A 115,343-nucleotide genomic window follows, 5' to 3' on the forward strand; every position below is an offset into this window, starting at 1 on the left:
GAGAAACATAGATCGCTGGTACCGTCGACGTCTAAGGATGTGTATCTGGAAACAATGGAAACGCATCCGCACGAAAGGAAAGATGCTTATCAAGCTTGGCCTGAACAAGTGGAAAGCGTGGGAATATGCCAACACGAGGAAAAGCTACTGGCATACAGCTAACAGCTTTATCCTCAAAAGGACTATTACCATCCACAGACTGAGACAGGCTGGTTACACTTCTCTTCTGGACTATTACCTTAAAGTTAGAACGTAAATTAGGGAACCGCCCAGTACGGAACCGTATGCTGGGTGGTGTGGGAGGACAGGTAGGGAAATAATCCTTACCTTTCTACCCGATCTTTGATTTTAGCTGAAACTTAAAAATCTGTTTGAGTTAATTTATTATTTTCTGAAGAATTATCTGTTTCGGGGTTTGGGGATAAAAGCAGAAGGGAAACTCTCTTTTATTTTTAGAAGCGCCCTGTCGGCTTCCAAACGATTCCTGAAATTACCAACCCATACTTTATAATTAGGCGCTTCGTAAGCAATGAGTGATGGGTATTCAAATTTGCTTCGGTAATCTTTTATTACATCATTTGCTTCTCCATTATTTCCGTAGAAAAGCTGAATTTTATACCGATCTCCAATTTCGTTATCCTGGCTCATTTCAGATTTTAACGCTAACAATTTCGAGAGTTTATCGTCTTCATTTATATTTATCTGGCCTTCCTGGGCTGTTAAATTCAGGAAAGAAAATCCTGAAAGAAAACAACTTAACAGTATTTTGTTTATGCTTAATTTTCTCATAGTTATTTATTTAAGGCAAAAGTATAATTTAATAACTTAAACAAGCTCGGTTTTATTATTTAGAACTGATATAAATTAAGGATTAACACTTATCTAACATTCCTAAAATCGACTATAAGTATTACTTTTGTTGCCGAATTTAAGGGTACAAAGTGTTAATATTACTAAGGCTTTAAGCTGTAAAAACCGTACCAAAGTTAAGACGTTAATTCAACTTATAATATGAAAAAGGTGAAATACCGCCACTCAACTTCGCGACTATTGCTCTTAAGTGTAGCATTTTTTATCTCATTTAGCGTTTTGGGAATTGCACAAGAGGAGGTCTCTCAGGATGCCGCAGAGGAAGGCCAGGAGCAAACCGATGAATCATCGGGTGAATCTTCAGAAGCTGAGGCAGCTGCTGCATCAGATCTCGGGGATCCTGCGAATGGAAAATCGCTGTTTAATTCACTTTGTGCTGCCTGTCACAAACCGTATTCTGCTGGTATCGGTCCTGCCCTTCATGGCGTTACTGAGAAACGAGAAATGGATTGGTTGTACCGCTGGATTAAAAACAGCCAGGATCTAATTTCTTCTGGAGATGACCAAGCTGTTGCGATATACGAAGAGTATAACCAAACTGCAATGCCGGCTTTCCCTCAATTATCAGATGCTGATATTGATGATATTCTTGCTTATGTAGAACAACCAAAACCAGAACCTCAAGCGGCACAAGCCGGTGGGGAATCAGGTGGAGGGGATTCTTCTGGCGGAGGTGTATCGGTAAATGTTATTTTGGCGATTCTGGTGTTCGTGCTGGTAATGCTGCTTGCCGTATTATTCCTAGTAAACAAAACACTTAGAAATTTTGCCCAAGCTAGTGGGGTTGTAATTCCTGAAAAAACAAAAAGAAAACCAATTTGGAAATCTTTTGTAGAGAACCAGTTCCTTGTTTTGGTTAGTGCTGTTTTTGGACTTTTAGTGATTGGTTATTTTGCTTACGGCTTCTTTATGCAGGTTGGGGTAGACCAGGGGTATGAGCCAATTCAGCCAATTCATTATTCGCATAGAATTCACGCTGGTGATAACCAGATAGATTGTAAATACTGTCACTCTTCAGCCAGGACATCTAAGCAAGCGGGTATTCCTTCACTTAATGTTTGTATGAATTGTCATAAATCAATTTCTGAAGTAGCTCCTGAAACTGCTACCGATGAGTATTCAAAAGAATTTTATGACGGTGAAATTGCGAAACTATATGATGCTGTAGGCTGGGATCCGGCAGAACAGGATTATACGGGTGAAGAAAAACCGGTAAAATGGGTTCGTATTCATAATCTTCCAGATTTCGCTTACTTTAATCACTCTCAACACGTATCGGTTGCCGGGGTACAATGTCAAAAATGTCACGGTCCAATAGAAGAGATGGAGGTGGTTTATCAAGACGCTCCTTTAACTATGGGCTGGTGTATTAATTGCCACCGCGATACCAAAGTTAGGATGGAAGGAAATGAGTATTACGAGAAAATTCACGAAGAATTGTCTAAAAAGTATGGTGTGGAAGAGCTGACAGTGGCTCAAATGGGAGGCCTGGAATGTGCCAAATGCCATTACTAAAAATTTTTTCCCGGGTGTTCGGGGTTAATAAAGAAGTTAATATCTAGATATATATGTCATCAAACAAAAAATACTGGAAAAGTGTTGAAGAGCTAAATGAAAACAGCTCTGTTGTTGAGACGCTCCAACAAAAAGAATTTGCTGAAGAAATTCCGGTTAATGAATTTCTTGGGGATAAAGAATCTCTTGAAAGTTCAAAAACTTCAAGAAGGGATTTCTTGAAATATGTTGGGTTTAGTACAGCTGCAGCTTCATTGGCTGCCTGTGAAGGTCCTGTAATTAAATCTATTCCTTATGTGGTGCAACCAGAGCGTATTGTTCCCGGGGTAGCTAACTACTATGCCTCTACAATGGCCGACGGTTTTGATTTTGCCAGTGTACTGGTAAAAACCAGGGAAGGAAGACCTATTAAAATTGAAAATAATGAATTATCGAAGTCTAAAAGTGGGGTTAATTCCCGGGTTCACGCTTCGGTATTGTCAATGTATGATGCTAATAGGGTGAAACGCCCAATGATTGAAGGAAGAAATGTTTCCTGGGAGGAATTTGACCGCGAGGTTGGAAGTGCTCTTGATAGTGTTTCTGGCGATATTGTGTTAATGACACAAACTTTTGCCAGCCCTTCTACTACTAAATTGATCAATGAATTTTCAGAAAAGTATCCAAACGTACGTCACGTTGTTTACGATGCCGTTTCTGAAGATGCTGCATTAAATGCTTTCCAATCTAAATTTGGACAGCGTGCGCTTCCAAATTACGATTTTTCTAAAGCTGAAACCATAGTTTCTATTGGAGCTGATTTCCTTGGTGACTGGCAGGGTGGTGGTTATGATGCGGGTTATGCCAAAGGCCGTGTGCCTCAAAACGGCAAAATGTCCCGTCATATTCAGTTTGAATCTAATATGAGCTTAACAGGGGCTAATGCCGATAAGCGTTATCCTGTAACTCCATCTCAGCAAAAAGCTGTTTTAGCTGCGCTTTATGGGTATGTTGCCGGTGGTTCTTCTACCAGCGATTTGCCTGCAAAAATTGATGATGCTGTTGTAAAAGCGGCGCGCCAGTTAAGAAAAGGCGGCAGTGGGGCTGTTGTGGTTTCTGGAATTCCTGATGATAATGCACAAGCTTTAGTACTTGCAATCAACGAAGCTCTTGGAAGTGGTGTTATGGATACCAGTAATCCAAGAATGATTCGTCAGGGTAATTCTCAGGCGGTAATGCAGGCAGTAGAAGATATGAAATCTGGATCTGTTGGTGCAATGTTAATGGCCGGGGTAAATCCTGCTTATTCATTGCCAAACGGAGCAGAATTCGCTGAAGCTCTTGCAAATGTAGAAGTTTCGCTTGCTTTTAGTATGAGTCCAGATGAAACGGCTAAACTTTGTAAATATGTAGCCGCAACCCCTCATTACTTAGAGAGTTGGGGAGATATTCAATATACTACGTCAAACTTTAGTTTAATGCAACCTGCAATTAGACCATTGTTTGATACCAGGCAATTTCAGGATTGTTTGTTGAAATGGACAGATAATAATCAATCTTATCACGATTATATAAAAGAAACCTGGAGTGGTAGTATTTCTTCTTGGAATACCGCCCTTCATGATGGTATCTTTGAGGCAGCCTCTCCTGTAAATGTAGAAACTGCTGAAGGTTCCGGATCTGTAAATGTATCAACGGCTGCCAGTGAATTAGCTCGTTCTGCAGAAGGTGAAGGTTTGGAGTTAACGCTTTACACAAAACTTTCTATGGGTGATGGGCAACAAGCCAACAACCCATGGTTGCAGGAAATGCCAGATCCATTAACCAGAGCATCCTGGGATAACTATCTAACAGTTTCTAAATCTGATGCTGAATCTTTAGGTTTAGAAAATGATAATGATTCAAATGGTGGTTTAAACGGAAGCTATGTTAATGTAACCGTAGATGGAACTACCGTAGAGAATGTTCCTGTGATTATTCAACCGGGTCAGGCTAAAGGTTCCGTAGGACTTGCGCTTGGTTACGGTAAAAAAGAAGGATTACAAAAAGAAATGCAGGTAGGTGTAAATGCTTATCCGTTATATAAGAATTTAAATGCTGTGCAGTCGGTAACTATTGAAAAAGCTTCCGGAATGCACGAATTTGCTTGTGTTCAGCTTCACAATACCTTAATGGGACGTGGAGATATTATAAAAGAAACCACGCTGGAAATTTTCAATACAAGAAATGCCAGTGAATGGAATTCTGTTCCGAATGTTTCTTTAGATCACGTTGAAAAACCTGTAACATCTCCTGAAGTTGATATGTGGGATGGTTTTGATCGTAGTATTGGTCATCATTTTAATCTTTCAATAGATCTTAATGCCTGTACCGGTTGTGGTGCTTGTGTTATTGCCTGTCACGCCGAAAATAATGTTCCGGTGGTAGGAAAAAGTGAAGTTAGAAGATCTCGTGATATGCACTGGTTGCGTATTGATAGGTATTATTCATCTGAAGATACTTTTATAAACGACCTTGACAAAAAAGAAAATATATCTGGTTTAGGAAGTTCACTTTCTGAATTTGGAGAATTGGAAGAGCCTGCAGATAATCCGCAGGTAGTATTCCAGCCTGTAATGTGTCAGCACTGTAACCACGCTCCTTGTGAGACTGTTTGTCCTGTTGCTGCAACTTCTCACGGAAGACAGGGGCAAAACCAAATGATCTATAACCGTTGTGTGGGTACAAGATATTGTGCAAACAACTGTCCTTATAAAGTGCGTCGTTTCAACTGGTTCAACTATGCTCAAAATGAAGAGTTTGACTACCATATGAATAACGACCTTGGAAGAATGGTTATTAATCCTGATGTAACAGTACGTTCTAGAGGAGTTATGGAAAAATGTTCTATGTGTATTCAAAAAACACAGAAAACAATTCTTGATGCCAAGCGTGAAGGAAGAGAAATTGAAGATGGTGAATTCCAAACTGCTTGTTCTGCTGCTTGTGATAAAGGAGCGATGACCTTTGGTGATATTAACAAAGAGGGTGCAGTAATTCGCGATAGAAAAGAAGATGATAGAATGTATCACTTATTGGAATATGTGGGTACTAAACCTAATGTGATGTACCAAACAAAAGTTAGGAATACAACAGAAGCTTAATAAATTAATAAAGAAATCAATTAAAAAAGGATATGTCTCATTACGAAGCACCTATACGAAAGCCTTTAGTTACCGGGGATAAAAGCTACCACGATGTTACCGTGGATGTAGCTGCGCCGGTAGAAGGAAGGGCGAATAAATCCTGGTGGATTGTCTTTTCAATTGCCCTTGTTGCCTTTCTTTGGGGTGTAGGTTGTATAATTTACACTATTTCCACAGGTATTGGTACCTGGGGACTTAATAAAACTGTAGGCTGGGCCTGGGATATTACCAACTTCGTTTGGTGGGTAGGTATTGGTCACGCCGGTACCCTTATTTCGGCTGTACTTTTATTATTCAGGCAAAAATGGAGAATGGCAATTAACCGTTCTGCAGAGGCGATGACAATTTTCTCTGTAATGCAGGCCGGTTTATTTCCTTTAATTCATATGGGTCGTCCATGGTTGGCATATTGGGTACTTCCTATTCCAAACCAGTTTGGTTCGTTATGGGTTAACTTTAACTCACCACTGCTCTGGGACGTGTTCGCAATTTCAACTTACCTTTCTGTTTCGTTAGTATTCTGGTGGACAGGTTTACTTCCCGATTTCGCGATGATTCGTGATAGGGCGATTACTCCTTTCAACAAAAAAATCTACGGAATATTAAGTTTTGGATGGAGCGGGCGTGCAAAAGACTGGCAACGTTTTGAAGAAGTTTCTTTGGTGCTTGCCGGGTTGGCAACTCCTCTGGTACTTTCGGTGCACACTATAGTATCTTTTGACTTTGCTACATCGGTTATTCCGGGATGGCACACCACGATTTTCCCTCCTTACTTTGTGGCGGGAGCTGTATTTTCCGGTTTCGCAATGGTGAATACCCTTCTTATTATAATGAGAAAGGTTTCTAATCTTGAACATTATATTACCATACAACATATCGAATTAATGAACATAGTAATTATGATCACGGGTTCTATTGTTGGTGTTGCATATATTACCGAGCTTGTTATCGCATGGTATTCTGGAGTTGAGTACGAACAGTATGCATTCCTTAACAGGGCAACAGGACCTTATGCCTGGGCGTATTGGGCAATGATGACCTGTAACGTGTTTTCCCCGCAGTTTATGTGGTTTAAAAAATTACGTACCAGTATTATGTTCTCGTTCTTTATATCTATTGTGGTAAACATCGGGATGTGGTTTGAGCGTTTTGTAATTATTGTAACCTCACTTCACCGTGATTACCTTCCATCTTCATGGTCAATGTTTTCGCCAACTTTTGTAGATATTGGTATTTTTATTGGAACACTGGGATTCTTCTTTGTATTGTTCTTGTTATATGCGAGATCATTCCCTGTAATTGCACAGGCAGAAGTTAAAACAATACTTAAATCATCTGGATCTAAATACAAAAAACTTAGAGCCGAGCATGGCGATGATGTTAAACATTATACTCCTGTAAACATAGGTGAGCCTAAACAGAATATCGCTAACAAAGTAGATAAGAAAATGGGTGATGAAGATGCTTATAGAGAAGGCGATAGAGATGGGCATAATGAAACTGTAAATGCTGATGCATTAACGCTTTCTGAAGTTCAAAAGGATAGAATAGACGAAATGTTAGAGAGAACAGGTTCATTTAATCCTGAAAATCAAACGGCAGATGAACTACAAAAACTTAAAGCAGTAGGTCCTTTCCTTGAACAGCGCTTACATCAGGTAGGTCTTTATACCTATGTTCAGGTAAGTAAACTTGCCCAGGATGATTTTGAATTGCTTGATGAGGTGATAGAGAACTTCCCTAATACTGCACAACGTGAAGACTGGGTGGCCCAGGCAAATGAACTAAAAAATAAGTAATTAAGATGGCATCAAAAGTTATACACGCTATTTACAATGATGACGATCTGCTTTTACAAGCCGTAAAGCAGGTAAGAGAGGCCCGTTATCATATTGGTGAAATTTATACCCCAATGCCTGTTCACGGTTTAGATAAAGCAATGGGCTTAGCGCCTACGCGTTTGGCAATCACTTCTTTTCTTTATGGTGTGGTTGGGTTTGCAGTCGCAGTTGCAATGATGGATTTTATTATGATAGAAGACTGGCCCCAGGATATTGGTGGAAAGCCAAGTTTTAGTTTTATTGAGAATATGCCGGCCTTTGTACCAATTATGTTTGAGCTTACCGTGTTTTTTGCAGCTCACCTTATGGTAATTACCTTCTATATGAGAAGTAAATTGTGGCCATTTAAAGAAGCTGAAAACCCCGATCTTAGAACAACCGATGATATGTTCTTGATGGAAATAGATGCAGCAAATCATAACGTAGATGAGTTAACCAAATTCCTTTACGATACCGGTGCCGCTGAAATTAAATTAATAGATAATAAATAGCCAGAATGAGAAATTTGTTCTATAAAGCGATAATATTGTTCCTGGTTGGGGGCTTTGTAATGTCTTGTGCGGATAATGACAAGCCTAATTACCAGTTTATGCCAGATATGTATGAGCCTATAGGTTATGAGGCTTATGGTGAATATGATGTTTTTCAAAATGGACAGGAGGCTAAACTTCCTGCAGAAGGTTCTATTCCTAGGGGATGGATGCCTTACGACTATGAAAATACACCAGATGGGATGGCAAATGCTAAAGCCAATCTTAATAACCCTTTGCCTTACACTGAAGATAATCTGAATGAAGGGAAACAATTATACACCATTTACTGTGCTGTTTGTCACGGAGACAACGGTGACGGTCAGGGAATTCTTGCTGAAAGGGAAAAAATATTAGGGGTTCCTTCTTATGATGATGCCGGGCGTGCTATTACTGAAGGAAGTGTTTACCACGTAATCTATTACGGATTAAACACTATGGGTTCTTATGCTGCACAAACTAGTGAAGAAGAGCGTTGGAAGATTACTCATTACGTAATGAATCTTAAGAACGAGTTGGAAGGTGGTGAAGAAATTCCGTTTGAGGAAGGTAAAGAGGCCTCAATAGCTGAAGCTAACCCTGTAGAAGTTGAAAGAGCTCAGGAAAATGCTGAAGAAGTACAGGGCGAAGGAGCTGTAACCGGCGAGGAGGAAGAGCAAAACAATAATTAAGAATAAAGCATTTAGATCTATAAATATGTACACGCTATCCAGTAAATTAAAATTAACAGCAATTATTTTTATGATTGTTGGTGCCATTGGGCTCGTGATTGGGTTTTTACAGGCGCCATCAAATTTGGATGATGTTAGGGAAATGATGGCTGCAGAAGAGCACCACGGTGAAGCATCGCATTCCGAAGAAGGAGAGGCTAATTTTGCCGAAGCAGAACACGGGATGTTATTAGATGATGAACCTGGGAGAAATGCAGAAGCTGAGCACGCTGAAGAAGCAGGGGCTCACGATACCGAGCATCTGGAGCATAAATTACATCAATTGCAAAATAAGCCCTGGGCAGCAATTTATGTGGCAGCATTCTTTTTCTTTATGATCTCTTTAGGTGTTTTAGCCTTTTATGCTTTACAATATGCTTCACAAGCAGGTTGGTCTCCGGTTTTATTCAGAGTTATGGAAGCTATTTCAGCTTACATTGTTCCTGGTGGGATTATTATGTTTGTACTTTTAGCACTTTCAGGTTTTCATATGAACCACTTATTTGTATGGATGGATCCGGAAGTTGTAGCTCACGACGAGATTATTCAGAATAAAACAGCTTACCTAAATGTACCTTTCTTCTTAATTAGAGCAGCGATATTTTTGGCGGGTTGGTTCCTGTTTAGACATTTCTTGGTAAGAAACTCAAGAAGACTTGACGAAGCAACAGATAACTATTACTTTAAAAAGAACTTTAAACTCGCAGCAGGATTTTTAGTTTTCTTTCTTATTTCAGAATCTATAATGAGCTGGGACTGGATTATGAGTTTAGATCCGCACTGGTTTAGTACTTTATTTGGATGGTATGTATTTTCAAGTATGTTCGTTTCAGGAATTACTGTAATTGCTTTAGTAAGTATTTATTTAAAATCTAGAGGATACCTACCCTTTGTTAATAACAGCCATATACACGATTTGGCCAAATATATGTTCGGTATAAGTATTTTCTGGACCTACCTTTGGTTCTCACAATTTATGCTTATTTGGTATTCTAATATTCCAGAGGAAGTAGTTTACTTTATTAGTAGAATTGAAAATTATGGTTTACCATTCTTTGGAATGGTTGTATTAAACTTTTTATTCCCACTACTGGTATTAATGAATAGCGATTACAAGAGAGTAAACTGGTTTGTAGTAATGACGGGTATTGTTATACTTATAGGTCATTATCTTGATGTATTTAATATGGTAATGCCGGCAACTGTGGGAGAATCATGGTTTATTGGAATTCCTGAGATAAGTGCAGTACTTTTCTTTGGAGGATTGTTTACTTTTGTGGTCTTTAGTGCGCTAACTAAAGCACCGCTACTTGCGAAACGCAACCCATTTATAAAGGAAAGTGAACATTTCCACTATTAATAAAAGATTTGATTGTTTAAAGAAGAACTTATAAAATGACCGTATTTTTAGTAATAATAGTATTAGCCCTTTTGGCCGTTACCGGTTGGCAAATGTCTAAGATTTTTCAGTTGTCTAAAGGCCCGGGAGCCGAGAGTTCTGAAATAGCTAATGACAACGATAATAGACAGCAAGCCAAACTAATGCTTTGGTTTATGATCTTTATCTATGTAGGGATGGCCTATAGCTTTTGGCAATGGAGTAAATTGTACCTTCCCGAAGCTGCTTCAGAACATGGAAATCAGGTAGATACTTTAATGTTTATTTCCATAGGACTTATTATGGTAGTGCAGGTAATTACGCAGGCATTGCTACATTGGTTCGCCTATAAATATCAGGGAAAAAAAGGTCAAAGAGCTCTTTTCTTTGCCGATAATGATAAACTGGAGTTTATTTGGACTATTATTCCGGTAATTACGCTGGCAGGTTTAATTATTTATGGATTATTTACCTGGAGTGATATTATGAATATTAGTGAAGAAAACGATCCTATTGTTATTGAAATCTATGCTAAGCAGTTTAGCTGGCAAGCCAGATACGCTGGTGAAGATAACACCCTTGGGGAAGCTAACGTTCGCTTTATAGAAGGAATAAACACGGTGGGAGTTAATGAAAATGATCCTTATGCAGATGACGATAAAATTACAACAGAACTTCACCTTCCAGTAGGAAAAGAAGTTTTGTTTAAATTTAGATCTCAGGATGTATTACACTCTGCTTATTTCCCTCACTTTAGAGCACAAATGAACGTAGTGCCCGGGATGGTTACGCAATTTGCTTTTACACCAGATATTACTACTGAAGAAATGAGAAATTCAGAGTATATGGTAGATAAAGTAAAAACCATTAATGAAATTAGAAAAGATAACAGTGAGGCTTTAATGGCGGAAGGAGATGCGCCATTAGATTCCTACGAATTTGATTACTTCCTGCTTTGTAACAAGATTTGTGGTGACGCGCACTACAATATGCAGATGAAGATTATTGTTGAAAGCGAGGAAGATTATAACGAATGGTTGAGTGAACAGGATACGTTTGCTTCAACTTTGGAATCACAAGAATAACAGAACTAAAAAGAATATAATTTAGATATGTCAGCAATAGCAACAGCACCGGCTCACGATCACCACGACGATCACGGACATCATCATAAACAAACTTTTATTACTAAATATATATTTAGTACAGATCATAAGATGATTGCCAAGCAATATCTTATCACAGGTATATTAATGGGAATTGTAGGGATTATGATGTCCGTACTTTTCCGTATGCAATTAGCCTGGCCAGAAGAATCTTTTATGCTTTTTGAATGGCTCCTGGGAGATAAATGGGCTCCAGATGGAGTAATGACACCGTCTATTTACCTTGCTTTGGTTACCATACATGGTACTATAATGGTATTTTTTGTGCTTACTGCCGGTTTAAGTGGTACGTTTAGTAACTTACTTATTCCGCTACAAATTGGTGCACGGGATATGGCTTCCGGGTTTATGAACATGCTTTCATACTGGTTGTTTTTCATCTCTTGTGTGATTATGCTTAGCTCATTGTTTATAGAGTCTGGTCCTGCCTCAGCTGGTTGGACGATCTATCCACCGCTTAGTGCCCTGCCTCAGGCTATTGGAGGTTCAGGAATGGGAATGACCCTCTGGTTAATTTCTATGGCTATTTTTATTGCATCGTCCCTTTTAGGTTCTCTTAATTACATTGTTACTGTTCTTAATCTTAGAACAAAGGGAATGTCTATGATGAGACTTCCGCTTACAATCTGGGCATTTTTTGTTACCGCCATTATTGGTGTGGTTTCATTCCCGGTGTTATTATCTGCGGCACTCCTACTTATAATGGATAGAAGTTTTGGAACTTCTTTCTTCCTTAGTGATATTTATCTTGAAGGAGAAGTATTAAGCCACCAGGGAGGTTCTCCGGTTTTATTTGAACACTTGTTCTGGTTCCTTGGTCACCCCGAGGTTTATATTGTAATTCTACCTGCAATGGGTATTGTTTCAGAAGTTTTAGCAACAAATTCTCGTAAACCAATTTTTGGTTACCGTGCGATGGTTGCTTCAATTCTAGCAATTGCATTCCTTTCAACAATCGTATGGGGTCACCACATGTTCGTTTCGGGGATGAATCCATTCCTTGGATCAGTATTTACATTTACAACATTATTAATTGCGATTCCTTCTGCAGTAAAAGCCTTTAACTGGATCACGACGCTCTGGAAGGGTAACCTGCAAATGAACCCCGCGATGCTATTTTCAATCGGTTTTGTTTCAACATTCATCACCGGTGGTCTAACAGGAATTATCCTTGGAGATTCAACATTAGATATTAACGTTCACGATACATATTTCGTAATTGCCCACTTCCACCTGGTAATGGGTATTTCTGCGATCTACGGTCTTTTAGCCGGGGTTTACCATTGGTTCCCGAAAATGTTTGGTAGAATGATGAATAAAAACCTTGGTTATGTTCACTTCTGGATAACCGCAGTTGGTGCTTACGGGGTATTTTTCCCAATGCACTTTATAGGTCTTGCAGGTTTACCAAGACGTTATTATACCAACACGGCATTCCCATATTTTGATGACCTTGCCGACGTTAACGTAATTATTACAATTTTCGCCCTTATTACAGCGGGTGTTCAGGTTGTATTCTTATATAACTTCTTTAGCTCTATTTTCTTCGGACAAAAAGCTACACAGAACCCCTGGAATTCCACTACCTTAGAATGGACTACTCCGGTAGAACACATTCACGGCAACTGGCCTGGTACAATTCCTTCAGTTTACCGTTGGTCTTACGATTATAGTAAGATGAATCTTGAGGCTACAGATTACGTACTTCCTGGTCAGGATTTTGTTCCACAAAATGTGCCGCTTCAGGATCACGAAGAAGAATTGAATCATTAGAATCGAATAAAATTAATTTCAAAAACCTCTTCGGTAACGGAGAGGTTTTTTGCTTTTAGGAGATCTTGAAATTGATATCTAATTGAATTTATAACTTAAGTTCTTTTAAATTTGGCCCGCGCTATTTTACTTATCTTTGCTAAACTAGCTTATCTTTAATTTTGATGATTTATGAATGAAAACCTGGATCCCAGCGGAGAAAATTTTTCTCCTGAAGAATTTGATATCGAAAGGGCATTGCGGCCCTTAAGTTTTGATGATTTTGCCGGCCAGGATCAGGTTCTGGATAATCTTAAGGTTTTTGTTGAAGCTGCAAATCAACGTGGGGAAGCTTTAGATCATACTCTTTTTCACGGTCCTCCCGGATTGGGAAAGACAACCCTGGCACATATTCTTGCTAATGAATTAGAAGTAGGTATAAAAGTAACATCTGGTCCTGTTTTGGACAAGCCCGGAGATCTTGCCGGTTTGCTTACAAATCTTGAAGAGCGCGATATCCTTTTTATAGATGAAATTCACAGGTTGAGTCCGGTGGTAGAAGAATACCTCTATTCCGCAATGGAAGATTACCGTATAGATATTATGATTGAATCAGGGCCTAATGCAAGGACGGTTCAAATCAATCTTAACCCGTTTACACTTATTGGTGCTACCACGCGCTCAGGGTTGCTTACAGCGCCTATGCGGGCACGTTTTGGTATTTCCAGTCGACTACAGTATTACTCTACAGAATTGCTTTCAGATATAGTGCAACGTAGCTCAGAAATTCTTCGGGTCCCTATTAGCCTCGATGCCGCGATAGAAATTGCAGGAAGAAGCCGCGGAACCCCTAGAATTGCCAATGCCTTGCTCCGCCGTGTTCGGGATTTTGCCCAAATTAAGGGCAATGGAAAAATCGATATGGAAATCGCAAAATACGGACTCAAAGCTTTAAATGTAGATGCTCACGGTTTAGATGAAATGGATAATAAAATCCTAGAAACTATAATCGATAAGTTTAAAGGGGGGCCGGTGGGTTTAACCACCCTTTCTACCGCCGTAAGTGAAAGTGCCGAAACTATTGAAGAGGTTTATGAACCTTTCCTTATTCAGCAAGGCTTTATTTACAGAACTCCGCGGGGGAGAGAAGTTACAGAAGCCGCTTATAAACATCTAGGCCGGGTAAAAGGAAGTACCCAGGGAGGACTTTTTTAATTCAGCTTCCAGATTGGAGTTGATAACACTCCATTAATTTTCAACGTTATGGCAGAAAAATATATTCCTACGGTTTCTATGTTTCGCTTTGTGAAAAATGCCGGCAGGATTTTAAAAAATCCACTGCCGTTTCATAGAGAGAATTTTGAAAAATATGGAGATGTGTTTCAAATTCATATAGGTCCCGGGCAAAAGGTCATATTTTCCCGCGATGCCGCTTTTGCTGAATATGTACTTCAGAAAAATCAAAAGAACTATCAAAAATCTACTATTCAAACCCGGGACCTGGCAAAATATGTAGGCAAGGGACTTTTAACTGCAAGTGGTGAACATTGGGCAAAGCAGCGCAAGCTTATTCAGCCGGCTTTTCATAAATCTCATCTTACCGGTTTATTGGAATCAGTTCAGCAGGCTATAAATATTGAAATTGAAAAAATTCAGCCTAATAAAAAATTTGATGTTTTCCCGGTTTTTAATGATCTCGCTTTTCAAACCGTGGTCAAATCTTTGTTCAGCAGCGCCGCCAATCAAAAGCAAATAAATAGATTACAATATATTACCGAAGCAGCTCAAAAAATGCTGGTAAAGGAACTTCGGCAGCCTTTTAAACTTTGGTGGTTTCACTTAAGCGGAGAAATTAAAAAACACATAAACCTAACCCGGGAAGCTCGGGCAATTTTAGAAGATATCGTTGAAGAACGTAAAAAATCTGAAACGAGATACGATGATTTATTAGATATGCTGTTGGATGCGCGATATGAAGATGGCCAGCCAATGGATAAAGAGCAGTTAATAGACGAAATCCTTATTTTATTTACCGCCGGTCACGAAACCACTTCTAATGCGTTAACTTTTACCTGCGAACTTCTTGCGCGTAATCCTGAAGCCCAGGAGAAAATATTTAAAGAGGTTGAAACTGCTAAAAGTGAAACTCATGATTTAATGGGATTTGTGAGATCCTGCGTTTATACTCAACAGGTTATTGAAGAATCTATGCGAATGTATCCGCCGGCCTATTTTATAGATCGTGTAAACATTGAAGAAGATAATTTTAATGGGTTCAAATTGCCAAAAGGTTCCAGTATCTTATTTTCCTGTTTTGAGATCCATAGACATACAAAACAGTGGGAAAACCCTGAAAAATTTGATCCGGAAAGGTTTTTGGATTCAAAAGCTCATTCTTCTCATTATTTTCCGTTTGGGGCGGGGCCAAGAAAATGCATTGGTAATAATTTTGCAATGTTCGAAATGATTATGGCGATTGCAGAAGTAATTTCGCGTTATAAAATTGTACCTAAAACTTCAGAAATGGAAATAAAACCTTTAATTACCCTAAAACCAAAAAACGCGATTTTAGAATTTTCACCACGATAAATTTGTACGAAAATAAGTCGAAATACACGCAATTAATCAAAACCGAAGCCAGCCGCCTTGGTTTTCTGTCGTGCGGGATTTCCAAAGCCGAATTTCTTGAAGCCGAAGCCCCGCGCCTGGAAGAATTTCTGAAAAAAAACCGTCACGGCGAAATGCGTTGGATGGAAAATAACTTTGATAAGCGTTTGGATCCTACAAAACTGGTAGAAGGTTCAAAAAGCGTGATTTCACTCTTGCTGAATTATTATCCGAAAGAAACCCAGCGAGAAGATTCTTATAAAATCAGTAAATATGCCTACGGGCGCGATTATCATTTTGTAATTAAAGATAAACTGAAACAATTATTGCAGGTTATGCAAGATGAAATAGGGGAAATTAATGGACGCGCATTTGTAGATTCGGCTCCGGTGATGGATAAAGCCTGGGCCGCAAAAAGCGGATTGGGCTGGATTGGCAAACACTCTAATTTACTCTCTAAACAAACCGGTTCTTTCTATTTTATCGCCGAATTAATTGTAGATCTGGATCTGGAATACGACGCACCGGTTACCGATCACTGCGGAAGTTGCACCGCCTGCATTGACGCCTGCCCAACTGATGCTATTGTAGAACCTTACAAGGTTGATGGCAGCAAATGCATTTCTTATTTCACGATAGAGCTAAAGGACGAATTGCCTAATTCTTATAAAAACCAGTTTGAAGATTGGATGTTTGGCTGCGACATTTGCCAGGATGTTTGCCCGTGGAATAGATTTTCAAAACCACATAATGAGCCATTGTTTAATCCGCATCCAGAATTATTAGAAAAAGATAAAAAGGGCTGGGAAGAACTTACTAAAGAAACTTTTAATGAGATCTTTAGAAAATCAGCGGTAAAACGAACCAAATTTGAAGGTTTAAAAAGGAATATTGAGTTTCTGCAGAAATGAGAATCCAATGTTTTCCGACGTAAATATTAAGGTTACCTAATTAACGGAAAACTAATTTTTGCTTTTGAATTTTCTCCCGAATTCCTCATAACTATCGAATTCTAATAAGTTAAAAGTGATTGGGATGGTGTGTTTTAAGGAAACATTTTTAGAATTTATTGAAGCCGGTTGTTTAATTTTGAGATCGGCAAATAACCTTATGGCCTCCTTCTCTAAATACTTATTTCTTGTTCTAACTTTTACCTGTTTAACTTCTCCTGTTTCATTAATTACAAATTGAACATACGCTTGACCGGGCAAATTCTTCTTTTTTACTAGCTTCATTATATCAATATTCCTTTTTATATATTGATTCAGTTTTTCAGTAAAACAATCTGCAGAGTTGATACTGTCTGTACATTTGGAAATAAATGGAGCTTTATCAACTTCCGATAGGCTAAATGTTTGAGATTGAGCCAGAATATTGACAGGAAATAAAAAGAAGCAGGAAAAAATAAATATAAGATGTTTCAAAAAACAATTAGATTTTGAACCTTAAATTTACATTTATTTGATAAAATTAATAGCATTTTGAAGAAAAGTTTAAAATTGGATGATATCAAGTGCTGAACTTCAATTTTTATAAGTATATACGATCAAAAAATAATACTTTCTTTTATACGTAGAAGTTCAATATTGCAGCTGAGCTTGCTACCTTTGTAATAAGTAGAAAAATTAAATTATGAGCAATAATCCTAGAAAGAGAAGAGAAGCACTGGTTTATCACGCCAAACCCAAGCCAGGGAAAATAGAAGTAGTACCTACAAAAAAATATGCAACACAACGGGATCTTTCCCTCGCATATTCCCCTGGAGTGGCAGAACCTTGCCTGGAGATAGAAAAAGATAAAGAAAACGCTTATAAATATACTACCAAGGGAAATCTCGTTGCGGTTATTTCTAACGGAACTGCAGTTTTAGGACTTGGAGACATTGGTCCTGAAGCCTCTAAACCGGTTATGGAAGGTAAAGGTTTGCTTTTTAAGATTTTCGCAGATATTGATGTTTTTGATATTGAAGTAGATACTAAAGATGTAGATAAATTTATAGAAACGGTAAAAAATATAGCGCCCACTTTTGGGGGAATTAACCTTGAAGATATCAAAGCTCCCGAGGCTTTTGAGATTGAAAGAAGATTAAAAGAAGAGCTTGATATCCCGGTGATGCATGACGACCAGCACGGGACAGCCATCATATCGGCTGCGGCATTATTAAATGCGCTGGAGCTAGCTAAGAAAAAGATGGAAAAAGTGAAGATCGTGATAAGCGGTGCCGGTGCAGCAGCGGTTTCATGTACTAAACTTTATAAAGCTTTTGGAGCAAAAGCCGAAAATATTATAATGACAGATAGTAAAGGCGTAATTAGAAAAGATCGTCCAAATCTTTCTGAAGAAAAAATAGAATTTGCCACTTCCAGGAAAATAGATACCCTTGAAGAAGCCATGAAAGATGCCGATGTTTTTGTAGGCCTTTCTATCGCTGATATTGTTTCTCCTGAAATGCTGAAAAGTATGGCGAAACGACCTATCGTTTTTGCCATGGCGAATCCAAATCCGGAGATCGATTATCAACTCGCGATGGATACCCGTAAGGACATAATTATGGCTACGGGTAGAAGTGACCACCCGAATCAGGTGAATAACGTGCTTGGATTTCCGTTTATTTTCAGGGGCGCTTTAGATGTTAGGGCAACGAAAATTAATGAAGAAATGAAAATGGCCGCGGTAAAAGCTTTAGCCGAAATGGCTAAGGAACCCGTACCCGAGCAGGTTAATATCGCTTATGGTGAAACTCGTTTAAATTTTGGTTCAGATTATATTATTCCGAAGCCTTTTGATCCCCGTTTAATTGCTAAAGTACCACCGGCAGTGGCCAGGGCTGCGATGGAAAGCGGTGTGGCGAGACAACCTATCCAGGATTGGGATAGATATGAAGAGGAACTGCTTGAAAGAATGGGCAGTGACAACAAGATCACCAGGTTGTTGCTTAACCGTGCGAAAATGAACCCGAAGCGAATTGTTTTTGCTGAAGCCGATCATCTGGATGTGCTTAAAGCAGCGCAAATTGTTCACGATGAAGGAATCGCTATTCCAATTTTACTGGGTCGCCGTAAAGTTATTGAGGAGTTAATGGCAGAAATTGACTTTCACGAAGAAGTTGCTATTATTGATCCAAAATCTGATGAAGAGGAAGAGCATAGAAAAGCTTACGCTCAGGTTTATTGGAAGACGAGAAACCGTAGCGGTGTAACGCTTTATGATGCTGAAAAACTAATGCGGGAACGCAATTATTTTGCTGCAATGATGGTTAACGAAGGTGATGCCGATGGCTTGCTTTCAGGATATTCCAGGGCCTATCCTGCAGTGGTAAAACCTATGCTGGAGCTTATTGGAATGGCGCCGGGAGTTACTCGTGTAGCCGCCACAAACCTTATGAATACTTCCAGAGGGCCATTGTTTATTAGTGATACTTCGATTAATATAGATCCGCCGGCAAAAGATCTTGCTAAAATTGCTCAAATGACGGCGAGAACCGTACAGTTATTTGGTTTAGAACCGGTAGTTGCTATGATGTCTTATGCCAATTTTGGCTCGTCTAAAGATCCGCGTGCTACAAAGGTGAAGGAAGCTGTTTCTTATCTGCACCGTAATCACCCCGAACTTAATGTAGATGGGGAGTTACAAGCCGATTTTGCTCTTAACCGCGAAATGCTTCAGAATAAATTTCCATTTTCAAAATTAGCCGGTAAAAAAGTAAATACTTTAATTTATCCCAACCTTGATTCCGCTAATAGTACTTATAAGCTAATCAAAGAACTTAACAAGGTAGATTCTATTGGCCCAATTATGATGGGAATGAGAAGGCCTGTTCATATTCTTCAGCTTGGAGCAAGTGTAGAAGAAATTGTGAATATGACCGCGGTAACTGTGGTGGATGCCCAGGAAAAAGAAAAGAAACAAAAGAAGTAAATATATAAATATTGAATATCGATTAAAATAAGTTGGAAATACAGTAGTTAAGCCCGAAGCAAAGATTTCGGGCTTAACTTTTATTTACTACATTTGGCTCGTTAAGTTTAAAATTTTATGATTCATCATCTTAAGGGGCAATTAATAGAGAAGAATCCTACCTACTTAGTAATCGCTTGCAACGGCGTAGGGTATATGGTCAATATTTCTCTCCATACTTTTTCTCTCATACCAGATTCAGAAAATATAAGTGTTTACACCCATTTACACGTTAAGGAAGATTCCCACACGCTTTATGGTTTTTATCAAAAGTCTGAGCGGGATATTTTTAGGTTGCTAATTTCGGTTTCCGGGGTGGGGACCAGTACCGCCAGAACAATGTTGTCTTCTTTAGAACCCAACCAGGTTAAAGATGCCATTGCAAACGGCGATGTACCGACCATACAAAGCGTGAAAGGAATTGGTGCTAAAACCGCACAGCGGGTAATTTTAGACTTAAAAGATAAAATATTAAAAGTCTATGGGGAAGACGAAGTTTTTGTTCCTCAAGACAATACAATAAAGGAAGAAGCGTTATCTGCATTAGAGACTCTCGGCTTCGCAAGAAAGCAGGCTACAAGGGTAGTAGATAAGATAATGAAAGATTCTGCCAGCCCTACCGTAGAATCTATTATAAAAATGGCTCTTAAAAATTTGTAAAGAATTGAGGCACAATTACTGGAAATTGTCAACTTCGGTTAAGCTCAGCTTGTTGTTGTCATTGATAATTTCATTGAGTTCCACTGCACAGGAAACCCCTCAGGATACCACCGAAACCGGGTATGCTTTGGGTGAAATAACCCTGCCTGATTCTGAATTAATCTCTTCTTTCTACGAATACGATGCTATTTTAGACCGGTATATTTATCGAGAGCAATTAAGCGATATAGATCTTTCCATCCCTTTAATTTTAACTCCTGAGGAATACGAAAACCTGGTTTTAGATGAAGAAATGCGTAATTATTTTAAGCAGAAAGTAGATGCGCAGGCCGGCCGAAAAGAAGGAGCAGAGGAAATTCAGAGGGATTTATTACCAGATTTTTACGTAAATAATAATTTTTTTGAAAGCATTTTTGGAGGTTCGGAAATTAATATTGTTCCGCAGGGAACGGTAGAAATGGACCTGGGCTTACTTTATACCAAACAGGATAATCCTGCTTTTTCTCCCAGGAACAGGCAAAACCTTACTTTCGACTTTGATCAGCGAATTAGCCTTAGTTTACTTGGGCAAATCGGAGAGCGTTTGCAAATTACCGCCAATTACGATACCGAATCTACATTCGATTTTCAAAACCAGTTAAAGCTTGAATACACACCTACCGAAGATGATATTGTAAGAAAAATTGAAGTCGGGAATGTAAATATGCCGCTTAATAATGCGCTGATGCAGGGCGCACAAAGTTTGTTTGGATTTAAAACAGAGTTACAATTTGGAAAAACCCGAATTACCGGTGTTTTTTCTGAACAAAAATCAGAACGAAGAACGGTAAATGTTGAAGGTGGTTCTACCGTTGAAGAATTTGAAAAATTTGCCCTGGATTACGATCAGGACCGGCACTTTTTTCTTTCCCATTATTTCAGGGATAATTATGATGATGCTCTTAAAGATTATCCTTTCATAAATACCAATATTCAAATTAAAAGGGTGCAGGTTTGGGTAACCAATAGAACCAATAATGTTCAAAATCTAACCGATACCAGAAATATTGTGGCTATCCAGGATTTGGGAGAAAGCAATGTGCCGGGCAACGTTGGGCTGGATAATCCGCCGGCAGGATTTTTTAATCAACCGGGCGGAAGTTTTCCCGATAATGAGAATAACGATTTTAATCCTTTTGGTATAGATGGTTCAGCTGAATCTGTTTTAACACCTTCTATTCGTGATGTAGCTACGGTAGATAATGGTTTTGGCGGAGTTCATGTTTCAGAAGGGCTGGATTATGTAAAACTTGAAAACGCCAGGCAATTACAGCCCAATGAATACAGCCTGAATACTCAACTCGGGTATATTTCTTTAAATCAGCGATTAAGTAATGACGAAATTCTTGCCATTGCTTTTCAATATACTGTGAATGGCGAGGTTTACCAGGTTGGAGAATTTGCAAACGACGGCGTGAATGCTACGGGAGATAACAATCCGGCTCAAAACCCAACACAAGATCCTGATGAGCCGGTTACAAACCAGCGAATTAACCAGAACCTGGTGGTTAAAATGCTAAAAAGCACCATTACCAATGTAAATGAGCCGGTTTGGGATTTAATGATGAAAAATATTTACAGTTTGGGCGCTTATCAATTAGAGCGGGAAGATTTCAGGATGAATATTTTATATACAGATCCGCAGCCTTTAAACTATATAAAACCTGCGGGAGACGGTTCAGTAGCATTGCCCGAAGATATTAGCGAAACCCCGTTACTTAGGGTTTTTAATCTCGATAAATTAAATAATAATAACGACCCTATAAATGGTGGTGATGGTTTTTTTGATTATGTGCCGGGATTAACAATAGATCCTGAGAACGGGAATATAATTTTTACTTCCGTAGAACCATTTGGTAGACATTTATTTGAAGAACTTGATAATTCCCCAAATACAGGAACTGAAGATTATGATAATCCTGAAACCTGGAATGCCAATCAGCAAAAATATGTTTTCCGTTCTTTATATCGAACCACAAAAACCCAGGCAGAACAGGAAGACGCGGATAAAAATAAATTTCAGTTAAAAGGGAGATATAAATCTGGTGAAGTTGAAGGGATTCCTATTGGTTTTAACCTCCCACCGGGCTCGGTAACTGTTACCGCCGGGGGCAGGATTTTACAGGAAGGGGTAGATTACGTGGTAAATTATGAACTGGGAAGAGTACAAATTCTGGACGAAGCTTTGCTTGCTTCAGATATTCCCATTCAAGTAAATACAGAGAATAATGCCTTGTTTGGACAGCAAACTAAACGGTTTACCGGTTTAAATGTAGAACATCAGTTTAACGAAAACTTCTTGATTGGAGCTACTTTTTTAAACCTGAAGGAACGCCCACTAACTCAAAAAGCAAATTATAGTTACGAACCTATAAATAATTCAATTTTCGGTTTTAATGTAAATTATTCTACCGAGGTTCCTTTGCTTACAAGATTGGTAAATAAACTGCCAAACATAGATACCGATGTGCCTTCTAATTTTTCGGTAACGGGAGAATTTGCCTATTTGCAACCCGGTGCGCCCTCAATTAACGATTTCCAGGGAGAAGCAACCACCTATATAGACGATTTTGAAGCGGCGCAAACTACAATAGATATCAGCGCCCCATTAAGTTGGGAATTAAGTAGTGTTCCGCTTGGTTATGGTGGTGAGCGAGCTAATGGCGATATAAAAGTTGGCGATAAACGGGCAAAAATGTCCTGGTACACTATAGATCCTGTTTTCTATAGCAGCAACCGCCCCGACGGGATTACAGATAACGACATTTCTACCTACGCAACCAGAAGGGTAACCTTAAGTGAGATTTTCCCCAATACCGATGTGGTGCAAGGGCAACCTCAGGTGGTCTACACTATGGATGTAGCTTATTTTCCTGAAGAACGTGGCCCCTATAATTTTAATCCCGCAGCTACAGATGGAACTTTGCCCAATCCTTCGGAAAGTTTTGGAGGAATAATGCGCGGAATAAATACTACTAATTTTGAACAAAGCAATGTAGAGTTTATAGAATTTTGGGTGATGGATCCCTATATTTATTCTGAAAACAGCGGTAATTCAGCCGGAACTATCAATTTTAATCTTGGAAATATTTCTGAAGATGTCTTGAAAGATGGTCGAAAACAATATGAAAACGGGTTGCCTGCAAGTGGTGGTGCTGAAAATACCATAGAAACACAGGTAGCAAAAGTTCCTGCAGATCAATCTTTAATTTATGCCTTTGATTCTGAAGGGGAAGAACGCACCAACCAGGATGTGGGATACGACGGGCTTTCAGATGCGCAAGAATCATTAAAATTTCCTGAATTCAGCAATTTACCCGATCCTGCGGCAGATAATTACGAGTATTTTCTAAATACCGATGGAGACATTGTTAATCGCTATAGGAATTATAATGGTCCAGATGGGAATTCCCCGCCGGAAGTTGGTGATACCAATAGGGGAAATACCACTTTGCCAACTACAGAAGATGTGAATCGGGATAACACGATGAACACCATTGATAGTTATTTTGAATATGAAATACCTTTCTTCCCCGGGATGGGCGTTGAAAATAATCAATACATCACCGATGAGAAAGAACTTACCACCACTCTTAGAAATGGAAATGAACTGCCTGTGCGCTGGCTTCAGTTTAAAATTCCAATTTACGAACCTACAGATTCCAAAGGGGGTATAGCCGATTATAGATCTATCCGTTTTATGCGAATGTTCCTTAGTGGGTTCGAGGAAGAAACCTTATTGCGTTTTGGAACTATGGAGTTGGTAAGAGGTGATTACCGTCGGTATAATCGTGGTTTAAGAGATAGAAATATTCTCCCCGAAAATCAAAATACCCTTTTTGAAGTTTCAGCAGTAAATATCGAGGAAAATGAAAACCGGCAACCGGTACCTTATGTTTTACCTCCCGGCGTAATTAGGGAAGAACTTTTTGAAAATAATACCAATATCAGGCAAAATGAACAATCCTTATCGCTAAGAGTTTGTGATTTGGAACCACAGGATGCGAGGGCGGTTTACAAAAATTTCCAGATAGATATGCGGCAGTATAAAAACCTGGAAATGTTTTTACACGCGGAATCGCTACCCAACCAAACTCCTTTAAAAGACGGGCAGTTGGTAGCTTTTGTAAGAATGGGAACCGATTTTACTGATAATTACTATCAGATTGAGATTCCTTTAAGTCCGACGGCTTTTGGGGCGATGACTGCAGAAGAAATCTGGCCGCAAGTTAACCGAATGAACCTGCCGCTGGAACTTCTACAACGTGTAAAAACAGGAGTTTTAGGAGATCCTTCTTTAAACTCAGGAGAATTAAATTTCTTTACTGAAAATTTAGAATTAATAGATGAAGAAGACTCCTATGAAATGGACCAGCTGCGGCTGGGAATAAAAGGAAATCCCAGTTTTGGAAATGTTCGGGTATTAATGTTGGGATTAAAAAATGGAACTCCCACCAATGGAGTTCAGGATTTATGTGGTGAGGTTTGGTTTAACGAACTAAGACTTTCAGACCTTGATAACGAGGGGGGATGGGCTACGATAGTTAATATGGATACCAATTTTTCAGATTTCGCTACGGTAGCTGCCACAGGAAGAAAAAGTACCGTAGGTTTTGGAACTATAGAACAAGGGCCAAATCAACGAAGTAGAGAGAATTCCCAACAATATGATGTAGTTACCAATATAAATGCCGGGCAATTACTTCCAGAAAAATGGGGCGTGAAAATTCCGTTTAATTATAGCAGGGGTGAAGAATTAATTACCCCGAAATACGACCAGGAATTTCTTGATTTAGAATTGGAAACTCGCCTGTCAGATATTGTAGATCCCGTAGAAAGAGATCGGGTTAAAAAGCAATCGCAGTCTTATACAAGAAGACAAAGTGTGAACATTATAGGTTTGCGCAAGGAGCGTACCGGTGAGGCCAAACCTATGCCTTACGATATAGAGAATTTTGCTTTTACCACTTCTTATAATCAGGTAGATCATCGTGATTTTGAAATTGAAGAATCTTTAAACCAAAATGTGCGGGCCGGCGCCACCTACGAGTTTAATTTTGAGCCTAAAGAGATAGAACCTTTCAAGAATATTTCGGCTTTAGATAGCAGCGACTATTATTCACTGGTGAGAGATTTTAATGTGAATTTATTGCCTTCTAATATAAATGCCAGTTCTACAATTTTAAGACAATATAACGAGCAAAAATTCCGGTCGCTGGAACTTTCAGATGATGATTTGGGAATTCCAACGCTTTACCAGAGAAATTATATGTTTAACTGGGAATATGGTATAAATTATAATCTTACCAATTCTTTGAATTTCAGCTTTAACGCTTCAAATAACCGAATTGTAAGAAATTATATAGACGAAGACGGTTTTGCCGACAATAATATTCGAGTTTGGGATAATTTTTTCAGTATTGGAACTCCAGATTTACACTTTCAAAATCTGCAGGTAAATTATGAGATCCCTTTTGATAAAATTCCCGTTCTGGAATTTATAAATGCTACTTATTCTTATACTGGGGACTTCCAATGGCAGCGGGGTTCCAGAATTTACGAGAATTTAGAAGGGATTCCAGATATTGGAAACAGCGTTCAGAATTCAAGTTCTCACCAAATTAATGCAAGTTTGGATATGGAGAATTTATATTCATATTTAGGGTTGGAAAAGAAAGAAGGGCGTGGCGGACAAACTATAAAACAACGCAGTGGCGGTGTTCCCACATTAGATGGAAGTCCGCAGGATGCAGAGCGTACCCAAAATGCCGAAGTAGTTGAGAAAACCAGCAAAAGCTTTAATACGTTTGTAGATTTTGTGACCATATTGAGCAGGTTGCAGGTAAATTACCGCCAAAATGAAGGAACTTTTCTTCCCGGTTATACGCCAAGCGTAGGTTTTATGGGAACTTTGCAACCCAGTACAGCTTTTACATTTGGCTGGCAGGATGAGGTTAGATATACCGCAGCCAGAAGAGGTTGGTTAACCTTGTTTCAAAATTTTAATCAGCAGTATTCTACTTTAAAAAACGAACAATTGGATGTGCAGGCTTCGCTCGATATTGTTCCAGATCTTACTGTTGATATTAGCGCAAATCGAAATTATTCAGAAAATTTTTCAGAGAATTATAGAGTAAATCCCACTACATTGGAATATATTTCTTTGACGCCTTATAATTACGGGAATTTTAATATTTCTACTATTCTTATAAAAACCGCTTTTAACCAATCAGACGAGCAATCTTCTGAAACTTTTGAAAGTTTCAGGGAAAATCGGCTTAATATTGCCCGCCGCATTGCGCGAGAGCGAGGTTTAGATCCTAATAACGTAGATGAAGATGGCTATCCTGTAGGGATTGGAAAAACAAACCAGGCAGTTTTATTACCGGCTTTTGTTTCGGCCTATGCCGGGAAAGATCCTGAAGATATGAAGCTGGGAGCTTTTAGGGATATGCCTTTACCAAACTGGAATCTGAAGTATACCGGTTTAATGCGAATTGGTTGGTTTAAGGATAAATTCAGGCGTATTTCAATAAATCACGGGTATCAATCTAACTATACCATTAATCAATTTCAAACTAATTTGGATTACGATCCTGAGAACGAATTTGACACTAACCAGGCTGGAGATTTTAAAAACCCAATGTTGTATTCCAATATTGTTTTAACTGAACTATTTACACCGCTTTTCCGCTTAGACCTGGAAACTCAAAATGCTATTCAGTTATTGGCAGAAGTGCGAAAAGACCGAATGCTTTCCCTTAGTTTCGATAATAATTTATTGACTGAAACCACCGGAAACGAATATATTTTGGGTGCAGGCTATAGAATTAGCGATTTAAGAATTGCCACCGGCCTTGGAGGAACTAACCGTATTTTAAGCAGTGATCTTAATTTTAAAGCCGATGTTTCCTTCAGAAGAAATAAGAGTATAATAAGGTATTTAGATTTAGAAACTAGCCAGGTAATTGCCGGTCAGGATATATGGCGTATTAATTTTTCTACAGATTATGCCATTTCCAGTAATCTAACCGCAATATTCTATTACGAACATAATTTCTCTGAATACGCGGTTTCTACGGCGTTTCCGCAAACAACCATAAGATCTGGAATAACCCTTAGATATAATTTTGGAAATTAATTGAGGCTTGTTTGAAGTATTGCTTTAAAAAATTAACTTTGCTCTAATATAAAATAGAACTAATGAACATTCCACAAGATTTAAAGTACACCAAAGACCACGAATGGATTAAGGTAGAAGGTGATACAGCTACCATTGGTATTACAGATTTTGCCCAGGGCGAATTAGGTGATATTGTTTATGTAGAAGTAGAAACCGTAGATGAAACCCTTGATAGAGAAGAGGTTTTTGGTACCGTTGAAGCTGTAAAAACAGTTTCAGACCTTTATTTGCCTCTTTCTGGCGAAATAATTGAATTTAACGAGAGCCTTGAAGATGAGCCGGAAAAAGTAAATTCAGATCCTTACGGAGAAGGGTGGATGATTAAAATTAAATTTTCTGATGAATCTCAACTGAAGGATCTTTTAAGTGCAGATGCCTATAAAGAAGTTCTTGGTAGCTAAAATAATTTTATTTGTAGCGAGCTTTTACACTATATTGCTAACGGTTTCCTCTTTAGTGAAACTCGGTAAGATTAGTGTTGGGAGTTTTAATCCTACAGATAAACTTTTACATCTTGGAGCCTATTTTGGACTTGTAGTATTATGGAAGGTCTATTTTATGCAAAAAAATAAACCGCGAACTACTTATAAAATTAACTTATTCAAAATAGCCGGCCTCTCAATACTGTTTGGTATGTTAATTGAGGTTTTACAGGGTGTAGTAACCAGTTATAGAGAGCCAGATTGGTATGATATTTTGGCCAATACTGCTGGAATTTTACTTGCTGTTATTATCTTTCTCCTCTTTGAAAAGAGTCTAAAAAGGTTAAATAGTAAGATTAATTTAATTTTTTAGAAAAAATATTTAATTTAGCAATCCTTATTAATCAATAACCTATTATGGAACCAAAGAAAAATCCAAAAGCCGATTTAACCAGAAGAAGTGTATTCTTTCTTCAATTGGGGCTTATTCTTGTCCTGTTAATTACCTGGAGGGCAATTGAATGGAAGACTTATGACAAGGATGCCATTGATACCGGCCAGTTAAACATGGACGATTTAGATGATGAAGAAATCCCAATTACAGAGATGCAGAATACGCCTCCACCACCTCCACCACCACCACCGGCACCAGAGGTTATTGAAGTTGTAGAGGATGAGGAAGAGGTAGAAGAAGACGAAATTGAGTCTACTGAGACCAATATGGATGATATTGTTGAGGTAGAAGAGGTTGTTGAAGCTCCTGTTGAAGAAGAAGTAGAAGATGTACCTTTTGCTGTAATTGAAGATGTGCCAATCTTCCCGGGGTGTGAGAACCTAAATAACAACGAAGAGCGAAAACAATGTATGAGCCAAAAGATTAGTCAGTTTGTAAACCGTGAGTTCGATACAGATCTTGGTGCAGAACTTGGCCTTTCTGGAGTAAACAGGGTAATCGTTCAGTTTAAAATTGATGAAAAAGGAAATATTACCAATGTACAGTCTAGAGCGCCACACCCAAGGTTAGAGCGTGAAGCTGCAAGGGTAATTAATAAATTGCCTAGTATGCAACCTGGTAAACAACGTGGCAAGGCAGTAGGGGTTATGTACTCTTTGCCAATTGTATTCCAAATTCAAGACTAAGACATTTATTTAATATAGATTTAAATCCCGGGTCCGTCCCGGGATTTTTTATTTTAGCTGGTTTACTCTATCTAAAAAAATGTATATTTCGAGGGTGTAACCAATCTTTCTCTACTTTAAGTATGAAGAACTACCTGTTTCTTCTTTTCTTGCTAAGTGCGATTATTTCAAAATCTCAGGCCCAGGATAATAGCCAGCGTTTTCCTGAATTTCTCCAATGTACCGAAGTAGATTTTGCAAATAAAGAAGCCTGTTTCAAAAATACCCTTACTGAATTTGTTTTAAATAACTATGAAATACCTTTAGAGGTAACCCGGGAAAATTATAGTGGTGAAATCATCGTTATTTTTGAAGTAGATAAAACCGGAAATTTTAATATTGTTTATACTGACGCTGTCTATGCAGAATTAAAGGACGAAATGCAACGTGTTTTTAATTTGCTGCCTCAAATTAAGCCGGCCACTTATAATTCCAGACCAATTTTTGTTCAGTTTAAAATGCCGGTAAAAATTCCGCTGGAATTAAATACTGAAGAATTATCTGCTACCTCCCAGGTTAAACCTGATATTTCAGAAGTGAATCTTCAGCAACCTGAAGAAGATGATGTAACCCATGAATATGATAAAATCCTATCCGGGGAGTTTACGAGACCACGTTATGAAAGTCAGATAAATATTCCTTTGTCTCACGAATATTATGGCCGCTTTGATGCTCAATTTAATAGAATAGGAGTGAATACCCACTCGGCTTCAAAGCCCTTACTTTTTTCTGAAGTTTCCAAATATTACGATTTTAAAGCTGAGGAAGATAAAATGCTTCGGGATGCAAATTCCTGGTTTGACAGAAAATTGTGGAATGAACATTTGGTGCAATATCAAACCGAAGATTATTGGTTTACTTTAGATTTCGCTTTAGATCTTCAGTTAGGAAAAGATTTTCAGCAAACAGATTTCGATTTTACTTATAATAATACCCGCGCGCTTATTTTTCAGGGAGGTTTAGGGAAGAACTTTAATTTTTATACGGTAGCCTACGAAAACCAGGGAAGATTTGCCGACTATTATAATCGCTTTGCAGAATCTATTCGGCCAGATGGAGGGGATCCCGCTATAATTCCCGGCCGGGGAATTGCAAAACCTTTTATGGACGAAGGTTATGATTATCCGGTTGCTGAAGGCTATTTATCTTATACGCCTAACAAATTTTTTAATCTTCAATTTGGCCACGGTAAAAACTTTATTGGAGACGGTTATCGTTCGCTTTTAATGAGTGATAATGCTTCTCCATATCCATATTTTAAATTGAATACTACTTTCTGGAAGTTAAAATACACCAACACCTGGATGTCTTTACGTGATGTAAGGCCGGCAGTTACAGAAAATGGTTCTTTCAGAACGAAATATATGGCCAATCATTATTTGAGTTATAATGTCACGAAACGGCTTAATATTGGTTTGTTTGAATCTGTAGTTTGGGAAAATGATAACAACAGGGGCTTCGATTTAAATTATTTGAATCCGGTGATTTTTTATCGTTCTATAGAATTTTCTACCGGCGCGCGGGGAGGGAATGCAATTATCGGTTTAACTTCCAAATATAAATTTTCCGACGAAATCAACGTCTATGGCCAAATGATTATAGATGAATTCTCTACTTCAGACGTTTTTGGCGGACAACAAAGTTGGAAAAATAAGCTCGGCTATCAACTTGGGTTGAAGTATTTTGATGCATTTAATATTCCAGGGCTATTTTTTCAGGCAGAGTATAATCAGGTTCGGCCATATACTTACTCCCATAATACGGGTGTTTTAAATTACGGTCATAATAATCAATCCATGGCTCATTTGTGGGGTTCAAATTTTAGGGAAATTTTAGCGATCGCCCGCTATAAAAATGATAGATGGTATGGGAATGCCAAAGTAATTTACGGTAAGAGAGGTTTTGATTATAATATGGCCGCCAACCAGGCTGCTTATGGGGGAAATATTTATACCAGCGAGCGACAAAGACCTTTTGAAACCGATGTTGAAATTGGACAGGGAAATACTACAATTTCTTTCTTTTCCAGTATTGAAGCAGGCTATATTGTAAATCCTGCAACGAATTTAAAACTCTACGGAAGTTTTATTTATCGCTCCTTTAACCCCGAAGTAAAGACACCACAAAATTTTGATAACACAACTTCCTGGGTAAATTTTGGATTGCGCACCGATATTTTTAACTGGTATTACGATTATTAAATGAATAGATGTATTACTAAAGTATTTTTAGCAGTTTTTCGTAATATTCTTTCAATTTCTTAAGTGCTGAAAATTAACATTTTTGCACCCTTGCCAAAACCCAATTAAGGAGTATCTTTGCGCCAATTGAAAAAACCTATTTTTGAGCAGCACTGGCGTACATATTTCCTCGGCTTCTATCCTAACAGACTTTAAAGAAATTACCAAGGTACGGCTTGCTGTAAGCGTGGTTTTTTCTTCGGTTGCAGGTTATTTTCTGGGTGCAGATAGTATAGATTTTGTTACGGTTTTTCTACTTGCTATCGGTGGTTACTTTATGGTGGGTGCCTCAAATGCCTATAATCAGATAATAGAGCGTGATCTTGATGCGCTTATGGACCGCACTAAAAACCGGCCTATCCCCGATGGGAGAATGTCGGTAAGTACAGCGTTTGCAATTGCCAGTATTTTTACCATTGCCGGGCTTATAGTTTTGTACATTATTAACCCTAAAACGGCAATGTTTGGGGCTATAAGTATCTTTTTGTATGTAAGTGTTTATACCCCTCTTAAGACTAAAACACCACTATCGGTTTTTGTAGGCGCAATTCCGGGGGCAATTCCTTTTATGCTGGGTTGGGTAGCGGCAACAGGAGAATTTAGTATAGAGCCCGGAACTTTATTTATGATACAATTCTTCTGGCAGTTTCCACATTTTTGGGCGATTGGTTGGTGGTTGTTTGACGATTATAAAAAAGGCGGTTTTTTTATGCTACCTACCGGAAAACGGGATAAAGGAACCGCAATACAGGTAATTCTTTATACGGTCTGGACCATTTTAGTTTCGTTAATTCCTGTTTTTGGTGTAACAGGCAAACTTTTTCTGTCGCCGGTCGCGGGAGCGCTCATTCTTATATTAGGACTGGGAATGCTGTATTATGCGTTAAAGCTGTATAAGGAAAAAACGGCGCAGGCCGCTAAAAAATTGATGTTCGCAAGCGTATCTTATATTACGTTGCTTCAAATAGTATATGTTTTTGATAAATTTATAAGAGAATGGATTTAACTCAAGGTGCCGAAAAGCACAAATACGATAGGGCAAAGAAGATGATGCTCTGGTTTGGGATAATTAGTATGATTATGACCTTTGGTGGGCTAACCAGTGCTTATGTTGTAAGTAAAACAAGACCAGACTGGTTAACAGAATTTGATCTCCCAAATGCGTTCATGTGGAGTACCCTTGTTATAGTTTTAAGTAGTTTCACATTTATAATGGCCAAGCAAAGTATTTTGGCCGGAAACCGAAGAAACGCTTCTGCTTTACTCATTGGTACGCTTGTGCTTGCGGTGCTTTTTGTTGCGCTTCAATTTAATGGTTTTACTGAAATTATTGGTGAAGGTTATTACTTTACTGGGAGTGAAAGTAGTATTACAACTTCTTTCATTTATGTATTGGTTTTAGTTCACATGGCGCACCTGCTGGCGGGCATTATCACGCTTTTGGTAGTAATTTATAACCATTTTAAACAACGTTATAAAAAAGGTCAAATGCTTGGAATTGAGCTAGGTGCGACTTTTTGGCATTTTGTTGATCTTATGTGGATTTACCTGTTTGTATTTTTATATTTCTTTAGATAATAAAATTACGTATTTTTGCGCAATACTTAAAAATTTAAAAACTCTTCTATGGAAGCTACTGTTGTTAGAACAGGCACCGAAGGTAAAACCTGGGGTGGTGGTAATGAGCCTTTAAAGTCCAGTTATGGCAAAATGATGATGTGGTTTTTCATCGTTTCCGATGCACTTACCTTCTCTGCTTTTCTTGCAGCTTATGGGTTTTCCCGCTTTAAATTTATGGATTCGTGGCCAATTGCCGACGAAGTTTTCAATCACTTTCCATTCTTACACGGTGTAGATGCACCTATGTATTATGTGGCTTTAATGACGTTTATCCTTATTTTTTCTTCGGTAACAATGGTATTGGCAGTAGATGCCGGCCACCAGTTAAACAAAGCGAAAGTTACTTTTTATATGTTCCTTACTATTATTGGGGGAGTTATTTTCCTTGGTTCTCAAGCCTGGGAATGGAAGAATTTCATCAATGGAACTTATGGTGCCGTTTACACTACCGGAGGTAATGTTCTTCAATTTATTGATGGCGATGGCCACAGGGTAGCACTTGCAGATATTGCTGTTCCCGGAGCTTCAGATAGAGTAGAACATGAAGCCAAAAATGGAATATGGTTTGAAGCGGAAAAAGCATTGCCATCTTATTCTATAGAAGAAGTAAAAGCTGGTTTTGCTGCAAATCCAGACCTTTTAATAAGAACACAAATAATGAACGAGGAAGGTGAGAAGACAATCCTTTCCCGCGAAGAATCTCTTGCTAAATTAGATAGTGAAGCCATTGGTGTGGTAGAAGGTGCTAACCTTACACGTAATGAATATGGTCCACCACTATTTGGGGATTTCTTCTTCTTTATTACCGGTTTCCACGGTTTCCACGTTTTTACAGGGGTACTTATTAATATCATTATTTTCTTCAACGTAATTCTTGGAACTTACGAGCGAAGAAAGAATTACGAAATGGTAGAGAAAGTTGGTCTTTATTGGCACTTTGTAGATTTAGTTTGGGTATTTGTTTTTACATTCTTTTACCTGGTATAATTTCAGAAAATATTAAAAATGGCACACGGTACAGCACATCATCACGAATCTAACACAAAGAGGATCTGGACGGTATTTGTAATCCTATCCATAGTTACCCTTATAGAAGTGGTTTTAGGGATTTTAAAACCAGAATTCCTTACGGATACTTCTTTCTTGAGTATGTCACTCCTTAACTGGATATTTATCATACTTACAATTTATAAAGCTTATTATATTGCCTGGTCTTTTATGCACCTTGAAGGAGAAACCAAAGGATTGCGAAGAGCAATAGTTTGGACGGCAGTCTTTCTTATAAGTTACCTTATTTTTATTCTCCTAACAGAGGGAGACTATATTTATGAGGTTTTTAAATCTAACCACGTAGCCTGGGATTTTTAATTAGGCTTAAAAGTTAAAAGTATAGAGAAAGGCGGTTTTGTGAAACCGTCTTTTTATTTTTGCACCCACTTCTATAGACCGGATTATGAAAAAGTTTTTAGTGCTTTTAGTGCTCTTTGCATTGCCTATTATAGCTTATATGTTTTTTGCTTCAGGTCAAAATAATTTCGCAAAATTACCTGTTTTGACCAAGGGAGTTAACGATGTTTCTGAATTTGAAAGTCTTGATGGGGAACCTATTAGTTTAGAAGATAAGATTAGCATTGTAGCTTTCTTTGGAAAAGATCTTGATAACCTGAAAGGAAACACCTTTAATCTTGACCAAAAAATACTCGAAAAATATTACGAATTTAAAGACTTTCAGTTTGTAGTTGTATTACCGGAAGAAGCCCGGGAAGAAGCTGAAAAATTTAAAAAGGAATTTAGCGGTATTTCTGAAACCGAAAAATGGGAATTTATCTTTGGAACTTCGGCAGAAGTAGAAGAAACCTTTAAAAGTTTTGATACCCCGCACCAGCTGGAAAATACTTATACACCCTACGTTTTTATTGTAGATAAAGACCTTAATTTAAGAGGTCGGGATGAGGATGAAGATTTCGGAAAGGTTTATGGATATGATTCCCGTTCCGTGGCAGAATTGAGTGATAAAATGAACGATGATGTAAAAGTTATTCTTGCCGAATACAGGCTCGCTTTAAAAAAGAACAACGCCGAAAGAAAAAACAATTAGAATGAAAAAAAAGTATTCTTACATAGGCCTTTCGCTTATCATCCTGATTTTTGGGATAATCGTAATTCCAAAAATAGTAGACACGATTAGTAGCGATGAAGTAGTAAAATCTGATCGGTTAAATATTAAAGGCGCAGATAAGGAATTGGATACTGATAAGGCACTTTCTTATATCGAAATAAATGGTAGGAAGAAAAAGGCGCCTGAATTTCAACTGATAAACCAGGATGGCGATACAGTTAGCAGTAAAGATTACCGGGGGAAAGTGTATGTAGCAGAATTCTTTTTTACAACCTGTCCAACAATTTGCCCAATTATGAATCAAAACCTGGTAGAAGTTCAGAAAGAATTTAAAAATGAAGAAGATTTTGGAATTGCATCTTTTACTATAGATCCTAAACACGACACACCGGAAGTTTTGAATTCTTATGCAGATAATTATGGAATAGATCATCCAAACTGGAATTTATTAACCGGCGAAAAAGATTCTATTTATAGCCTTGCCAACGGCGGTTATAATATTTATGCGGGAGAAAATAGTGAAGTTCCAGGAGGTTTTGCCCACCAGGGTCTATTCGCGCTTGTAGATAAAGAAGGTTATATTAGATCGCGATTAGATAATTTTGGAAATCCAATAATTTACTATCGCGGATCGGTAGAGAGAAACAAATCGGTTGCAGAAGGTGAAGAAGAACCGCAAATTGATATTTTAATTGAAGATATTAAAAAACTACTGTGAGAAAAACGCTAACAAAGTCTGATAGAATTGCGGTGCCGGTAATAATTGCCTTGTCTATCCTGGTGCCGGTTTTGGTACTTATTCTTATGTACCTGCCAGAGCGTTATAATATTTTTGGTGCACAAACAGGAACTTTTCCGTTTTTTCACGCAGTTTTAAATGGTTCTACGGCTATTTTATTAATGCTCGGCTATTTCTTTATGAGTATTAAAGAATATAAATTACACAGAAATGTGATGATTACAGCATTTGTACTCTCAGCAATATTTCTGGTAAGTTATGTGATCTCCAAAATTAGTAACGATCCCGTGCCGTATGGTGGCGAAGGAATTTTACGCCCCGTTTATTTCTTTATTCTAATTACGCATATTGTACTTTCGGCAATTATTGTACCCCTGGTGCTTTTTACAATGTATCGCGGCTTAACCGGGGAATATCAAAAACACGCAAAAATTGCCCGCTGGACTTTTCCTATCTGGTCTTACGTGGCGATTACCGGGGTTTTGGTTTATATTTTTATGTTTCCGTATTATTAAATTTTTCTTCGGAAGAATTTAAGTCTTAACAACTGCAAATGAAGCTTAGTAATAAAATTTATTAAATTTGCATTTAGAAATTGCTGCTATGAAAATCAGGTTTTTATTTATTTTTTTCTTTCTTCTCTTATTTCCTGAATTAGCTGAGGCGCAGTGTTCTATGTGTCGCGCAGTTTTAGAAAGTGATACCGATACCAGTGCAGCTGAAGGTATTAATAACGGGATTCTTTACCTGATGGCTTTTCCATATTTACTTGTCGGTGGTTTGGGATATTTTATATACCGCTCCCGAAAGAAAGCTAAGAAGTCTGGAGAGGTTTAAACAACTTCAAAATATTTTCTTCAATTAACTGTAACATTTCGGTTTTCGTAGAGTCTTATGGGTGACACTTTTAGTTAAAAGTTAACAACCTGTAATTTTTCACTACGATGATAGAAATTAAAGATCTTCATAAATCCTATAAAATGGGTAGTAATTCACTACACGTTTTAAAAGGAATTAATTTTAGCGTTGCTGAAGGAGAGCTCGTTTCTATCATGGGATCTTCAGGATCGGGAAAATCTACTTTGCTTAATATTTTAGGAATGCTTGATGAAGCCGATGAAGGCTCTTATACCCTGGATGGTGTTCCAATAAAAAATCTGAATGAAAAAATAGCCGCCCGTTACCGTAACAAATTCCTGGGCTTCATTTTTCAATCTTTCAACCTTATTTCTTACAAAAATGCTTTGGATAATGTGGCGCTTCCGCTGTATTACCAGGGAATAAAACGTGGCGAACGCATTGATAAGGCAATGAGCTACCTTGAAAAAGTTGGACTAAAAGATTGGGCAGGGCATTTACCAAATGAACTTTCCGGTGGGCAAAAGCAACGTGTAGCAATTGCACGAGCGCTTGCCAGCGATCCAAAAGTACTTTTAGCCGATGAACCAACGGGAGCTTTAGATTCAAAAACTTCTTACGAGGTAATGAATCTAATTCAGGAAATTAATGATGAAGGCCGCACCATACTTGTTGTAACACATGAACCCGATATTGCAGCAATGACCAAAAGAATCGTCAATTTAAAAGACGGTAGAATTATTCAGGATACACCCGTTAACCAGGTTAGAGCGCTGCAAAATGTTTGATCTTGAACGTTGGGAAGAAATTTTTGAAACCATTCGTAAAAATAAATTACGAACGTTTCTAACCGGGCTTTCTGTGGCTTCGGGAATCTTTATTTTAGTAGTTCTTCTGGGAATTGGCGAAGGTATGCGTAATGGTATCTCTCAGGAATTTCAAAATGATGCTGCGAATATTATGTATGTCTATACCGGTGTGACTTCTAAAGAATATAAGGGCTTGAACCCTGGGAGGAGAATTCAGATGAAAAATGAAGACTTCAATTACACTGCCTTAAAATATCAGGACGATTTAGAATATAGATCTTCTATTTACAGAATTTGGAACGGGATAGTGAATTTTGGGAAAGAATCTGGTTCTTACCGTGTAGAAGGTGTTTATCCAGATTATCAATTTCTGGAAAACAGCGGAATGCTAGAAGGAAGATTTGTAAATTATAAGGACCACGATAACTTCGAAAAAGTTGTGGTAGTGGGAAATAAAGTGCGTAACGATCTTTTTAAAGATAGCAAAGATCCCATTGGTGAATATGTTCAAATCTCCGGAGTAAATTTTAAAGTAATTGGCGTTTTTACCGATCCGGGTGGGGAAAGGGAAGAAAGTAGGGTTTTTATGCCGCTTTCTACCGCCCAGCGTGTTTTTGGAGGTGGTAATAATATTGCTAATATGGCTTTTACCTTAGAGCCTGAAGAAAATTTTGAAGCTGCGCTGGCCGCTTCCACTCGTTTTTCTGACGCGATAGAAGATCAGCTTAAAGAAACCCACACCATAGCTCCAGACGATGAAAGTGCAATAAGCATTAATAACTCGCTGGAAAATGCCAAACGATTCTTCGACTTAATGGATATGATAAAATTCTTCTTTTGGGGAGTTGGTATTTGTACCATTATCGCCGGGATTGTTGGGGTAAGCAATATTATGCTCATTATCGTAAAAGAAAGAACCAGGGAAATTGGAATTAGAAAAGCGCTTGGCGCCGAACCACTTTCTATAGTTGGAATGGTTTTGCACGAATCTATTTTTGTAACTGCAATTGCCGGTTTTATAGGCTTAATCGCCAGTTTACTATTATTAGAATTTGTTGGTCCGCTTATAGAAACACAGTACATCTCCAATCCTGCGGTTAATTTTAATGTAGCCCTTACGACCGTTTTTATCCTGGTTCTGGCCGGGGCAATCGCCGGATTTTTCCCTGCCTGGAGAGCCGCGAGGATCAAACCTATTGTAGCATTAAGAGACGAGTAATATGTTCAACAGGGATAAATGGAGCGAAATAATTGAAGCCTTAAGTGCTAATTGGTTTAGAACCTTGCTTACCGCTTTTGGAGTAATGTGGGGAATTTTTATTCTCGTTATTTTACTGGCAGCCGGTAAGGGGCTTGAAAATGGCGTTAAACAAGGCTTTGGAGGCATAGCTACCAATACTATGTTTATGTGGACGCAAACGGCTTCTAAACCTTATAAAGGTTTACCAAAAGGCCGGCGCTACGATTTTAAAACATCTGATGTGGAAGCTTTGCGTGAAAATGTACCCGGACTTCGGTTTATTTCGCCAAGAAACCAGTTAGGCGGCTTCGGCGGAAATAACAATGTGGTTCGTGGCTTGCAAACAGGAGCCTTTAACGTGTACGGGGATTATCCAGAGATCATTCAGCAGGAACCTATGGATGTTACTTCCGGGAGGTTTATTAACTATCTGGATATTCAAGGGAAGCGAAAAGTTGCCATTATTGGTGAAGGGGTAAGGCGCGAATTGTACGAAAAGGAGGAAGAAGTCCTGGGAAGTTATCTCAAAATAAACGGCGTAAATTTTATGGTAATTGGCACCTACAAGAAGAAAGGTGGCGGTGGAGGAAATGCAGAAGAAGCACAAAAAGAAATTTATGTTCCATTCACTGCCTTTTCCCAGGCTTTTAATATGGGCGATACCGTAGGCTGGATGGCGATCACGGCCAAAGATGAAAATTCTATTACCAGTCTAAAATCCAGTGTTTTAGATCTTATAAAAAGCAGGCATTCCATTCATCCTGAAGATGAAAGGGCAGTTGGTAATTTTGATTTATACGAAGAGTTTAACAAGATAAACGGTTTGTTTGTAGCGCTAAATGCAGTAGCTTATTTCGTGGGAATTTTGGTGTTGCTCTCAGGTATCATTGGAATTAGCAATATTATGCTCATTGTGGTAAAAGAAAGAACAAACGAGATTGGGGTTAGACGTGCACTTGGCGCCACACCCTGGTCTATTAGAGGGCAAATTCTAATGGAATCTATTTTTCTTACCATTATTTCAGGAATGACCGGGATTATTTTTGCCACCGGAATTATTGCCGGAATAAATTATGCTTTAAGCGGGATGGATACTTCAGAAATGATGTTTGCCAATCCAAGTGTAGACCTTGGAGTGGTACTTACTGCCTTGATGATTTTAATATTTTCAGGTTTGGTGGCCGGACTTATTCCGGCGCAAAATGCGATTAAAATCAAACCCGTAGATGCCCTTAGAACCGAATAACAATAAAAGTAAAGAAGACTAATTCAATCAAAAAATGAAAAAAACAGTTACCATCTCAATTTTAGTATTGATCGCCGTGGTTTTTGTAGGGGCGTTATACTATTTGTTTCAAAAAAATCAGGAGGATCCTACGGTTTATGAAACCGAGCAGGCTTCAGTTGAAACCATCGTGAAGAAAACGGTGGCGACGGGAAATATTGTTCCGAAGGAAGAAGTACTTATTAAACCTAATATTTCAGGAATTATAGATGAAATATACATTGAAGCCGGGGAGAAAGTGAAGGCTGGGGATCTTATTGCCAAAATTAGGGTGATCCCAAATGTAAATTCATTGCAAAGCGCCAAAGATGCCGTAGCTACAGCCAGGATCAATTTGGAAAATGAAAAGAAAACCTTTGAAAGGCAGAAAGCCTTATTTGAAAAAGGAGTGATCTCTCAAAACGATTTTGATAATGCTGAAGCAAATTATAAAAGAATGCAGCAGAACTTCCGCTCAGCCGAGCAAAATTTTGAAATCGTTCAAACCGGTACCACCAGCGGCATTGGTAGCGCGGCCAACACACTTATTCGCTCTACGGTAGACGGGATGGTTTTAGACGTGCCGGTACGGGTTGGAAACCAGGTGATTGAAAGTAACAACTTTAACGATGGTACTACTTTAGCCACCCTTGCCGATGTTAACGAAATGATTTTTGAAGGAAAAGTTGACGAAAGTGAAGTAGGGAAAATAAAAGAAGATTTGCCACTTGAAGTAACTGTGGGAGCCATAGAAAATAAAACCTTTAACGCCATTTTAGATTACATCGCACCAAAAGGTGTTGACGAAAATGGAGCCATTCAATTTGAAATAAAAGGAACTTTAGATAAAGCTGATACTACTTTTATTCGCGCCGGTTTAAGTGCAAATGCTTCTATTATTTTAGATAGGGCAGATGAGGTTTTAGCCATTAAAGAAGCACTTGTTCAATTTGATCCAGACAGTCAGGAGCCTTTTGTAGAAGTACAAACCGGGGACCAGGAATTTGAAAGAAGAGATTTGGAATTAGGGATAAGTGATGGAATTCAGGTTCAGGTAATAAATGGCATTTCTAAGGACGATAAAATCAAGGTTTGGAACATTGTAAAACCAAGTCCGGAGTTTGCCGGAAATTAGATTTTTAATTCAAAATGTAACAAGTTTAGAATTTCATAGACTCATCAACTACAATTCCTATTATGAAAAAATACAGCTTACTAACCATATTTTTATTTTCTGCTTTCTTTGTAAAAGCACAGGAAGACAACGAATGGACACTTCAGGAATGCGTTAATTATGCCTTGGAGAATAATATTCAGGTAAAACAAAGCGAACTCGATGTAGAACTTGCCGAGCTTGGGAGAAGAGATGCAATTGGTAATTTTCTGCCTAACATAAATGCATCAGCAACCAACTCCTGGAATACCGGTCTTACCCAAAATGTAACTACTGGTGTTTTACAAACCCAAACTACCAGGAACTTTTCTGCCGGGGTAACCGCAAGTCTTAACCTTTTTGACGGCTTAAGAAACTTTAAACAACTGCAACGTGCAAAGATTTCTGAACTTGCTAGCCAGTATGCGCTGGACAGGATGAAAGATGATATTACCCTGTTTGTAGCAGATTCTTATTTACAGGTGCTTTTTAATAAGCAAAACCTTGAGATCCTTAGATTGCAAAATGAAGTTACCCAGGAACAAATGGAAAGAACCCGGGAACTTGTAGATGCCGGTTCTTTACCGCAGGGAGATCTTCTGGAAATTGAAGCGACTAATGCCGATGAACAACAACGAATAATTGTTGCCCAAAACAATATTAGAATCTCACTTATAAGTTTGGCTCAAACCCTGCTGATAAAGGATTATGAGAATTTTGATATCGTAGAAAGGGATTATAATATTTTAGGTACTGAAATTTTAGATAATCCGGTTGAGGATATTGTTGAACAAGCCAAAGAAGAGCGTTCTGAAATTAAAATAGCAGAAGCGAACCGTGAACTTGCTCAAAAAGACGTAGAAATTGCAAGAGGAGCTTATTATCCAAGTGTAGGAGCTTTCTTTAACTACAATACCAGGGAATCTGGCCAGGGAAGAATAGTTGGTGCAGAAATAGATCCAAACGATCCTACCCGTGAGATTGGTATCGTAGAAGAAACCGGTGATGTTGTTGTAGCACCAAATACACTTACTACTATTGGTAGCCCGCTTCCGTTTTTTGAACAATTACAACGTAATGATGGTGTGACCTATGGGGTGCAGGTTAGTGTACCAATTTTTAGCGGATTTGCTACCAGAAATCAGGTGAGAAGAAGCCAGGTGAACGCCAGAAGAGCTGAATATGAATTGGAGCAGGCAGAGCTGGATCTTGAAGCAAATGTTTACCAGGCTTACGTAGATGCTGAAGGTGCTTTTGAAGCTTACGAAGCTGCTTTAGTTGCTGCAAACGCCCAGGAGCAGGCTTTTGATTATTCTACACAGCGTTTTGATGTGGGAATTTCTAATGCCTTTGAATTTAGCCAGGCAAAACTTAGATATGAAAATGCACAAAGTGAAGTGCTAAGAACTAAATACGATTACATTTTTAAACTTAAAGTACTTGAATTATATTTTGGAGTACCGGTGACCGATCTTAAATTTTAAACTATGAAGAAAAAGACTCTTTTTATAATTATCGGAATTGCTCTCGCGCTTATTGTCTTGCTTATAGTAGGAAAAAAAGCCGGCTGGTTTGGTAAATCTGGCAATTTTAAAGAAGTAGAAATAACCAAAATTGAACCTATAGATATTATAGAAACAGTTTCGGCTACCGGGAAAATTCAGCCGGAGATTGAGGTAAAACTTTCTTCAGAAGTTTCAGGAGAAATAATTGAACTTCCTGTGGTTGAAGGCCAGGCGGTAGAAAAAGGAGATTTACTGGTTAGAGTAAACCCCGATATTTATCAGTCTAGTGTAAATAGGGCCCAGGCGGGATTAGAAACTTCAAGAGCAAATTATTCACAGGCAGAAGCAAGCTTAAAGCAGGCTGAAGCTAATTATAACCGAAACAAAAGTCTTTTTGAAAAAGGTGTGATTTCTAAAGCGGAGTGGGACAGGATTGTTTCTGAGTATGAAGTAGCGCAAGCCAACAAAGAATCGGCTTATTACAATATGCAAAGTACTGCAGCTACGGTAAAAGAAGCTACAGATAACCTTGGTCGCACCAATATTTACGCTCCTATGAGCGGGACTATTTCAAAACTTGATGCTGAGCTTGGTGAAAGGGTAGTGGGAACGCAACAAATGGCCGGTACAGAAATTCTTAGGGTTGCCAATCTAAGCAATATGGAAGTTGAGGTAGATGTAAACGAGAATGATATTGTAAAGGTTCAGGTGGGAGATTCTACTATTGTTGAAGTTGATGCCTATTTAGGTAAAGAATTCAACGGAGTGGTAACTGAAATTTCAAACTCGGCTGATGCAGCGCTTACTACAGATCAGGTAACTAATTTTAAAGTGAAAGTTCGTATTTTAGAAGAATCTTACAAAGAGCTTTTGGCGGGAGAAGATGAAAATTATTCTCCGTTCAGACCTGGTATGACTGCTACGGTAGATATAATTACCAATAGAAAAGTTAATATTATTGGAGTGCCTATTAGTGCAATTGTAATTAAAAATGATACCACGGCAGGTAAAAGTGAAGATCAAAAATATGAGGCTGTTTTTCTAAAGGAAGGAGAAAAAGCTGAACTTAGAAAAGTTACCACCGGAATCCAGGACGATAGTAATATTGAAATTACCGAAGGTTTGACTGAAGGAGAAACGGTAATAACCGGCCCGTACAATACGGTAACAAAAAGCCTGAAAGAAGGTGATGATGTTGAGGTAATTAATAAATAAGAATAAAAAAAAATAGGATTTGGCATTAATACTTTGCTTAGAAACCGCTACTACCAATTGCTCTGTTGCACTTTCAAAAGATGGTGTTCAGCTTGCACTTAAGGAGGATAAGAGTAATAATTATTCGCACGCCGAGAAGTTGCACATTTTTATAGATGAAATTCTAAAAGAAAATAACTTAGCGGTTACAGATCTTGATGCAATAGCAGTAAGTAAAGGGCCGGGTTCTTACACCGGACTAAGAATTGGGGTTTCTACCGCCAAGGGATTATGTTTTTCATTAGATATTCCGTTGATTTCTATCGCTACCCTTGCTTCTTTAGCGACGCAGGTAGAATTGGACAAAGGATTTATAATTGCAATGTTAGATGCACGTAGAATGGAAGTTTATTCGGCTGTTTTTGATGAAAAGCTAAATAGTATCAGGGAAACTAAAGCTGAGGTTTTAGATGAAAATTCATTTATTGATTTTCTCGAAAAAGATAAAACGGTATTTATTGGAAACGGTGTAGAGAAGTTTGAAGCGATTTGTAAACATTCTAACGCTGAATTTATTTCAGATAAATTGCCCTCTGCAAGAGAAGTGTGCAGTTTGGCTGAAGCTAAATATAAAATAAGCGACACTGAAGATGTCGCTTATTTTGAACCTTATTACTTAAAAGACTTTATTGCCGGGTAAACTATTCGGCGATATTAGAATTGTTGTTATCCTGTTTTTTAACTGATTTCTTTTCTATCGTACCATTCATTTTAGTTTGGTCGTAGAGGTAAACATCACGCTGAGGATAAGGAATTGTCATTCCGGCTTCTTCCAGTCTAATTTTTCCTTCTTCAATCATGTACCAGTGAAGATCCCAGAATTTACTGTTTTCGGCAAAATATCTAACTGAAAAGTTTACAGAATCGGCACCAAGTTCAGCTACAATAATTTGCGGTGGCGGGTCTTTAAGAACATCTTCCTGCTCTTCAACAAGATCTCTCAGTACCTGCTTAGCCTTTTTCAAATCATCATCATAAGAAATTCCAAAACTTAAGGTTTCCCTTCTGGTACCATTATGACTATAATTAATAATATTATCATTACTTAATTCGCCGTTTGGAATTACAGCACGTTGATTTCCAAAAGTGTCTAATTTGGTATAGAATAAGGAAATTTCTACAACAGAACCTGAAACCCCCTGAACTTCTATCCAGTCACCAACTTTAAAGGGTTTTAATATTATAAGAAGTACACCGCCGGCGAGATTAGATAGCGAGCCCTGCATAGCAAGACCAATGGCTAAACCGGCAGCACCAATTGCGGCAACCAGAGAAGCGCTTTCTACACCTAATTGGGTAATAAAAAGTACAAAAAGAATGATGCGAAGTCCCCACTTTACAGCATTTATAGTGAAGATTTCTAAAGTTTCATCAAAATCTTTCTTTTTAAATAATTTGTCTAAGTATTTAACAATAAGACCAATTACCCAAAGCCCAATAATAAGCAGGGCAAGTGCTCCTAATAATGTTGGCAGGTAATCGATTAATTTTTCTGCGTATTCTTTCGCGATGGCGCCCCAATCGTTTAATTTATCCATAATATCAATTATTTTTCCGGCAACAAATTGACTATAAATATTTTATTTATCAGAACCTTTATTGTTTAATTTTTGTTAAAATTGTTTAATTTTTTTAATAGATTCTTCTACGGAATTTAAAGGAAGATCGCATTTTCCATCACTGCATATGTAAATTAAATCTTTATTTTCTTTAAATCTCGATTTTAAAATTGCTACTTCTGATTCATTGACGCTTCCTGCAAACACAGTATGCGGAAAGTATTCTCCCTGAAGTTCTTTTCTTATTCCCAGTGCATTTTTGCTAGTAATGGCGACTTCATAAAAATTTTCAGTAAAATTGAGCATCAAATCCAGCCAGTTGGCGTAGGATTGCGGCTGGGTCTCTATTTGGAACTGAATAGTTTTCAGCATTTTTTCAGCTAAATCGTAATAATCCCGATTTCCGGATATTTTAGAAATTTTAAATAAATTCTTAGCCATAACCGAATTTGAGGCCGGCATTACATTATCGTTTAATTCATAATTTCTGGTGATTAGCGCTTCATCTTTCGATGAAGTAAAATAAAACAAGCCGGTTTTTTCATCTTGAAAATCTTCAAAACAAACCTCAGTTAATTTTTCGGCAATTTCCAGCCATTTTTCATCAAAAGTAGCTTCGTATAAATTTATAAAAGCCTCGGTGCAAAAAACATAATCCTCCAGATAAGCATTTATAGAACTTTTTCCGTTTTTGTAATTATGCCATAGCCTGTAGTCTTTTTTTAACTGATATTCCTGAAGAAATTCAGTATTTTTAAGAGCTTTTCTTAAGAATTCCTGGTTGCCAAAAGCTTTGTAAGCGTCTACGTAGCCGTTAAGCATTAAAGCGTTCCAGGACGTTAGGCTTTTATCATCTAATCCCGGTTTTGTTCTTTTATCACGTTCTTTTTTCAATATTTTAGTCCAATTTTCTTTTTTAGATTGCAACTCTGATAAGCTAAGATCAAATTCTTCAGCTATGGTTTTGTCATTTTTGGAACGGATAAGAACATAATTATTCTCTTCCCATTTTCCGTGGGAATTAATATTATAATAAGCTTCAAAAATGGAATAATCTTCTTTTAATAGTTCCTGTAAATTGTCTTTTTTCCAAACGTAATAAGCGCCTTCGGTTTTATTTCCGATTTCATCTGCACTATCGGCATCTAAAGCCGAATAAAAGGCGCCCGATTTATCGGTTAGTTCTTCTTCTATAAAATCCAGGATTTTAAAAACTACTTCTTTGTACCAATTGTATTTTGTAAATGAATATGCTTTGCTGTACAGGCTTACCAGTTGGGCATTATCGTAAAGCATTTTCTCAAAGTGGGGCACGTGCCAGCGTTCGTCTACCGAGTAGCGGGAAAATCCGCCGCCGATATGGTCAAAAACGCCTCCGTAAGAGATTTTATTAAGGCTGTGAAGTGAATGTTCAAGAAGTTCTTTATTTTCTAACTGCATGCCGCTACGCAATAAAAATTCCTGGTTTACCGGGAGCATAAATTTTGGTGCTCCGCGCGAACCACCGTTTTTTATGTCGAAGCCTTTTTGCCATTTTTCAAGAATTTCATTTAGAAAATCTTTGCTGAACGGTGTTTCTTCTTCAGGAGTTTTTATGAGTTGCAATTGCTGAAGTCCTTCATCAAGCCTGGAAGCATATGCTTTCATTTCATCAGGCTTGGTTTGATAAAGTCCCGAAAGTTGCTTTAAAGCGTCTTTCCATTGTTCTTTTCTAAAATAAGTGCCACCCCAAACCGGTCGGCCGTCGGGAAGGGCAACAATATTCATGGGCCAGCCGCCTGCACCGGTCATTACCTGCACCGCATTCATATAAACCTGGTCTATATCTGGACGCTCTTCGCGGTCAACTTTTATATTTATAAAGTGCTCATTCATAATTTCGGCTATACTTTCATCTTCAAAACTTTCGTGTTCCATCACGTGGCACCAGTGGCACGCAGAATAGCCCACGCTAATAAGCAGAAGTTTATCTTCTTCACGAGCTTTTTTTAAAGTGCTGGAGTTCCAGGCCTCCCAGTTTACAGGATTATGCGCATGTTGTAATAGGTAAGGGCTGGTCTCGTTAATCAGGCTATTGGTGAATTTTGGTGTGGCCATGGTTATTTTTTAAAATGAAAAAGCTCCCTGGAATCCCAGAGAGCCTTGCTAATTTTTGAGCGAAAAATTAATTGACTTCAAAAGAGATTTTTACATTAACCCTAAATTCGGTAATGTTTTCTCCATTCACAAGTGCGCTTTGTTCTTTAACATAAACCGATTTTATATTTTTCACAGTTTTCGCGGCGTGTTTTACTGCTTTTTTTGTGGCATCTTCCCAGCTTTCGGTAGAATTTGCCAGGATCTCAATTACTTTTACAATAGACATAATAGATTGGTTTAAAATGTTAGTATTCAATTAACTAAAGATACCTCTAATTTCTTCGGTAATTAAATTTAAACTAAAAAATAGGGGTTATTACCAGTAATTTGTGGAACTCTCCTTTTCTAAAATTTCAACCGGGATTATTGCAGTTTTTATATTATTAATTAAAGTTTTAATAACCTTCATAAAAGGGATATAAGGAAAATTTCACTGACTTTTGCAGGTTAAAAGAGGGTTATTTCGATGCAGGATGTTTATCTAATTATTTTGGGTCTTTTATTTATTCTAGCTATCACCGATTTGGTGGTTGGGGTAAGTAATGATGCTATTAATTTCCTAAATTCTGCCATAGGTTCTAAAGCGGTTTCATTGCGTTCTATCCTTATAATTGCGAGTCTTGGCGTTGCGGTTGGGGCCATATTTTCCAGTGGATTGATGGAGGTGGCGAGAAAGGGAATTTTTCTTCCGCAGGAATTCTATTTTGAAGAGATCATGGTCATATTTATGGCCGTTATGCTTACCGATGTTTTGCTGCTGGATTTCTTCAATTCAATGGGTTTACCCACTTCAACTACGGTATCAATAATGTTCGAATTACTGGGCGCCGCGGTGAGTATCGCACTAATCAAGATATTTACAACTACCAATGATATTTCGCACCTGGTAGATTTTATAAATGTTGAAAAAGCTTCTGAAGTTATCTTCGGAATCCTCATAGCTATAGTTATTGCTTTTATTACAGGCGCGGTGGTGCAATATTTTTCACGTTTGGTATTTTCTTTCAAATATGAAAGAAGACTTAAGTATACCGGAGCCATTTTTGGCGGGGTTTCTCTTGCAGCGATCTTTTATTTTATCCTGATTAAAGGTCTTAACAGCATGGCTTTTATATCAGATCATTTTGTAGAAGATGTAAATGATAATCGTATACAGATAATTATTTTTAGCTTGCTGGGTTTCACCATTCTTTCTAAAGTTCTTATAAGTTTTTTTAAGATAAATATTCTTAAAATAATTGTTGTGGTAGGAACGTTTGCACTCGCACTCGCTTTTGCCGGTAACGATTTGGTGAACTTTATAGGTGTGCCAATCGCAGCCTGGCAATCTTACGAAATTTGGAGCGCCTCCGAGGTTCCAGCTTCAGAATTATTAATGAGCGATCTCGCCGGGAGTGTTCCCACCCCGGAAATTATCTTGATTTTTGCCGGGGGAGTAATGGTCCTTACCCTATGGTTTTCCGGTAAAGCCCAGGCAGTTGTTGATACTGGAGTGAAACTATCCAGGCAACATGAAGGTTCAGAGCGATTTGGTTCTAATTATTTATCGCGTACCATTGTGAGATATTCTATCATGTTTGGTGCTGCAGTTTCCGATGTTTTTCCCAAAAAAGTACGAAAGCAAATAAATAATCAATTTGAAGCTCCTAAAACTAAAAGTCAGTCAAGGGAAATAGCCCCACCGGCATTCGATTTGGTTAGGGCCTCTGTGAATTTGGTTGTAGCCAGTATCTTAATTTCTATGGGAACTAATTTACAACTTCCGCTTTCAACCACTTACGTAACCTTTATGGTGGCAATGGGAACTTCTCTGGCAGATAGAGCCTGGAACCAGGAAAGTGCTGTTTACAGGGTAGCCGGAGTTTTAAATGTAATTGGCGGCTGGTTTGTAACCGCTTTTGTCGCTTTTTTAGGTGCGGCGATTTTTGCTGTAATAATTTATTATGGAGGTTTAATTGCTATTGCAATCCTGGTTTGCATAACCGCATTTTTTATAGTTAGAAATACAATGGCTCACGCTAAAAAAGCTAAAGCCGATAAGCGCCAGAAAAAGTATAAACGCACCGATATTATTACCATTAACGAAATTACTGCCGAAAGTTCTGTAAATATCTCGCAGGTAATTTCCGGAATTAGTAAACGCTATACTAAAACCGTAGATAATCTTGGTTATCACGATTTAGGGAAATTAAAGAAAAATAATAAAAAAGTTGGAGAACTGGAAAGTGAGGTAGACGATTTAAAAGGAAATATCTATTACTTTATAAAATCGTTGGATGAAGATTCAGTTGAAGCGAGCCGTTTTTATATTCATTTGCTAGATTATTTGCAGGAAATGGTGAATTCTACCCGATACATTACCCGAAACTCTTTTGAGCACGTAAATAACAATCACAAAAATCTGAAATTTAACCAGATTAGGGATTTGAAAAAGATAGACAGGAAGCTTCAGGAGTTATTTAAAGAGATAAAACACACCTTCGATGAACACGATTTTGAGCGCTTAGACGATATTCTTGCTGAAAAACAACAATTGCTGGATACGGTTTCAGAAATGATAGAGAAACAAATCACACGAATAAGGACTTCAGAAAGCAGTCCTAAAAACACCAAACTTTACTTTGGGCTTTTACTGGAATCTAAAGACCTTATTTCGTCTACCCTGAACCTAATTCAGTTATTCAGGGAATTTTATGAGGAAGCAAAATCCACGCTTTAGCTCGTCAGGAATTATCCGTTAACTGCTTCTACATAATCTACTTTTCCGCGCAGCATATCTCTTAGCATTGTTTCAATTCCGCTTTTAAGCGTCATTGTAGAAGAAGGACAACCACTACAAGCTCCCTGAAGGATTACTTTTACGGTTTTACTATCCGCATTATAAGAGTCGAATAGAATATTTCCACCATCGCTGGCAACTGCAGGCTTAATATATTCATCTAAAATTGCAATGACCTGTTTTGAAGTATCGTCAAGATCTCTAATTTCCTGGCTAACTTCCGGATTTGCAGGATGGCTTGAAGCTTCAGTTTGTTGTGGTACGGATGCTTCTGCTTTAAGAACCTCTTTTCCTTCCTGTAAATAATTAGTGATGAACTCCCTTAATTCCAGGGTAATTTCTTCCCATTGGGCAACATCATATTTATGAATAGAAACGTAGTTAGAATCTATAAAAACTGCTTTTACAAAAGGGAAATGAAAAAGTTGTTGCGCAAGAGGCGCATCTTTAGCTTCATCTATATTTTTGAATTCTGCAGTTTTTAAAACCAGTTTTTTATTGGCCACAAACTTCATTACGCCCGGGTTGGGGGTGCTTTCAGCATAAACCGTCACCGGGACATTCTTTGCGTCCTTGGTGTCTTCTTTTACAACTACGCCGCCTTTGTTTAAAAATTCTTCTATTTGCGAAGCAACTTCTTCCTGCACATCACCCCAATCAACGATATCATATTTTTCTATCGCGATAAAATTTTGAGCGATATAAACCGTTTTTACAAAGGGTAAATAAAATAACTGCTGGGCGATAGGTGATTGCGCTGCTTCATCTATATTTTTAAACTCGTAATTTTCGTGCCGGGTTAGAAACTTGTTAGTTTCAAATTTAATGATTTCCGGTTTGTTGGTGGCTTGTATATTTATGGTGAAATTGCTCATATCAATTTTTTTGCAAAAGTACTAAAGAAAACTTAGTTAATCTATATCTTTACCTTTCTTATGGGGATTAGAACTTTATTTATTGGGGATTATAATGTTTTTTTTAGAGCTAATCAAGTTAGCTTAACTATTAAATTTATCTTCCTAATATTATTTATTTTTTTAACCGGTTTTTCGGTGAAGTCCCAGGAGGTAATTCCTATATACTCAGATTATTTAACCGATAATCTTTTCCTTATTCATCCCTCTATGGCCGGTGCTGCCAATAGAAATCAAATTAGACTTACAGCCAGGCAGCAATGGTTTGACGTAGATAATGCACCCAGCTTACAAACCCTAGCGGTTAATGGCCGGGTAGGAGATAAGCTTGGGGTTGGTGGAATTGTTTTTAACGACCAAAACGGAAATTTTTCTAAAATAGGGGCTTATGGAACCGTGGCCTACCATTTACTTTTCTCCAGAAGTGAACTGGACCTGAATCAACTTTCTTTTGGAATTAGCGCCGGCATTGTTCAGCATAGATTAGATCAAAGTGGTTTTACCGACTTTGATCCTATTGTAAGTGGTAGCAATGTTTCAGATATCTTCGGAAATATGGATTTGGGGATGTCTTATTATTATATGGATTTCTACGCCCATCTGGCGGCTAAGAATTTAATTTCTGTTAGGCGTGAACTTTTCTATTCTGATGCCGTGCCCAGCAATCAGCGTAAATATTTATTTTCTACCGGTTATGTTTTTGATAATAATAGCGATTGGAGTTATGAGCCTTCCATTTTGTACCAACTTAGGCAAGCAACAAACGAGATGAATATCGATTTAAATATGAAAGTTTACCGAAATGTAGATTTTGGTCAAGTATGGGGCGGACTTTCCTATCGGAACAGTTTTGAAGGTGCCGAATATACTACTGAAGGTGACGAAGTTGAAAGTCAACAGCTACGGTACATTACTCCTTTTGTGGGTTTAGATTACAAAAACTTTATGTTCGGTTATACTTTTAGTTATCAATTTAACTCAGTTGTTTTGAGTAATAACGGTTTTCATCAAATTACCATTGGCTATGATTTTGGAAAGAGTAGAGGACGCTGGGATTGTAAATGTCCTGCTATAAATTAAAAATCCAGGTAAGAGACTTTATAGCCATTCTTTTCAGCTTCAATTAAACTCTCCAGAACTTTAGGATCGGTATTACTGAAAAACTCCGGGATGGGTTTTTGAGAGGGCTCTTTTGTCATTAATAAATTATTATCACTAAGAATAGATTTGGTTTGCCTGGCAACCGCTTCTCCAGAATCTATAATTATCACATCTTTTGGTAATAATTCTTTCAAAATTGGAATTAAATAAGGGTAGTGGCTGCAGCCCAAAACCAGGTAGTCTTTTTTATTTACTAAAAAAGGTTCCAGGAGCCTAAGTAAATGACTTTTCATTTGAGCAGAATTTAAATCCCCGGCTTCAATAAGTTCGACCAGGCCACGACCTTCTACTTCAACTACATTAATATTTCTAGCGTAAAAATCTGAAGTTTTGGAAAAAAGCGTGCTGGTTAAAGTACCACGGGTAGCCAAGATTCCTATGGTTTTGGTTTTGGTATTTAAAGCTGCGGGTTTAATGGCAGGTTCAATACCAATAAAAGGAATAGCGTATTCATTTCTAAGCTCTTTAATGGCATTTGTAGTAGCGGTGTTGCAGGCAACCACAATAATTTTGGCGCCCATATCCAGCAACTTTTCAGTATTCTTTCGGCTTAAATTTTTAATCTCTTCAATTGGTTTTTCGCCGTAGGGGGCATTTTTACTATCGGCGAGATAGATGGTTTTTTCGTTGGGAAGTAGTTCGTGAATTTCTCTCCAAATAGAAGTTCCACCTATACCGGAATCAAAAATACCTATGGGTTGCGAAGTGCTCATTGATACAAAAATAAAAACTGCGCCTGGAAAGGGCGCAGTTTTTAATCTTTATTTATGTATTGGTATTTATGTATTGGTGAATATTACATTCCCAATTCGGCTTTTACATCGGCCATAAGGTCTTTACCATCTGCAAGAATTACTCCTGTTCCTGTAGTAGAGTCAAGTACATAATCAAACCCTTGTTCTCTGGCTACTTTTTGGATAGCTTCACGAGCTCTTTCAATTACAGGTCTAATAAGATCGTTTTCTTTCTTTTGAAGTTCTTGTCTAGCTCTCTGGCTATGTTCCTGGATTCTTCTTTCAGTTGCTTGAAGTTCACTTGCTCTTTTTGCATTTTCTTCTTCAGTTACTGTTTCAGCTTCGGATTGGTAACGTTGCATCGTGTTTTGAGCTTCTGTTAACATATCTTTAATTTCAGCATCGTAAGTTTTCTCCAACTTCTCTAGTTGAGACATCGCATCTTTGTAAGCCGGCATAGTTTCTACCAATTCCTGGGTAGCAACGTGTGCAACTTTACTTTGTGCGTTTGTAAATGCAGTAGCTCCTATGGTTAATGCAAGGGCTATAAAAAGTGTTCTGAATTGTTTCATTTTAATTGATATTAATTGTTTAAGTATTAAGGTTTAAAATTATTTAGTTTATGGTGTCTTTCCTGTTACGGGCTGCTTCTATAGAATCTCTTTTTTGTTGTCTTTCTTTTAAAATTCTCTCCCGGCGTTCTTCAAAGGCTTTTTGTCTTGCTTCTTTAATAGAGTCCTGTTTTCTTTTTCGTTCTTCTATTAATGCTTCCCGTTCGCTTTTTCGATCCTGGATGGCTTGTTCGCGTTGGCTTAATTCTTCATCTTCTTCAGCTGTGCGGGCTTCTGCCATTTCAAGTTCCTTTTCTTCCTGTTTTGTTTCAATTTGTTTACGGTTAGAAGCTCTGTTAATACTTCTTAGAACCTGGTCACTTAAATCAAAACGCTTTTTTGCAAATAACATACCCGATTCAGCATTACGGTCAAATATAAAATCGAAATCCCTGTTTTCGCCTATTTCCTGCAGGGCGTTAAAAACCTGATCCTGGATTGGCTTTATTAATTGCCTCTTCTGAATCATGTAATCACCTTTCGGGCCAAAACGTTTCTGCTCGTAATTTGTAGCCTGTTCTTGTTGATAAGCGATCTCTTCTTCCCGTTCCTCAATTAGTTCAGGAGTAAGCAATGCGCGTTCATTTTGCAGGCTGGTTTTCATCTCACTAATTTCTTTTCGCTTCTGCTCAATTTCGTTTCGCCATTCATTCACTCGCTGGTCTAATTGAGATGAAGCTTGCTGATATTCGGGAACATTTTCAAGGATATATTCCATATCCACAAAGCCTATATTTATTGGCTTTTGAGCGCTTGCCCCGAATCCAATAAGAATAAAAAGTGTGAATAAAAATGTTCTTTTAAGCATACTTAAACCGAATATAGAAAATATCGTGCCAAATTAAAATTGCTGTCCGATAATGAAATGCGTTTCCCAACCGTTAGGTCCCGGTTGTCCACCAATTGGATCAAATCCATAACCAAAGTCAATACCAAGTAAACCAAAGGCTGGCATAAAGATTCTTAAACCTGCACCGGCCGATCTATTCACCTGAAAAGGATTAAAATCCCTGAAATTATCGTAAGATGCACCCGCTTCCAAGAAGGTAAGTGCATAAATAGATGCCGAAGGCTTTAAAGTAATAGGATATCTAAGTTCTAAAGAGTACTTGTTGTAAATGGTAGCACCATCATCATTAACCCCGGCAGGACGGTCTAAAGGCACTACAGATTGGTTTGGGTAACCTCTTAGCTGTACGGTTTCCCTACCATCTAAACTAAAGGCTCCAAGGCCATCCCCACCAAGAAAGAATCTCTCAAAAGGAGGAACACCACGATCGCTGTTATAAGCTCCAAGGAAACCATATTCGGCGTTAGTTCTTAATACAAGTTTATCATAGATTTGAGTAAACCACTCTCCACTAAACTTAACTTTATAGAATTCTAACCAGTTAAATTTCTTCTGGTCTATTAGACGTTGGTCTCCAACTGCATTTTCAGGAGTTACCCTGTTGCCTTGTTGGTCTATAAGATTCCCGTTATCATCTTCCAGTTGAAACTCTCTTTGATCAGCTAAATTTGCATAATCTACACCATTCCATAAAGAATAAGGTGGAGTGAATTTTGCCGTAAGTTTAAATTTAGAACCCCCCATTGGGAAAATTGGGTTTACATAAGTATTATCTCTTGTAAGTCCAAAAGTATAGGTGAAGTTGTTAGAGTGACCATCACCAAAAGTAAATAGCCCCGTATTGTAATTATTTAAGTTATAACGCTGAAAACCTACCGAGTGAGACACCGTCATATAAGGATCTGGTACCGTTAAACGTTTGGCGAGACCTACGTTTATTCCAAGTATATCAAAACTTCTGCTTCTATCTGCTTCTCTGTTTATATAATCGAATAAAAACTGTCTTGTATAAGAGAAAGAGGTTTGTAAACTAACCGGTTTTTTACCACCTAACCACGGTTCCTGAAAAGACAAACTGTAGGTTTGATAAAAGGTACTGGCCTGTGCTCTTAAAGAAAGCGTTTGCCCGTCTCCCATTGGTACTGGTTTATAGGCTTCTTTATCAAAAATTCCTGATAAAGAGAAGTTGTTAAAAGAAAGTCCTAAAGTACCAATGAAGCCACCGCCTCCGTAACCACCTTGTAATTCTATTTGGCTGGCCCCGGCTTCTACAACCGAATATTCAAGATCTAATGTACCTGCTTGTGGATCTGGATCAACAAATTTAGGTTCAAGTTGCTCTGCATCAAAGAAACCAAGTTGCCCAAGTTCCCTAACGGTATTTACAACATCTTCCTGACTGTATTTCTGGCCTGGTTTTGTTCTTAATTCACGATAAATAACATGATCTTTCGTTCTATCATTTCCGGTTACACTAATATTATTGAAATACGCTTCTTTTCCTTCAACAATACGTATTTCAAAATCTATCGTGTCATTATAAACGTTGGTTTCTACAAGGTTAATGGTAGAGAATAAGTAACCGTTATTTTTATATAAGTTAGAAAGGTCTTCTCCGTCTGGTTTGGTTTCATCGGCAATTCGCTCATCTAAAAGTACCCCGTTATAAACATCGCCTTTATTAATTCCTAGGGCACGTTGCAGTTGAGCATCAGTATAAACCGAATTTCCGAGATAATCTATGTTCCCAATGTAATATTGATCTCCTTCTTCTACTTTTAGGTTTAATGCTATGGTTTCGTCATCAATTTCAACCAGGGAATCTGTTACAATCCTGGCATCTCTATAACCACTTTCCTTATATTTATCTATTAAATTTTCTTTGTCTTCCTGGTAATCTGCCCTAACAAATTTTGATCTTTTCCAAAAACGGATAAAATTCTTTTGTTTGGTGTTTTTCATCGCTCTTTTAAGTTTAGCGTCAGAGAATTTCTCATTTCCGCTAAAGTTTATATCGGCAATTTTCACACGATCACCCTGGTTTATATTTATAAGCATATTTACCAGGTTAGTATTAGCCGTAGTATCGGTAACTTCGCTGGTGCTTATTTTTGCATTGGCATTAAAATATCCTTCTTTTCGATATTTGCTTTCAATGTAATTTTTGGTAGTGGTAATAAGGTTTTCAGAAACTTTGGCGCCTGTTCTAAGTTTATTTTCCTTAATTATCTCCTCTTTTTCCCGTTTTTTTAGTCCGGTAACCTGAACTTTATTAAGTTTGGGAACTTCCTGGATCTCAATTTCAAGATCGGCTACATTGCCGTCACTTACATTGGTGATATAAAAGTTGATATCACTAAATTGATCAATATCCCATAGTTTATTGATCACGCTACTAATTTTATCGCCGGGTATAAAGATTTCTTCCCCTTTTTTGAGGCCGGTATAAGCAATTACGGTTTGCTCGTTAAAACTAACGGTACCCGTAACCTTTATATCTCCAATTATATACTTTTTGCCATCTGCTAATGGTAAGCCCTGAGCTTGTGAAGAAATGCTGAAAATTAAACTGCATGCTACTGCGAAAAGGCTAAATACTTTCTTCGTCATGAATGCGCTAACTGAGTTGCTCACTGGTTTTTCCAAATCGTCTTTCTCTATTTTGATAATTGTAAATGGCTTCAAAAAGATTTTCTTTTCTAAAATCTGGCCATAAGATTTTTGTAAAATATAATTCGGCATAAGCAATTTGCCATAACAAGAAGTTGCTTATGCGTTGTTCTCCGCTGGTTCTTATTAGTAAATCCACCTCCGGAAAATTTCGGGTGTAAAGATGCTGATTTATAACCGATTCATCAATAGCATCGGCGCTTATTTCATTATTTTTAACTTTCAGGCTAATTTCTCGTATTGCAGAACTTAATTCTTCCCTGGAACCGTAACTCAGTGCAAGGTTAAGCACCATACGGTCGTTGGTTTTAGTTTTTTCTATAACTTCGTGAAGTTCTCTAAATACTTTTTTAGGCAGGGTATGTAGGTTTCCTATAGCGTTTAACCTAATATTATTATCCTGAAGTGTTTTAATTTCTTTTCTTAATGAAGAAACCAATAAACGCATTAAGGTGTCTACCTCTAATTTTGGGCGCTTCCAGTTTTCGGTAGAGAAAGCATAGAGGGTAAGGTATTCTATACCAATTTCGGCTGAAGCTTCTACAACATCACGTACCGCAGTGGTGCCTTCTTCGTGCCCAGCAGCTCTAAGAAAGCCTTTTTGTCTTGCCCACCGACCATTGCCGTCCATAATTATAGCAATGTGTTTAGGTAGTTTTTTAAGGTCTATTTTCTCTTTATAATCCATATTAAAATCTGCTGTAGCAAGGTTCTCTACCCCAGGAAAAGGTGAAATTCACGCCGGTGAACACATACCAATCGTTAGTATTCCTGTTTCCAAACTCCCTTTTAGGCATCCTGGTTCCAACAACTTCTTCAGGCCAGCTTCCGTCTATATTATCGGTAAATGTATATCGCACTCCTAATTCTAAAGCTCCTACAATATGAGTAGTAATACTTTCTTTATAACCAAAAACCACCGGAATTGCAAAATCCCAGTTTGCACCCTGGTTTTCCAGTTGGCCGTTAGGGAAATCAGCATCCAGCAATACGTGGTCTGCCCTAAAATATGTTATCCCCGTATATAAATATGGAGTGCTTTGGGGGTGACCTTCGTGAAGGTCAAAACTCCAGAAATTATACTCTATTCCTAACGAAGCTTCTGCAATTGTATTGTTAAATGAGTAGCCTCTATTTAATCTTCTTGGGTCATTAGAATTTGCATCATCTGCACTTATTTCAGCATATAAAAGCGAAAATCTAAAGGCGTGCCGTGGGCTGCGATTCCATTTAAGTAGTGCGCCGCCAACCAACCCGCTGGGTAGTACAAAATTGGTTCGCCCTACATCTCCTATATAATTAGCGCCACCAATATATGGTCCTACTTCAAATGTTTGGGAATTTGTTTTTGGAGCAAAAACAAGCATGATTACAAAAACTAATAGGTACCTCATAGGCTTTCAAAAGTTTGCAAATATAACAATTATGTTTGCTCCACAATAATTTGAGCAAGTTTGTACATATTCATAAACAGTTTTTAAAATCATTTATTGCTTAATTGCGCTTATCCTCACCCCACATTAACTTTTTTCTTAGGGTGTGAAGAAAACTATCGCCTTTAAGTTCAACAAGATTTATTGCGTAGGGTGCTTTTTCTATAATGATTTCGGTATCATTTTCCAGGGTTGCGATTCGGGAATCCATAGAAACTAAATGTGACTCTTCCCGTCCCGAAACGCGGAGTGTTATTTTAGTATCGTCCTTAATTACCAAAGGTCTCGCGTTCAAATTGTGCGGTGCGATGGGTGTAATAATGAGAGAGCCTGCATCTGGCGTAATTACCGGGCCACCACAGCTAAGGGAATAACCGGTAGAACCTGTGGGTGTAGAAACAATTAAACCATCGGCCCAATAAGAATTTAAATATTGATCGTTTAGCCACGTATCTACGGTAATCATAGAAGTAGTGTTTTTTCTGCTAACAGCAACTTCATTAAGGGCAATATTTCTAAAAACGGGGTCGTGACTGGTTGGATTGGTTTTAATATTTAAAACTGTACGGCGGGAAATGCTGAATTTTTTCTCAAGTATACTCTGTAAACATTCTTTGATTTCCTCCTTTTGAATGGTGGCTAAAAAGCCTAATCTCCCCGTATTAATCCCCACAATAGGAATATCTAAATTTCTGATATAATTTATAGATTTTAAAATAGTACCATCTCCACCGATGCAAAAAAACAGGTCGAAACTGTTATCTAACTCTTCAAAAGTGGTGAAATGGGAATATTTTTCATCTATGGTTTTATTTAGATGAATGAGATCCAGGAAATTTTCTTCAATTACGACTTTAATATTTTCGCGCTTCAGCAATTCCAGAAGCTGCCCTATATAGATCCCGGCATTAGTATGGTAAAACTGACCGTAGATGCCTACTTTCATATATTCATATATTTATCTAAATACTTAGAGCGATCCCTAAGATTTTTGTTGAAATTGTCTTCCCGGTGTTCAGAAACTATCTTGTACCCATACCTACGGAAAGACTGAATAATTTCATTTATACCTGAAGGGCTTAATTTAACCGTAATCTGGGCAACGTCATGTTCAATTTTTGAAATAAAGATCCCCAAGATATTGGCATTATTAGATTCGGTTATTTGGGTAATTTCGCTGAATGAATAATCTTTAATTCCTTTTTGAATTACAATAATATTGCCCGCTTCGCTCAAAAAAGGAGTTTCGTTAAATAAGGCAATAATTTCATTGAGTTCAACATAGCCCAAATAGGTGCTTTCTTCATCTAAAACTGGAAGAATATTGGTGTTGTTTTGAGCAAAACGTTCTAAAATATCCAGCCAGAAATCGGTATTTCTTACAAAGAAACCTTCCAGCGCATATTGATAATCTTCAAGCGATTTTTCAGCCTCAAAACAACGAATATCATTTTCTGAAATACAACCCATATAAATACCGTTGTTTTCTACTGGTAAATGCGAATAGGTTAACTGATTGAACAAGTCCTGGACTTCCCCAATTTTATCAGAAAAATGCCTTATAGAGACATCGTTAATTATAAAATCTTCCATGTGCATGATGTCGCTTCCTTTTTATGCAAATTAATTAAAATAAAATTCATTAGGGCATTTACAAGTTTGTATTTTTGTTAAACAAAAGCTTATAAAATGACGAAATTAAGTGTAAATATCAATAAAATTGCGACTTTAAGAAATGCCCGAGGCGGCAATATTCCCAACGTCGTAGAAGCCGCTAAGAAAATAGAATCTTTTGGTGGGCAGGGTATCACCGTACACCCACGACCAGACGAGCGGCATATTACTTACCAGGATGTTAGAGATCTTTCTTCAAATGTAAAAACCGAATTTAATATTGAAGGAAATCCGGTTGCGAAATTTATTAATTTGGTGCTGGAGGCAAAACCGGCCCAGGTTACTTTAGTGCCAGATGCCGAAGATGCAATCACCTCAAACGCAGGCTGGAATACCATTAAAAACAAAGAATTTCTCCAGGAAGTAATCCAGGAATTTAAAAATAACGGTATTCGCACTTCTATTTTTGTAGATCCCGATGAAAAAATGATGGATGGAGCTGCAGAAACCGGTACAGATCGTATAGAATTATATACCGAAGCTTTTGCGGTAAAATATGCTGAAGGTGATAAAACCGGGGTTGAGCCTTATAAAAGATGTGCAACTATGGCGCACCAATTAGGTTTGGGCGTAAACGCTGGGCACGATCTTTCTTTAGATAATATAAAATATTTTAAAGATAATGTGCCGTATTTAGATGAAGTTTCTATTGGCCACGCACTAATTGCCGAAGCTCTTTATATGGGGCTGGAAAATACGATTGAGAAATACCTGGAATTACTGAAATAATACAATTCCATAAAAAAAACTGCAATGAAATTAAATTCTATAATATTAGGAGAGGGGAAGCCCCTATTAATTCTCCACGGCTTTTTAGGAATGAGCGATAACTGGAAAACCATTGGTAATAAACTTGCTGAAGAAAAAGCTTTTCAAATTCATCTTATAGATCAACGTAATCACGGGAAAAGTCCGCATACCGATGAGCATAGCTATGAATTAATGGCTGAAGATATTAAAGAATATTGCGAGCAACATTCTTTATCAAATATTATTTTAATGGGACATTCCATGGGAGGTAAAACGGCGATGCTTGCTGCGGGCGAATATCCTAATTTAGTAGAAAAACTAATCGTTGTAGATATTGCACCTAAATATTACGAACCGCACCATCAGCAAATCCTGAAGGGATTGACGGCTCTGGAAGAGGCAGATTTGGAATCCCGGCAGGAAGCCGATAAATTACTTTCTGAATTTATTTCAGAAAAACCAATCAGGCTTTTCCTTTTAAAGAACCTAAACCGAAAATCTGAAGGTACTTATTGCTTAAAAGTAAATCTGGAAACTTTAAAAAATAATATTGAAGAAGTTGGTAAGTCTCTTCCGCAGGATAAAACTTTTAAAGGGCCTACTCTTTTTATAAAAGGAGGCGATTCAAATTATATTAAAGAAGAAGATAAGCCAGCTATTAAAAAACAATTTCCTGAAGTAAAATTTGAAGAAATTGCAAATGCCGGGCACTGGGTCCACGCTGAGAAAATGAACGATTTCTACAAAGTTGTAGCTGATTTTCTTTAAATTCCTTCTAAATTTATTATGTGTGCATAATAAATTGTGCATTTTTGTTGAGTAATATGTAATTTATGCTAAATTTGAAGTCAACAAATTGTTAGAATACAAATAAATCCAATTCAATTATGAAAAAATTACTTTTCCTGGGCCTTTTTGGTCTAATGGCTGCGGTAACTTATGCAGGTGGGTATAGGGTGAGTCTTCAGGGACAAAGATCGCTAGCTATGGGCCACACAGGTGTAGCGGTAGTTAATAATGCCGAACTTGCTTTCTTTAACCCCGCAGGTCTTGTGTATCTTGAAGATAAGATAAATTTAGCAGCCGGTGCCAGCGCTGTTTTTTCGAATGTGAAATATCAAAATTCAGAATTCGGAATTAGTTCTGAAACCGATAGTCCTGTAGGAACTCCATTTTATGCCTATGGTTCTTACCGTGTAAACGATTGGTTGACTTTAGGATTGGCAGCTTATACACCTTATGGTAGTACTGTAGAATGGCCAACAGATTGGGCCGGGTCTCATTTGGTAAACAATATAGATCTTCAGGCTATTTACATCCAGGCTTTGGCTTCTGTAAAAATTTCGGATAAATTAAGTGTTGGTGGTGGACCAATCTATGTAAATGGATCGGTAAACTTTAACCGTAACCTAAACCGTACTTTAACTGATGTTGATGGGAATCGCTCTAATGTAACCGTAGACGCCAGTGGTGTTAGCGCTTTTGGATGGTCTGCCAGTGCCATGTATAACGCAACTGAAGATTTACGGTTTGGTATAAATTATCGAAGTGAAATTATGGTTGAAGCTGAAGGCGGCGACGCTACGTTTCGAAACGTTCCAAACTCTCCTTTAACTCCTTTCCAGAACACAGAATTTGATGCCGCATTGCCTATGCCGGCTGAACTTTCGGTAGGTCTTTCTTATCAATTACTGGATAAATGGCTTTTTGCATTCGATTATAATATGACTTATTGGGATGTTTACGAATCTTTAGATATAGATTTTGCAAATGCAACTCCAGATTCTAATAATCCAAGAAATTACAAAAACTCTTCTTCTTACAGGTTTGGTTTGCAGTATTTTGCAAACGAAACCGTTACCTTAAGAGTTGGGTATTATTTTGACGAATCTCCGGTACAATCAGGTTACTTTGCTCCTGAAACTCCAAGAAACGATGCCCACGGATTTACAGGCGGACTTTCTTTACACGTAAGTAATAGATTCTCTATAGATGCGGCTTTCCTTTATAACAGATATGAGGAAATAGACGAATCTTACAATTACTATACTGAGAATGGAGAGACTGTTCCTTTTGAAGGAACTTATAAAACTTCAGCCTTTATTCCGGGACTTGGTGTAACCTACAAATTATAAAATTTAGAAGATGAAACAGTATTTTAAATATATAGCAATATTGGCGCTGGGAATTGTTTCCTGCGAGCCAGAATTTGATAATCCGGTAGACGAAGCCGGGGCGTACAGCAATGGGGAAGCCGATTTTTCACGCTACGTCGCGCTTGGTAATTCACTTACCGCAGGATATGCAGATAATGCCCTTTATATTACCGGGCAGGAAAATTCTTATCCAAACATCCTTGCGCAGCAATTTGATAAAACTCAGGATATCGAGGAGTTTACTATTCCTTTTATGAGTGATAATGCCGGGGGACTTTTAGCCGGAGGTAATCAAATTACTAATAATAGATTGGTTTTATCTGTTGTAGATGGTGATACCCTTCCGCGGGTATATACCGGAATGCAACCAACTACCGAAGTAGGAAATGTTCAACAGGGACCTTTTAGTAATATGGGAGTTCCTGGAGCTAAATCTTATCATTTAGGTGCTCAAGGCTATGGTAATATTCAGGGAGTAGCGGTAGGGACTGCAAACCCTTATTTTGCCCGTTTTGCATCTGAACCTAATGCATCTGTAATGGAAGATGCCCTTGCTCAAGATCCAACTTTCTTTTCTTTGTGGATAGGTAATAACGATGTTCTTGGATATGCAAGATCTGGGGGGACAGGAGAGTACCAATTAAACAACCTGGAGCCTTCAACTTACGGCGAGAATGATATTACAGATCCAAACGTTTTTGCCAGTGTATATAGTGAAATGGTACAGGCTTTGGCTGCAAATGCAAGTGGTGGGGTTCTTATCAATATTCCAGATGTAGCTTCGGTTCCGTTTTTTACAAGGGTTCCAGTTAATGCTATACCTTTAGATGCACAAACTGCCGGTGCTTTAAACCAGCAATTTTCAGCCTATAATACCCAGGTTCTTCCTGGTTTGGTTCAGGCTGGATTTATTACTGCTGAAGAAGCGCAAAACCGACAAATTAATTTTGCCGAAGGTCAAAACTATGTAACACTTCAGGATGAATCGCTAACCGATATTAGCCAGGCTATTCAAGGAGCGCCATTCAATCTTGATCCTCAAACTGCTGGATTGTTAAGTCAGTTAAGACAGGCCACGCCTACAGATCTTATACCTTTAACTAGTTCCGGATTTCTTGGAACTCCCGTGGGAGATAATCCAAATATGATAAACGGTGTTTCAGTTCCTTTAGGAGATGAGCACGTATTAACAAATGCAGAGCAGGAATTGATTAGAGATGCTACAGATAGATACAATCAGGTAATTTCTGGGTTGGCACAGGCTAATGGTCTTGCTTTTGTTGATGCCAACGCAATGCTAAATACATTAGCTACAGATGGGATCTCCTATGATGGCGGATTTGTAACTTCAGAATTTGTTACTGGAGGTGCTTTTTCACTTGACGGGATTCACCTTACCCCTCGAGGAAATGCAATAGTTTCTAACAGAATAATTGATGCAATCAATGATACTTATAATGCAGATGTGCCAGAAGTTAACGTAGGTTCTTACGGTACAGTTACCTATAGTAACGAAGTTCAATAGGAACACATACTTTTTATTACAATTATAGAAACGCCGGATTTTTCCGGCGTTTTTTTTGTATTTTTCAGAAACCAACTAATCTAAATATCATGAATTTTATATTAAGAATTTTACTTACCGCGGTAGCAGTAGTTATACTTGCCAAATTTTTGCCGGGAGTTGAGGTAGAAGGCTATTTAACCGCAGTAATTGTGGCTATTGTGCTGGCTATTCTAAACCTGCTGGTAAAACCTATTTTGGTCATTTTTACCCTACCGGTTACTATTCTTACTCTAGGCTTATTTCTACTGGTAATAAACGCAATAATTATCTTATTGGCAGATGCTTTTGTTTCAGGGTTTGGGGTGAGCGGCTTTTTTATTGCTCTTCTGTTTAGTTTACTTTTATCCCTCTTTCAATCACTTCTGTTTTCTTTGTTAGGAAAAGATTAGCACAATATTACTGAAATTCAATAATTTGAAACTTTGTTGGCTTGGGAAAAAAATGTAATTTTGCACTCCAATTTTTATAACAAGTCAAGATGAATATTACCAGAGAGAATATTGATGAATTGAATGCGGTAGTAAAAGTAGATATCGCCAAAGAGGACTACGCCGGTAAAGTTGATAAAATCTTAAAAGATTACCGTAAAAACGCCAATATTCCCGGCTTTAGAAAAGGGCACGTGCCTATGGGAATGGTAAAGAAACAATACGGTCAGGCTGTGTTGGTAGATGAGGTAAATAAACTTTTACAGGATTCACTAAATAAATATCTTACCGAAGAAAAACTGGATGTTCTTGGAAATCCTATTCCAAAAGAGCAGGAAAACTTCGATTGGAATAAAGAAGAATATAGCTTTGAGTTTGAACTTGGATTGGCTCCGGAATTTGATGTAAAACTTGATCTTGAAAGGCCGGTAACCCATTATAATATTGTTGCAGATGAAAAAATGGTGAATAACCAAATTGAATCTATGCGTAAACAATATGGGAAATTAACTACCAAAGATGAAGCTGAAGAAGGAGATATCGTTGCCGGAATTTTTAAAAATGAAGAGGAAGGAATCGAGAAAGAAACTTCCATTGAATTAGATAAGATCAAGGGAAAAAGAAACCTTAATAAATTTGTTGGTGCTAAAGTTGGCGATGTGGTCACTTTAAAAACCAAGAGTCTTTTTGAAGACGATCACGATCTTATTCAGCATTTAGGCATTGAGCACGATAAAGCCCACGATCTTGATATTGAGGTTGAATTTACCGTTAAGGAGATCAACCATAGAGAACTTGCTGAACTTAACCAGGAGTTATTTGATAAGCTTTTTGGTGAAGGAAAAGTAACCAGTGAAGACGAGCTTAAAGAAAAGATCAAGGAAGATGCAGCAAAGCAATTTAAGCAGCAGAGCGATCAGCAGTTAATGAACGATGTGACCAAGCAGCTTATTGAGCAAACAAACTTTGAACTTCCAAAAGAATTTCTTCAAAAATGGATTCAAACTGTTGGTGAAAAACCAATGACCGAGGAAGAAGCCAAGGAAGAATACGAAAAAAGCGAAGAAGGTTTACGTTACCAGCTAATTGAAGGTAAAATAGTAAACGAAAATAATCTAACAGTTGAATTTGAAGATCTTAAATCTTTCGCTAAAGAAAAGATCAAAGAACAAATGGCTCAGTTTGGACAAATGAATCCTGGAGATGAAGAACTTGACGATATTGCAGCGAGAATTCTTTCTAACCAGGACGAGGTAAAAAGACTTTCAGAGCAATTAATGAATGAAAAATTGCTTGATTTCTATAAAGAAAAAATGTCTTTTGAAGAAAAAGAAGTGACTTACGACGAATTTGTGAAAGAGATTTACGAGTAAGCTTTTTCTATAAATTTATACTTATATTTAAGGCGTTAAACCATTTGGATTAACGCCTTTTCACGTAAAAGGCAGCTAAGAGAAAAAGCTTAAAAACAGAAAAATTGATGGATTACGGAAAAGAATTTGAAAAATACGCCACTAAACATCACGGTATAAATAGTAATTACTACCAAAAGATAGTGAGCAGCGTGACACCTACGGGAATGACGCCAAATATTATTGAAGAGCGACAAATGAATGCCGTTGCTATGGATGTTTTTTCCAGATTAATGATGGATAGAATTATCTTTATGGGTACGGCAATTAACGATCAGGTTGCAAATATTATCCAGGCGCAAATGTTGTTTTTAGAAAGTACAGACGCTTCTAAAGATATCCAGATTTATATAAACTCTCCGGGAGGAAGCGTTTATGCCGGTTTGGGGATTTATGATACTATGCAATTCATAAAACCGGATGTTGCAACAATTTGTACGGGAATGGCAGCCTCTATGGGGGCAGTATTGCTTTGTGCAGGTGAAAAAGGAAAGAGAAGCGGTTTACCGCATTCAAGAGTGATGATTCACCAGCCTTTAGGAGGTGCGCAAGGTCAGGCCAGCGATATAGAAATTACAGCGAGAGAGATCTTAACCCTTAAAAAGGAACTTTACGATATTATAGCAAAACATTCAGGTCAATCTTACGAAAAAATTGAAGAAGATAGTGATCGTGACTACTGGATGAAGGCCGAAAAAGCCAAGGAATACGGAATGATCGATGAGATTTTAACGAGAGAAGGATAGGAATTAATTTTCAGTTTATTATTTTATAGACTGAAATTGAAATTTGATGAAATGGCGAAAGAAGAATTAGAATGTTCGTTTTGCGGTAGAAAGAAACCCGAAACCAATTTACTTATAGCAGGCTTAGACGCGCATATATGTGATAAATGCATAGAGCAGGCGCACGGCATTGTAATGGAAGAGCTTAAGCAGGGAGAAGCCAAAGAATTGTCTTCAGATCTTATGCTTAGCAAGCCAAAAGTAATTAAGGAGTTTTTAGACCAATATGTAATTGGGCAGGAAGCTACCAAGAAAGTGATGTCTGTAGCCGTTTATAACCACTATAAAAGGTTGTTACAACCGGCTAGCGACGATGATGTAGAAATTCAAAAATCTAACATCATTATGGTTGGGGAAACCGGTACGGGAAAAACCCTTATTGCCAAAACCATTGCGAAAATGCTTAATGTTCCCTTGGCTATTGTAGATGCTACAGTACTTACCGAGGCTGGTTATGTAGGTGAAGATGTAGAAGGTATTTTAACGAGATTGCTTCAGGCAGCCGATTATAATGTTGAAAAAGCACAGCGCGGAATTGTATTTATTGATGAAATAGATAAAATTGCCCGTAAAAGTGATAATCCTTCAATTACTCGGGATGTTTCAGGGGAAGGTGTTCAGCAGGCTTTATTGAAATTACTGGAAGGAACCACGGTTAACGTGCCGCCAAAAGGAGGCCGTAAACACCCAGATCAGAAATTTGTAGAGGTAGATACCGAAAACATCCTTTTCATTGCGGGAGGTGCCTTTGATGGTATTGAGCGAAACATCAGCAAGCGTTTAAATATGCAGGCGGTTGGTTTTAGCGCTTCAAAAAGTGATGATACCATTGAAAGAACCAATCTTCTAAAATATATTATTCCGAAGGATTTAAAAGATTTCGGACTTATTCCTGAAATAATTGGAAGGTTACCGGCGCTGACTTATATGAATCCGCTGGATAAAAGTACTCTTCGTTCAATTTTGACAGAGCCTAAAAATGCTATTGTAAAACAATATCAAAAATTGTTTGAAATGGACGATATCGAGTTTGAAATGACTGAGGATGCACTGGATTATATAGTTGAAAAAGCTGTAGAATATAAACTTGGTGCAAGGGGATTAAGATCTCTATGCGAAGCAATTCTTACCGATGCGATGTTTGAAATGCCCGAAAGCGGTCACAGCAAACTTAAAGTATCAAGGGAATATGCCGAAGATAAATTGAATAAATCCACGATAAATAAACTTAAAGCGGTTTCTTAAAAACCGTTTTAGGATAAATAAAAGCGGCCGGAAATTCCAGATTTCCGGCCGCTTTTTTTGTAGTTTTTTGAAATAATTAATCTAATATTTCATAATGTATAGGCTTAAAACTGCCATTGTTGCTATCTTCAGCAGCACACGCGGTTAAGGCTACAATCAGGTCTATTTTGGCTTCAAATAACACGTAATCTCCTGCTTTGCTTAATGGCGGGTCTACGCTAAGTTTTCCTTTTTCATCAAACTGTACGTTCATAAAAATATTGAACGCCGTAGGAATATCATCCGGCTCAATTTCAAATTTTTCAAGGTTGGTGTAAAGATTTTCAAAACAGCTGGGATGATAACCTTCATAATCATACATCACCTCAAAAGTTTCAGGGCTGCAGGGTGCCAGTAAAAAATCGTTTCTACCGTTAGTATCTTCCAGGAGTTCCATCATTTTATTACTACGGTTGCTCCAAAGAAAATTCCCGGTGCTTATTAAAATAGATTCTTCAAAATCCAGGGTTTTGCCCGATGATAATTTTTCCCTTCTGTCTTTTGCATTAAATAGAACCATATCGCTAACCTGTTCGCCTTCGGGATCTATCACCTTCAGTTTCTGTCCTTTTTTTAATTTAAAGGCAGCTCCAGATTGTTTTTTAATCACTTGCATTTATGCTCTCTTTTAATGTTTTCGCTTAAGGTGGAAGATAAATTATTTTGCCGCTTTTCCAAATGTGAAGTAACCGATTCTATATCATCTTTATCAAACCCCTGATGCAGTTTCGCAATGGCCTGAATGTTCTCTACTTCACACCAAAATCCTGTGATATGCGGAAGGTGATTTTCCCTCATTTCTTTAGGAAGGTCTTTATAATACAAGGGGTTTTTCTGGGGCTTTTCAAAAGTTGCTACAAGCTCCTGTAAGGATTCTTCCAGCTCTTCCCGCGATTGAATTTTCAGCTTAACATTTACGTGCACTGCTGAATAATCCCAGGTGCTAATATCTTTTTCTTTATACCAGGAGGAAGAAACATAACCGTGAGCCCCCTGGAAAATCAGCAGAGCTTCTTTACCATCTTCCAGGTGTTTAAATTGCTCGTTGTGGTTTGCTATATGTGCAAATAAAATAAAATCTTTTGCTGTACCGTGAGTGAGCACAGGAATATGCGTAGCTAAAAGTCGGTCGCCGTTGATTATAAAATTAGCGAAAGGATGCTGCTGTATAAATTTAAAAATGAATTCAGCATCATCCTTTTTGTATTTCTTGGGTTGGTACATAGTTATTTCTTTCCGTGATGAAAAGGGCATTTCCATTCATCTCCAACTTTACGGCCACTATATTGCCGGGCTTCGCTTTTATTACCAAAATCTTCTAACATTGGGTTTATATTGCCCTGCAATTCAGTATCGCGTTCCCTGATTTTATCTCTAACGGTATAATATGCGCCCATTTCCCTTAACTTTTCAAATTGCCAGTGCAGGTTAAAAGCCATTGCCGGATATGGGCTTTGTCTTGCTTTTCGGCTGCTGTTAGGATGTAGGCCAACCATATAAAAAGCTTTACCGGCAATACTAAAACTAAAATTATCGTCTTTAGGATTATTGCTTACGGTAGGATCCCAGTCCTTATTATCAACATCATGCAAGAATTCTAATTGTTTCCAAAGTGCGGTTTCAAACTGGGTTTCAGAAAAAGATTCCTGATCTTTAAAAACAGCCATGAACGTATGAAATTCATTCGATTCAAAGTCGTAGTTTTCAATATACTTTTCTAAATCTTTATAAATTAGTTTCGCGGTTTTTCGGCTTGGGAATTCATCGTAGGTATGGAGGTCTATATGCTCCTGGTTAAATACTGTTTGTGCCATTATACAAGGATGATCTTGCGTAAGCACAAAGTCATTAAATGCAAGCTCGATAGCTTGATCTGTAGAAGCTTTGATTTGTTTTACTTTAGATTTTTCTCTGGTAGAAATCATAATGTTGAATGGTTATTTTTGTAAAACTATCAGGTTTTCTGAAAGCTTCTATGGGGTTTAAGAATAAATTAGTTCAAAATTTTAAAAGATTAACAAGTTGCTTCATTCCTTCTTCCGATAGCGAATCATTAAATACAGCATAACGCTATTTAATCCCAGGGAAACTCCATTAGTAGCGATTATAGGAAGATCTTTTTGGGTGATTCCGTAGATTACCCACAGAAAAACTCCCAGTATCAAAATACTAAACATTCCCGGTGAAACATCTTCTACTTTCTTGGTTTTCCAGGCTTTTTTGATCTGCGGAATCACTGCCACCGTAGTGCAAATTCCTGCCGCCAATCCCAGAATATCGGTCCACTCTAAGGTCATATTTTAGTTATTTTAGAACATCTTTAGTAAGCCAGTCTTCTAATGCCTCATTTTCATCTGAAGAATGTAAAACCGAAATATCACCTGTAGTTTCAAAAACTACCGCCCGCACCTGCAAAAGATTTAGAACGTTGGCCTCTCTTAATTTAGACCGAAGATCACCTTCGGTAACCCGGGCTTTCTTTAAATTATTATGTAGAATTGTATTACCGTCCATAAGAAGTAGTGGGGAGTTATCTATAGCTTCCTGAAACCAGGAAAATCGCCTTAAAATTGCCGCTGAAATTTGCAAAATATATACGGCTGCCAAACCTGCAATTCCATGCAGCAAACTCACTGAGGCAGATAGAATGGTAGTGGCTAAAATAGAACCTACAGCTACCGTCATCGCAAAATCAAAGCTGGACATTTTAGAGAAACTGCGTTTTCCGGCAATTCTTGTAAAAATTATAATAGCCAGGTAAATCCCGGTTGCAGTGAGAAAAATTGCCAGAACAGACGTCCAGGAAGCTTCAAACCATTTTTCCATAATAAGTTTTTAGTAATTTAATTGATTCTCAGCTTATCCCCCAATAATTTCACCGCCATTTACGTGAATAATTTGTCCGGTAATATAACTGCTATCCTCACTGGCAAGAAAAACATAGGCGGGGGCGACTTCACTGGGTTGTCCTGCCCTTCCCATTGGAGTGTCCTGACCAAACTCGGTTACATCATCGAAAGTAGCTGGGATTAGCGGTGTCCAGATGGGACCGGGTGCAACACCGTTAACCCTAATTTTTTTATCGGCCAGCATTTTAGATAAAGAACGGGTAAAACTTACAATCGCGCCTTTTGTGCTGCTGTAATCCAGTAAATGTTCACTACCGCGATAAGCTGTAACAGAAGTAGTATTTATCACTACATCACCTTCCTGAAGTTGTTGTAGGGCTTCTTTTACAATATAGAAATAAGGATAAATGTTGGTTTCAAAAGTTTGATGAATTTGCTCTGTACTAATATCATCTATACTTTCTTTGGGAAATTGAATCGCCGCATTATTCACCAGGATATTTAATTTCCCTAATTCTTTAGAACTTTTTTGCAACGCCTTTTTACAGAAGTCTTCTTTCTTTAAATCCCCTTCAATAATGAGGCATTTTTTTCCTTCTTTTTCAACTAATTTTTTGGTCTCCCGGGCATCTTCGTTTTCCTCTAAATAAATAATCGCGATGTTTGCCCCTTCACGAGCAAAGTGAACTGCAACGCTTCGTCCAATTCCGCTATCGCCACCGGTTATTAAAGCGTTTTTACCTTCTAGTTTACCCGAACCTTTATAGTTTTTTCTAATAATTTCCGGTTCGGGGTTCATTTTGTATTCTTTTCCGGGTTGCTCCTGCTGCTGATCAGGAAATTTTTCTGGTTCATTCATAATGGTTGGTTTTTGGTCTTATCCAGGCTAAATATTTCATAATTAATACTTTGCTGATTTTCAAATCAGTCGATGTATAAAATTAAGAAGCATTGCCTACAATAAAATGTTAAGGATTTATAAGTCTTTCTAAAGAAGTCTTTAAAAACCTAATAAGGTTAAAAAAACATTCATTTGTGTTAATTGAATACCTTTGCCAAATGAATTTATTAAAGATTGGACATCGGGGCGCCAAAGGCCATTTAGCCGAAAATACGCTGGAGAGTATTCAAAAAGCCCTTGATTTTGGAGTTGATGCCATAGAGATTGATGTACATAGATGTAAAACCGGAGAATTAGTGGTAATTCATGATTTTACACTGGACCGAACCACCAATGGCAGCGGCGAAATCGCAAAAAAGTCTTTAGATGAATTAAAATCTTTTAAGGTTGAAGATAAATTTGAAATTCCTTTACTTATCGAAGTTTTAGATCTTATTGAAGGAAAATATACTATTAATGTTGAATTAAAAGGTTTAAATACCGCAGCAGCTACTTCAGAAATAATCAAGCAATATATTTCTGAAAGAAATTGGAAATATGAAGATTTTATCGTCTCCAGTTTTCAGAAAAACGAGTTATTTCAAATGCGAAAACTCGATAAAAATGTTCCCTTAGGAATTTTGAGTAAAGCAAGTGTAACTGAGGCAATAGAATTGGGGAAACTGCTCAATGCTTCAGCAATTCACCCTTCCCTGGGAATAATTACAAGAGATAATGTAAAAGCTTCTCACGAAGCCGGATTTAAAGTAAATGTCTGGACGGTTAACGAACCTGACGATATAGCGCGAATACGGGATTTTGGAGTGGATGGGATTATTTCTGATTTTCCTGATAGGCTTTTTTGAGAAACAAGAGTCAAGAAAGCCCAAAACCGGAATCTCTAAATTTTAAATTTTAACCTGAATGCAACATTTTGATATCATTATAATTGGCGGCGGGGCTGCGGGATTTTTCACCGCTATAAATGCTGCTGAATTAAATCCAAAGCTTAAAATAGCCATTTTAGAGCGTGGCAAAGAAGTGCTTACCAAGGTGAAAGTTTCAGGAGGAGGAAGGTGCAATGTTACGCATGCGGAATTTCTTCCGAAGGAGCTCAGCACCAATTACCCGCGTGGCGAAAAGGAATTATTGGGACCCTTTCACAGCTTTATGACTGTCGAGACCATGCAGTGGTTTGAAGAAAGAGGGATTGAATTAAAGATTGAAGAGGATGGCCGAATTTTTCCTGTTTCGGACGATTCCCAAAGTATTATCGATTGCTTTTTACTGGAAACGGAACGCTTAAATATTCAGGTTTTAAAAAGTCATGCCGTTCAGAATTTTCAGCAGGAGGAAGGTTTGTGGCAAATTAAAACAAGCAAAGGTGATATTTCAGCAAAAAAAATGATGCTCGCCACGGGAAGCAACCCCAAAATGTGGAATTTGCTGAAGAATCTTGGGCATAGAATTATTGAACCGGTACCTTCGCTTTTCACTTTTAATATAAAGGACGAGCGAATTAAAGACCTGGCCGGAATTGCGACTGAAGCCGAAGTGAAAATAAATTCAAAAAAAGTAAATTTAGAAAGTAAAGGCCCTTTATTAATTACACACTGGGGAATGAGCGGGCCTGGGATTTTAAAACTTTCGGCCTGGGGTGCCAGGGATTTGGAAAAGCTGAACTATCAGTTTGAAATTAAAGTAGACTGGTTGCCCGGGAAAACTTCAGAAGAAATTTTAAGTCAGTTAAAAGATTTAAAAACCAAGTTCGCCAAACAGCAAGTTTTAAAAAATGCACAATTCGATTTACCCAAACGCTTGTGGAGAAATCTAATTGTAGCAGCGGGAATTACAGATGGGACCACCTGGGCCGATTTAAATAAAAATCAGCTACAAAATTTAAGCAGTCAACTTACTGAAGGTATTTTCAAAGTAGATAGAAAAAGTACATTTAAGGAAGAATTTGTTACGGCCGGAGGTGTAGACCTAAAAGAAGTGAACTTTAAAACTTTTGAAAGCAAATTTCACAAAAACTTGTTCCTTGCAGGGGAAATTTTAAATATTGATGCCATCACCGGCGGATTTAACTTTCAGAACGCATGGACGGGCGGTTTTCTCGCCGCAAAAGCCATGAGCGAAGATTAATTGAGTCGCCAGATTTCAAAATTAAGTGCTATCGCAAAAAGAACCCAAATTGCATAAGGAATAAGCAAATAAGCCGCGATATTGTTTACTACTTTAAACCATTTTATGGTGAAAAGAAGCAGGATAAACAGTGCAATAATATTTAAAAGAGCTAAAAGTGGTTTTTGGAGTCCGAAGAAAAGTAAAGACCAGGAACCGGTTAGTAATAATTGAAATCCAAAATGGTATAAAGCGGTTTTTACCCATTTATGATAAAAACCCTTGCTCCAAACTATCCCTGCGGCAATCCCCATTAATACGTACATTAAAAATAAGATGGGCCCAAACATTGAGTCTGGCGGATCAAACCAGGGTTTGTTTAACTCGGGGTACCAACCGTCAAATCCGGTTTGGGTAGCGATAGAGCCCATAAAACCGAAAAGCAAACAAATGCCAATGGCCACCGAACTTCGGAAAAAGAGTTTTTTGGTCATTTTGGTTGGTTTTCTAAGTCAAATTCAAAAAACTCAGGCTTTTATTTCTTAATTGGTCTGATGTAAAAATCACTATTTCAGACTTTAAGCTTGTGAGTTTTGAACTACTAAAATATAAATTTATTTGAACTGGGAAAGAAAATTCCCAAAACATAAAACCTATCTTTGCTTCTTAATTTGGAATATTTAGTCTATTACGCTCAAATATTTATGGTTTTAAAATAGTGATTATGCCTGAAAAGGATTTTATTTCAAAGCAATTTTCGAACAATATAGAGAAGGGAGAAGTCACCTGGCAATCTCCCAGTAATATCGCCCTGGTAAAATATTGGGGGAAAAGGGAAGGGCAAATTCCTGCCAATCCTTCGGTGAGTTTTACGCTGAATAATTGCAAAACCACCACAAAATTAGAATTTGAGAAGAAAGTAGAAAAATCTGTTTTTTTTGATTTTGAACTTTATTTTGAAGGAGAAAAGAAAGAAGATTTTAAACCGAAAATTCAGCAGTTTTTTGAGCGAATTGAAATTTATTGCCCGTTTTTAAAAGATTATCATTTTAAAATTTATACCGAAAATTCATTTCCGCATAGCAGCGGAATTGCTTCTTCAGCCAGTGGAATGAGCGCTCTGGCGCTTTGCATGATGAGTTTGGAAAAAGAATTGGGAGCTATACAAACCAATAATGAAGAATATTTCTTTAAAAAAGCTTCATTTTTAGCGCGATTAGGCTCGGGAAGCGCTTGCCGAAGCCTGCAAGGAGAGTTAATTGAATGGGGCGAACATAAGAATATCCCGGGAAGCAGTGATCTCTTCGGAATAAAATATCCTTTTGAAATTAATGAAGTTTTTAAAACTTTTCAGGATACAATTTTACTGGTAGATAAAGGCCAAAAACAGGTAAGCAGCAGCCTGGGACATAATTTAATGCACGGGCACCCTTTTGCTGAAAATCGTTTTGCCCAGGCTCATTCAAATTTAGATAAATTAAAGAAGGTTTTTGCTTCGGGAAATTTGGACCAGTTTATCGCCATAGTAGAAAGTGAAGCACTCACATTGCACGCCATGATGATGAGTAGCAATCCTTATTTTATTTTGATGAAGCCGAATACTTTAGAAATTATCAATAAAATTTGGGAATTCAGGGAAGCGACTAAAACACCTGTTTGCTTTACGCTGGATGCCGGTGCAAACGTGCATATTCTTTATCCCGAAGCAAATAAAGCAAAAGTTTTAGAATTCATTAAGAATGAGCTTGTTGTCTATTGCGAAAAAGGGCAGTATATTTGCGATGTTGTAGGAAAGGGAGCTGAAAAAGTTGTTCCTCAACAATAAGCTGAAAAACAGGATTTAATTATTATTCGTATTTTTAGCTAAAAGCATTGGCTAAACAAGTAGATTTTAAAAAGTTCGAACTGCTGGATTGGTTGAAAGACCTGGAAGATGAAAATGTTCTTAATGAGATAAGACTATTAAGGACAGGAACGAGGAATTCGACTTTGACAAGGAATGGGAGAATGGTTTTGACCGTTGAGGAAGTAAAAGCTTTGTCTAAAAAGCGTAAAAGTGAATGGTGGGGGAAGAAAAAATAATAATTTCTCGTGTAATTGTTTATTTAGATAAGCTTGTTCAAACAGTTTATCTAAAAGATTATTTTAGTTTTTTAGAATCAGAATTATGTTGGGGATATCTATGATTTTATAAATGAAATCTTCGGAGTTCCGGGCATTATGGGAGTCCAACTGATTTGAAGTTTTTAGGTGAGTTGTATATTTTTTATAAACCTAATAAGCGTACAACCTGGTATGTGTTTTTTAAAAAGCATCCATACTATCTGGTTACCACAATAATAAATAATTATTGTAAAGAAATAGCAAGTTTAAGTGAAGGCTAAAATTAAAGCTTCCATTGAATTAAAACATTAGAATATGAAAGGACCTTTATTTTATTCGAAAATTCTTCTTTTTGGAGAGTATGGAATCATCAAAGATTCCAAAGGTTTATCAATTCCTTATAATTTTTATAATGGAGCTTTAAAAGTAGATGAAGATCCTTCTGAAGCTGCTATTGCCTCTAACAAAAGTTTACGCCGATTTGCAGATTACCTTAGTGAACTTGAGCAAAACAACCCCGAGTTAGTGCAATTTGATATGGCTGCTTTAAATTCCGATATTAAAAAAGGCATGTATTTCGATTCTACGATTCCGCAGGGATATGGAGTTGGAAGTAGCGGTGCTTTGGTAGCGGCCATTTACGATAAATATGCTACCGGAAAAATTACTGTTTTAGAAAATCTTACCCGAGATAAATTATTAAAACTGAAAAAGATATTCGGGGAAATGGAATCATTTTTCCACGGAAAATCTTCAGGTTTAGATCCGCTTAACAGCTATTTAAGCATTCCAATTCTTATAAATTCTAAAGATAATATTGAGCCTGCCGGTATTCCGTCGCAGACAGAAAATGGCCAGGGCGCTGTATTTTTATTAGATAGCGGAAGCACCGGGGAAACCGGCCCTATGGTTGGCATTTTTATGGAAAATATGAAGCAAGAAGGCTTTCGGCAAATGCTAAAAGATCAGTTTGTAAAACATACCGATGCCTGCGTAGATGATTTCCTTAAAGGTGATGTAAAATCTTTATTCACCAATGTAAAAAGGCTTTCTCACGTAGTGTTGGATAACTTTAAACCTATGATTCCCGCACAGTTTCATAAACTCTGGAAACACGGTATAGACACGAACGATTATTACCTCAAACTTTGTGGTTCTGGTGGTGGTGGTTATATTTTAGGCTTTACAGAAGATATTGAAAAAGCCAAAAAAGCTCTTAAAGATTACAAATTAGAAGTGGTTTACAACTTCTAAATTTCACCCTACATGGCGTCTACTTCTAACAAGCGCTTATTGCTGAAAATGCTTAGTTTGTTTTCGGTGGTTCGTGGTTATAATATTCTTGTGCTTATAGTAGCGCAATACCTTACTTCGGCATTTATTTTAGCGCCAGAGTTGCCATTACGCGAAATTCTCTTTGACGATAACTTATTTTTTCTCATCCTGTCTTCAGCAACCGTAATCGCGTCAGGTTATATTATTAATAATTTCTACGACAGCGAAAAGGATTTGATTAACAGGCCTAAGAAAACAATGTTAGACCGGTTTGTAAGTCAGCGTACAAAACTTTCAGTTTATTTTATTCTTAATTTACTTGCTATCTTTTTTGCAAGTTATGTTTCGTTTAGAGCTGTAGTTTTCTTTTCAATCTACATTTTTGCAATCTGGCTGTATTCCCATCGTTTAAAACGAATATTATTCCTTGGAAACCTTGTTGCTTCCATTTTAACCATTACACCGTTTTTCGTGGTTTTTGTTTATTATAAAAATTTTGAAACAGTGATTTTTATTCACGCTACATTTCTGTATTTAATGATCGTGATGCGTGAATTAGTGAAAGATTTGGAAAACATGAAGGGGGATTTAATTCAAAATTATCAAACCATCCCCGTTGTTTATGGAGAGCGACTTAGTAAGCTTTTTCTTTCGGTCTTATGTATTTTGGCAATTGTTCCTATTTTGCTTTTAATCACTCGGTACGACACGGGTTATATGAATTATTATTTCTATGTATCCCTGTTGTTGCTGGTATTTTTTTTGTTGTTTCTTTATTTCAGCAAAGCAAAATGGCAATATTTATTGCTTCATAATATTCTTAAACTCATTATTGTAGTAGGTGTTTTCAGCATTCTGCTTATAGATATTCAAGAAGTATTCAACAGAGTATTCTAATCATTTTTATTTAAAAATTTATATGGAAAAAGATCATAACTATTTTCTGAAAAGAGCTATTCAATTAGCCGAAGAAGGAATAGATAAAGGCCAGGGCGGACCATTTGGAGCTGTAATTGTAAAAGATGGCGAAATTATAGCTGAAGCCAACAATAAAGTAACGGCCAGTAACGATCCTACTGCACATGCAGAAGTCGTTGCGATTAGAAAAGCCTGCGAAAAATTACAGGATTTTCAGTTGGAAAATTGTATTTTGTATACTTCCTGCGAGCCTTGCCCAATGTGTTTGGGTGCAATTTACTGGGCTCGTCCCAAAATGGTTTATTACGCATTAACCCGGGAAGATGCGGCTAAAATTGGTTTTGATGACCAGTTTATCTACGATGAAATCGCCCTTAAAATGGACGATCGTAGAATTCCTTTTGAAAATCTAATGCGTGCAGAAGGGCTTCCGGTTTTTCAAAAATGGGAAGCTAAGGGAGATCGGGTAGATTATTAACCTGCGGGTTTTCAATCAAAAAATAGCGATGAAATCTTTACACGAAATAGGATGCCACTATAAATCAATAGAGTACCTTTGCAAAAAATTAGCGACATGAGTAGAAACGATAAATCTAAAGGTGGAAAAGTTAGCGGAAGACAGGGTGGTGGATCATCTAAAAAGTCTATGGCCCGCGGCAATGCGCCTATAAAAAAGCAGCAGTCGGCTCCTAAAACCCCTTCCAAAACCGATGGAATTCGTTTAAATAAATATATCGCCAACGCTGGAATTTGTTCCCGCCGTGATGCCGATATCTTTATTTCTGCCGGAAATGTAACCGTTAATGGTAATGTGGTAACCGAAATGGGCTTTAAAGTAGCTCCAACCGATGAGGTGAAGTTTGATGGAAGAAGTGTAAATCCCGATAAGCCCGAATATTTTGTACTTAATAAACCCAAAGGGGTTTATGTTACCGGAAGTACCGAAAAAGGAGGTAAAACCGTAATGGATATTATGGCGAAAGCCACCAAAGCAAAGCTTGATCCTGTAGGAAAATTAGATACCCAGGCAATGGGACTTCTAGTTTTTACCAACGATGGTACTTTGGCCAAAAGACTTGGTAAACCACGAAACGGAATAAGGCAGATTTACCAGGTAAACCTTACCAAACCGCTTTCTGTAGAACATTTAGAGAAAATTAGAAATGGCGTTATCCTGGAAGACGGCAAGGTTAACATTCAGGATATTAGTTATATCGCTGAGAGGCCAAAGAACGAAGTTGGGATAGAAACCAATAGTACAAAAAATCATATAATTCAACGACTTTTTAAAAGTCAGGGTTATGAAGTTGAAAAACTGGATCGTGTAGTTTTTGGCGGACTTACAAAAAAAGACCTGCCAAGAGGCCGTTTTAGAAGACTTACAGATCAGGAAGTTATAAATTTGGGAATGCTTTAAAAAAAGTGATTCCGTATTAAGTTTTTTAATATTTTTGAACCGGATTAGGATTTTCCTTTTCCGGTTTTTTATTTAAATATTTTAATGCATACAATTAATTGACAGTATTTTATAACCTCATTCAACGGAAGTGCTCTCTGCTCTCCAATTTTATTTTATCTGAAACACTTTCAGACAACAAATCAATTAATTCAACTCACTTTCTTAACATTAATTTACCAGTCATTTCTTTTGATGCGAAAAATTAATGCCTAAATTTTTACCTTTAATATATAAACCAATCAATTGAATACGAAATACAGCGATTTAATAGACCAGACCTATTATTTTCCCCAGGAAGAGTTCACTCTGAAAGGCACCGAATTAAAATTTCACGACATAGATTTAATGGAGCTTGTAAAGCAATATGGCACCCCATTGAAATTCACCTATTTACCTAAAATTTCAGATAATATAGGACGGGCCAAAAAGTGGTTTGCAGATGCTATGGCAAAACACGATTATAAGGGAAGTTATAATTATTGCTATTGTACCAAAAGTTCACATTTTCAGCACGTTTTAAATGAAGCATTAAAAAATGATATTCATATTGAAACCTCCTCGGCTTTCGATATTAATATCGTAGAGCAACTTAAAAAATCGGGCAAAATTACCGATGACACCTATGTGCTCTGCAATGGCTTTAAACGGGATCAATACGTAGAAAATATTTCCCGTTTGCTGAATAACGGCCATAAGAATTGTATCCCAATTATAGATAATTACGAGGAAATTGATCTTTTAACCGGAAAAATTGAAGGGAAATTTCCTATAGGAATCAGGATTGCTTCAGAAGAAGAGCCAAAATTTGAATTCTATACTTCAAGGTTGGGTATAGGTTATAAAAATATTGTCCCTTTCTATAATAAACAGATAAAGGAAAACGACCAGGTTAGCCTGAAGATGTTACATTTCTTTATCAATACCGGAATTCGGGATACAGCCTATTACTGGAACGAATTACAGAAATGTTTACGCGTTTATATCAATTTGAAAAAAGTTTGTCCGGAATTAGATAGTCTGAATATTGGTGGAGGTTTCCCGGTAAAAAACTCGCTTCATTTTGAGTATGATTACGCCTATATGGTAGATGAAATTATCAATCAGATCACGCTTTATTGTGAAGAAGCTGAAGTTGACGTACCCAATATTTTTACCGAATTTGGAAGCTTTACCGTTGGCGAAAGTGGCGGTGCTATTTACGAGATTTTGTACCAAAAGCAACAAAACGATCGTGAAAAGTGGAATATGATAAATTCTTCATTTATTACCACTTTACCTGATACCTGGGCCATAAGCAAGAAGTTTGTAATGTTACCCGTAAACCGTTGGAACGATGAATACGAGCGTGTTTTACTTGGTGGTCTAACCTGCGATAGTGACGATTATTATAATTCAGAACAAAACGTAAATGCTATTTATCTTCCGAAGTATAAAAAAGAAAAACCGCTTTATATTGGGTTTTTTAATACCGGGGCGTACCAGGAAACTATTGGAGGCCACGGTGGCCTGCATCACTGTTTAATTCCACAGCCAAAACACATTCTTATAGATAAAGATGCAGCTGGAAATATAGAAACCAGTTTGTTTAGCCCTGAACAAAATGCCGATGATATGCTTAAAATACTGGGTTACAAGGAAAATAATTAATTTTTGATAAATTTATATAACCAACAACAACCAATTTAGTATTACAATGAATAAAAAGAATTACGCCGGAATATCAGATAAATATTCGCGAATAGACGAAGCGAAAGTGGTATTAATCCCGGTGCCGTACGATGGAACGAGTAGCTGGCAAAAAGGAGCAGATAAAGGTCCTGAAGCTTTCTTGGAAGCTTCAGAAAATATGGAACTTTATGATATTGAAACAAAATCTGAAGTCTATAAAAAAGGAATTTATCTTGCACCACCGGTAACCGAAGATTCTTCGCCAGAGAAAATGGTAGATACCGTTTATAAAACTGTAAAAAATTACATTAAACAAGAGAAGTTTGTTACTATTTTTGGGGGAGAACATTCTGTGTCCATAGGTACTATTAGGGCGTTTAATGAGAGTTTTGAAGATCTAACCATCGTGCAATTAGATGCGCATGCCGATCTTAGACCGGAGTATGAGGGTTCAAGTTGTAACCACGCTTGTGCCGTTCACGAGGCCAGTAAGAAAGCTAATTTAGTTCAGGTTGGAATTCGGTCTATGGATGTTTCTGAAGTAGAACATATGGACGAGAACCGGGTGTATTTCGCGCACGATCTTTACGAGGACTGGCAGGAGGATGCCATTGGACAAATGACACCAAATGTTTTTATTACCATAGATTTAGATGCGTTTGATCCTTCAATTTTACCATCTACAGGAACACCGGAACCGGGCGGACTTTTCTGGTATGAAACACTGGAATTCCTTAAAATGATGTTTAAAAAGAAAAATGTTGTAGGTTTTGATATTGTAGAGCTTTGCCCAAATAAAAACGAAAAATCATCAGATTTTCTCGCGGCGAAGTTGTATTACAAAATGTTGAGCTACAAATTTAAATACCAAAATTATAACGAAGAAGACGAAGATGAGTAAAGGAGCGATTTCCCAATTTATAGAAAAATATTATTTACATTTTAATTCCGCAGCGCTTGTTGATGCTGCAAAAGATTACGAAAAACAACTTGAAGGCGGCTCAAAGATGCTGGTTTCACTTGCCGGAGCAATGAGTACTGCTGAAATCGGTAAAATTTTTGCCGAAATGATTCGGAAAGACAAAGTTCATATTGTTTCCTGTACCGGCGCAAACCTTGAAGAAGATGTTATGAATTTGGTGGCTCATTCTCATTATAAAAGAGTTCCTCATTATCGCGATTTAACCGCGCAGGATGAATGGGATTTGCTTGAAAAAGGCCTTAACCGGGTGACCGATACCTGTATTCCGGAAGAAGAAGCTTTTAGAAGAATTCAGAAGCATATTGAGAAGATTTGGAAAGATGCTGAAGCCAATGGCGAACGATATTTTCCTCACGAATTCCTGTATAAACTATTACTTTCCGGAGTCTTGGAAGAACATTACGAAATAGATCTGAAAGATTCCTGGATGTATGCCGCAGCCGAAAAGAATTTACCAATGGTTGTTCCCGGTTGGGAAGATAGTACCTTAGGGAATATTTTCGCATCCTACGTGCTTAAAGGCGAATTGAAAGCCAGTACGATGAAATCGGGAATTGAATATATGACTTTCCTTGCCGATTGGTACACCAATAATTCTAAAGAGGGAATTGGTTTCTTCCAAATTGGTGGTGGAATTGCGGGCGATTTCCCAATTTGTGTAGTACCAATGCTATACCAGGATATGGAAAGAACCGATACTCCTTTTTGGAGCTATTTCTGCCAGATTTCAGATTCTACAACCAGTTATGGTTCTTATTCAGGAGCTGTTCCTAATGAGAAGATTACCTGGGGTAAACTTGATATAAACACACCTAAACATATTATAGAAAGTGATGCAACTATTGTGGCACCGTTGATATTTGCTTATCTGCTGGATATGTAATTAACAAATAATTATTAGAGATTAAAGCTGTTCAGAAATGCATTTAATGTATTATTGAACAGCTTTTTTTTGCCCGATTTTAAGTTAAGTTAAGATGAAAATATGAGTAGTAGTTGGATTGTATATGCCATTGGTTTTTTGGCCCAGCTTTTATTTTCTGCGAGATTAATAATGCAGTGGATAAAATCAGAAAAAACCCAAAAAATTGAAATTCCAACATTGTTTTGGAAACTTAGTCTTCAAGGGGCCGTTTTACTATTTATTTACGGGTATCTGCGAGACGATATAGCAATTATGCTCGGGCAATTCCTGGTATATGGTGGTTATTTTAGAAATCTCCAGTTACAGGGAGAGTGGGGAAAATCGGGAATAATGTTCAAGATTTATGTAATTGGTTTACCAATTCTAATCGCATTGTATATTATCTTTTTGGGGCAGTTAAACTGGGAAGATCTCATTAAGGGCGAAAATAACTCAACCTGGCTTATCATTCTGGGAGTTGTGGGCCAACTTATTTATACCACCCGCTTTGTTTATCAATGGATTCACGCCGAAAGAAACCACGAATCCGATTTACCGCTTAAATTCTGGATTATAAGCCTCGTAGGATCAATTCTTATTTTTGCCTACGGAATTTTTAGGGACGACCCCGTTTTAATCGCCGCACACTTTTTTGGAGGTATTGTTTATATCAGAAACTTATTTATAATAAGGAAGTCTGCGGAGTAGCTTGGGTTGAAAAAACTCCAAGATAAAAACTCCTATAACTACCACGTATTCAATAGTAATTAGCCAGAAATTTTCCTGAAATTCAGTATTAGCATAGGCAGAATAGCTTAAAATTACTAAAAGTGACCAAACTAAAGCAAACCTGAATTTAGTAAAAACCGAAAGTAAAAGGGGTGTGCCTATATACCAGGGATGCACTGTAGTTGCCAGAAAAAAGTATGCCGAAATTCCCAAAAGCATCGTAGTAAGAAGTTTTTCGGTTGAATCATTTTTTCTAAAAAAAGCGAGTCCGGCAAGTATAAGGATTACTATGAAGGGTAAAATCTTTCCTGCAGTTTCAATGATATTATAGCCTTTCAGCTGAAATCCAATCCATCTAATTACATAATACACACTCGCATTGAACTCAAATTTCTGAAACCAAAGCGCTATACTCGCTGAAAAATTATAAATTAATTCCGAAGAAATAAATGGTAGAAAACTAATTAAAACGGTAATTCCCACTATCAAATAATAGATTAATAACTTTTGAAAATTTAACTCTCGGGCCTGCCTTATTTTATTCTTAATTAATGCATTTTTAGGCAGGTTTTTAAAGCTTCTTTTCTTTAAAAAATAATTCCATAAAAGCGGTAAGAACAACAATGGAAGTAATTTTACTGAAACTGAAACTCCCAATAAAATCGCACTCCAAATCCATTTTTTTTTATGTAATAGGTATATCGACCAGATTAAAAAGAAAAGCATCACGCCTTCAAAATGCAAATTTCCGGTAAATTCAATAATGATAAATGGATTCAAAATAAACCAAAAAATCTGGTATGTTGGTAGGTCTAACGTTAGTAATAATTTACGGCCAAAATATAGAATTCCAAGATCAGCTAAACTGATTAAAAGTCGCATAACCACCACAGAACCCAGGATACTTTTTCCGCCTAATAAGACGGAAAAAGCAAAAAGCAACTGATTTACCGGCGGATAACTGGTAAAATTTCCCGCGCTTAAACTTCCCATTCCCTGATTTAATGCGTCTTTTAACCCAGCATTGGTGGAGAACTCATTTGGTACCGATAAATATGGGTTTAAACCTTCCAATATCAAATTTCCATCCCAGATAAAGCGATAAAAATCCTGTGAGAGGTTTGGTGTAGCTACAATAAAAATTAACCGGAACAGAACCGTTATAGCAGCCAAAAGCCAGAAATTGTTTTTTTCTAATTGGATAAGCTTAAAACTTATAAAAAATAACCCGGCATAAAGGCTTATCAATTTTATAAAATCACTTCGTTCAAGATCGTAACCGAAAGACCAATAAAAGGCAATCCCCGTTAAAACGAGGAGGAGGGAAAATTTATGATTTTTAAGAAAATTTGCCACGTTTTTTTTAAGTGAAATATGATTCGTCATCCTGAATTTATTTCAGGATCTAGGATGTGCTTTATCAATTCATATTAGAAGCTGAAACAAGTTCAGCTTGACGGAAACTAATATCCCAATTTAAATCCTAACCGATCTAAAAACCACAAACCCAAATCCAATAAACAGCATCAGGTGAAAAATGGCCAGGCTAAAATCGTTCAGCATAAAAGCGCTGTAGAGTCCGAAACCAAAATATAACCATAAGGCGAATTCTACGGCGATGCTCAGCGAGAATTTTTGTTGAATATATATATTGTTTTTCCAGGAATCTCTTAAAGAATTTACATTGAATTTAGGAGTCCTGATAAAAGCTGATTTTTTTCCGAAATGACCTTCCAAAACCGCTAGCGAATTATGAACCGAAAACCCCATCGCAACAGAGAAAAACGTAAAAAACATCCCGATAAAAGTCAGAAAACTCTTAAAACTGTTCCCGTGAATCTTTGCATAAGCCACATAATAGCATAAAAAGAAAATCACCGTACTTAGTAAAAAGAAAGCCACAAGGTTAAAATACCAACCAAACTGCGGATTGTTATTTTTAATGAATAAAACCGGAATACTCAAAACCGCTAAAACCAGTATCACTAAAAACATACTGGAGTTAAGAAGATGAAAAAAAGCGTGGAATTTAGTGCTAAATGGTACCGATTTATCTTTTAGCAGCTTTTTAAAATTCTTCCTAAAATTTTCTGCAGCACCTTTATTCCATCTAAATTGCTGGGAGCGGGCTGCACTAATCGCCACGGGTAATTCGGCCGGGGTTTCTACATCTTCTATGTATTTAAATTTCCATTTTTTGAGTTGCGCTCTATAACTTAGATCGAGGTCTTCGGTTAAGGTATCTCCGCTCCAGTTTCCGGCATCCAATATGCATTCCTTTCGCCATAATCCGGCGGTACCATTAAAGTTGATAAAATGCCCTCCAAAATTCCTTCCGGTCTGTTCCAGGATAAAATGAAAATCTAAAGCGAAAGCCTGAATTTTGGTAAGTAAAGAATAATCCCGATTTATATGTCCCCAGCGGGTTTGTACCATGCCAATTTCAGAATTTTTAAAATAAGGCACGGTTTGTAATAACCAGTCTTCTTGCGGTAAAAAATCCGAATCAAAAATCGCGATAAATTCGCCTTTAGCAATTTTTAAACCTTCTTTTAAAGCACCTGCCTTATAGCCGCTGCGGTCTTTGCGGGTAATGTGTAGTATATCGAGTCCGTCTTTCTGAAGTTCTACGACTAATGTTTTAATTTTTTCAACCGATTTATCGGTAGAATCATCCAAAACCTGGATTTCAAGTTTTTCACGAGGATAATTAATTTTTGCAATATTTTTCAGCAGGCGTTCAACTACATAGAGTTCGTTGTATAGTGGAAGTTGAATGGTTACAAAAGGAATTTCAGCAGGATTTTCCAGGTCAAATTTTTCCGAAGAATCTATCTCTTTTTTGGCTTTCAAATAATTCACTAACAATTGAAGCTGCGAAATACTGTAGAAGAAAATGAGCAGCAGCGCGAGCGTGTATATAATGATAATGGTAAGGTCCATTATTTGAAACTGTATTTAAATATCCAACCCAGGATTTTGATTCCTGCAAAGATAGCACCTTTCACAGTGCCCGAAACTTTTGAGGTGCCAATCCTATTTTTGTAATGGACGGGAACTTCGGTGTAAGAAAATCCTTTTTTAAGGGCTTTTAATTGCATTTCTACCGTCCAGCCGTAGGTTTTGTCCTGCATTTCGAGTTCCAGTAACTTATTGTATTTAATCGCTCTGAACGGACCCAGATCAGTAAAGCGGGCGTTGAAAAATAACTTCATCAACGAAGTCGCCAGCCAGTTGCCGAATATCTGTGGAAATGTCATCGAGCCTTTCTCGCGCCATTTTTTTACCCGGGAACCAATTACAAGCTCTTTATCTTTTTCAATAATTGGGGCAACAATTTTGGTTAATTCGGAAGGAAAATCGCTGTAATCGCCATCTAGAAAAACAATAATATCGGTTTTAGTTGATTGATATGAAATGTAATCCATTCCCTTTAAACAAGCGTAACCATAACCTTTTCTGGGTTCCTGAAGTACAGTTGCCCCGGCGTTTTTGGCGTTTTCTTCTGTAGCATCGGTAGAATTATTGCTTACTACAATTATTTCCTGAACAATCTCAGGAATTTCAGTAATCACCTTTGCAATGGATTCTTCCTCATTATAAGCCGGAATAATAACCCTGATTTTTGGAGACATTACTTCGATTTCTGGTTTACCAAATTCATTAAATCAACATCATTTCCCAGTAAAACTTCTTCAGAATTTATTCTTCCGTCTAAATCGTCGTTTTCAAGTTTTAGCACGCCACGTGGGCAAACTGCCGAGCAAATTCCGCAGCCAACACAACTTGAACGCACAATATTTTCACCCTTTTGAGCATATGCGCGAACATCAATTCCCATTTCGCAATAGGTAGAGCAGTTTCCACAAGAAATACATTGTCCGCCATTGGTAGTAATCCTGAATTTTGAAAAAAGACGTTGCTGCATTCCTAAAATCGCAGCCATTGGGCAGCCGTAACGGCACCAAACCCTGCTACCAAAAATCGGGTAAAATCCTACGCCAATGACTCCGGAAAAAACGGCTCCAATTAAAAAGCCATACCATTCGCGAAGCTGATAACCGGCAAAGAAGAAAATATTCCCGTTTCCGCTAAAATAATTAATACCGATAATTGCTAAAATCACAACCAGGTAACCAATAGCGCCATATTTAGCATCTTTCGCCAATTCTTTACGCTTAAAAATCATAATCACAGCAAAAAGGAGCGTGAGAAAACCCGCAGAACCCCCTAAGAACATATCCCGGGTAAGCCAGAATTCTTCTGAATTTTCACCTAAAAATGAATATAGAACAGCGATGCTCATTACCGTGACAAAAACCAAAACACTATGAATCACCCAACGCTCAATCTTCCAGGCATATTGCGATTTATTGGATAAGTGGCGATAAGGATCTCCGGCGGTTTCCGCAAGGCCGCCGCAGCCACAAACCCAGCTGCAGTACCAGCGTTTACCGTATTTGTAAGTTAAAATTGGAGTAATTACGAAGACAGAAATCAAACCAAAAGCCAGCATAAGCACGCCAATATTTCCTGCGGAAAGAAATTCATTGATCTTATAATCGGTAAACAAATCGTAGTTAAGTGGCCAGATATTAGCAGGATTGTAATAAGGCTGGTTAAGGCGAATTAAAATTTCAGGAAGCAAAAAAGCAAAACCTAACTGAAAGAACATCACCGAAAACGTACGAATTATTTCATACCGATTATGCCGATATTTTAAAATGAATTTATAACCAAAAATAAGAATGGCCACCGTGTAGAGCGTGCCATAAACAAACCACTGGCTGGCTGGATTCCCGCTAATTAACCGACTTAAAGGATCGAATAAAGCAATGATCCCGGTGTTGGCAGCATTTTCATTAAGTCCTAAATATTGTGGAAACCAGTACAACACCACGTAAAAAAGCGTAAGGCTAATACCCAGCACCCAGGCCCAAAATCCGCGGCCGGTAAGTGATTTAAACCAAACTCCGTCATTTTTTATTCCTTCGTGTTTGCCTAAATACAAATCGTTTGCAAAAATTATAGTTCCCAAAGTAATTAGTCCCAGAGAAATACTGAGAAATAAAACTTTATTCGGAAAATTCACATTTGCTATGGCAAGCACCAGGATAAAAAGCCCCACTAAACCAATCCCACTGGCCAGTCTTTGGGTTTTAGAAAGTTTTGCCGGTGCCTCTGCAGTGAGGGACATATTGTGTTCTAGTTTGCTCATATACTTTTGATAAAGTGGACTTTACGGTTTTAAAAACTTGTGAAGTCTGGATTTATTCTAAGAAAATGTTTTTGTCAAGTTTAAGGATTTCTGCTTGTCTTTGAGAATGAACATAGGAAAAGTTAGATTTATCATTAAAAAGTTCTATTACTTCATTCTCGCTTAGAAAGGAATTTTCTGATAAAATTATTCTTGAATAGGATGGATGTTTATAATTGACAAAATTATCAATGATTTTATGGTTTTTTGGATTTAGATCGATGTAAGGAATTAAGGTTTTAAGGTATTCTTCATTTTTAATGATTTTCCTTTTGAATCGGTCCTGAAATAAACTGCCCGAGCAGTTATGAGTTTTATTTATAGCCTTGGCATATGCATTAAATAAATTTGAAAAAGCTTTAGGAATTTTTAAATCAGGAAGATAAGTTTTTGTTTTTACCAAAATTTGAAAATGAATTTTTATCAAACAGTAGGCATAAATATTAGCTACAGGAATCAAAATGTTTTTCAATAATGCTGATGAAATAATTATAATTTTTTTCCTCGAAGAATATTGGTTGCTTATTATTGCCAAGGTTATATATGTGGTAATACTGTCTGCTGCAATTGGTTCATATTTCATGTTATAAGATATTTAGACCTCAAAGGTCTTCGATACCTGTGAGGTCTTTTACATTAAAATTCTTGTAAATTCTCTTTAAAACTCTTAAAAACCTCCTTCTCGTGTCGGGTGTAAAACTCGGGGTCAAAATTGGCTTGTTTCAGGTTAGCGAGCACATAATCTATTTTTCGATCTTCGGTAAGCCAGCGATCAAAAACGGGGTGGCGCATTCTAATTCCGAAGGTATTTATACCCAAGAATTTATTAGAATTCCGGTTAAAAGCAATAGTAATGCCTTTTGTATTGTCTTTATGCTGCCAGTAAAAATGCATTTCCTTTTCGCCGGGTTTTGCTGAAACCTGTCCGTAAGTCTGGTATTCAATATCAAAGAATTTAGCCGAATTAAACCAGTGTCCCGGTTTGTATTTCATCGCATTTCCGGTTAAAGTCTGTGCGAGTGTTTCGCCCATCATCCTGCCGGCATACCAAACCGCTTCAATAGGTTTGCGATGTGCAGGCGGTTGCTTTAGTTGAGCGCAATCCCCAATCGCGTATACATCTTTAAAACTAGTTTGAAGAAAATTGTCTACCAAAATTCCTCTGTCGGTTTCTAGTTCTGAATTTTTTAAAAAATCTATACTTGGTCTCACTCCGGTGCATAGTCCTACAAGCTGACATTCAATTTCTTCACCGGATTTTGTAGTTACCGCTTTTACCCTTCCGTTTTCATCGCTCATAATTTTATCGAGTTCGGTTTGATGCCGAAGGTCTACGCCGTGAGATTTAATATGTTCAGAAATTAATTGTGCATCCTGGATTGGCAACATATTATGCCAAAAAGCTTCTTCCCGAATTAAAAAAGTCACCTCAATATTTCGAGTTTTGAGCATTTCGGCGAGTTCCACGCCAATTAATCCACCACCGATAATTACGGCTTTTTTGCAGTTTTGGGTGTTTTCTTCGAGGAGTTCTAAATCCTGTTTAGAAATTAATCCCTGTACGCCTTTTAAATCCTGACCTTCCCAGCCAAATTTGTTATAAACTGAACCAGTTGCTAAAACCAGTTTATCATAATCCATTGTTTCTACGGAAGAAAAATGAAGCGTTTTTTCTTCAAAATTTATTTTATCTACCCAGGCTTTTTTCAGTTCAATCCGGTTTTTCTCCCAAAACCAATTTTCATAAGGCTTCAGGTGGTTCCACTTCATATGGCCCATATACACATACATCAAAGCGGTTCGGGAAAAGAAATAATCGCTCTCTGCGGAAATCACTGTAATTTTTGCATCAGAATTTTTCCTGATGTGCCGTGCACAGGTGATTCCTGCAATCCCGTTACCGATTATAACGATGTGTTCCATAATTCTTTAAACAGCTTTTATAACCTCTTTAAAAAGCGCAATCATATTTGGTTCTGCTTTCGCGGCCATTGCAATAATTTCGTCAATATTTACCGGTTTTAAATTATCGGGATCACCTTCGTCTGTAATTACTGAAATAGCTGAAACCGGTAATTTTAAATGGTTGGCCACAATAATTTCAGGAACTGTACTCATTCCCACCGCATCTGCGCCTAAAACCTGAAGCATTCTATATTCGGCGCGGGTTTCCAACTGCGGACCTAAAAGTGCAGCGTAAACACCTTTATGAAGTTTGATTTCTTGCTTTTTAGCGATTTCTTCGAATAAAATATTCATTTCAGCATCATAAGGTGCACTCATATCAACAAAACGTTCGCCCAATTGAGAAACTCCTTTAAAAGCAAGCGGTGAATCTCCCAGTAAATTAATATGATCGTCAATTAACATAAGCTCTCCTTTTTTGTACTTTAAATTAACCGATCCAGAAGCATTGGAAACAAGTAGTTTTTTAATGCCAAGTTGATGCATAATTCGAACCGGGAAAGTTACATCTTGCATACTGTAGCCTTCGTACATATGGAAACGCCCCTGCATTACCATTACTTTTTTCCCGGCCAGTTCTCCAAAAATCAGTTTTCCCTTATGAAATTCTACCGTTGCTGCGGGAAAATGCGGAATATGGTTGTAACTAACTTCAACTTTTATCTGAATTTCATCTAGAAGCTGACCTAAGCCTGTACCAAGAATAATCCCTATCTCCGGATTCTCAAATCCTTTATCTTTTAGATATTTAGTTGTTTCCTGTATATCTTTAATCATATTTATCTATTGAAAAATTGCTGAAAATCTTTGTGATCTTGTATGTCTGAATAGTAATCTACATCGTTCCTGGCTTCCAATAAGGCAAAATCCCGATTTTTGAGGTCTTTTAAAGTTTCTTCTAAAACAAAAGCGGTTCCCCAATCTTTTTCTTCAAAAACTTCCGGAATTAATTTATTCATTCCCAGTAAATAATAACCACCATCTGTAGCAGGACCAATCACTGCTTCTTTTTCTGCTAAAATCTTAAAGGCATTTTCAAGATCATGCTGCTGTAAATCGTAAAGATCGCTGCCAATAATTATAATATTTTTATAGCCGTTTCTAAAACCATCTTTAAACGCATTCTTCATTCGTTCGCCTAAACCTTTTCCCTGCTGACTTTTCTTAGAATAGATATAAGGATTCCAAATATCGTCTTCAGCAATTGTTTCAGAATAATAAATCTCTTTGCAGACTTTCAGGTTCTCTGTAACTGAAACCGTGTGTTGCAGTAAGAAATTATAGATAATAAAAGCAGTTTTATCGCCTACATCTTTTGCTAACCTGGTTTTTACCTTCCCCGGTTCAGGGTTCCTGGTAAAGATAATCAATAAATTATCAGCTGAATTTAAACTCAAAATTGTAATTTATTTAAGATTTAAAAATTAGGCAACCGTTCCCTGGCAGCTACTTCCGGCTCCGGCGGTACAACCATAACAATGTTGTGAAATCCTTATTTCGCGGTCGTTGAGCAAGTCTTCGTTGTATTCGCTAATATGCTGAACTTTACTTTTTACTTTTAATTCCAACATCTGATTAAAATCGCAATCGTAAAGCCAGCCATCCCAGCTTACTGAAATGGTGTTGGTACACATTACGCTCTCTACCGCAGCAGGATTATAAGCATCTACAAGCGCATACATGTAATCTTGGTAATTTTCTGAAGCGATTAAATACTCGAGGAATCGGCTGATGGGTAAATTGGTAATAGCAAACAAATTATTAAAATCTATATTGAAATCTTCCTTTAGTGCTTCTTTAAAATCCTTTTCTAATTCTCCCTGTTTTGCCGGTAAAAAGGCCCCCGCAGGATTGTAAACCAGGTCTAATTTGAGTCCGCTGCCCTGTTGGGCATAACCCACTTCATTGAGCATTTGTAAAGCCTTAATAGATTTGTCAAAAACACCGCTGCCACGTTGTTTATCGGTTTTTTCCCTTTTATAAAACGGAAGCGAAGAAGCTACGTGTACATTATATTTTTTGAAGAATTCCGGTAAATCGTGGTATTTCTTGTTTGCCAGAATAATGGTGAGGTTAGAGCGAACAATAAAATCTTTAATCCCTGCTTTTGAAGCTTCTTCTACAAACCAGCGAAAATTTGGGTTCATCTCCGGGGCTCCACCGGTGAGGTCTAAAGTATGGGCTTTTGTAGTTTTTATAACCTCCAGACATTGTTGCATGGTTTCTTTAGTCATAATCTCCTTTCGGTCTGGACCGGCATCTACGTGACAATGCGAGCAAACCTGGTTGCACATATACCCCAAATTAAGCTGAAGAACCTCCAGTTTCTTAGGTTTTAGCGGAAAATTACCGCTTTCAGCAATTTTATCTTTAAAAAGAGGAAGTTTCCCCTCTCTAAAAATTCCGTTGCTTAAAAAGGCAAGTTGATTTTCGGGTTTTGAAAGATCGTTTTTTCTAGCCGATAAAGATTTTAATAAAGCCATTCAGAAATTACTTTTGGTACTGTTTCAGAAGAAAATGATTTTTAAAATATAGTATTCAGCAGAAAAACTTATATACTTAATTTATCATATTTATTCATCATTTGTACACCGTGAACTAAAGTAGCTCCGCTTTCTATTGCAGCGCCGGCGTGTACGGCTTCCATCATTTCTTCTTTGGTGATTCCTCTTTGAAGGCCGTCTTTGGTATAAGCATCAATACAATAAGGGCATTTTACAACATGGGAAACGGCAAGAGCTATAAGTGATTTTTCGCGGGCAGAAAGAGCGCCTTCCTCAAAAACTTTTCCGTAGTAATCAAAAAATTTATTTCCTAATTCTTCACTCCATTCGGTTATTTCCCCGAATTTTCTCAAATCATCCGGATTATAGTAAGTCTTAGACATCGTGTAGCAAATTTAATTTATACAATTTTTGTCTAAAATATCTATTAAAACTTACTTACCCAATGAATGTTTGGTTTAATAAGGGAAGATTTGAACTTTGAGAATTTAATAGGGAGTTGGCAGTTACTCCTTTTTTAGTGTTTTAATTATTTTTTTTACAAAAAATGTGGACACAATAATTATTGCCAATGCTTCAAGGCCCAGAAGAAGAAAAATAATATCCATAGTATTGGTATATTTGGGACCTGACCTGGGTAGGAGAGGACGCGGTTAATAATTATGTAAATAACTGATTGTTAATTCGTTTTGCTTGCCACTTTTGAGATAATTATTACGGTTTATGAGGCTATATCAAGAGCATTTATGTATTTTGAGCTTGAATTTAGGTACACTGTTTAACGTAATATCTATTTATTTTTATTTAAAAACGATTTGTTAATGGCTTATACTGCTATTTGCAATGGATATTCTAACTTTACAGAAATCCAACGAATGTTAAATCGTTTCGTTTTTATTTAAAATAAAACTAATATTAAGTTTTAAAATTCGAATTAAAAGGGGCTTCCCAACGTAGTTTATGAGGATAAATGTAAAAACCTTACCAGTAGATGAAATTATTCAGGATATTTCTGAGAACCTTAATGCACCAGTTCAAAATGGAAGTGGAGAATATACCATAGAACTTCCAAAAGAAGTTGGGGAAGGCTTTATTAGGGGAATAAGTTTTGACTCCGGAATGGGATTTATATCCTACAACTGTAAGTTTTATGAAGATGTAGAAATTCATTTCGCCCTAAATACGGTCCATCCTTTAAAATTCATTTTTTGTTCAGCCGGGTCCATAGGACATTCTTTCCAGGATTCAGAAAAAATAAATGAAATAAAAGCTTACCAAAATATCATTGTTTCCAGTAGCGGATATAATGGCCACGTTCTTTTTTTTAAAGCTAACGAAGCAACACATATTTCAAGCCTTGAAATTATCAGGTCGGTTTTTGCGCATAGACGTAATTACGATTTTCAGGATCTTGAACCAACATTAAAGGAGTTATTTCAAGATGCAGTGGCAGAGAGGCAGTTTTTCTACCAGGGAAACTATAGTATTAAAGCTGCCGATATTATGAATGAGATAAATACTAAGGAATTTAGCGGTTTCTTAAGATTGCTTTATCTGGAAGCTAAGACTTTTCAAATGCTTGTTATTCAAATTGCCCAATATGAAGACGATGAAGATGGCGATAAACTTCCGCAAATACTGAGACAATCTGATATTGAAAAGGTAGATTACGTTGTAAAGCGTATTCAGGGAGATTTAGGAAGTAATTTAACGGTTGAATCCCTGGCAAAAGAAGCAGGAACGAACGTGAATAAACTTCAGGAAGGTTTTAAATATGTTTACGATCTTACCGTGAATAAATATATGCAGCATAAAAAGCTGGAAGCCGCAAAAGAAATGCTAATGACTTCAGAAAAGAATATTTCCGAAATTGTAACCGCGATTGGTCTTAATAATAGAAGTTATTTTTCTAAGATATTTAAAGAAAAATACGGGGTGAATCCAAAGTATTTTCTAAAAACGAGAAAGAAGGAGGTTGATTAATCTTAGGATTAAATTCTTTCTGTGGCTAATGCCTGTTTCCAACCTTACTAAAAACATTAGAATTATAAATTTTTTTATAGAAATAGACACCAGACCCTGAAATTTCCATGATAAGCGATTCATGAAAGTTTGGTCGAAGAATTTTGGGTAACCTCCACACAGAGATCTTTTGTGTATTCATAAGCAATTTAATTCTACCTCAAAAATTGGAAAGATAAAATTTACAGATAAGTTGTTGATCTTATAAAAGTATTATAGTTCCTAAAATCTTTCGGCTTGAAATTAACCATTTACTTCTTTAATTGGGTGGTTTAATGAACAACTCATCTTTTCTCTTTATTTACCATTATACACCAGCACTTTTCTCCAATCAAAGTAATAGGACCCTTATATTTTCTGTTTTTTTCCTGAAACCTTAGAGATCGGTTCATAGTAAGAGTTGAGGCAGTAAGATTTTGATCTCCTTCCTAAAGTTTTCTTAAAGTAAAAACAATATTAATTTGATTTACTGTTAATAATTAATTAAAAAAATTAGTTAAGTTAATTTACTTCTTGTTATTTTAGCTTAAACAATTAGGATTATGATAGTCATTTTAACTATATGGGGGTGTTTTTCCGAAAACATTCTGAAATAAATAGTTGACGTTTCTATTGTTTAACTAATTTTTATATTTTAAATGCGCTGTTGAAGCGTGAAATTCTAACTAAAACTAATTACACATGGGTAAAAAATTATTATTCCTGCTTGGATTAATGTTTTTTTCATTTAATCAAAACTTAATTGCGCAGGAGCAAACAGTGACAGGGACAGTAACAGATTCTGAAAATGGAATGCCATTGCCAGGAGTTACTGTGCTGGAGAAAGGAACCAGTAATGGAACCTCTACAGATTTTGACGGAAATTATTCATTGGAGGTGCCAGAGGATGCTACTTTAGTTTTTTCTATGGTAGGTTTTATGTCTCAGGAGATTCCGGTAAGTGGGCAAAATTTAATCAATTTAGAACTTTCTCCCGATACCGAAGCATTAGATGAGGTAGTGGTAACTTCTCTTGGTCTAACAAGGGAAAAAAAATCATTGGGTTACGCTGTAACCGAGTTAGACTCTGAAGAGGTGAATACCGTAAAAGATTATAACGTTGCCAGTTCGCTTGTAGGAAAGGTAGCAGGTTTAGTTGTTAACCAGGCTAGCGGAGTAGGTTCTGGATCGCGTATTACCATACGAGGAAATAATACCTTAACAGGGAATAACCAGGCGCTGATAGTGGTAGATGGAATCCCTATTGATGCCTCCGGAAATGAGTCTGGTGGGAGCATTTACAATAGTACCGTGACTGGTGGAGGAATTACAGATATTAACCCCTCTGATATCGAATCTATCTCGGTGTTAAAAGGTCCAAACGCTGCGGCGCTTTATGGCTCGAGAGCAGCAAGTGGGGTGATTTTAATTACTACTAAGAAAGGAACAAGAGGTGCCGGTTTAGGTATTTCTCTTAATTCGAATATCTCAGTAGAAGAAACTATGTTTTTACCAGATTTTCAGAATGAATATGGCCAGGGTACAAATGGAGCTGTTTATGCAGATTTAGAAAATTTCGGCTCTAATTCCTGGGGGCCTAGATTAGATGGTTCTCAGCAATTATACTATACGGGAGAGGAGCGTGCATATAATGCCCAGCCTGAGAATGTGGAGAATTTCTTTGAAAATGGAATTAAGAGCATTAACACCATTGCAATGGATCAGGGTGGTGAAAATCATAGTGTGAGATTTTCTTATACTAATAATCAAACGACTTCGGTTATTCCAAATTCTGAACTTCATAGTCATAACCTAAACCTTAGAGGGGTAATAGATCTTGCAGATAAATTAACACTGGACAGTAAAGCTACTTATTTTACTCAAGAACTTGAGAATAGGGTAAATGTAGGTACCGAAGGTGTTTTAGCGTATGTATATAGTATGCCAAGAAACGTTGCTATAGATGATTTAAAAAGATATAAGCCTTCTTTATGGAGTAATCCTGATATGTTTCCAGACGAATATGGGGCCATAAGTTATGCCGGGCAGAACAAGAGTATTGGTAACCCATACTGGATGTTAAACCAGGATACTAACGACGAGCGCAGGGATCGTTTTCTAGGTTTCTCTAAACTAAATTATGAGTTTAACGATTGGCTTTCAGCCTTTATTAGAATTGGGGGAGATGTGACTAATGTTAGAACAGAAAGTATTCAGGATTTTGGACATCATTTCTTTTATGATGGCCGTTTAAACTTTGCTAACCGTAAGAATGTTGAAATTAATAGTGACTTCTTAATAACGGCAAATAAAGATCTTACCGAAACTTTAAACCTAGTGGCTAACGTTGGTGGTAGTTTATCTAAACGAACTTTTGAAGGAATGAGTGTTAGTGGAAATCAATTTAGATTGCCTTCACGTGCATTTTTAAATAATACCAATGTACAAACCAGTACACATACTCCACTAGGAGTTAAAAAGATAAATTCATTATATGGTTCTTTTAGTTTCTCTTATGATGATTTTATGTATTTAGACTTAACAGCCAGAAACGACTGGTCGTCTACGTTAAGTGAAGACAACCGTTCCTTCTTTTATCCTTCGGTAAGTTATTCACTTTTGGTAAACCGCTTTATAGATCCAGACAGAAACTTCCTTGATATGCTAAAACTAAGAGCTAGCTGGGCAGAAGTTGGAAATGATACTGATGTTTATCAATTATACCAAACCTTTAGTGTACCACAACAAGGGTATTTAGGTTTAACGGTTTTAGAAGGGCCAAGTGTGAAATTAAATCCTGATCTAAGACCAGAAAGTGTAAAGTCTACTGAATTTGGAGTAGAATTTAATATGTTTAAAAATCGTTTTTATGGTGATTTTTCAATTTATGAGATCGTAACCAACGACATGATTTTCAATGTGCCGGTGCCTTTTGCAACAGGTTTTAGTTTCTTTAAAGAAAATGTTGGGGAAGTAAAAAACAACGGATTTGAAATTATGCTTGGAGGGGTGCCTATCCAGAATGAGAACTTTAGATGGGATATTTCTGCAAATATGTCAAGAAATAAAAATGAACTGGTAGAGTTAATTGATGGTTTAGATTATACCGTGTTAAACTCGTTAGGAGACTTATCTGTTAGAGCAGAAGTTGGTGGAGGAATTGGTGATATTTATGGAACAACCTGGAAGACTGATGACAATGGTGAAAGAGTAGTAAATGCTGAAGGTTTTCCCGTAGCTTCTAATGAAAGAGAAAAACTAGGGAATGCCCAACCAGATTTTATTGGCGGTTTAACGAATACCTTTACTTATAAAAACTGGAATTTGAGATTTCTTGTAGACGGCAGATTTGGAGGTGAAATTTACTCTGCTACTTCATCCTATCTTGATGCAGCCGGTGTTTCTGAAAGAAGTTTAGAATTCAGAGATGATGGAATAACCATAGACGCGATTAATGAAGGTACAGGAGAACAAAATGATATCCAGATCTCAGGACAACAATACTGGAGCAATTACTCCGATATTACTTCCAACTATGTTTACGATCAAACCAATGTAAGATTAAGGGAATTTGCCTTAACTTACAGGTTGCCAGGGGAATCTATAGATAATATAGGTTTAACTTCTGCATCGGTTGGTTTAATTGGTAGAAATTTATTCTTTATCTACCGAGCAGCTGAGGATATTGATCCTGATGCTTCAATTGGGACAGGACTTTCTGGACAGGGTATTTCCCTTAACAATGCACCAACTATACGTAGTCTTGGTTTAAACATAAATATTAAATTTTAATAAAATATAATTATGAAAGGAATTTTAAAGACAATTAGCGCAACCTTGTTGTTGGTCTTTGTACTTGCAGGATGTTCCGATTTTGAGGAGATCAATACAAAACCTGATGCGTTTGGATCTGATGAAGTAAGTGCGAAATATTTTCTTACCGGTATTCAGATAGAACTTTACGCGCCCAACCGTTTTCCATATTGGAGGGCACAGTTAATACACGCCGATAGATATGCCGGCCAATTTACATTTGGGTTTAATGGAGCATGGTGGACCGGTGCACTTGGTTATGATTACGACTCAGCCTATACAGATGCTGCTTATGATTGGATTGCAGGTTACGTGAGTAATTTAAGTGTTTACCAGAATTTCGTAAAAGAAGGTGGCGACCTGGAAAATCAAAACTTCTACGCTATCGGATTGGTAATGAAAGGTCTTTATTATCAAATGTATACAGATACCTTTGGAATGGTACCTTATTCAGAAGCCTTAGATCCAGATATTATTACACCTAAATTAGACAGTCAATCTGAAATTTATCGAGGAGTAATAGGTGATTTAGATGAAGCAATGGATATTATTGGAGATCAAACAGTAACTGGAGACGGAATTGAACTTCTTGCAGAAAACGATTTGTTTTTTAATGGAGATCTTCAACAATGGAAAAAGTTAGCAAACACTTTGAAGCTTAGAATGGCGCTAAGAGCACAGGGTGCTCCAGGAGCAGATTTTGCTGAAACTGCTATTTCTGAAGCATTCCAAGCGCCTTTGCTCACTAGTGAAATGGATAATGCGCTTATGGAAAAAGATACTGAAATTGATCAGTTTGGAAATGCTGCTTACGGCGATGTATGGCATAATTTTGCAGGGATAGGATCTCATTGGAATGTGAGCAAAACTTTAATTGATTATTTACGTGAAAATAACGATCCTAGATTATCAAGATACGCCAAACCAATAATTGGAGGGGAATTCACATTTACGAGACCGGCAGAAGGTTCAGGAGCATCTCTTTTTGATAAACATGTTGATTTTGTATTAGATGAGTTAGATAATGCGGAAGTTCCTTATACCAGAAATGGGTCGGGAGATGAGTTTACCATTTCTGTTCCTCAAGACCAGAATTATTACGTAGGGCAACCTTCAAGGTTAAATCCTGAAATTTATCCGCATGTTAAAAACGATTTATTCTCTGAACCTGCCGATTGGATTATTAATCCAAAAAATGAGGGACTTGAAATATTTCCAGAAATTGTATTCACTGCAGCCGAAGGAAACTTTTTACAAGCTGAAGCTATCATAAAAGGCCTTGGTACTGGTGATGCGCAGGAGTTATATCAAGAAGGAATAAGACAGGCGATGAAAATTTGGAGAGTAGAGGAGAGTGAGATAGAAACCTTTATTTCAAATGAAGAAATGGCTCAATTAAATGGAACCGATGAAGAGAATTTGGAAAAAATCGCTATTCAAAGATGGATTGTTTCTTATACCGATGGGTTTGAAGCCTGGGCAGTTGTAAGAGATACAGGTTATCCATCTGAATTGGCCAGTGGAGTATCAGATTTTGATATCTATGCAGCTGGAACCCTTAACGGGGAATATCCACAGCGAATGAGATATGGTAACCAGGAGTATAATACCAATGGAGCCAATGTTGAAGCAGCCATCCAGGAGCAGGGACCAGACGAACAGGGAACTGAATTATGGTGGGCGCAGAATTAGCCTGAATATTTGGACTTATGAGGAAAGAGGGAAATTATTTTCCCTCTTTTTTTTATCTAAAAATCTGCGGAATCTCATTCACTTTAAAATCCCAGATTACAGGGAGGAAAAAATACACCAGTACACTTATTAAAAGAATAGAAACCAGGTTCATCCATAATCCGGTTTTTATCATATCAGGAATTTTCAGGTAGCCCGATCCAAAAACTACAGCGTTTGGCGGTGTTGCAACTGGAAGCATAAATGCACAGGAAGCTGCTAGTGTGGCGCTTATTAACAGTAAATAGGGATGAAGCCCCATTGCTAAAGCCATTGGTGCTAAAATAGGCAGTAGCATTGCCGTAGTAGCGAGATTTGAAGTAACTTCAGTTAGAAAGTTAACTGCGGCTACAAGGATGAGAATTAATAAAAATAAAGGTAAATTTTGAAGATAGGTAAGTTGTTCGCCTATCCATACGGCAAGTCCGGTATCGCTAAAACCTTTCGCCAGGGCCATTCCGCCTCCAAAAAGCAAAATAATTCCCCACGGAATTTTAACCGCTTCCTCCCAATTCAATAAAGGCTTTGTCTCTTTTCCCGATGGAACAATAAATAGTGCAATTGCCGCTATAATGGCAATAATAGTATCATCTATAAACGGAAGAAAAGGCTGAATTAAAAATGATCTTGTAATCCAGAAAAACGCGGTACAGGCAAAAATGATAAGAACCCTTTTTTCCTGTTTACTAATTTTTCCAAGGGATTTTAATAGCGTAGTGATTTCGGCCTTTCCGCCGGGAAATTCAGCTTTATCAAAATTGAAAGCAACCACGGTAAGATATTTCCAGCAGATAAATATTAGCAAGATAGATATTGGGATTCCTAAAAATGCCCATTTTAGAAAACTGATTTCTATTCCGTATAATTCTTCTACAATTCCGGCAAAAACAAGGTTTGGCGGTGTTCCTATTAAAGTAGCAATTCCACCAATTGAGGCACTATAAGCAATCGCTAACATCAGAGCTTTACCAAATACAGCGGGTTCATTTTCATTGCTAAAAGGATTATTTTTTAATTGACTTATAATTGCGGTTCCTATAGGCAACATCATCACCGAGGTTGCAGTGTTGGAAATCCACATAGAGAGGAAAGCCGTGGCAATCATAAAGCCCAGAATGATGAACTTTATTTTACTTCCAATTAAGTTGATGATGTTTAAAGCGATTCTCCGGTGCAAATCCCATTTTTCAATGGCTACCGCTAAAACAAATCCGCCTAAATATAAAAACACATATTTATGACCGAAAGCTGCGGTGGTAGTTTCAATATCCAGTGCGCCGGTTAATGGAAACATTACTATGGGAATGAGAGCTGTTACCGAAATTGGAATAACTTCGGTAACCCACCAGAGTGCCATCCAAATGGTAATACAAAAAATATCAAAAGCTGCCGGCGGCATAGATTGCGGCGCACCGATAATTTGAAGGATTAAAAATAGTAACGGACCCGCTATTAAAATTAGAGTCCTTATGAGTTTATTCATTCTAAAATTTTAAACTGAAATCCTCCCAAGATATTAAAATTATGGAAGCATATAATTTTCATTGAGAGTAAATGGCTTATTTTCTAAGATGAAATCGCGATTTTGCTTATATGCAGAGTACTTATCGCCTAAGACCGTCACAGGTTTTGTTGAGTTTGAAGTCTAGTTTTTAATCAACCGTCATTCTGAATTTATTTCAGAATCTAAGTTGGAATGTATTTCTAAACTTTTCATATTATATTTAAATAAATTTTCAAACTATGAAAACGCTGGAAATCAAAACCGCTTTACAAATAGCGAAGCCAAAAACTGAGATTTATCAGGCGATTATAGATACTGAACATATGAAAAATTATTTTATTGCTGAAGGTTTGGGGATGATGGAAGAAGGAAAATCTATTAGCTGGAAGTTCCCTGAGTTTGATGAATATGTACCGGTAAATGTTCTAAAATTAATTCCGAATGAGCTGATTTCTTTCGAGTGGGAAGGAGCTAAGGGTAAAAATCTTGAAGTTAAAATAATTCTTACCGAAATGCCGAATAATTCTACTTTAGTAAAAATCACTGAAGGAAAAATGGAAGTCGATGAGATGGGAATTCAATGGTTTGGTGGGAATACCGAAGGTTGGGCAAATTTCCTTGCTTGTTTAAAGGCGTATCTGGAGTACGGTATCAATTTAAGAAAAGGTGGGTTTGATTTTATGAAGGTTTAGAAAAATTCGCGTCATCCTGAACTCCAGGATCTAACAGGACGCAGCGTGAGATGATATTAGAAGCTGAACTAATCTCGAAGTTGACGAATGTAGTTGGGCTAGATTTAAAAAAACCCGTTTCAATGAAGAAACGGGTTTTTTAATACTTGTTATGGCTTGGCCATTACATCATTCCGGGCATTCCGCCGCCCATTCCGCCTGGCATTCCACCACCTTTGTCGTCTTCTGGAAGATCAACAAGGGCACATTCGGTAGTTAAGATCATTCCGGCAACAGAAGCAGCGTTTTCAAGGGCTACTCTTGTTACTTTCTTAGGATCTATAATTCCTGCTTTCATCATATCAACAAAAGTGTCTGTTTTCGCATCGTAACCAAATTCTTTCTTGCCTTCAAGAACTTTATTGATTACCACAGAAGCTTCACCACCTGCATTTTCGACGATAGTTCTAAGCGGGGATTCAATTGCTCTGTATACAATTTGAACTCCCGTTGCTTCATCGTCGTTTTCAGTCTTGATCTTCGAAAGAACAGCTTGTGCTCTTACCAGGGCAACACCACCACCGGCAACAATTCCTTCTTCTACAGCCGCACGGGTTGCGTGAAGTGCATCGTCTACACGGTCTTTTTTCTCTTTCATTTCAACTTCTGAAGCTGCACCTACATAAAGTACGGCAACACCGCCGGCTAATTTAGCCAAACGCTCCTGAAGTTTTTCTTTATCATAATCTGAAGTAGTGGTTTCGATCTGAGCTTTGATCTGGTTTACACGTTCTTCAATTTGCTTATTATCTCCGGCTCCGTTTACAATGGTAGTGTTGTCCTTATCGATAGCTACTTTTTCAGCAGTACCTAACATATCAATTGTAGCGTTTTCTAAAGAGAATCCTCTTTCTTCCGAAATAACAGTACCACCGGTTAGGATTGCGATATCTTCTAACATTGCTTTTCTACGGTCACCAAATCCAGGTGCTTTAACAGCTGCGATTTTAAGAGAACCACGAAGTTTATTTACAACTAAAGTAGCAAGGGCTTCGCCGTCTACATCTTCAGCAATAATTAAAAGCGGCTTTCCAGATTGTGCAACCGGCTCAAGAACAGGAAGCAAATCTTTCATTGAAGAGATCTTTTTGTCGAACAATAAAATGTACGGATCTTCAAGATCTGCAGTCATTTTCTCTGAATTCGTTACGAAATACGGAGAAAGGTAACCACGGTCAAATTGCATACCTTCAACTACTTCTACGTGAGTTTCAGTACCTTTTGCTTCTTCTACGGTAATTACACCTTCTTTTCCAACTTTACCGAAAGCCTGGGCGATTAGATCACCAATATGTTCGTCGTTATTTGCTGAAATAGAAGCTACCTGCTTTATTTTTTCTGAAGAATCACCAACTTCTTTGGTTTGTTTCTCCAAATCTTTAGTGATTGCAATTACAGCCTTATCTATACCTCTTTTAAGGTCCATTGGGCTTGCGCCTGCTGCAACGTTTTTAAGGCCTTCTTTTACAATTGCCTGGGCAAGTACAGTAGCGGTAGTAGTACCGTCTCCTGCAAGGTCGTTGGTTTTAGAAGCAACTTCCTTTACCATTTGAGCGCCCATATTTTCTAAGGCATCTTCCAGCTCAATTTCTTTTGCTACGGTAACACCATCTTTAGTTACGGTTGGTGCACCAAAAGATTTACTTATTACTACGTTACGTCCTTTAGGACCTAAGGTTACTTTTACGGCATTTGCCAATGCATCTACACCGCGCTTAATTCCGTCGCGGGCTTGAATGTCAAACTTTATATCTTTTGCCATTGTTAGTTAATTTTATCATTTCCGCGGGAGCGGAAACTAAATTGTTAATATTTTATTTTGAAAATCTCCCCGGGAGTGGGGAAAAGAAGTTTTAAACTATTGCAAGAATATCGTCTTCTCTCATCATTAGATAATCTGTGCCTTCAAGTTTCAATTCTGTACCGGAGTATTTTCCGTAAAGTACAGTATCACCAACTTTCACAGTCATGTCGTGGTCTTTATTTCCTTTACCAACAGCTACAACTTTTCCACGTTGTGGTTTTTCTTTAGCTGTTTCGGGAATGTAAATTCCAGATGCCGTTTTGGTTTCGGCTGCTTCAGGCTCAATAAGAACCCTGTCTGAGAGCGGTTTAATGTTTAGTCCCATTTTTTTATAAATTTATTTAGGTTAATTAATCTTTGAATAAGCGACTAAGCCTATTTCTAAAATTATGCCAGCCCGCTTTTACTGCCAATTACCAATAAAAAATGCCAGCTTGTCATAAGCTGGCATTTGTAAATTTTATAAGAACTAAGCCTTTATTGATCGTTGTCAGATTCAGGTTGCTGTCCTGGCATTTGTGCCGGTGGGGTAGCGGTATTCTCAGGCATTGCATCTTCATCAAAAACCCTTGATTCGCCGTAGCCTGAATCGTCCATAATAGTTACATTAGAAAGTAAGATAAGGACTAATAAAAGTGTTGCTAAAGTCCAGGTACTTTTATCTAAAAAGTCACCGGTCTTCTTCACACCTCCTACTTGTTGTCCGCTGCCACCAAAAGAGGAAGATAAACCACCACCTTTAGGGTTTTGTACCATAATTACTACTACCAGTAAAAAGGCTACAATAACTATTAATGCTAAAAAAATCGTGAATGTGCTCATTCTTGCTTTGTATTATTTTCTTGTAATTTTTCGATTGCCCGAATTTGGTCAGCAAAGAAACCACTTTTTTCGGGATTTTTCAAAATTAATATTTTATATGCCTGAATGGCCTTTTTGTAATTTTTTTGCTCTAAATAAACCCGTGCTAAAGTTTCTGTCATTAACGACTCTGGCGGGGTTGTGCTTACTTCGGCCAGGTTGGATTTGTTGGCGGGTTTCCCCGGTTTTATCTTGGGACTTTTAGATATAAACCTGTCTATAAGTTCAAACTTCTTATGCTGAACATCATCTTTCGGATTTTCTTCTTCCGATTCTTCTCTTGTTATTGGTTTCGCCGAAGTAAGTCTCAACCATTCTGAAAAAGAATGTGATTCTGAAGCATCGAACTCTAAAGGTTCGCCCCATTTCAATTTATCCTCAGATGAATTTTCTTCTGTTTGTTCCCCCGCTTCCGAACTTTTTTCAGAAAATAACTCGGGATCCATCACCTGTTCAGACTCAGATTGGCGCATTTTAATGGCTTCATCTATGGCCATACTTCTTTTGGCAAAAACCTCTTCGGGTTCAAAAACGGTGATATTTCGTAATTGCTCTTCCTGTTCCTGGATTTGCCTTGCAATTTTATTCTGATTAAATTCTTCTGAAGTTATAAAATCAAAAAGTACACTGCGGTTGGTAGTGTAAGCTGCAGTTTTTTTAAGCGCGCTGTTGTAACTGAATTCCTGGTGCTCTTTTAAACCTTTGAGCCTAACTGCACGTGCCGCCTGAAAATAAGGTGCTTTTTGAATAAGCTTTTCCAGGGCACTGGTTTGCCCCGCAGTAATTCCGGCGGGTTTTTGTAGCAGTTGTATAAATTCGGTTGCTTCCATATTACCAATCGGTTAAAGCGGCATTAAAAATGTCCTGGGTTAGTCGGGAATAAATTTCATCTAAGGCCGTGGCTAATACATCTCCAACCAGTTGCGCATTGGCCGGATAATCGTAATAGAAAGAAAAACGCCTTTCAAAATCTTTTTCCGGTTCCAGGGTGTTATAATACCTCACATTTACAGCAATGGTTAGCCGGTTTTGGGCAGCAGTATTTTCAGCAGTAGAGGTAATAGGCGCTACATAAAAATCAATAATTTCTCCTTCAAAAATAAGATCGGCGTTGTTATTTGCTAGGCTTAAACTTGTTTGATTTTGAATAAGATCCTGTAATTCTAAAGTAAACGTCCTGTCTATTCCCGGTTCTACCAAATCGGCCTGATTTTGAAAGAAATTTACCTGGAATGATTCAGCATCACCGGTATCGGCTCCAGTAAAGGAGTAGATTCCGCAGGATTGAGTGCTAAGTATAAGCACAAAACATAAAAGAAAAGCAGATTTTTTCATAATCGGGGGACTAAAATTACAGGTTGTATTGTTTTATTTTTCTATAAAGTGTGCGCTCACTTATACCTAATTCCTCAGCGGCAGCTTTACGTTTTCCGCTATGCCTTTCTAAAGATTTTTTAATGAGTTCTAGTTCTTTGTCCTGTAAAGAAAGGGTTTCTTCTTCCTGGATTTCTTCAGCAAAATAATATTTGTCTTTTTCCCTGCTATGTTCAGATTTTGGACTGTTCTGCGGAATTTGAAGCACTTCCAGTCTTTCATCGTTTAAAGCTTCCAATTCTTCAGCATCAACATCTTCGCCGTCATCATCGCCATAAAGTTTTTGAATAAGGCTTTCATTTTCATCCTGAACCTTTTTGGAATTTCCGCTCTCCATAAGTTTTAAAGTGAGCTTTTTGAGATCGGTAAGATCGCTTTTCATGTCAAAAAGCACTTTGTAAAGAATTTCGCGTTCATTGCTAAAATCACTTTCCTTCTTTTTATCAGCGATCACTGCTGGTAAATTGCTGCCAATATCGGGTAAATATTCTTTTAAACGTTCAGGGCCAATGATGCGTTCCTGCTCTAAAACCGAAATTTGCTCGGCTATGTTTCTTAACTGCCGAATATTCCCGCCCCAGCGGTATTTCTGCAATAAACCTACCGCATCATCCTGAAGTTTAATGGTGGGCATTTTATACTTTAAAGCAAAATCTGAAGCGAATTTTCTAAATAATAAATGAATATCGTCTTTTCGCTCCCGCAAAGGAGGAAGGTTAATTTCTACCGTACTCAATCTGTAATAAAGATCTTCCCTAAAGCGTTCCTTTTTAATAGATTCCTGCATATTGATGTTGGTAGCCGCGATAATGCGAACATCAGATTTTTGAACTTTAGAAGAACCTACTTTTATAAATTCCCCATTTTCCAAAACCCTAAGTAAACGCACCTGCGTAGGAAGTGGTAATTCCCCAACTTCATCTAAAAAGATGGTGCCGCCGTCGGCAACTTCAAAATAACCATTCCTGGTTTGGGTGGCGCCGGTAAAAGCCCCTTTTTCGTGCCCAAAAAGTTCAGAATCTATAGTACCTTCGGGAATTGCACCGCAGTTTACCGCGATATATTTTCCGTGTTTTCTATGGGATAAAGAATGGATTATTTTTGGGATACTTTCTTTACCAACCCCACTTTCCCCGGTTACCAAAACCGAAATATCTGTAGGCGCAACCTGGATTGCCTTTTCTATTGAGCGGTTAAGGCGTTGATCGTCGCCAATTATACCAAATCGCTGTTTTACTGCCTGAATTGATTCCATATATAAATCCTGTTATTTCTGAAGGAATAGTAACTGATTTTTCTTTAGCCTGAAATAACTACTTTTTTTAGTTGTTTTCACTATAACCAACTGCTTCTCCAATTAGGGTTGCACTGGTGCAGTCATTTATTTTTACATTCACGAACTCTCCAATATTGTAACTTTCCTTCGGAAATACCACAACGGTATTTTGTGTCGTACGTCCGCTCCATTGTTCGCTGGATTTTTTGGATTCTTTTTCAATCAAAACTTCTACGGTTTTCCCCAGATATCCTTGTGTTCTAAAATGGTTGTGTTCCCGTTGAACCTGTACTATTTCAGCTAATCTTCGTTGTTTTACTTCTGCAGGGACATCGTCTTCCAGCTTTCTTGCAGCCATGGTCCCGGGTCTTTCGGAATATGCATACATATATCCGAAGTCATATTTCACATATTCCATTAAGGATAACGTATCGCGGTGATCCTGCTCGGTTTCTGTAGGGAAACCCACAATTAAATCCTGTGAGATGGAACACTCTGGTATTAATTCTCTTATATAATCTATAAGTTTAAAATATTCTTCACGGGTGTGCAGCCTGTTCATCTCTTTTAAGATTCTATCACTTCCGCTTTGAACCGGTAAATGAATATGCTTACAAATATTTGGATAAGCGGCCACAACTTCAATCACTTCCAACGTCATATCCTGCGGATTTGAAGTAGAAAACCTAATCCTCATTTTTGGTTGTGCTTTGGCGACCAGTCTTAAAAGTGCGGAGAAATCTGTGGCTGTAGCTTTTTGAATTTCCGAAGCATTTTTAAAGTCTTTTTTAAGTCCGCCTCCATACCATAGGTAACTATCAACATTCTGACCTAAAAGTGTAATTTCTTTAAAACCTCTGTCCCATAGATCGTTTACTTCTTCCACGATACTTTGCGGATCACGGCTTCGTTCTCTCCCACGGGTAAAAGGCACCACGCAAAAAGTGCACATATTATCGCAGCCACGGGTTATAGAAACAAATGCTGAAACACCATTAGATTGCAAACGCACGGGAGAAATATCGCCATAAGTTTCTTCTTTAGAAAGGAGCACATTTATTGCATCCCGGCCTGCTTCAACTTCATTTATAAGATTTGGAAGGTCTTTGTAGGCATCTGGACCAACTACAAGGTCTACGATCTTTTCTTCTTCCAGGAATTTTTCTTTAAGACGCTCGGCCATACAACCTAAAACGCCCACTTTCATCCCGGGATTTATTCTCTTGACTGCATTGTATTTTTGAAGTCTTTTACGAACAGTTTGCTCGGCTTTATCTCTAATAGAACAGGTGTTTACCAAAACAAGATCGGCTTCTTCCAGGTTTTGAGTAGGATTAAAACCTTCTTTTGCAAGAATAGAGGCCACAATTTCGCTATCGCTAAAATTCATTGCACAGCCGTAACTTTCAATAAAAAGCTTGCGGCTATTACCTTGTTGCGGCTCCATTACGAGCGTATTTCCCTGTTGTTTTTCGTCTATTGTCTTCTCCATAATTCAAATCTTCCTTTTCAGGATTAAGAAGTGCAAAGATAAGGGTAAAACGAACTTCTGACAAAGTGACAGCAATTTTTTTAATGTTCTCACGCAACCTTTTTGATTTTTCTGCATCTATATAGAAACCAACCAGATAATTATGAGATTTTTCTACAGTTTAATTACGTTGCTGCTCCTGGCTTTAATGGCTTTATTCACTTCTTGCGAGAAAGACGCGACGCAAGAAGAATTTTATAATGTAGCCGTTCCCGTAGTACAGCCTATTGAGGAATTTAGAGCTATGGTGAAGGTTTCTGAGCCAAGGGCCATTTCTGAAGCCGGTAAGATTTATTCTTATGAAGATTATGTTTTTATAAACGATGACCAAAAAGGCGTACATGTTATAGATAACAGTGACCATAGAAATCCTGTGAAAATTAAATTTCTTGAAATTCCGCAGAATACCGATATCGCTGTAAAAGATGATATGTTATTTGCAAATTCAGCAATGGACCTGGTGATTTTTGATATTAGTGATATGAATAATATTAAGGAAGAAGAAAGAATGAAAAACGTTTTTCCTAATCATAATAGTCGGATTCCCGCAAGTGCTTCGTTTGTAGATAGCGATAATTTTAATGCTGAAACCGAAGTAGTAATAGGTTATGTGATGGAAACCCGAAGGATTGAAATGGCAAGCAATACAGAATGGCTAACTAATGACGGGGCTTCTTTTTCTGAATCAGGAAATGCATCAGGCGGTTCCGGTACCGGCGGTTCTTTAGCGCGTTTTAATATTCACGACGACTATTTATATATAGTAGATCAAAATCAGCTTTCGGTTTTCAATATCGAGGGCCTAAGTACTCCTGAATTATTAAAAACTGAATGGGTGGGGCGCGATATTGAAACCATTTTTTATAAAGAAAATCATTTATACCTGGGGAGTTCTACCGGTATGTATATCTATAGTGTGGAAAATCCAGCAACCCCAGAATATAAATCGATGTTTAGGCATATTCTTGGTTGCGATCCCGTAGTAGTGAAAGGCGATATCGCTTATGTAACCATTCGGGGCGGAAATGTATGCGGACAGGAATGGAGTCAGCTGGATGTAATAGATGTTGCCGATAAATCCAATCCGCAGTTATTGCAATCTTATCCAATGAAAAATCCTTACGGCCTTGGCGTCAAAGATGACTGGCTTTTTGTCTGCGACGGGTATGCCGGCTTGAAAATATATAATACAGAAAACACCCCCAACCTAAAACTAATAGACCATTTTCCGGAAATTAACACCTATGACGTCATCCCTTTAGAAGATGTGCTCTTAATGGTTGGGGATAATACACTCTTCCAATATACTTATAAAGGTAATGAGATCAATTTACTAAGCACTTTCAGCCTTAATTGATTTTATTTTGTTTGGTTTTTTAAGGATGCCCCGCAATACTGCGGGGTTTTTTTATAGATTATCGGAAAAAGAAATTTTTTATACGTGAAGCCGTGAATGTGGCTGTTTTATAAGCTATTTCTACTTGTTTTGTAAAATCATTTAGGTTGTTAAAAAAAAATTGATATACTTTTGCAGCTAGAAAAAAGAGAGTTATGGCAAAGAATTTAGTGATTGTAGAGTCCCCTGCCAAGGCGAAAACCATCGAAAAATTTTTAGGAAAAGATTATAAGGTGGCTTCCAGTTTTGGACATATTGCCGACCTGCCTACAAAAGAATTAGGTGTTGATACCGAAGGTAATTTTAAACCAAAATATATAGTTTCTAAAGACAAAAAGGATGTAGTTAGAAAACTAAAAGGTTTTGCGAAAGATGCCGATATGGTATGGCTGGCAAGTGATGAAGACCGGGAGGGAGAAGCTATAGCCTGGCACCTTGCCGAGGAGCTTGATCTTACAAGTGAGAAAACCAAAAGAATTGTTTTTCACGAGATCACTAAATCGGCTATTCTCAAAGCCATAGATAATCCACGAGATATTAATTATAACCTGGTAAACGCCCAGCAAGCTCGTAGGGTTTTAGATAGGTTGGTGGGTTATGAACTTTCACCGGTGTTATGGCGAAAAGTAAAAGGAGGTCTTTCAGCCGGACGGGTTCAGTCTGTTGCGGTAAGGCTTATTGTAGAAAGAGAACGTGAAATTCAGAATTTTACTGCAGAAGCTTCCTTTAGAATAGATGCCGAATTTACTACTGAAGATGGTAAATCTTTTAAAGCTAAAATTCCTAAGAATTTTGATACCCGTAAAGAAGCCGAAGAATTTCTTCAGCAAAATTTACAATCGGATTTTAAAGTAGCCGAACTTTCTACTAAGCCCGCAAAGAAATCTCCTGCACCACCGTTTACCACTTCCACTTTACAACAGGAAGCAGCACGGAAATTATACTTTTCAGTAAGTAAAACCATGACAATGGCACAACGTTTATACGAAGCCGGTCATATCACTTATATGAGAACCGATTCGGTTAACCTTTCAGAAGATGCAAGAAAGGGAGCTAATAAAGAGATTTTAAAAGCCTACGGCGATAAATACGCAAAATCAAGACAATTTAAAGGAAAAACCAAGGGTGCGCAGGAAGCTCACGAAGCTATTAGGCCTACAAATTTTGCGAGCCATTCGGTGAGGGCAGATCGTGACGAACAACGTTTATACGAGTTGATTTGGAAACGCGCCATCGCCTCGCAAATGAGTGAAGCACAATTAGAACGTACCAATGTAAAAATTGACGCTTCTAAACACGATAAGCAGTTTACTGCAAATGGAGAGGTGCTCAAGTTTGATGGTTTCCTGAAAGTTTACCTGGAAAGTACCGATGACGATGAAGATGCAGAAGAACAAAACGGAATGTTGCCGGCTTTAAAGGAAAATCAGCCGTTAAACAACAAATATATAACCGCAACCGAAAGGTTTACCAGGCCACCATATAGATATACTGAAGCTTCTTTGGTAAAGAAACTGGAAGAGCTGGGAATTGGACGTCCTTCAACTTATGCTCCTACAATTTCTACAATTCAAAATAGAAATTATATTGAAAAAGGATCGGTAGATGGTACGGAGCGCGAGTATTTGCAGTTTGTGCTTAAAGGCGAGAATATTAAAGAGAATAAATTAACAGAAAACGTTGGTAGTGATAAAGGAAAATTAGTGCCAACCGCCGTGGGAATGGTGGTAAACGATTTTCTTGTAAATCATTTTTCAAACATCCTGGATTATAATTTTACAGCGAGAGTTGAACAAAGTTTTGATGATATCGCCGAAGGAAATGAAGAATGGACGCATATGATGAAAGAATTCTACGAAGACTTTCATCCGCAGGTTGAAGATGTTGCCAAGAATGCTGATAGGGAAGTTGGGGAAAGAATTTTAGGTAAAGATCCCGAAACCGGGAAACCGGTAAGTGTTCGGTTAGGGAAATTTGGGCCTATGGTTCAAATTGGTTCAGTAGAAGATGATGAAAAACCAAAATTTGCCAGCCTTGGACCAGACCAAACTTTAGATTCGGTTACTTACGAAGAAGCAATGGATCTTTTTCAGCTTCCGAAGGAATTAGGAGAATATAAAGATGAAAAAGTTGAGGTGAATAATGGCCGTTTTGGTCCTTATGTGAGATTCGGTAAAAAGTATGTTTCCCTTGAAAAAGGAGAAGACCCATTGAACGTTGATTTTGATCGCGCAATGGAGTTGATCAAGGAAAAAGAAAAGGCCGATGCGCCAATTCACCATTACGAAGATATGCCGGTTCAAAAGGGAGTAGGTCGTTTTGGGCCTTTCCTAAAATGGAACGGGATTTTTATAAATGTGAATAAAAAATACGATTTTGATAATCTTTCTATTGAAGACATTGAAACCCTAATTGAGGATAAAAAGCGTAAAGAGCGCGAGAAATTAATCCATAATTGGGAAGAAGAAGGAATTAGGGTTGAGAAAGCACGTTGGGGAAGGTTTAATATTATTAAGGGTAAGACTAAAATTGAATTGCCTAAAACCACAGATGCCGAGAATTTGAGTTTGGAGGAAGTAAAAGAAATTCTTGAAGAGAAATCTAAAAAGAAGAAAAAAACTACCAAAAAGAAAGCTCCGGCTAAAAAAACGACTGCTAAAAAGAGCACGGCAAAAAAGAAAACAGCTACAAAAAAGAAGAAATAATATATGGATTTAGATTTTCTGAGTCCCCTTGCTGAAGATTTGCTTAGGGAAATTACCGGTTTTGGTGAACATTCCCTTGGAAATTCAGTAAAAAAACATACCGCCTCTCACGGCTTGCCAGATTTAGATGGCGTACAAATGGCAGTGGTGGGTATTAAAGAAAACCGACTGGGAGAAGAAATAGACTTTCTTGATTTTGTAGATGTAAGAAAGGCTTTTTATAGTTTATTCCCGGGAAACTGGCATATTAAAATTGCCGATCTGGGTGATATTGAAAAAGGGGAAACGGTAGAAGATACTTATTTTGCGATACAAACGC

The 115,343-nt window shown here is 37.6% G+C and carries 101 protein-coding genes (1 of these 101 running past the window's edge); 62 read left to right on the forward strand and 39 right to left on the reverse strand.

Translation table 11 applies throughout. The annotated features are described in order from the left end of the window. Positions 1-399 precede the first annotated feature (399 nt). On the reverse strand, positions 400-789 hold the full coding sequence (locus B5X53_RS04665) for an SPOR domain-containing protein (protein WP_079712084.1): 390 nt from the start codon (positions 787-789) through the stop codon (positions 400-402). A 222-nt stretch (positions 790-1,011) separates the two neighbouring features. On the opposite strand from B5X53_RS04665, the gene B5X53_RS04670 reads away from it, so the two are divergent. From B5X53_RS04670 to queG, 11 genes are all read left to right on the forward strand, one after another. Further along, the gene (locus tag B5X53_RS04670) at positions 1,012-2,385 is read left to right on the forward strand and encodes a c-type cytochrome (protein ID WP_079712085.1); all 1,374 of its coding nucleotides are present in this window, start codon (positions 1,012-1,014) and stop codon (positions 2,383-2,385) included. Between the two features lie 53 nt (positions 2,386-2,438). Continuing rightward, positions 2,439-5,507, forward strand: coding sequence for a TAT-variant-translocated molybdopterin oxidoreductase (locus B5X53_RS04675; RefSeq protein ID WP_079712086.1), 3,069 nt, complete (start codon positions 2,439-2,441; stop codon positions 5,505-5,507). A gap of 32 nt (positions 5,508-5,539) precedes the next feature. Next, complete coding sequence (gene nrfD, locus B5X53_RS04680; protein ID WP_079712087.1) at positions 5,540-7,348, forward strand: NrfD/PsrC family molybdoenzyme membrane anchor subunit; 1,809 nt, start codon at positions 5,540-5,542, stop codon at positions 7,346-7,348. Between the two features lie 5 nt (positions 7,349-7,353). After that, on the forward strand, positions 7,354-7,881 hold the full coding sequence (locus B5X53_RS04685; protein WP_079712088.1) for a DUF3341 domain-containing protein: 528 nt from the start codon (positions 7,354-7,356) through the stop codon (positions 7,879-7,881). Between the two features lie 5 nt (positions 7,882-7,886). Further along, entirely contained in the window at positions 7,887-8,591 is a 705-nt protein-coding gene (locus B5X53_RS04690) for a c-type cytochrome (protein ID WP_079712089.1), read from the forward strand. Positions 8,592-8,616: 25 nt separating this feature from the next. After that, entirely contained in the window at positions 8,617-9,990 is a 1,374-nt protein-coding gene (locus B5X53_RS04695) for a quinol:cytochrome C oxidoreductase (RefSeq protein ID WP_079712090.1), read from the forward strand. Positions 9,991-10,025: 35 nt separating this feature from the next. Beyond that, positions 10,026-11,093 (forward strand): cytochrome c oxidase subunit II, encoded by a 1,068-nt coding sequence (locus tag B5X53_RS04700; protein WP_079712091.1) that lies wholly within the window; start codon positions 10,026-10,028, stop codon positions 11,091-11,093. A gap of 27 nt (positions 11,094-11,120) precedes the next feature. Further along, positions 11,121-12,947, forward strand: a complete 1,827-nt coding sequence (locus tag B5X53_RS04705) for a cytochrome c oxidase subunit I (RefSeq protein ID WP_079712092.1) — start codon at positions 11,121-11,123, stop codon at positions 12,945-12,947. A 171-nt stretch (positions 12,948-13,118) separates the two neighbouring features. Continuing rightward, positions 13,119-14,141 (forward strand): Holliday junction branch migration DNA helicase RuvB, encoded by a 1,023-nt coding sequence (gene ruvB / locus B5X53_RS04710; protein ID WP_079712093.1) that lies wholly within the window; start codon positions 13,119-13,121, stop codon positions 14,139-14,141. Between the two features lie 48 nt (positions 14,142-14,189). Next, positions 14,190-15,515, forward strand: a complete 1,326-nt coding sequence (locus tag B5X53_RS04715; RefSeq protein ID WP_079712094.1) for a cytochrome P450 — start codon at positions 14,190-14,192, stop codon at positions 15,513-15,515. Positions 15,516-15,517: 2 nt separating this feature from the next. Further along, on the forward strand, positions 15,518-16,444 hold the full coding sequence (gene queG / locus B5X53_RS04720) for a tRNA epoxyqueuosine(34) reductase QueG (RefSeq protein ID WP_079712095.1): 927 nt from the start codon (positions 15,518-15,520) through the stop codon (positions 16,442-16,444). Positions 16,445-16,495: 51 nt separating this feature from the next. On the opposite strand, the gene B5X53_RS18870 is transcribed toward queG, so the two are convergent. Next, positions 16,496-16,768: an energy transducer TonB gene (locus tag B5X53_RS18870; protein WP_143533240.1), complete on the reverse strand. Its 273-nt coding sequence runs from the start codon at positions 16,766-16,768 to the stop codon at positions 16,496-16,498. A gap of 397 nt (positions 16,769-17,165) precedes the next feature. On the opposite strand from B5X53_RS18870, the gene B5X53_RS04730 reads away from it, so the two are divergent. From B5X53_RS04730 to tsaB, 22 genes are all read left to right on the forward strand, one after another. Continuing rightward, on the forward strand, positions 17,166-19,451 hold the full coding sequence (locus tag B5X53_RS04730) for an NADP-dependent malic enzyme (protein ID WP_079712097.1): 2,286 nt from the start codon (positions 17,166-17,168) through the stop codon (positions 19,449-19,451). Between the two features lie 117 nt (positions 19,452-19,568). After that, positions 19,569-20,150 (forward strand): Holliday junction branch migration protein RuvA, encoded by a 582-nt coding sequence (gene ruvA, locus B5X53_RS04735; RefSeq protein ID WP_079712098.1) that lies wholly within the window; start codon positions 19,569-19,571, stop codon positions 20,148-20,150. A 25-nt stretch (positions 20,151-20,175) separates the two neighbouring features. Continuing rightward, the gene (sov, locus tag B5X53_RS04740) at positions 20,176-27,330 is read left to right on the forward strand and encodes a T9SS outer membrane translocon Sov/SprA (RefSeq protein WP_449415967.1); all 7,155 of its coding nucleotides are present in this window, start codon (positions 20,176-20,178) and stop codon (positions 27,328-27,330) included. Positions 27,331-27,392: 62 nt separating this feature from the next. Next, entirely contained in the window at positions 27,393-27,773 is a 381-nt protein-coding gene (gene gcvH / locus B5X53_RS04745; RefSeq protein WP_079712100.1) for a glycine cleavage system protein GcvH, read from the forward strand. Then, positions 27,763-28,167, forward strand: coding sequence for a VanZ family protein (locus B5X53_RS04750; RefSeq protein WP_234999240.1), 405 nt, complete (start codon positions 27,763-27,765; stop codon positions 28,165-28,167). Before gcvH ends, B5X53_RS04750 begins: the two co-directional genes overlap by 11 nt. Positions 28,168-28,211: 44 nt before the next feature. Then, positions 28,212-28,934, forward strand: a complete 723-nt coding sequence (locus B5X53_RS04755) for an energy transducer TonB (protein ID WP_079712101.1) — start codon at positions 28,212-28,214, stop codon at positions 28,932-28,934. Positions 28,935-29,056: 122 nt separating this feature from the next. Beyond that, positions 29,057-31,174, forward strand: a complete 2,118-nt coding sequence (locus B5X53_RS04760; protein ID WP_079712102.1) for a gliding motility protein RemB — start codon at positions 29,057-29,059, stop codon at positions 31,172-31,174. A gap of 142 nt (positions 31,175-31,316) precedes the next feature. Further along, a complete protein-coding gene (gene cyoE / locus B5X53_RS04765) occupies positions 31,317-32,219 on the forward strand; it encodes a heme o synthase (protein WP_079712103.1) in 903 nt (300 codons plus the stop codon). Next, positions 32,210-32,791 (forward strand): cytochrome c oxidase subunit 3, encoded by a 582-nt coding sequence (locus tag B5X53_RS04770; protein WP_079712104.1) that lies wholly within the window; start codon positions 32,210-32,212, stop codon positions 32,789-32,791. The genes cyoE and B5X53_RS04770 overlap by 10 nt, the downstream gene beginning before the upstream one ends. A gap of 48 nt (positions 32,792-32,839) precedes the next feature. Continuing rightward, on the forward strand, positions 32,840-33,820 hold the full coding sequence (locus tag B5X53_RS04775; protein ID WP_079712105.1) for a cytochrome c oxidase subunit 3: 981 nt from the start codon (positions 32,840-32,842) through the stop codon (positions 33,818-33,820). An 18-nt stretch (positions 33,821-33,838) separates the two neighbouring features. After that, positions 33,839-34,201, forward strand: coding sequence for a cytochrome C oxidase subunit IV family protein (locus tag B5X53_RS04780; protein WP_079712106.1), 363 nt, complete (start codon positions 33,839-33,841; stop codon positions 34,199-34,201). A gap of 85 nt (positions 34,202-34,286) precedes the next feature. Next, positions 34,287-34,931: a thioredoxin domain-containing protein gene (locus B5X53_RS04785; protein ID WP_079712107.1), complete on the forward strand. Its 645-nt coding sequence runs from the start codon at positions 34,287-34,289 to the stop codon at positions 34,929-34,931. Position 34,932: 1 nt separating this feature from the next. Next, positions 34,933-35,670 carry an SCO family protein gene (locus B5X53_RS04790; RefSeq protein WP_079712108.1) on the forward strand — a complete coding sequence of 246 codons (738 nt, stop codon included), beginning with the start codon at positions 34,933-34,935 and terminating at the stop codon, positions 35,668-35,670. Then, entirely contained in the window at positions 35,667-36,206 is a 540-nt protein-coding gene (locus B5X53_RS04795) for a DUF420 domain-containing protein (RefSeq protein ID WP_079712109.1), read from the forward strand. The genes B5X53_RS04790 and B5X53_RS04795 overlap by 4 nt, the downstream gene beginning before the upstream one ends. Positions 36,207-36,294: 88 nt before the next feature. Beyond that, on the forward strand, positions 36,295-36,528 hold the full coding sequence (locus B5X53_RS04800) for a hypothetical protein (RefSeq protein WP_079712110.1): 234 nt from the start codon (positions 36,295-36,297) through the stop codon (positions 36,526-36,528). 107 nt (positions 36,529-36,635) lie between these two features. Beyond that, positions 36,636-37,337 carry an ABC transporter ATP-binding protein gene (locus B5X53_RS04805; protein ID WP_079712111.1) on the forward strand — a complete coding sequence of 234 codons (702 nt, stop codon included), beginning with the start codon at positions 36,636-36,638 and terminating at the stop codon, positions 37,335-37,337. Next, positions 37,330-38,577 carry an ABC transporter permease gene (locus B5X53_RS04810; protein ID WP_079712112.1) on the forward strand — a complete coding sequence of 416 codons (1,248 nt, stop codon included), beginning with the start codon at positions 37,330-37,332 and terminating at the stop codon, positions 38,575-38,577. The genes B5X53_RS04805 and B5X53_RS04810 overlap by 8 nt, the downstream gene beginning before the upstream one ends. 1 nt (position 38,578) lies before the next feature. Further along, the gene (locus tag B5X53_RS04815; RefSeq protein WP_079712113.1) at positions 38,579-39,844 is read left to right on the forward strand and encodes an ABC transporter permease; all 1,266 of its coding nucleotides are present in this window, start codon (positions 38,579-38,581) and stop codon (positions 39,842-39,844) included. A 34-nt stretch (positions 39,845-39,878) separates the two neighbouring features. Continuing rightward, positions 39,879-40,997 carry an efflux RND transporter periplasmic adaptor subunit gene (locus B5X53_RS04820; protein ID WP_079712114.1) on the forward strand — a complete coding sequence of 373 codons (1,119 nt, stop codon included), beginning with the start codon at positions 39,879-39,881 and terminating at the stop codon, positions 40,995-40,997. A 62-nt stretch (positions 40,998-41,059) separates the two neighbouring features. Next, the gene (locus tag B5X53_RS04825) at positions 41,060-42,499 is read left to right on the forward strand and encodes a TolC family protein (protein ID WP_079712115.1); all 1,440 of its coding nucleotides are present in this window, start codon (positions 41,060-41,062) and stop codon (positions 42,497-42,499) included. A 3-nt stretch (positions 42,500-42,502) separates the two neighbouring features. Beyond that, the gene (locus tag B5X53_RS04830; RefSeq protein WP_079712116.1) at positions 42,503-43,735 is read left to right on the forward strand and encodes an efflux RND transporter periplasmic adaptor subunit; all 1,233 of its coding nucleotides are present in this window, start codon (positions 42,503-42,505) and stop codon (positions 43,733-43,735) included. A 19-nt stretch (positions 43,736-43,754) separates the two neighbouring features. After that, positions 43,755-44,414 (forward strand): tRNA (adenosine(37)-N6)-threonylcarbamoyltransferase complex dimerization subunit type 1 TsaB, encoded by a 660-nt coding sequence (gene tsaB / locus B5X53_RS04835; protein WP_079712117.1) that lies wholly within the window; start codon positions 43,755-43,757, stop codon positions 44,412-44,414. A gap of 1 nt (position 44,415) precedes the next feature. On the opposite strand, the gene B5X53_RS04840 is transcribed toward tsaB, so the two are convergent. From B5X53_RS04840 to B5X53_RS04850, 3 genes are all read right to left on the reverse strand, one after another. Beyond that, complete coding sequence (locus tag B5X53_RS04840; protein ID WP_079712118.1) at positions 44,416-45,312, reverse strand: mechanosensitive ion channel family protein; 897 nt, start codon at positions 45,310-45,312, stop codon at positions 44,416-44,418. A gap of 75 nt (positions 45,313-45,387) precedes the next feature. Next, a complete protein-coding gene (locus B5X53_RS04845) occupies positions 45,388-47,430 on the reverse strand; it encodes a thioredoxin domain-containing protein (protein ID WP_079712119.1) in 2,043 nt (680 codons plus the stop codon). Positions 47,431-47,497: 67 nt separating this feature from the next. Further along, positions 47,498-47,698: a dodecin family protein gene (locus B5X53_RS04850; RefSeq protein ID WP_075325675.1), complete on the reverse strand. Its 201-nt coding sequence runs from the start codon at positions 47,696-47,698 to the stop codon at positions 47,498-47,500. Between the two features lie 240 nt (positions 47,699-47,938). Here B5X53_RS04850 and B5X53_RS04855 point away from each other — a divergent pair, with 240 nt between their 5' ends. Next, on the forward strand, positions 47,939-50,191 hold the full coding sequence (locus B5X53_RS04855) for an inorganic phosphate transporter (protein WP_079712120.1): 2,253 nt from the start codon (positions 47,939-47,941) through the stop codon (positions 50,189-50,191). An 11-nt stretch (positions 50,192-50,202) separates the two neighbouring features. On the opposite strand, the gene B5X53_RS04860 is transcribed toward B5X53_RS04855, so the two are convergent. Next, positions 50,203-51,126 (reverse strand): NifU family protein, encoded by a 924-nt coding sequence (locus B5X53_RS04860; protein WP_079712121.1) that lies wholly within the window; start codon positions 51,124-51,126, stop codon positions 50,203-50,205. A 129-nt stretch (positions 51,127-51,255) separates the two neighbouring features. On the opposite strand from B5X53_RS04860, the gene B5X53_RS04865 reads away from it, so the two are divergent. After that, entirely contained in the window at positions 51,256-52,245 is a 990-nt protein-coding gene (locus B5X53_RS04865; RefSeq protein ID WP_394341615.1) for a PorP/SprF family type IX secretion system membrane protein, read from the forward strand. Here B5X53_RS04865 and murI read toward each other — a convergent pair. The 8 genes from murI to B5X53_RS04905 all read right to left on the reverse strand — a co-directional run bounded on the left by murI (position 52,242) and on the right by B5X53_RS04905 (position 60,223). Then, complete coding sequence (gene murI / locus B5X53_RS04870) at positions 52,242-53,039, reverse strand: glutamate racemase (RefSeq protein WP_079712123.1); 798 nt, start codon at positions 53,037-53,039, stop codon at positions 52,242-52,244. The genes B5X53_RS04865 and murI overlap by 4 nt on opposite strands. An 83-nt stretch (positions 53,040-53,122) precedes the next feature. Further along, complete coding sequence (locus B5X53_RS04875; protein ID WP_079712124.1) at positions 53,123-53,632, reverse strand: OmpH/Skp family outer membrane protein; 510 nt, start codon at positions 53,630-53,632, stop codon at positions 53,123-53,125. A 43-nt stretch (positions 53,633-53,675) separates the two neighbouring features. Then, positions 53,676-54,479, reverse strand: coding sequence for an OmpH/Skp family outer membrane protein (locus B5X53_RS04880; protein WP_079712125.1), 804 nt, complete (start codon positions 54,477-54,479; stop codon positions 53,676-53,678). 33 nt (positions 54,480-54,512) lie between these two features. Beyond that, the gene (bamA, locus tag B5X53_RS04885; protein WP_198550758.1) at positions 54,513-57,131 is read right to left on the reverse strand and encodes an outer membrane protein assembly factor BamA; all 2,619 of its coding nucleotides are present in this window, start codon (positions 57,129-57,131) and stop codon (positions 54,513-54,515) included. A gap of 7 nt (positions 57,132-57,138) precedes the next feature. Then, positions 57,139-57,879, reverse strand: coding sequence for an isoprenyl transferase (locus tag B5X53_RS04890; RefSeq protein WP_079712127.1), 741 nt, complete (start codon positions 57,877-57,879; stop codon positions 57,139-57,141). 1 nt (position 57,880) lies between these two features. Then, entirely contained in the window at positions 57,881-58,585 is a 705-nt protein-coding gene (porG, locus tag B5X53_RS04895; protein ID WP_079712128.1) for a type IX secretion system protein PorG, read from the reverse strand. A 100-nt stretch (positions 58,586-58,685) separates the two neighbouring features. Continuing rightward, positions 58,686-59,570, reverse strand: a complete 885-nt coding sequence (locus B5X53_RS04900; protein ID WP_079712129.1) for an NAD kinase — start codon at positions 59,568-59,570, stop codon at positions 58,686-58,688. Continuing rightward, on the reverse strand, positions 59,567-60,223 hold the full coding sequence (locus B5X53_RS04905; protein WP_079712130.1) for a CBS domain-containing protein: 657 nt from the start codon (positions 60,221-60,223) through the stop codon (positions 59,567-59,569). The genes B5X53_RS04900 and B5X53_RS04905 overlap by 4 nt, the downstream gene beginning before the upstream one ends. Before the next feature lie 90 nt (positions 60,224-60,313). On the opposite strand from B5X53_RS04905, the gene B5X53_RS04910 reads away from it, so the two are divergent. The 8 genes from B5X53_RS04910 (at position 60,314) to clpX (ending at position 68,641) form a co-directional block, all read left to right on the forward strand. Next, on the forward strand, positions 60,314-61,027 hold the full coding sequence (locus tag B5X53_RS04910) for a pyridoxine 5'-phosphate synthase (RefSeq protein ID WP_079712131.1): 714 nt from the start codon (positions 60,314-60,316) through the stop codon (positions 61,025-61,027). A 24-nt stretch (positions 61,028-61,051) separates the two neighbouring features. Beyond that, entirely contained in the window at positions 61,052-61,816 is a 765-nt protein-coding gene (locus tag B5X53_RS04915; RefSeq protein WP_079712132.1) for an alpha/beta fold hydrolase, read from the forward strand. 119 nt (positions 61,817-61,935) lie between these two features. Continuing rightward, on the forward strand, positions 61,936-63,183 hold the full coding sequence (locus B5X53_RS04920; protein WP_079712133.1) for an OmpP1/FadL family transporter: 1,248 nt from the start codon (positions 61,936-61,938) through the stop codon (positions 63,181-63,183). A 10-nt stretch (positions 63,184-63,193) separates the two neighbouring features. After that, positions 63,194-64,729, forward strand: a complete 1,536-nt coding sequence (locus B5X53_RS04925; RefSeq protein ID WP_079712134.1) for an SGNH/GDSL hydrolase family protein — start codon at positions 63,194-63,196, stop codon at positions 64,727-64,729. An 89-nt stretch (positions 64,730-64,818) separates the two neighbouring features. Beyond that, entirely contained in the window at positions 64,819-65,160 is a 342-nt protein-coding gene (locus B5X53_RS04930) for a phage holin family protein (protein WP_079712135.1), read from the forward strand. 89 nt (positions 65,161-65,249) lie between these two features. After that, the gene (tig, locus tag B5X53_RS04935; RefSeq protein WP_079712136.1) at positions 65,250-66,572 is read left to right on the forward strand and encodes a trigger factor; all 1,323 of its coding nucleotides are present in this window, start codon (positions 65,250-65,252) and stop codon (positions 66,570-66,572) included. 107 nt (positions 66,573-66,679) lie between these two features. Next, complete coding sequence (clpP, locus tag B5X53_RS04940) at positions 66,680-67,357, forward strand: ATP-dependent Clp endopeptidase proteolytic subunit ClpP (protein WP_075325692.1); 678 nt, start codon at positions 66,680-66,682, stop codon at positions 67,355-67,357. 51 nt (positions 67,358-67,408) lie between these two features. Then, a complete protein-coding gene (clpX, locus tag B5X53_RS04945) occupies positions 67,409-68,641 on the forward strand; it encodes an ATP-dependent Clp protease ATP-binding subunit ClpX (RefSeq protein WP_079712319.1) in 1,233 nt (410 codons plus the stop codon). A 76-nt stretch (positions 68,642-68,717) separates the two neighbouring features. Here the strand turns inward: clpX and B5X53_RS04950 are convergent, their stop codons facing one another. The 6 genes from B5X53_RS04950 to B5X53_RS04975 form a co-directional block, all read right to left on the reverse strand. Next, positions 68,718-69,296 carry a DUF1989 domain-containing protein gene (locus B5X53_RS04950; RefSeq protein WP_079712137.1) on the reverse strand — a complete coding sequence of 193 codons (579 nt, stop codon included), beginning with the start codon at positions 69,294-69,296 and terminating at the stop codon, positions 68,718-68,720. After that, positions 69,287-69,904 carry an FMN-binding negative transcriptional regulator gene (locus tag B5X53_RS04955; protein ID WP_079712138.1) on the reverse strand — a complete coding sequence of 206 codons (618 nt, stop codon included), beginning with the start codon at positions 69,902-69,904 and terminating at the stop codon, positions 69,287-69,289. Before B5X53_RS04955 ends, B5X53_RS04950 begins: the two co-directional genes overlap by 10 nt. Positions 69,905-69,906: 2 nt before the next feature. Continuing rightward, positions 69,907-70,605, reverse strand: coding sequence for a guanitoxin biosynthesis heme-dependent pre-guanitoxin N-hydroxylase GntA (gntA, locus tag B5X53_RS04960; RefSeq protein ID WP_079712139.1), 699 nt, complete (start codon positions 70,603-70,605; stop codon positions 69,907-69,909). A gap of 102 nt (positions 70,606-70,707) precedes the next feature. Then, on the reverse strand, positions 70,708-70,977 hold the full coding sequence (locus B5X53_RS04965; protein ID WP_079712140.1) for a SemiSWEET family sugar transporter: 270 nt from the start codon (positions 70,975-70,977) through the stop codon (positions 70,708-70,710). 7 nt (positions 70,978-70,984) lie between these two features. Further along, positions 70,985-71,506, reverse strand: coding sequence for a DUF421 domain-containing protein (locus B5X53_RS04970; RefSeq protein ID WP_079712141.1), 522 nt, complete (start codon positions 71,504-71,506; stop codon positions 70,985-70,987). Between the two features lie 33 nt (positions 71,507-71,539). Further along, complete coding sequence (locus B5X53_RS04975; protein WP_079712142.1) at positions 71,540-72,388, reverse strand: SDR family oxidoreductase; 849 nt, start codon at positions 72,386-72,388, stop codon at positions 71,540-71,542. Positions 72,389-72,588: 200 nt separating this feature from the next. Here B5X53_RS04975 and B5X53_RS04980 point away from each other — a divergent pair, with 200 nt between their 5' ends. Both B5X53_RS04980 and B5X53_RS04985 read left to right on the forward strand, forming a co-directional pair. Then, positions 72,589-73,275, forward strand: a complete 687-nt coding sequence (locus tag B5X53_RS04980; protein ID WP_079712143.1) for a glycerophosphodiester phosphodiesterase — start codon at positions 72,589-72,591, stop codon at positions 73,273-73,275. Positions 73,276-73,333: 58 nt separating this feature from the next. After that, on the forward strand, positions 73,334-74,554 hold the full coding sequence (locus B5X53_RS04985) for a BaiN/RdsA family NAD(P)/FAD-dependent oxidoreductase (RefSeq protein WP_079712144.1): 1,221 nt from the start codon (positions 73,334-73,336) through the stop codon (positions 74,552-74,554). Here the strand turns inward: B5X53_RS04985 and B5X53_RS04990 are convergent. Further along, positions 74,551-75,027 (reverse strand): TspO/MBR family protein, encoded by a 477-nt coding sequence (locus B5X53_RS04990; protein WP_079712145.1) that lies wholly within the window; start codon positions 75,025-75,027, stop codon positions 74,551-74,553. The genes B5X53_RS04985 and B5X53_RS04990 overlap by 4 nt on opposite strands. 230 nt (positions 75,028-75,257) lie before the next feature. On the opposite strand from B5X53_RS04990, the gene B5X53_RS04995 reads away from it, so the two are divergent. From B5X53_RS04995 to B5X53_RS05040, 10 genes are all read left to right on the forward strand, one after another. Then, on the forward strand, positions 75,258-76,358 hold the full coding sequence (locus B5X53_RS04995; protein WP_079712146.1) for a diphosphomevalonate decarboxylase: 1,101 nt from the start codon (positions 75,258-75,260) through the stop codon (positions 76,356-76,358). A gap of 47 nt (positions 76,359-76,405) precedes the next feature. Next, positions 76,406-76,615 carry a hypothetical protein gene (locus B5X53_RS05000; protein WP_079712147.1) on the forward strand — a complete coding sequence of 70 codons (210 nt, stop codon included), beginning with the start codon at positions 76,406-76,408 and terminating at the stop codon, positions 76,613-76,615. A 336-nt stretch (positions 76,616-76,951) separates the two neighbouring features. Next, the gene (locus B5X53_RS05005) at positions 76,952-77,890 is read left to right on the forward strand and encodes a mevalonate kinase family protein (RefSeq protein ID WP_079712148.1); all 939 of its coding nucleotides are present in this window, start codon (positions 76,952-76,954) and stop codon (positions 77,888-77,890) included. 12 nt (positions 77,891-77,902) lie between these two features. Continuing rightward, positions 77,903-78,808, forward strand: coding sequence for a geranylgeranylglycerol-phosphate geranylgeranyltransferase (locus B5X53_RS05010; protein ID WP_079712149.1), 906 nt, complete (start codon positions 77,903-77,905; stop codon positions 78,806-78,808). Positions 78,809-78,830: 22 nt separating this feature from the next. Then, positions 78,831-79,307: a nucleoside deaminase gene (locus B5X53_RS05015; protein WP_079712150.1), complete on the forward strand. Its 477-nt coding sequence runs from the start codon at positions 78,831-78,833 to the stop codon at positions 79,305-79,307. A 96-nt stretch (positions 79,308-79,403) separates the two neighbouring features. Then, on the forward strand, positions 79,404-80,246 hold the full coding sequence (locus B5X53_RS05020; RefSeq protein WP_079712151.1) for a pseudouridine synthase: 843 nt from the start codon (positions 79,404-79,406) through the stop codon (positions 80,244-80,246). A 285-nt stretch (positions 80,247-80,531) separates the two neighbouring features. Further along, positions 80,532-81,935, forward strand: a complete 1,404-nt coding sequence (locus tag B5X53_RS05025; protein WP_079712152.1) for an arginine decarboxylase — start codon at positions 80,532-80,534, stop codon at positions 81,933-81,935. A gap of 46 nt (positions 81,936-81,981) precedes the next feature. Next, complete coding sequence (gene speB, locus B5X53_RS05030) at positions 81,982-82,857, forward strand: agmatinase (RefSeq protein ID WP_079712153.1); 876 nt, start codon at positions 81,982-81,984, stop codon at positions 82,855-82,857. Next, positions 82,850-83,821, forward strand: coding sequence for a deoxyhypusine synthase family protein (locus B5X53_RS05035; RefSeq protein WP_079712154.1), 972 nt, complete (start codon positions 82,850-82,852; stop codon positions 83,819-83,821). Before speB ends, B5X53_RS05035 begins: the two co-directional genes overlap by 8 nt. Positions 83,822-83,923: 102 nt before the next feature. After that, positions 83,924-84,550, forward strand: coding sequence for a lipid-A-disaccharide synthase N-terminal domain-containing protein (locus B5X53_RS05040; RefSeq protein WP_079712155.1), 627 nt, complete (start codon positions 83,924-83,926; stop codon positions 84,548-84,550). Here the strand turns inward: B5X53_RS05040 and B5X53_RS05045 are convergent. The 10 genes from B5X53_RS05045 to B5X53_RS05090 all read right to left on the reverse strand — a co-directional run bounded on the left by B5X53_RS05045 (position 84,521) and on the right by B5X53_RS05090 (position 94,680). Next, a complete protein-coding gene (locus B5X53_RS05045; protein WP_079712156.1) occupies positions 84,521-85,957 on the reverse strand; it encodes an MptA/MptB family glycosyltransferase in 1,437 nt (478 codons plus the stop codon). The two genes, B5X53_RS05040 and B5X53_RS05045, sit on opposite strands and share 30 nt — an antisense overlap. Positions 85,958-86,047: 90 nt before the next feature. Then, entirely contained in the window at positions 86,048-87,514 is a 1,467-nt protein-coding gene (locus B5X53_RS05050) for a cellulose synthase family protein (RefSeq protein WP_079712157.1), read from the reverse strand. After that, positions 87,514-88,206, reverse strand: a complete 693-nt coding sequence (locus B5X53_RS05055) for a glycosyltransferase family 2 protein (protein WP_079712158.1) — start codon at positions 88,204-88,206, stop codon at positions 87,514-87,516. The genes B5X53_RS05050 and B5X53_RS05055 overlap by 1 nt, the downstream gene beginning before the upstream one ends. Next, positions 88,206-89,789 carry a 4Fe-4S binding protein gene (locus B5X53_RS05060; protein ID WP_079712159.1) on the reverse strand — a complete coding sequence of 528 codons (1,584 nt, stop codon included), beginning with the start codon at positions 89,787-89,789 and terminating at the stop codon, positions 88,206-88,208. Before B5X53_RS05060 ends, B5X53_RS05055 begins: the two co-directional genes overlap by 1 nt. Positions 89,790-89,841: 52 nt before the next feature. Then, positions 89,842-90,411: a hypothetical protein gene (locus B5X53_RS05065; RefSeq protein ID WP_079712160.1), complete on the reverse strand. Its 570-nt coding sequence runs from the start codon at positions 90,409-90,411 to the stop codon at positions 89,842-89,844. Positions 90,412-90,464: 53 nt separating this feature from the next. Continuing rightward, entirely contained in the window at positions 90,465-91,751 is a 1,287-nt protein-coding gene (locus tag B5X53_RS05070; protein WP_079712161.1) for an NAD(P)/FAD-dependent oxidoreductase, read from the reverse strand. Positions 91,752-91,757: 6 nt separating this feature from the next. Beyond that, entirely contained in the window at positions 91,758-92,570 is an 813-nt protein-coding gene (locus B5X53_RS05075; RefSeq protein WP_079712162.1) for a purine-nucleoside phosphorylase, read from the reverse strand. A 2-nt stretch (positions 92,571-92,572) separates the two neighbouring features. Then, positions 92,573-93,190 carry a TIGR04282 family arsenosugar biosynthesis glycosyltransferase gene (locus B5X53_RS05080; RefSeq protein ID WP_079712163.1) on the reverse strand — a complete coding sequence of 206 codons (618 nt, stop codon included), beginning with the start codon at positions 93,188-93,190 and terminating at the stop codon, positions 92,573-92,575. 27 nt (positions 93,191-93,217) lie between these two features. Next, positions 93,218-94,276, reverse strand: coding sequence for an arsenosugar biosynthesis radical SAM (seleno)protein ArsS (arsS, locus tag B5X53_RS05085; RefSeq protein ID WP_079712164.1), 1,059 nt, complete (start codon positions 94,274-94,276; stop codon positions 93,218-93,220). 68 nt (positions 94,277-94,344) lie between these two features. Next, positions 94,345-94,680 (reverse strand): arsenosugar biosynthesis-associated peroxidase-like protein, encoded by a 336-nt coding sequence (locus B5X53_RS05090; protein ID WP_079712165.1) that lies wholly within the window; start codon positions 94,678-94,680, stop codon positions 94,345-94,347. Between the two features lie 577 nt (positions 94,681-95,257). Here B5X53_RS05090 and B5X53_RS05095 point away from each other — a divergent pair. The 3 genes from B5X53_RS05095 (at position 95,258) to B5X53_RS05105 (ending at position 101,803) form a co-directional block, all read left to right on the forward strand. Continuing rightward, a complete protein-coding gene (locus B5X53_RS05095) occupies positions 95,258-96,280 on the forward strand; it encodes a helix-turn-helix domain-containing protein (protein WP_079712166.1) in 1,023 nt (340 codons plus the stop codon). Between the two features lie 720 nt (positions 96,281-97,000). Beyond that, the gene (locus tag B5X53_RS05100) at positions 97,001-100,090 is read left to right on the forward strand and encodes a SusC/RagA family TonB-linked outer membrane protein (protein ID WP_079712167.1); all 3,090 of its coding nucleotides are present in this window, start codon (positions 97,001-97,003) and stop codon (positions 100,088-100,090) included. A 12-nt stretch (positions 100,091-100,102) separates the two neighbouring features. Next, positions 100,103-101,803: a SusD/RagB family nutrient-binding outer membrane lipoprotein gene (locus B5X53_RS05105; protein ID WP_079712168.1), complete on the forward strand. Its 1,701-nt coding sequence runs from the start codon at positions 100,103-100,105 to the stop codon at positions 101,801-101,803. A 52-nt stretch (positions 101,804-101,855) separates the two neighbouring features. Here B5X53_RS05105 and B5X53_RS05110 read toward each other — a convergent pair whose 3' ends face one another. Next, positions 101,856-103,325 (reverse strand): SLC13 family permease, encoded by a 1,470-nt coding sequence (locus B5X53_RS05110; RefSeq protein WP_079712169.1) that lies wholly within the window; start codon positions 103,323-103,325, stop codon positions 101,856-101,858. 260 nt (positions 103,326-103,585) lie between these two features. On the opposite strand from B5X53_RS05110, the gene B5X53_RS05115 reads away from it, so the two are divergent. Next, positions 103,586-104,038 (forward strand): SRPBCC domain-containing protein, encoded by a 453-nt coding sequence (locus B5X53_RS05115; protein WP_079712170.1) that lies wholly within the window; start codon positions 103,586-103,588, stop codon positions 104,036-104,038. 163 nt (positions 104,039-104,201) lie between these two features. On the opposite strand, the gene groL is transcribed toward B5X53_RS05115, so the two are convergent. From groL to miaB, 7 genes are all read right to left on the reverse strand, one after another. Next, positions 104,202-105,839, reverse strand: a complete 1,638-nt coding sequence (gene groL, locus B5X53_RS05120) for a chaperonin GroEL (protein ID WP_079712171.1) — start codon at positions 105,837-105,839, stop codon at positions 104,202-104,204. Between the two features lie 91 nt (positions 105,840-105,930). After that, a complete protein-coding gene (locus tag B5X53_RS05125) occupies positions 105,931-106,206 on the reverse strand; it encodes a co-chaperone GroES (protein WP_057482963.1) in 276 nt (91 codons plus the stop codon). A 152-nt stretch (positions 106,207-106,358) separates the two neighbouring features. Further along, positions 106,359-106,703, reverse strand: a complete 345-nt coding sequence (gene secG / locus B5X53_RS05130) for a preprotein translocase subunit SecG (protein ID WP_079712172.1) — start codon at positions 106,701-106,703, stop codon at positions 106,359-106,361. Beyond that, positions 106,700-107,572 carry a hypothetical protein gene (locus B5X53_RS05135; protein ID WP_079712173.1) on the reverse strand — a complete coding sequence of 291 codons (873 nt, stop codon included), beginning with the start codon at positions 107,570-107,572 and terminating at the stop codon, positions 106,700-106,702. The genes secG and B5X53_RS05135 overlap by 4 nt, the downstream gene beginning before the upstream one ends. A 1-nt stretch (position 107,573) precedes the next feature. Continuing rightward, complete coding sequence (locus B5X53_RS05140; RefSeq protein ID WP_079712174.1) at positions 107,574-108,077, reverse strand: LptE family protein; 504 nt, start codon at positions 108,075-108,077, stop codon at positions 107,574-107,576. Between the two features lie 16 nt (positions 108,078-108,093). Further along, on the reverse strand, positions 108,094-109,371 hold the full coding sequence (locus tag B5X53_RS05145) for a sigma-54 interaction domain-containing protein (RefSeq protein ID WP_079712175.1): 1,278 nt from the start codon (positions 109,369-109,371) through the stop codon (positions 108,094-108,096). A gap of 67 nt (positions 109,372-109,438) precedes the next feature. Continuing rightward, the gene (gene miaB, locus B5X53_RS05150; protein WP_079712176.1) at positions 109,439-110,884 is read right to left on the reverse strand and encodes a tRNA (N6-isopentenyl adenosine(37)-C2)-methylthiotransferase MiaB; all 1,446 of its coding nucleotides are present in this window, start codon (positions 110,882-110,884) and stop codon (positions 109,439-109,441) included. A 142-nt stretch (positions 110,885-111,026) separates the two neighbouring features. Here miaB and B5X53_RS05155 point away from each other — a divergent pair, with 142 nt between their 5' ends. From B5X53_RS05155 to B5X53_RS05165, 3 genes are all read left to right on the forward strand, one after another. Continuing rightward, positions 111,027-112,280 (forward strand): LVIVD repeat-containing protein, encoded by a 1,254-nt coding sequence (locus B5X53_RS05155; protein ID WP_079712177.1) that lies wholly within the window; start codon positions 111,027-111,029, stop codon positions 112,278-112,280. Positions 112,281-112,474: 194 nt separating this feature from the next. After that, on the forward strand, positions 112,475-115,024 hold the full coding sequence (gene topA / locus B5X53_RS05160; protein WP_079712178.1) for a type I DNA topoisomerase: 2,550 nt from the start codon (positions 112,475-112,477) through the stop codon (positions 115,022-115,024). Positions 115,025-115,027: 3 nt separating this feature from the next. Beyond that, positions 115,028-115,343, forward strand: partial view of a formimidoylglutamase gene (locus tag B5X53_RS05165; protein WP_079712179.1) — the start only. Its footprint extends 845 nt past the window's final position; the window shows 316 of its 1,161 coding nt (coding positions 1-316); it begins with the start codon at positions 115,028-115,030; its stop codon lies off the right edge, out of view.

The organism is Salegentibacter salinarum, assembly GCF_900168115.1.
Classification (GTDB): Bacteria; Bacteroidota; Bacteroidia; order Flavobacteriales; family Flavobacteriaceae; genus Salegentibacter; species Salegentibacter salinarum.

Excerpts from the sequence above, each read along its gene's own strand:
- B5X53_RS04665 (WP_079712084.1), bottom strand. The coding sequence starts at position 789 with ATGAGAAAATTAAGCATAAACAAAATACTGTTAAGTTGTTTTCTTTCA.
- B5X53_RS04670 (WP_079712085.1), top strand. The coding sequence starts at position 1,012 with ATGAAAAAGGTGAAATACCGCCACTCAACTTCGCGACTATTGCTCTTA.
- B5X53_RS04675 (WP_079712086.1), top strand. The coding sequence starts at position 2,439 with ATGTCATCAAACAAAAAATACTGGAAAAGTGTTGAAGAGCTAAATGAA.
- nrfD (WP_079712087.1), top strand. The coding sequence starts at position 5,540 with ATGTCTCATTACGAAGCACCTATACGAAAGCCTTTAGTTACCGGGGAT.
- B5X53_RS04685 (WP_079712088.1), top strand. The coding sequence starts at position 7,354 with ATGGCATCAAAAGTTATACACGCTATTTACAATGATGACGATCTGCTT.
- B5X53_RS04690 (WP_079712089.1), top strand. The coding sequence starts at position 7,887 with ATGAGAAATTTGTTCTATAAAGCGATAATATTGTTCCTGGTTGGGGGC.
- B5X53_RS04695 (WP_079712090.1), top strand. The coding sequence starts at position 8,617 with ATGTACACGCTATCCAGTAAATTAAAATTAACAGCAATTATTTTTATG.
- B5X53_RS04700 (WP_079712091.1), top strand. The coding sequence starts at position 10,026 with ATGACCGTATTTTTAGTAATAATAGTATTAGCCCTTTTGGCCGTTACC.
- B5X53_RS04705 (WP_079712092.1), top strand. The coding sequence starts at position 11,121 with ATGTCAGCAATAGCAACAGCACCGGCTCACGATCACCACGACGATCAC.
- ruvB (WP_079712093.1), top strand. The coding sequence starts at position 13,119 with ATGAATGAAAACCTGGATCCCAGCGGAGAAAATTTTTCTCCTGAAGAA.
- B5X53_RS04715 (WP_079712094.1), top strand. The coding sequence starts at position 14,190 with ATGGCAGAAAAATATATTCCTACGGTTTCTATGTTTCGCTTTGTGAAA.
- B5X53_RS18870 (WP_143533240.1), bottom strand. The coding sequence starts at position 16,768 with ATGAAGCTAGTAAAAAAGAAGAATTTGCCCGGTCAAGCGTATGTTCAA.
- B5X53_RS04730 (WP_079712097.1), top strand. The coding sequence starts at position 17,166 with ATGAGCAATAATCCTAGAAAGAGAAGAGAAGCACTGGTTTATCACGCC.
- ruvA (WP_079712098.1), top strand. The coding sequence starts at position 19,569 with ATGATTCATCATCTTAAGGGGCAATTAATAGAGAAGAATCCTACCTAC.
- gcvH (WP_079712100.1), top strand. The coding sequence starts at position 27,393 with ATGAACATTCCACAAGATTTAAAGTACACCAAAGACCACGAATGGATT.
- B5X53_RS04755 (WP_079712101.1), top strand. The coding sequence starts at position 28,212 with ATGGAACCAAAGAAAAATCCAAAAGCCGATTTAACCAGAAGAAGTGTA.
- B5X53_RS04760 (WP_079712102.1), top strand. The coding sequence starts at position 29,057 with ATGAAGAACTACCTGTTTCTTCTTTTCTTGCTAAGTGCGATTATTTCA.
- B5X53_RS04770 (WP_079712104.1), top strand. The coding sequence starts at position 32,210 with ATGGATTTAACTCAAGGTGCCGAAAAGCACAAATACGATAGGGCAAAG.
- B5X53_RS04775 (WP_079712105.1), top strand. The coding sequence starts at position 32,840 with ATGGAAGCTACTGTTGTTAGAACAGGCACCGAAGGTAAAACCTGGGGT.
- B5X53_RS04780 (WP_079712106.1), top strand. The coding sequence starts at position 33,839 with ATGGCACACGGTACAGCACATCATCACGAATCTAACACAAAGAGGATC.
- B5X53_RS04785 (WP_079712107.1), top strand. The coding sequence starts at position 34,287 with ATGAAAAAGTTTTTAGTGCTTTTAGTGCTCTTTGCATTGCCTATTATA.
- B5X53_RS04790 (WP_079712108.1), top strand. The coding sequence starts at position 34,933 with ATGAAAAAAAAGTATTCTTACATAGGCCTTTCGCTTATCATCCTGATT.
- B5X53_RS04800 (WP_079712110.1), top strand. The coding sequence starts at position 36,295 with ATGAAAATCAGGTTTTTATTTATTTTTTTCTTTCTTCTCTTATTTCCT.
- B5X53_RS04805 (WP_079712111.1), top strand. The coding sequence starts at position 36,636 with ATGATAGAAATTAAAGATCTTCATAAATCCTATAAAATGGGTAGTAAT.
- B5X53_RS04810 (WP_079712112.1), top strand. The coding sequence starts at position 37,330 with ATGTTTGATCTTGAACGTTGGGAAGAAATTTTTGAAACCATTCGTAAA.
- B5X53_RS04815 (WP_079712113.1), top strand. The coding sequence starts at position 38,579 with ATGTTCAACAGGGATAAATGGAGCGAAATAATTGAAGCCTTAAGTGCT.
- B5X53_RS04820 (WP_079712114.1), top strand. The coding sequence starts at position 39,879 with ATGAAAAAAACAGTTACCATCTCAATTTTAGTATTGATCGCCGTGGTT.
- B5X53_RS04825 (WP_079712115.1), top strand. The coding sequence starts at position 41,060 with ATGAAAAAATACAGCTTACTAACCATATTTTTATTTTCTGCTTTCTTT.
- B5X53_RS04830 (WP_079712116.1), top strand. The coding sequence starts at position 42,503 with ATGAAGAAAAAGACTCTTTTTATAATTATCGGAATTGCTCTCGCGCTT.
- B5X53_RS04840 (WP_079712118.1), bottom strand. The coding sequence starts at position 45,312 with ATGGATAAATTAAACGATTGGGGCGCCATCGCGAAAGAATACGCAGAA.
- B5X53_RS04845 (WP_079712119.1), bottom strand. The coding sequence starts at position 47,430 with ATGGCCACACCAAAATTCACCAATAGCCTGATTAACGAGACCAGCCCT.
- B5X53_RS04850 (WP_075325675.1), bottom strand. The coding sequence starts at position 47,698 with ATGTCTATTGTAAAAGTAATTGAGATCCTGGCAAATTCTACCGAAAGC.
- B5X53_RS04855 (WP_079712120.1), top strand. The coding sequence starts at position 47,939 with ATGCAGGATGTTTATCTAATTATTTTGGGTCTTTTATTTATTCTAGCT.
- B5X53_RS04860 (WP_079712121.1), bottom strand. The coding sequence starts at position 51,126 with ATGAGCAATTTCACCATAAATATACAAGCCACCAACAAACCGGAAATC.
- murI (WP_079712123.1), bottom strand. The coding sequence starts at position 53,039 with ATGAGCACTTCGCAACCCATAGGTATTTTTGATTCCGGTATAGGTGGA.
- B5X53_RS04875 (WP_079712124.1), bottom strand. The coding sequence starts at position 53,632 with ATGAAACAATTCAGAACACTTTTTATAGCCCTTGCATTAACCATAGGA.
- B5X53_RS04880 (WP_079712125.1), bottom strand. The coding sequence starts at position 54,479 with ATGCTTAAAAGAACATTTTTATTCACACTTTTTATTCTTATTGGATTC.
- bamA (WP_198550758.1), bottom strand. The coding sequence starts at position 57,131 with ATGACGAAGAAAGTATTTAGCCTTTTCGCAGTAGCATGCAGTTTAATT.
- B5X53_RS04890 (WP_079712127.1), bottom strand. The coding sequence starts at position 57,879 with ATGGATTATAAAGAGAAAATAGACCTTAAAAAACTACCTAAACACATT.
- porG (WP_079712128.1), bottom strand. The coding sequence starts at position 58,585 with ATGAGGTACCTATTAGTTTTTGTAATCATGCTTGTTTTTGCTCCAAAA.
- B5X53_RS04900 (WP_079712129.1), bottom strand. The coding sequence starts at position 59,570 with ATGAAAGTAGGCATCTACGGTCAGTTTTACCATACTAATGCCGGGATC.
- B5X53_RS04905 (WP_079712130.1), bottom strand. The coding sequence starts at position 60,223 with ATGCACATGGAAGATTTTATAATTAACGATGTCTCTATAAGGCATTTT.
- B5X53_RS04910 (WP_079712131.1), top strand. The coding sequence starts at position 60,314 with ATGACGAAATTAAGTGTAAATATCAATAAAATTGCGACTTTAAGAAAT.
- B5X53_RS04915 (WP_079712132.1), top strand. The coding sequence starts at position 61,052 with ATGAAATTAAATTCTATAATATTAGGAGAGGGGAAGCCCCTATTAATT.
- B5X53_RS04920 (WP_079712133.1), top strand. The coding sequence starts at position 61,936 with ATGAAAAAATTACTTTTCCTGGGCCTTTTTGGTCTAATGGCTGCGGTA.
- B5X53_RS04925 (WP_079712134.1), top strand. The coding sequence starts at position 63,194 with ATGAAACAGTATTTTAAATATATAGCAATATTGGCGCTGGGAATTGTT.
- B5X53_RS04930 (WP_079712135.1), top strand. The coding sequence starts at position 64,819 with ATGAATTTTATATTAAGAATTTTACTTACCGCGGTAGCAGTAGTTATA.
- tig (WP_079712136.1), top strand. The coding sequence starts at position 65,250 with ATGAATATTACCAGAGAGAATATTGATGAATTGAATGCGGTAGTAAAA.
- clpP (WP_075325692.1), top strand. The coding sequence starts at position 66,680 with ATGGATTACGGAAAAGAATTTGAAAAATACGCCACTAAACATCACGGT.
- clpX (WP_079712319.1), top strand. The coding sequence starts at position 67,409 with ATGGCGAAAGAAGAATTAGAATGTTCGTTTTGCGGTAGAAAGAAACCC.
- B5X53_RS04950 (WP_079712137.1), bottom strand. The coding sequence starts at position 69,296 with ATGCAAGTGATTAAAAAACAATCTGGAGCTGCCTTTAAATTAAAAAAA.
- B5X53_RS04955 (WP_079712138.1), bottom strand. The coding sequence starts at position 69,904 with ATGTACCAACCCAAGAAATACAAAAAGGATGATGCTGAATTCATTTTT.
- gntA (WP_079712139.1), bottom strand. The coding sequence starts at position 70,605 with ATGATTTCTACCAGAGAAAAATCTAAAGTAAAACAAATCAAAGCTTCT.
- B5X53_RS04965 (WP_079712140.1), bottom strand. The coding sequence starts at position 70,977 with ATGACCTTAGAGTGGACCGATATTCTGGGATTGGCGGCAGGAATTTGC.
- B5X53_RS04970 (WP_079712141.1), bottom strand. The coding sequence starts at position 71,506 with ATGGAAAAATGGTTTGAAGCTTCCTGGACGTCTGTTCTGGCAATTTTT.
- B5X53_RS04975 (WP_079712142.1), bottom strand. The coding sequence starts at position 72,388 with ATGAATGAACCAGAAAAATTTCCTGATCAGCAGCAGGAGCAACCCGGA.
- B5X53_RS04980 (WP_079712143.1), top strand. The coding sequence starts at position 72,589 with ATGAATTTATTAAAGATTGGACATCGGGGCGCCAAAGGCCATTTAGCC.
- B5X53_RS04985 (WP_079712144.1), top strand. The coding sequence starts at position 73,334 with ATGCAACATTTTGATATCATTATAATTGGCGGCGGGGCTGCGGGATTT.
- B5X53_RS04990 (WP_079712145.1), bottom strand. The coding sequence starts at position 75,027 with ATGACCAAAAAACTCTTTTTCCGAAGTTCGGTGGCCATTGGCATTTGT.
- B5X53_RS04995 (WP_079712146.1), top strand. The coding sequence starts at position 75,258 with ATGCCTGAAAAGGATTTTATTTCAAAGCAATTTTCGAACAATATAGAG.
- B5X53_RS05005 (WP_079712148.1), top strand. The coding sequence starts at position 76,952 with ATGAAAGGACCTTTATTTTATTCGAAAATTCTTCTTTTTGGAGAGTAT.
- B5X53_RS05010 (WP_079712149.1), top strand. The coding sequence starts at position 77,903 with ATGGCGTCTACTTCTAACAAGCGCTTATTGCTGAAAATGCTTAGTTTG.
- B5X53_RS05015 (WP_079712150.1), top strand. The coding sequence starts at position 78,831 with ATGGAAAAAGATCATAACTATTTTCTGAAAAGAGCTATTCAATTAGCC.
- B5X53_RS05020 (WP_079712151.1), top strand. The coding sequence starts at position 79,404 with ATGAGTAGAAACGATAAATCTAAAGGTGGAAAAGTTAGCGGAAGACAG.
- speB (WP_079712153.1), top strand. The coding sequence starts at position 81,982 with ATGAATAAAAAGAATTACGCCGGAATATCAGATAAATATTCGCGAATA.
- B5X53_RS05035 (WP_079712154.1), top strand. The coding sequence starts at position 82,850 with ATGAGTAAAGGAGCGATTTCCCAATTTATAGAAAAATATTATTTACAT.
- B5X53_RS05040 (WP_079712155.1), top strand. The coding sequence starts at position 83,924 with ATGAGTAGTAGTTGGATTGTATATGCCATTGGTTTTTTGGCCCAGCTT.
- B5X53_RS05045 (WP_079712156.1), bottom strand. The coding sequence starts at position 85,957 with ATGACGAATCATATTTCACTTAAAAAAAACGTGGCAAATTTTCTTAAA.
- B5X53_RS05050 (WP_079712157.1), bottom strand. The coding sequence starts at position 87,514 with ATGGACCTTACCATTATCATTATATACACGCTCGCGCTGCTGCTCATT.
- B5X53_RS05055 (WP_079712158.1), bottom strand. The coding sequence starts at position 88,206 with ATGTCTCCAAAAATCAGGGTTATTATTCCGGCTTATAATGAGGAAGAA.
- B5X53_RS05060 (WP_079712159.1), bottom strand. The coding sequence starts at position 89,789 with ATGAGCAAACTAGAACACAATATGTCCCTCACTGCAGAGGCACCGGCA.
- B5X53_RS05065 (WP_079712160.1), bottom strand. The coding sequence starts at position 90,411 with ATGAAATATGAACCAATTGCAGCAGACAGTATTACCACATATATAACC.
- B5X53_RS05070 (WP_079712161.1), bottom strand. The coding sequence starts at position 91,751 with ATGGAACACATCGTTATAATCGGTAACGGGATTGCAGGAATCACCTGT.
- B5X53_RS05075 (WP_079712162.1), bottom strand. The coding sequence starts at position 92,570 with ATGATTAAAGATATACAGGAAACAACTAAATATCTAAAAGATAAAGGA.
- arsS (WP_079712164.1), bottom strand. The coding sequence starts at position 94,276 with ATGGCTTTATTAAAATCTTTATCGGCTAGAAAAAACGATCTTTCAAAA.
- B5X53_RS05090 (WP_079712165.1), bottom strand. The coding sequence starts at position 94,680 with ATGTCTAAGACTTACTATAATCCGGATGATTTGAGAAAATTCGGGGAA.
- B5X53_RS05095 (WP_079712166.1), top strand. The coding sequence starts at position 95,258 with ATGAGGATAAATGTAAAAACCTTACCAGTAGATGAAATTATTCAGGAT.
- B5X53_RS05100 (WP_079712167.1), top strand. The coding sequence starts at position 97,001 with ATGGGTAAAAAATTATTATTCCTGCTTGGATTAATGTTTTTTTCATTT.
- B5X53_RS05105 (WP_079712168.1), top strand. The coding sequence starts at position 100,103 with ATGAAAGGAATTTTAAAGACAATTAGCGCAACCTTGTTGTTGGTCTTT.
- B5X53_RS05110 (WP_079712169.1), bottom strand. The coding sequence starts at position 103,325 with ATGAATAAACTCATAAGGACTCTAATTTTAATAGCGGGTCCGTTACTA.
- B5X53_RS05115 (WP_079712170.1), top strand. The coding sequence starts at position 103,586 with ATGAAAACGCTGGAAATCAAAACCGCTTTACAAATAGCGAAGCCAAAA.
- groL (WP_079712171.1), bottom strand. The coding sequence starts at position 105,839 with ATGGCAAAAGATATAAAGTTTGACATTCAAGCCCGCGACGGAATTAAG.
- B5X53_RS05125 (WP_057482963.1), bottom strand. The coding sequence starts at position 106,206 with ATGGGACTAAACATTAAACCGCTCTCAGACAGGGTTCTTATTGAGCCT.
- secG (WP_079712172.1), bottom strand. The coding sequence starts at position 106,703 with ATGAGCACATTCACGATTTTTTTAGCATTAATAGTTATTGTAGCCTTT.
- B5X53_RS05135 (WP_079712173.1), bottom strand. The coding sequence starts at position 107,572 with ATGGAAGCAACCGAATTTATACAACTGCTACAAAAACCCGCCGGAATT.
- B5X53_RS05140 (WP_079712174.1), bottom strand. The coding sequence starts at position 108,077 with ATGAAAAAATCTGCTTTTCTTTTATGTTTTGTGCTTATACTTAGCACT.
- B5X53_RS05145 (WP_079712175.1), bottom strand. The coding sequence starts at position 109,371 with ATGGAATCAATTCAGGCAGTAAAACAGCGATTTGGTATAATTGGCGAC.
- miaB (WP_079712176.1), bottom strand. The coding sequence starts at position 110,884 with ATGGAGAAGACAATAGACGAAAAACAACAGGGAAATACGCTCGTAATG.
- B5X53_RS05155 (WP_079712177.1), top strand. The coding sequence starts at position 111,027 with ATGAGATTTTTCTACAGTTTAATTACGTTGCTGCTCCTGGCTTTAATG.
- topA (WP_079712178.1), top strand. The coding sequence starts at position 112,475 with ATGGCAAAGAATTTAGTGATTGTAGAGTCCCCTGCCAAGGCGAAAACC.